General features: G+C 55.4%; 81 protein-coding genes, 7 tRNA genes and 3 pseudogenes (2 of these 91 running past the window's edge). 37 read left to right on the forward strand and 54 right to left on the reverse strand.

Going from position 1 to position 115,343, the window contains the following annotated elements:
- From ABEA92_RS15695 to ABEA92_RS15820, 26 genes are all read right to left on the reverse strand, one after another.
- Positions 1–588 carry the 5' portion of a hypothetical protein gene (locus tag ABEA92_RS15695; protein ID WP_345684796.1) on the reverse strand. 225 nt of this gene lie to the left of the window's left edge, so the window shows 588 of its 813 coding nt (coding positions 1–588); its start codon is at positions 586–588; its stop codon lies off the left edge, out of view.
- The gene (locus ABEA92_RS15700; RefSeq protein WP_345684797.1) at positions 589–1,470 is read right to left on the reverse strand and encodes a DUF58 domain-containing protein; all 882 of its coding nucleotides are present in this window, start codon (positions 1,468–1,470) and stop codon (positions 589–591) included.
- Positions 1,467–2,441 (reverse strand): AAA family ATPase, encoded by a 975-nt coding sequence (locus tag ABEA92_RS15705; RefSeq protein WP_345684798.1) that lies wholly within the window; start codon positions 2,439–2,441, stop codon positions 1,467–1,469. Before ABEA92_RS15705 ends, ABEA92_RS15700 begins: the two co-directional genes overlap by 4 nt.
- A gap of 494 nt (positions 2,442–2,935) precedes the next feature.
- The gene (locus ABEA92_RS15710; RefSeq protein WP_345684799.1) at positions 2,936–4,450 is read right to left on the reverse strand and encodes a sulfatase family protein; all 1,515 of its coding nucleotides are present in this window, start codon (positions 4,448–4,450) and stop codon (positions 2,936–2,938) included.
- Between the two features lie 304 nt (positions 4,451–4,754).
- A complete protein-coding gene (locus ABEA92_RS15715; RefSeq protein ID WP_345684800.1) occupies positions 4,755–6,077 on the reverse strand; it encodes a metal ABC transporter permease in 1,323 nt (440 codons plus the stop codon).
- A complete protein-coding gene (locus ABEA92_RS15720; RefSeq protein ID WP_345684801.1) occupies positions 6,074–7,528 on the reverse strand; it encodes a metal ABC transporter permease in 1,455 nt (484 codons plus the stop codon). The genes ABEA92_RS15715 and ABEA92_RS15720 overlap by 4 nt, the downstream gene beginning before the upstream one ends.
- 8 nt (positions 7,529–7,536) lie before the next feature.
- On the reverse strand, positions 7,537–8,343 hold the full coding sequence (locus ABEA92_RS15725; RefSeq protein ID WP_345684802.1) for a metal ABC transporter ATP-binding protein: 807 nt from the start codon (positions 8,341–8,343) through the stop codon (positions 7,537–7,539).
- Positions 8,340–9,341 (reverse strand): metal ABC transporter solute-binding protein, Zn/Mn family, encoded by a 1,002-nt coding sequence (locus tag ABEA92_RS15730; protein ID WP_345684803.1) that lies wholly within the window; start codon positions 9,339–9,341, stop codon positions 8,340–8,342. Before ABEA92_RS15730 ends, ABEA92_RS15725 begins: the two co-directional genes overlap by 4 nt.
- 938 nt (positions 9,342–10,279) lie before the next feature.
- On the reverse strand, positions 10,280–11,497 hold the full coding sequence (locus ABEA92_RS15735) for a DUF1559 family PulG-like putative transporter (RefSeq protein ID WP_345684804.1): 1,218 nt from the start codon (positions 11,495–11,497) through the stop codon (positions 10,280–10,282).
- Between the two features lie 597 nt (positions 11,498–12,094).
- A complete protein-coding gene (locus ABEA92_RS15740; RefSeq protein WP_345684805.1) occupies positions 12,095–13,603 on the reverse strand; it encodes a DUF1559 family PulG-like putative transporter in 1,509 nt (502 codons plus the stop codon).
- A gap of 74 nt (positions 13,604–13,677) precedes the next feature.
- Positions 13,678–15,204: a hypothetical protein gene (locus ABEA92_RS15745; RefSeq protein ID WP_345684806.1), complete on the reverse strand. Its 1,527-nt coding sequence runs from the start codon at positions 15,202–15,204 to the stop codon at positions 13,678–13,680.
- Positions 15,201–15,908 (reverse strand): hypothetical protein, encoded by a 708-nt coding sequence (locus tag ABEA92_RS15750; protein ID WP_345684807.1) that lies wholly within the window; start codon positions 15,906–15,908, stop codon positions 15,201–15,203. The genes ABEA92_RS15745 and ABEA92_RS15750 overlap by 4 nt, the downstream gene beginning before the upstream one ends.
- A gap of 4 nt (positions 15,909–15,912) precedes the next feature.
- The gene (locus ABEA92_RS15755) at positions 15,913–16,401 is read right to left on the reverse strand and encodes an RNA polymerase sigma factor (protein WP_345684808.1); all 489 of its coding nucleotides are present in this window, start codon (positions 16,399–16,401) and stop codon (positions 15,913–15,915) included.
- Between the two features lie 421 nt (positions 16,402–16,822).
- Positions 16,823–17,653 (reverse strand): hypothetical protein, encoded by an 831-nt coding sequence (locus ABEA92_RS15760; protein ID WP_345684809.1) that lies wholly within the window; start codon positions 17,651–17,653, stop codon positions 16,823–16,825.
- A gap of 1,428 nt (positions 17,654–19,081) precedes the next feature.
- Positions 19,082–20,326, reverse strand: coding sequence for a hypothetical protein (locus ABEA92_RS15765; RefSeq protein ID WP_345684810.1), 1,245 nt, complete (start codon positions 20,324–20,326; stop codon positions 19,082–19,084).
- Between the two features lie 534 nt (positions 20,327–20,860).
- A complete protein-coding gene (locus tag ABEA92_RS15770) occupies positions 20,861–21,868 on the reverse strand; it encodes a 2-hydroxyacid dehydrogenase (protein WP_345684811.1) in 1,008 nt (335 codons plus the stop codon).
- Between the two features lie 121 nt (positions 21,869–21,989).
- Positions 21,990–24,242, reverse strand: a complete 2,253-nt coding sequence (locus ABEA92_RS15775; RefSeq protein ID WP_345684812.1) for a TIGR00730 family Rossman fold protein — start codon at positions 24,240–24,242, stop codon at positions 21,990–21,992.
- A 183-nt stretch (positions 24,243–24,425) separates the two neighbouring features.
- The gene (locus tag ABEA92_RS15780; protein WP_345684813.1) at positions 24,426–26,171 is read right to left on the reverse strand and encodes a complex I subunit 5 family protein; all 1,746 of its coding nucleotides are present in this window, start codon (positions 26,169–26,171) and stop codon (positions 24,426–24,428) included.
- On the reverse strand, positions 26,168–27,664 hold the full coding sequence (locus ABEA92_RS15785) for a complex I subunit 5 family protein (protein ID WP_345684814.1): 1,497 nt from the start codon (positions 27,662–27,664) through the stop codon (positions 26,168–26,170). The genes ABEA92_RS15780 and ABEA92_RS15785 overlap by 4 nt, the downstream gene beginning before the upstream one ends.
- Positions 27,661–29,148 (reverse strand): complex I subunit 5 family protein, encoded by a 1,488-nt coding sequence (locus tag ABEA92_RS15790; RefSeq protein WP_345684815.1) that lies wholly within the window; start codon positions 29,146–29,148, stop codon positions 27,661–27,663. Before ABEA92_RS15790 ends, ABEA92_RS15785 begins: the two co-directional genes overlap by 4 nt.
- Positions 29,138–29,464: an NADH-quinone oxidoreductase subunit K gene (locus ABEA92_RS15795; RefSeq protein ID WP_345684816.1), complete on the reverse strand. Its 327-nt coding sequence runs from the start codon at positions 29,462–29,464 to the stop codon at positions 29,138–29,140. Before ABEA92_RS15795 ends, ABEA92_RS15790 begins: the two co-directional genes overlap by 11 nt.
- Positions 29,461–30,237: a Na(+)/H(+) antiporter subunit B gene (locus ABEA92_RS15800; RefSeq protein WP_345684817.1), complete on the reverse strand. Its 777-nt coding sequence runs from the start codon at positions 30,235–30,237 to the stop codon at positions 29,461–29,463. Before ABEA92_RS15800 ends, ABEA92_RS15795 begins: the two co-directional genes overlap by 4 nt.
- Complete coding sequence (locus ABEA92_RS15805) at positions 30,234–30,521, reverse strand: Na(+)/H(+) antiporter subunit B (RefSeq protein ID WP_345684818.1); 288 nt, start codon at positions 30,519–30,521, stop codon at positions 30,234–30,236. The genes ABEA92_RS15800 and ABEA92_RS15805 overlap by 4 nt, the downstream gene beginning before the upstream one ends.
- Positions 30,518–30,820: a monovalent cation/H(+) antiporter subunit G gene (gene mnhG / locus ABEA92_RS15810; protein WP_345684819.1), complete on the reverse strand. Its 303-nt coding sequence runs from the start codon at positions 30,818–30,820 to the stop codon at positions 30,518–30,520. The genes ABEA92_RS15805 and mnhG overlap by 4 nt, the downstream gene beginning before the upstream one ends.
- Positions 30,817–31,089 carry an MrpF/PhaF family protein gene (locus ABEA92_RS15815; RefSeq protein WP_345684820.1) on the reverse strand — a complete coding sequence of 91 codons (273 nt, stop codon included), beginning with the start codon at positions 31,087–31,089 and terminating at the stop codon, positions 30,817–30,819. The genes mnhG and ABEA92_RS15815 overlap by 4 nt, the downstream gene beginning before the upstream one ends.
- A complete protein-coding gene (locus ABEA92_RS15820) occupies positions 31,086–31,568 on the reverse strand; it encodes a Na+/H+ antiporter subunit E (protein ID WP_345684821.1) in 483 nt (160 codons plus the stop codon). The genes ABEA92_RS15815 and ABEA92_RS15820 overlap by 4 nt, the downstream gene beginning before the upstream one ends.
- Before the next feature lie 344 nt (positions 31,569–31,912).
- Between ABEA92_RS15820 and ABEA92_RS15825 the strand changes: the two genes are divergently transcribed.
- The gene (locus ABEA92_RS15825; protein WP_345684822.1) at positions 31,913–33,604 is read left to right on the forward strand and encodes a hypothetical protein; all 1,692 of its coding nucleotides are present in this window, start codon (positions 31,913–31,915) and stop codon (positions 33,602–33,604) included.
- A gap of 58 nt (positions 33,605–33,662) precedes the next feature.
- Here ABEA92_RS15825 and ABEA92_RS15830 read toward each other — a convergent pair whose 3' ends face one another.
- Both ABEA92_RS15830 and ABEA92_RS15835 read right to left on the reverse strand, forming a co-directional pair.
- Positions 33,663–35,324, reverse strand: coding sequence for a cation:proton antiporter (locus ABEA92_RS15830; protein ID WP_345684823.1), 1,662 nt, complete (start codon positions 35,322–35,324; stop codon positions 33,663–33,665).
- 85 nt (positions 35,325–35,409) lie between these two features.
- The gene (locus tag ABEA92_RS15835; RefSeq protein ID WP_345684824.1) at positions 35,410–35,604 is read right to left on the reverse strand and encodes a hypothetical protein; all 195 of its coding nucleotides are present in this window, start codon (positions 35,602–35,604) and stop codon (positions 35,410–35,412) included.
- A 720-nt stretch (positions 35,605–36,324) separates the two neighbouring features.
- Here ABEA92_RS15835 and ABEA92_RS15840 point away from each other — a divergent pair.
- The 11 genes from ABEA92_RS15840 to ABEA92_RS15890 all read left to right on the forward strand — a co-directional run bounded on the left by ABEA92_RS15840 (position 36,325) and on the right by ABEA92_RS15890 (position 54,064).
- Positions 36,325–37,668 carry a redoxin domain-containing protein gene (locus ABEA92_RS15840; RefSeq protein WP_345684825.1) on the forward strand — a complete coding sequence of 448 codons (1,344 nt, stop codon included), beginning with the start codon at positions 36,325–36,327 and terminating at the stop codon, positions 37,666–37,668.
- A 197-nt stretch (positions 37,669–37,865) separates the two neighbouring features.
- Complete coding sequence (locus ABEA92_RS15845) at positions 37,866–38,891, forward strand: AAA family ATPase (RefSeq protein ID WP_345684826.1); 1,026 nt, start codon at positions 37,866–37,868, stop codon at positions 38,889–38,891.
- Between the two features lie 7 nt (positions 38,892–38,898).
- The gene (locus tag ABEA92_RS15850; RefSeq protein ID WP_345684827.1) at positions 38,899–39,825 is read left to right on the forward strand and encodes a DUF58 domain-containing protein; all 927 of its coding nucleotides are present in this window, start codon (positions 38,899–38,901) and stop codon (positions 39,823–39,825) included.
- 260 nt (positions 39,826–40,085) lie between these two features.
- Positions 40,086–41,045, forward strand: coding sequence for a hypothetical protein (locus tag ABEA92_RS15855; RefSeq protein WP_345684828.1), 960 nt, complete (start codon positions 40,086–40,088; stop codon positions 41,043–41,045).
- Positions 41,042–42,091, forward strand: coding sequence for a vWA domain-containing protein (locus ABEA92_RS15860; RefSeq protein ID WP_345684829.1), 1,050 nt, complete (start codon positions 41,042–41,044; stop codon positions 42,089–42,091). Before ABEA92_RS15855 ends, ABEA92_RS15860 begins: the two co-directional genes overlap by 4 nt.
- The gene (locus ABEA92_RS15865; protein WP_345684830.1) at positions 42,085–43,080 is read left to right on the forward strand and encodes a vWA domain-containing protein; all 996 of its coding nucleotides are present in this window, start codon (positions 42,085–42,087) and stop codon (positions 43,078–43,080) included. Before ABEA92_RS15860 ends, ABEA92_RS15865 begins: the two co-directional genes overlap by 7 nt.
- Complete coding sequence (locus ABEA92_RS15870; RefSeq protein ID WP_345684831.1) at positions 43,080–44,177, forward strand: hypothetical protein; 1,098 nt, start codon at positions 43,080–43,082, stop codon at positions 44,175–44,177. Before ABEA92_RS15865 ends, ABEA92_RS15870 begins: the two co-directional genes overlap by 1 nt.
- 98 nt (positions 44,178–44,275) lie before the next feature.
- Positions 44,276–48,388: a hypothetical protein gene (locus tag ABEA92_RS15875; RefSeq protein ID WP_345684832.1), complete on the forward strand. Its 4,113-nt coding sequence runs from the start codon at positions 44,276–44,278 to the stop codon at positions 48,386–48,388.
- Positions 48,389–48,855: 467 nt separating this feature from the next.
- Positions 48,856–51,357, forward strand: coding sequence for a DUF1592 domain-containing protein (locus ABEA92_RS15880; RefSeq protein WP_345684833.1), 2,502 nt, complete (start codon positions 48,856–48,858; stop codon positions 51,355–51,357).
- A gap of 77 nt (positions 51,358–51,434) precedes the next feature.
- Complete coding sequence (locus tag ABEA92_RS15885; RefSeq protein ID WP_345684834.1) at positions 51,435–52,790, forward strand: DUF1552 domain-containing protein; 1,356 nt, start codon at positions 51,435–51,437, stop codon at positions 52,788–52,790.
- Complete coding sequence (locus ABEA92_RS15890; protein WP_345684835.1) at positions 52,787–54,064, forward strand: hypothetical protein; 1,278 nt, start codon at positions 52,787–52,789, stop codon at positions 54,062–54,064. The genes ABEA92_RS15885 and ABEA92_RS15890 overlap by 4 nt, the downstream gene beginning before the upstream one ends.
- A 367-nt stretch (positions 54,065–54,431) precedes the next feature.
- Here ABEA92_RS15890 and ABEA92_RS15895 read toward each other — a convergent pair whose 3' ends face one another.
- Together ABEA92_RS15895 and ABEA92_RS15900 are read right to left on the reverse strand one after the other, a co-directional pair.
- Entirely contained in the window at positions 54,432–54,950 is a 519-nt protein-coding gene (locus tag ABEA92_RS15895) for an ankyrin repeat domain-containing protein (protein ID WP_345684836.1), read from the reverse strand.
- Positions 54,951–55,425: 475 nt separating this feature from the next.
- Positions 55,426–55,499, reverse strand: a tRNA-Val gene (locus ABEA92_RS15900).
- 670 nt (positions 55,500–56,169) lie between these two features.
- Between ABEA92_RS15900 and infC the strand changes: the two genes are divergently transcribed.
- On the forward strand, positions 56,170–56,700 hold the full coding sequence (gene infC / locus ABEA92_RS15905; protein ID WP_008701605.1) for a translation initiation factor IF-3: 531 nt from the start codon (positions 56,170–56,172) through the stop codon (positions 56,698–56,700).
- A 372-nt stretch (positions 56,701–57,072) separates the two neighbouring features.
- Positions 57,073–57,888 (forward strand): Nif3-like dinuclear metal center hexameric protein, encoded by an 816-nt coding sequence (locus tag ABEA92_RS15910; protein WP_345684837.1) that lies wholly within the window; start codon positions 57,073–57,075, stop codon positions 57,886–57,888.
- Here the strand turns inward: ABEA92_RS15910 and ABEA92_RS15915 are convergent.
- Positions 57,885–58,097, reverse strand: coding sequence for a hypothetical protein (locus tag ABEA92_RS15915; protein ID WP_345684838.1), 213 nt, complete (start codon positions 58,095–58,097; stop codon positions 57,885–57,887). The genes ABEA92_RS15910 and ABEA92_RS15915 overlap by 4 nt on opposite strands.
- A 360-nt stretch (positions 58,098–58,457) precedes the next feature.
- Between ABEA92_RS15915 and ABEA92_RS15920 the strand changes: the two genes are divergently transcribed.
- The 7 genes from ABEA92_RS15920 (at position 58,458) to ABEA92_RS31390 (ending at position 67,091) form a co-directional block, all read left to right on the forward strand.
- On the forward strand, positions 58,458–59,216 hold the full coding sequence (locus ABEA92_RS15920; protein ID WP_345684839.1) for a glycosyltransferase family 2 protein: 759 nt from the start codon (positions 58,458–58,460) through the stop codon (positions 59,214–59,216).
- 8 nt (positions 59,217–59,224) lie between these two features.
- A complete protein-coding gene (locus ABEA92_RS15925) occupies positions 59,225–60,844 on the forward strand; it encodes a hypothetical protein (protein ID WP_345684840.1) in 1,620 nt (539 codons plus the stop codon).
- Positions 60,845–61,415: 571 nt separating this feature from the next.
- The gene (locus ABEA92_RS15930; RefSeq protein ID WP_345684841.1) at positions 61,416–61,892 is read left to right on the forward strand and encodes an EVE domain-containing protein; all 477 of its coding nucleotides are present in this window, start codon (positions 61,416–61,418) and stop codon (positions 61,890–61,892) included.
- Between the two features lie 484 nt (positions 61,893–62,376).
- Positions 62,377–62,460 (forward strand) — tRNA-Leu (locus ABEA92_RS15935).
- Positions 62,461–63,097: 637 nt separating this feature from the next.
- The gene (locus ABEA92_RS15940; protein WP_345684842.1) at positions 63,098–65,464 is read left to right on the forward strand and encodes a tetratricopeptide repeat protein; all 2,367 of its coding nucleotides are present in this window, start codon (positions 63,098–63,100) and stop codon (positions 65,462–65,464) included.
- A 32-nt stretch (positions 65,465–65,496) separates the two neighbouring features.
- On the forward strand, positions 65,497–66,348 hold the full coding sequence (locus ABEA92_RS15945; protein WP_345684843.1) for a deiodinase-like protein: 852 nt from the start codon (positions 65,497–65,499) through the stop codon (positions 66,346–66,348).
- A 500-nt stretch (positions 66,349–66,848) separates the two neighbouring features.
- A complete protein-coding gene (locus ABEA92_RS31390) occupies positions 66,849–67,091 on the forward strand; it encodes an IS3 family transposase (RefSeq protein WP_425572447.1) in 243 nt (80 codons plus the stop codon).
- Positions 67,092–68,633: 1,542 nt separating this feature from the next.
- On the opposite strand, the pseudogene ABEA92_RS15950 reads toward ABEA92_RS31390, so the two are convergent.
- Positions 68,634–68,942: pseudogene (locus tag ABEA92_RS15950) on the reverse strand (transposase); the annotation flags it as partial.
- A gap of 63 nt (positions 68,943–69,005) precedes the next feature.
- Between ABEA92_RS15950 and ABEA92_RS15955 the strand changes: the two are divergent.
- The gene (locus ABEA92_RS15955) at positions 69,006–69,653 is read left to right on the forward strand and encodes a helix-turn-helix domain-containing protein (protein WP_345684845.1); all 648 of its coding nucleotides are present in this window, start codon (positions 69,006–69,008) and stop codon (positions 69,651–69,653) included.
- 600 nt (positions 69,654–70,253) lie between these two features.
- Here ABEA92_RS15955 and ABEA92_RS15960 read toward each other — a convergent pair.
- Positions 70,254–71,567 (reverse strand): hypothetical protein, encoded by a 1,314-nt coding sequence (locus ABEA92_RS15960; protein ID WP_345684846.1) that lies wholly within the window; start codon positions 71,565–71,567, stop codon positions 70,254–70,256.
- Between the two features lie 167 nt (positions 71,568–71,734).
- Here ABEA92_RS15960 and ABEA92_RS15965 point away from each other — a divergent pair, with 167 nt between their 5' ends.
- The 8 genes and pseudogenes from ABEA92_RS15965 to ABEA92_RS16000 all read left to right on the forward strand — a co-directional run bounded on the left by ABEA92_RS15965 (position 71,735) and on the right by ABEA92_RS16000 (position 80,510).
- Positions 71,735–72,820 (forward strand): hypothetical protein, encoded by a 1,086-nt coding sequence (locus tag ABEA92_RS15965; RefSeq protein WP_345684847.1) that lies wholly within the window; start codon positions 71,735–71,737, stop codon positions 72,818–72,820.
- A 736-nt stretch (positions 72,821–73,556) separates the two neighbouring features.
- Positions 73,557–73,934, forward strand: a complete 378-nt coding sequence (locus tag ABEA92_RS15970) for a VOC family protein (RefSeq protein WP_345684848.1) — start codon at positions 73,557–73,559, stop codon at positions 73,932–73,934.
- A 1-nt stretch (position 73,935) separates the two neighbouring features.
- On the forward strand, positions 73,936–75,894 hold the full coding sequence (locus tag ABEA92_RS15975) for an NHL repeat-containing protein (RefSeq protein ID WP_345684849.1): 1,959 nt from the start codon (positions 73,936–73,938) through the stop codon (positions 75,892–75,894).
- Between the two features lies 1 nt (position 75,895).
- Positions 75,896–76,369: a hypothetical protein gene (locus ABEA92_RS15980; protein ID WP_345684850.1), complete on the forward strand. Its 474-nt coding sequence runs from the start codon at positions 75,896–75,898 to the stop codon at positions 76,367–76,369.
- On the forward strand, positions 76,351–77,580 hold the full coding sequence (locus tag ABEA92_RS15985) for a cytochrome-c peroxidase (RefSeq protein WP_345684851.1): 1,230 nt from the start codon (positions 76,351–76,353) through the stop codon (positions 77,578–77,580). The genes ABEA92_RS15980 and ABEA92_RS15985 overlap by 19 nt, the downstream gene beginning before the upstream one ends.
- Positions 77,581–78,594: 1,014 nt before the next feature.
- Positions 78,595–78,771 (forward strand): annotated as a pseudogene (locus ABEA92_RS15990) (relaxase/mobilization nuclease domain-containing protein); the annotation flags it as partial.
- A gap of 111 nt (positions 78,772–78,882) precedes the next feature.
- The gene (locus tag ABEA92_RS15995) at positions 78,883–79,632 is read left to right on the forward strand and encodes a hypothetical protein (protein ID WP_345684852.1); all 750 of its coding nucleotides are present in this window, start codon (positions 78,883–78,885) and stop codon (positions 79,630–79,632) included.
- 347 nt (positions 79,633–79,979) lie between these two features.
- Positions 79,980–80,510 carry a hypothetical protein gene (locus ABEA92_RS16000; protein WP_345684853.1) on the forward strand — a complete coding sequence of 177 codons (531 nt, stop codon included), beginning with the start codon at positions 79,980–79,982 and terminating at the stop codon, positions 80,508–80,510.
- A 278-nt stretch (positions 80,511–80,788) separates the two neighbouring features.
- Here the strand turns inward: ABEA92_RS16000 and ABEA92_RS16005 are convergent.
- The 5 genes and pseudogenes from ABEA92_RS16005 to ABEA92_RS16025 all read right to left on the reverse strand — a co-directional run bounded on the left by ABEA92_RS16005 (position 80,789) and on the right by ABEA92_RS16025 (position 90,531).
- Positions 80,789–81,957 (reverse strand): annotated as a pseudogene (locus ABEA92_RS16005) (IS3 family transposase).
- Between the two features lie 713 nt (positions 81,958–82,670).
- Positions 82,671–85,553: a di-heme-cytochrome C peroxidase gene (locus ABEA92_RS16010; RefSeq protein WP_345684854.1), complete on the reverse strand. Its 2,883-nt coding sequence runs from the start codon at positions 85,551–85,553 to the stop codon at positions 82,671–82,673.
- Between the two features lie 162 nt (positions 85,554–85,715).
- A complete protein-coding gene (locus ABEA92_RS16015; protein WP_345684855.1) occupies positions 85,716–87,590 on the reverse strand; it encodes a M6 family metalloprotease domain-containing protein in 1,875 nt (624 codons plus the stop codon).
- A gap of 433 nt (positions 87,591–88,023) precedes the next feature.
- Positions 88,024–90,147: a S8 family serine peptidase gene (locus tag ABEA92_RS16020; protein ID WP_345684856.1), complete on the reverse strand. Its 2,124-nt coding sequence runs from the start codon at positions 90,145–90,147 to the stop codon at positions 88,024–88,026.
- A 9-nt stretch (positions 90,148–90,156) separates the two neighbouring features.
- Positions 90,157–90,531 carry a DUF1304 domain-containing protein gene (locus ABEA92_RS16025; protein WP_345684857.1) on the reverse strand — a complete coding sequence of 125 codons (375 nt, stop codon included), beginning with the start codon at positions 90,529–90,531 and terminating at the stop codon, positions 90,157–90,159.
- A gap of 503 nt (positions 90,532–91,034) precedes the next feature.
- Here ABEA92_RS16025 and recG point away from each other — a divergent pair.
- Positions 91,035–93,197, forward strand: coding sequence for an ATP-dependent DNA helicase RecG (gene recG, locus ABEA92_RS16030; RefSeq protein ID WP_345684858.1), 2,163 nt, complete (start codon positions 91,035–91,037; stop codon positions 93,195–93,197).
- A 203-nt stretch (positions 93,198–93,400) separates the two neighbouring features.
- Entirely contained in the window at positions 93,401–94,468 is a 1,068-nt protein-coding gene (locus ABEA92_RS16035; protein WP_345684859.1) for a lysylphosphatidylglycerol synthase transmembrane domain-containing protein, read from the forward strand.
- A 337-nt stretch (positions 94,469–94,805) separates the two neighbouring features.
- Here the strand turns inward: ABEA92_RS16035 and ABEA92_RS16040 are convergent, their stop codons facing one another.
- Complete coding sequence (locus ABEA92_RS16040) at positions 94,806–96,836, reverse strand: S46 family peptidase (RefSeq protein ID WP_345684860.1); 2,031 nt, start codon at positions 96,834–96,836, stop codon at positions 94,806–94,808.
- 246 nt (positions 96,837–97,082) lie between these two features.
- Between ABEA92_RS16040 and ABEA92_RS16045 the strand changes: the two genes are divergently transcribed.
- Positions 97,083–97,850 carry a hypothetical protein gene (locus ABEA92_RS16045; protein ID WP_345684861.1) on the forward strand — a complete coding sequence of 256 codons (768 nt, stop codon included), beginning with the start codon at positions 97,083–97,085 and terminating at the stop codon, positions 97,848–97,850.
- 509 nt (positions 97,851–98,359) lie between these two features.
- Here the strand turns inward: ABEA92_RS16045 and rplK are convergent.
- The 10 genes from rplK to ABEA92_RS16095 form a co-directional block, all read right to left on the reverse strand.
- A complete protein-coding gene (gene rplK / locus ABEA92_RS16050) occupies positions 98,360–98,785 on the reverse strand; it encodes a 50S ribosomal protein L11 (protein WP_345684862.1) in 426 nt (141 codons plus the stop codon).
- A gap of 107 nt (positions 98,786–98,892) precedes the next feature.
- The gene (gene nusG, locus ABEA92_RS16055; protein WP_345684894.1) at positions 98,893–99,555 is read right to left on the reverse strand and encodes a transcription termination/antitermination protein NusG; all 663 of its coding nucleotides are present in this window, start codon (positions 99,553–99,555) and stop codon (positions 98,893–98,895) included.
- Positions 99,556–99,745: 190 nt separating this feature from the next.
- Positions 99,746–100,189: a preprotein translocase subunit SecE gene (gene secE, locus ABEA92_RS16060; protein ID WP_345684863.1), complete on the reverse strand. Its 444-nt coding sequence runs from the start codon at positions 100,187–100,189 to the stop codon at positions 99,746–99,748.
- A 91-nt stretch (positions 100,190–100,280) separates the two neighbouring features.
- A tRNA-Trp gene (locus ABEA92_RS16065) sits at positions 100,281–100,352 on the reverse strand.
- A gap of 247 nt (positions 100,353–100,599) precedes the next feature.
- Positions 100,600–101,796, reverse strand: coding sequence for an elongation factor Tu (gene tuf, locus ABEA92_RS16070; protein WP_345684864.1), 1,197 nt, complete (start codon positions 101,794–101,796; stop codon positions 100,600–100,602).
- A 624-nt stretch (positions 101,797–102,420) separates the two neighbouring features.
- Positions 102,421–102,492: transfer RNA gene (locus tag ABEA92_RS16075), tRNA-Thr, on the reverse strand.
- 87 nt (positions 102,493–102,579) lie between these two features.
- Positions 102,580–102,650 (reverse strand) — tRNA-Gly (locus ABEA92_RS16080).
- A gap of 16 nt (positions 102,651–102,666) precedes the next feature.
- Positions 102,667–102,748 (reverse strand) — tRNA-Tyr (locus tag ABEA92_RS16085).
- Positions 102,749–102,887: 139 nt separating this feature from the next.
- Positions 102,888–102,960, reverse strand: a tRNA-Thr gene (locus ABEA92_RS16090).
- Between the two features lie 542 nt (positions 102,961–103,502).
- Entirely contained in the window at positions 103,503–104,249 is a 747-nt protein-coding gene (locus ABEA92_RS16095) for a class I SAM-dependent methyltransferase (RefSeq protein WP_345684865.1), read from the reverse strand.
- A gap of 248 nt (positions 104,250–104,497) precedes the next feature.
- Here ABEA92_RS16095 and ABEA92_RS16100 point away from each other — a divergent pair, with 248 nt between their 5' ends.
- Together ABEA92_RS16100 and ABEA92_RS16105 are read left to right on the forward strand one after the other, a co-directional pair.
- Positions 104,498–106,279 (forward strand): DUF1553 domain-containing protein, encoded by a 1,782-nt coding sequence (locus tag ABEA92_RS16100; RefSeq protein ID WP_345684866.1) that lies wholly within the window; start codon positions 104,498–104,500, stop codon positions 106,277–106,279.
- Between the two features lie 283 nt (positions 106,280–106,562).
- The gene (locus tag ABEA92_RS16105; protein WP_345684867.1) at positions 106,563–107,879 is read left to right on the forward strand and encodes a DUF1501 domain-containing protein; all 1,317 of its coding nucleotides are present in this window, start codon (positions 106,563–106,565) and stop codon (positions 107,877–107,879) included.
- Between the two features lie 329 nt (positions 107,880–108,208).
- Here ABEA92_RS16105 and ABEA92_RS16110 read toward each other — a convergent pair whose 3' ends face one another.
- The 4 genes from ABEA92_RS16110 to ABEA92_RS16125 all read right to left on the reverse strand — a co-directional run bounded on the left by ABEA92_RS16110 (position 108,209) and on the right by ABEA92_RS16125 (position 112,513).
- Positions 108,209–109,141, reverse strand: coding sequence for a hypothetical protein (locus ABEA92_RS16110; protein WP_345684868.1), 933 nt, complete (start codon positions 109,139–109,141; stop codon positions 108,209–108,211).
- A gap of 82 nt (positions 109,142–109,223) precedes the next feature.
- On the reverse strand, positions 109,224–110,177 hold the full coding sequence (locus ABEA92_RS16115; RefSeq protein WP_345684869.1) for a serine/threonine-protein phosphatase CPPED1: 954 nt from the start codon (positions 110,175–110,177) through the stop codon (positions 109,224–109,226).
- Between the two features lie 128 nt (positions 110,178–110,305).
- Positions 110,306–110,794: a hypothetical protein gene (locus tag ABEA92_RS16120; RefSeq protein WP_345684870.1), complete on the reverse strand. Its 489-nt coding sequence runs from the start codon at positions 110,792–110,794 to the stop codon at positions 110,306–110,308.
- A gap of 90 nt (positions 110,795–110,884) precedes the next feature.
- The gene (locus tag ABEA92_RS16125) at positions 110,885–112,513 is read right to left on the reverse strand and encodes an AGE family epimerase/isomerase (protein ID WP_345684871.1); all 1,629 of its coding nucleotides are present in this window, start codon (positions 112,511–112,513) and stop codon (positions 110,885–110,887) included.
- Between the two features lie 728 nt (positions 112,514–113,241).
- On the opposite strand from ABEA92_RS16125, the gene ABEA92_RS16130 reads away from it, so the two are divergent.
- Both ABEA92_RS16130 and ABEA92_RS16135 read left to right on the forward strand, forming a co-directional pair.
- Positions 113,242–113,811, forward strand: coding sequence for an alpha-ketoglutarate-dependent dioxygenase AlkB family protein (locus ABEA92_RS16130; protein WP_345684872.1), 570 nt, complete (start codon positions 113,242–113,244; stop codon positions 113,809–113,811).
- A 23-nt stretch (positions 113,812–113,834) separates the two neighbouring features.
- Entirely contained in the window at positions 113,835–114,242 is a 408-nt protein-coding gene (locus ABEA92_RS16135; RefSeq protein ID WP_339944351.1) for an acyl-CoA thioesterase, read from the forward strand.
- A gap of 85 nt (positions 114,243–114,327) precedes the next feature.
- Here ABEA92_RS16135 and ABEA92_RS16140 read toward each other — a convergent pair whose 3' ends face one another.
- A protein-coding gene (locus ABEA92_RS16140; protein ID WP_345684873.1) for a methyl-accepting chemotaxis protein crosses the window boundary here: on the reverse strand, positions 114,328–115,343 show its end. It continues 1,495 nt past the right edge of the window; 1,016 of the gene's 2,511 nt are visible here — the last part of the coding sequence; its start codon lies off the right edge, out of view; it ends in the stop codon at positions 114,328–114,330.

Here is a 115,343-nt window from a genome sequence, read left to right on the forward strand (position 1 = left end):
TTGCCGATTCCGGTGCTTTCGAGCGACAACGAAGATCGCGAGCAAAAACACCAAGCCGATGCCGACCGCGGCTGCAAAAAACGCGAGCGACTGCGATGACTGCGCCGGCGTTGAGGTCGGCAATGGCACAGGCGTCGTCGTGGTGTCGGTGATCCCAGTTGGCTCAATCACCAGCGTCAGATCAGGGACCGTTACCGTTTGCCGGCCTCGCGAGGTCACGACATCAATGGTCGCACCGGACACTCGCAGTGCCCCAGAACGTTTGGGTTGAAACACCAAACTTTGCTGCTGTCGATAACGTCCGTCTTGGTATTGCAGAGGGATTTTTTCCACCGTGATCGCGTGCATGTCTGGGTTTGCAGGGACATGCAAATCGAACTGGCCCCATGTGTCTCGGTCCATCTCGGCCCGCAGTTGCACGACGTCCCCGGGCCTGGCATGGTTGGGGATGAATCGCACGGTAATGCCGAACGATTTCGGGCTGAGCTTGCTTTCCCCGGAGGCCGCAATTTCCACCGCGAACGTAACGGTTGCAAAGATCGCTATAAAAACGAGCGGTAAAACAAAACCGAGAGCACAACGCAACATTTAGCCACCCGTCTCGTCAGCAACACGTCGATGCCGCGACTGGAAATAGCTCGCCAATGCCGTCACACAGTCTTCGTCCACCCCCAGCTCCATCAACCCAATACCGCTTTGCAGCATTTGTTCCTGCAGCGCGATAGGGTGTTCGTCGGTTTGCTGGGTCGTGCACTTCAGGTCGACATAACGCTGCGATCCCGTCTCGGTATCTTGCATGTGGACTAGCTCGGTCGATGCGGCGAGCTGCGTTTGCGTATCAAGCACATTGACGGCATTCAGATCATGGCGGGCCGCCAATGCGCGGAGTTCGTCAAAGTAGTCCGACGCCAAAAAATCCGAAATCACGAACACTACCGAGTGTTTTCGTGCCATGTGACCAAACCGGCTCAACACCGCCTTGAATGCGGTTTCTCGACCGGTCGGCTCGAAGTTCAGCATCGTGTCCATGATCCGCAACGCATGCGAACGACCCTTTCCAGCCGGGATCACCATTTCGACACGATCGGTAAACAGGATCAGACTGACGCGGTCGTTGTTCCGCACCGCGGCCATCGTTAGCAGCGCACACAGTTCGGTGATCAGCGCGCGTTTGCGACCGCCGCTCGATTGGATCATCGACGCTGAGACGTCGACCAACAAATACAGAAACTGCTCTCGCTGTTCGATGTAGCGTTTGATGTGCGGTTCGCCCGTCCGTGCGGTGACCTTCCAGTCCATTGATCGCACATCGTCGCCCGGCTGATAACGCCGCACATCCTCGAATTCAATTCCTTGGCCGCGGAAAACCGAGTGATATTCGCCCGCCAGCAGATGTTCGACTGGGCGACGGCATTTCAATTCTAATAGGGAAAGTTGAGCGTCGGCGTTGGAAAGCGAATCAGGAATCATGACTCGACAACCGGCACCGTTGACAACATTTGGTCCAGCAAATCATCGGACGTGATCGACTCGGCTTCCGCACGATACGAGATCGCCAACCGATGTCGCAAAACATCATGGGCGACGTCCTTCACATCTTGAGGGACGGTGTAGTCACGCCGCTGCATCATCGCGTTTCCGCGGGCGGCTAATGACAGGTAGATCGATGCGCGTGGAGACGCTCCGAATCGGACATAACGCTCGATATCCAGTCCGTACTTTGCTGGATGACGTGTACAGTCCACCAGGCGAATGATGTAACGTTCGATCTTTTCGTCCAAAAACGTCGCATCGAGCGTGCTTCGCATCTGCATCAATTCATCAAGCGATAGCACCGGTTGGATGTTCACCTCGGAACGAGTCTTTGCCATCCGCTGCATGATTACGAGTTCTTCGTCCATGCTGGGGTAGCCCACTTTTAACTTGAACATAAACCGATCGACCTGGGCTTCAGGAAGCGCGTAGGTCCCCTCTTGCTCGATCGGATTCTGCGTCGCCAAGACGAGAAACGGCGACGGCAGATCAAAGGTCTCTTTGCCCAGCGTGACTTGTTTTTCCTGCATCGCTTCGAGCAGCGCCGATTGTACCTTGGCCGGCGCCCGGTTGATTTCATCGGCCAGTAGCAAGTTGGCGAACACAGGTCCTTTCTCAGGCGTAAAGACATGATGCCGCGGGTCGTACACCAACGTGCCGGTGAGATCGCCCGGCAACAGGTCGGGAGTGAACTGGATGCGGCTAAAGTCTGCGTCGATCGCCTTGGCCAAACAATTGACCGTCAACGTCTTGGCGATCCCAGGCACTCCCTCTAACAACACATGCCCATTGCACAACAGCGCCAACATCAACCGGTCGATCAGCGGCTGCTGGCCGACGACATGTTTGGCGATTTCGCTTTTTATCTGGTCCAGCTTTTCGCTGGTTTCTGTCGATTGTGTCGTCAAAAGCCTGTCAAATCCTGATTCAAGGCAACGTCAAGGAATGCGATCAATGTATCGATTTGGCGTCCACGTCGCTACCTTCGCTAGCCCACGTTTGAACGTAGCGAAACTCGCCAAGAGTTTCGGCCGAGCGAACGTCATGGAACGAAAGTCTTGACGACTTGTTGATTTAGTGAGCCGCGACGCGTCAGCGGCCGGGGCTCACGCGTTACCCGGTGCCTTACGACCCACGGCTCACCATTTCGATTTGCAATTGGATTAGTGAAGGTTCCTGCGGCAAGGGGTGTAGGATGGATTTCCTAGTCCGTCAATGGTGGATTCGACGGACTAGGAAGTCCATCGTACGACTAAAACAACAAGCCGCCAAGAGTTTCGGGGAGGGCACGTCATGGAACGAAAGTCTTGACGACTTCCGCTACAGTAAAAATGCTTTACCGCGTTGGCACGAAACGCTGACGAGGCATATGCCCCATCCCCTTCATTCATCGACGAAACGCCTATTCCCCTGCGGACTTGTTGGCGTTGCGTTTCTTACCGTTACCGCCTTGCTGCTTCCCTTTCTTTGAATTCTTCGTTGCCCATGCCTTGCGAGCCTGTTCACGCGTCATGCCCTTGTAGGCATGTTGGTGCAGGATCGCGTCGTATTCGGTTTCGATTCCCTCGTCTCCCTGCGACGCCATCCACTGCTCAAGGTTGCTCTTCAATTCCTTGATGACGCTGGCGTACTCGGGGTTTTCAGCCAAATTGTTCATTTCCAATGGATCGGCATTGCAGTCGTACAGTTCCAGTTCTGGACGATAGTAATATCGATTGACGAGTTCTTGTGCGTTCTCGTCGCCCCCTTTGGCCGCATCGACCATCGATTGGAAGTAGCGGGTCTGAGTACACGCGTTGGTGAACTTGGTTTCGTGATTCAAATTCCAAATCAACCGGTACTGTTGCCCTCGCACGGTGCGGATGGCATAGGCGTCGCTGCCATTGATGATGCCTCGCGTCGTCATGATGCCGTAGCTAAATGATTTGTGCTGGTCGGTTTCACCCGTCAATACAGGCAAAAAACTCTTGCCGTCCAAGGACGGTTGCGGGGCCGCTCCGGCTGCGGCGATGAAGGTTGGCGTCACGTCGACATATTCGACCATCGCATCGGTGACCGTGCCCGGTTGGACCTTGCCGGGCCAGCGTACGATCATTGCCGATTGAAGCCCGTTGCCGTAGCACGTCCACTTTGCAAAGGGAAACGAGTTGCCTTGTTCGGACACCACCATCACCAACGTGTTGTCGCTGAATTGATGTTTATCGAGTAGCTGCAAAATCTGGCCGACTTGGTCATCAAAATAGGTGACTTCGGCGAGGTAGTCGCTGAAATCTTCACGCACTTGCGGGGTGTCGACGATGTAGGGCGGCAGTTTGATTTTGGCGGGCGGGTATTGCGACGCGTCTCCCATGTTCCAAGGCGAATGAGGTTCGTTGGAACAGGCAAAGAGACAAAATGGCGTTTCCGAATCACGGCACTCCGAAAGCAGTTTGTCAATCTGCTTCATATCCGGATTCTTTTTTCCGATGTATTCAAACGGAAATACCTCTTGAGGGCCGATGTGGGTTTTGCCCGAAAGTGCGACTCGGTACCCCAGCGGTTTCAAGTAGTGAACGATGCTCTGCGTCCCATCCTCCGCGAACGTGTGGTTCGGGTACGCACCCGACTTCACTGGATAGAGCCCGGTGTACAAGTTGTGCCGCGTCGGTGAACACATCGGTGCCGCCTGGAAACAGCGGTTGAACTTCATTCCCGACTGAGCCAATTGGTCAATATTGGGCGTGAGGGCCTGGCCTCCGTAGCAGCCGATGTCGCGAAACGTACAGTCATCCGCAATGATGAAAACGATGTTGGGGCGATCTGCCGAAGCGCCGGCTGCCGCGCTGGAGGCAACATTAGCGATCGCCATCAGTAATGCAGAGCCGATGACAAGCGTTCGCATTGCGGCATGGGGAATCGCAAAGTTGGGGATCCGCATGATGTCTCTGGTTGGATTTTGTTGGGAAGGGGGAAGCGGGGCGTGAGTCGCAGGTAGTGCTAATTCTAGCGTGGGAATCATGCATTTTGCATCACAATCAAAAGATTCCGGTAGTGGACAAGGCCACGAGTCTGGTCGCAATTCTATCTTGCAGCACGAACTCACGAGTACCCTTGCCGAGTCAAGCCGCACGGGGGTCGTTGCCTGATCCACTGCCGATATTTTGGAGGGAATTCGTTGCCTCATCCACTACCGATGCTTCGTGGCGCAGGTAAAAATAGGCACTTTGCCGAGTCTGTCGCTCTTACTCTTGTTCGCTCGGGATTTCGCTGCCGTGAGGGTCTCGCGAAGGCGATTCCGTGGCGTCGCACAATTGGTCGCGCAATTGGCGGTCGGTAAAGTGTTCGAGCCGCTCGGCCTTGTCGTGAATTCGCGTTGCATCCAAGCTGGCTTCGGATACCAAGTACTGCTCCCACAGACGATGCGAACGCACCAGCTCTCTGGCGTGTTGCCGGCCGTTGTCGGTCAATTGGTAACCGTTTTCATCAAGCGTCAGCTCATTGCGTCGCCACAACGTCAGCAGAGCCATCCGCAGTTGCCATCGTTTGGCAAACAATTCGTCAGCCAGTTCACGTTCGTTTGCCGCGGGCACTGTGTCTGTTGATTCGGATCGCTCTTGTTGTCGATACAGATAGGCGACAATATCGTCACACAAAATTTGAAGTGACAATGCGCGGTTGCGAATCCAGCGGATGATCAATCCTTGGCGAGGCGCGAACAGTAACGCGATGATGAAAAACACGCCGACCATCACTGCCATCATGCCAGCAGTGGTTGTGCTGCGGAAACCGAACCAGGTTGGAACGACCACCGCAGCAACGTGCCCGCTGGCTGCACCGACCGCCGCGATGATGCTTGACAGCACGATCATGCGGCCTAACCGGTCGGTCAATAAGTTTGCAGTGGCGGGGGGGACGATGAACATCGCGACGACCAAAATGTTGCCGACGCTTTCAAAGCTTGCGACGGCTGTGACTGCGACCAACACCATCAAGGCGTAGTGCATCACCGTGGCTGAAAAACCCATCGATGTCGCGAGCGACGGATCAAAGGAGCTGAGTTTCAATTCTTTGAAGAAGATGACGACGAACAATAGGTTGACGATCATCACGCCAAACAGCACCGCCGCAGCGCGTGGGACGTCCAGCCCCAAAATTGAAATCCGATCGAGCGGCGTGGCTTCGATGGCACCATACAGGACACAGCCTGCGTCCAAATCAACGCGATCCGCCGCCTGGACAATCATGACCAACCCCAGCGCGAACAGCGACGTGAAAACGACGCCCATCGACGCCCCTTCGTCCACTTTGCCGACGCCACGAATCCATTCGGTAAACAGCGCGGTCAAAATGCCGACGATCACCGCGCCCAAGAACATCGGCAAGCTGCTGCGGCTGTTGCTGATAAAAAATGCGACCGCCAAACCTGGCAGGATGGCATGCGAAACCGCATCCCCCAGCATGCTCAATCGCCGCAGTACCAAAAAGTTTCCCAGCAGCGCCGATGCGACTGCGCACAACATCCCCGCCGCCACGATCCAGCCGTCGAGTTGCCAGTTCCAATTCATGGATGCTGCCCCTGTGAATCGGATGCTTCGTGAATAACGCCATGAGGGCTGGCAGGCACAGGGATCCGCAACGGTTCCTGATCGAGCAACGCTTCGAGTTCGTCGACAAGTTCAGGCTCGAGGACATGTTCAATGTCGTCGGCATCACGGTCGACTCGGCCGGGAGCCACTTCGGCATAGCTAATCAAATACAGTTCCCACAATCGATGCTGCCGCGTCAAGCGAGCGGCTTCGGCGTAACCCGCTTGGGTCAAGCGAACGGTGCCATCGCGTTGCACCAGGTATTGATCGCTTTCGGCTTGCGCAATCGTGCGTCGCAGTTGGGTGCTGGACCAACTACGAATCGACAGCAGTTCCTCGATCGGTACCGCCATATTGCGTTTGGCTTGCTTGTTCGCCGGTTTGGACTCGAGCAATTCGTACAGCCCACGAAGCAGGTGTTGCTTTCGCACGCGGCGATTCAGCCGGCGTCGCCGCAGCAATCGCACCAATACGCCGCGGGCGGTTCCGAACATCATGCTGAATAGAAACAACGCCGTGCAAGTCAACACGATCATCGCGCCGGAGGGTAATCGCGGAAACAACGCGCTGGACGCGGCACCGATAATGCCGCCAATGCCACCAAGCAATGCCGCCAACCCCGCGACCGTCCACATCCGTTCGCTCCAAAATCGTCCCGCCGCGGCGGGGATGACCATCAACGCGACCATCAGAATCAAGCCCACCGCTTGTAGTCCCACGATCGTGACGAGCACTACCAACGCCATCAAAGTCAAATCCAGCAGCAGTACCGGCATGCCACGAGATCCGGCAAAATTTTCGTCAAAGCAGAGTAGTTTGAATTCTTTGAACAGCAGCAGGCATCCGAGGATCGCTACACACGAAGCGGCGGCGATCAGCCGAGCATCGTTGGCATTCATCGACGCCGTTTTGCCATAAATGAAACTCTCCAACCCCGCAGCATGCCCGGTATCCATTTGCTGGACGACGCCTAACAGTGCCATCCCCGCGCCAAAAAAAACACTCAATGCGATCCCGAGTCCTGCGTCTTCTTTCAACCGCGTTTGGCGTTGGATCACAAGCACCAAGCCAACGCCTAGCAAGCCAGAGACGGTCGCGCCGAATAACAAAATCGGAAGCGATTTGCCGTCCATCCCCATCACGCCAGCGAACATAAACGCCGCTGCGATCCCTGGTAAACTAGCGTGCGAAAGCGCATCACCCAGCAGAGCGCGTTTTCGTAGCAGGGTGAAGCTGCCGACCAAACCGGCGGCAACGCCCAGCACTGCGACGCCGAAGATCACGACGCGAGTGTTGTAGTCCTCAAGCAGCACGACCCGTCGCCACTGCTCGCCGCTGGGCCATTCAATGCGTCGATCAGTGATCGATTGGGCAGACGCTTGTGTCGGTGCCGCCAATGCGGGGATGCAAGTGAGCAGCAAGAGCAACACGATCCGGTTCACAGCGATCGCTCCCGGCGCCGCATCGCTTCGCTGACTTCGTCCAATAACGTCAAGCGTCCCCCGTAGGTCTTGTTCAGGTTTTCCGAGGTAAAGGTCTCTTCCACGGGGCCGTGGGCCACGACCCGCATGTTCAACAGCACGACGTAATCAAAATATTCGGGGACGGTTTGCAAGTCATGGTGAATCACGACCGCGGTTTTGTCTCGAGCTTTCAATTCACGAAGGATCTCGACAATGGCCTTTTCCGTGGACGCATCGACTGCGGCAAAGGGTTCGTCCATCAGATACAAATCGGCGTCTTGAACCAGGGCTCGCGCCAGGAACGTTCGCTGTTGTTGACCGCCCGATAATTGGCTGATTTGGCGACGCGCAAGGTCAGCGATCCCCACGCGGTCGAGCGCTTCCATGGCAGCTTGCCGATGTTTCTTGCGAACCGGTAAACACCATCCGATCTTGCTGTACAAACCCATCGCGACCACGTCGAGTGCATCGACCGGGAAATCCCAATCGACACTTTCTCGCTGCGGCACATAGCCAACCCGGTTTCGATTGCGACGGTAGCTATCGCCAAACACCTTGACGCGGCCTGATGCGACCGGCACCAAGTCCATGACCGCTTTTAGTAGCGTGCTTTTGCCCGCCCCGTTGGGGCCGACCACGCCGATCAACGATCCGGCAGGCAAATCGAAACCGACGTCCCAAATCACCGGTTTGCGGTGGTACGCGACCGTCAAATCATCGACCGACAATGCAATCGATGTCTGGTTGTCGCCTGGTTTCGGTGTCGCTGCGGCTTGGCTCATGGGCTCAGTCTACCTTGAAAACCTTTCTCAGGGGCGTCGCCGCCCAAACCGCGAGCCACCAAGGTCATGTTGTGGTCGAGCATCCCCATATAGGTGCCCTCGTAGGTGCCCGGCGGTCCCATTGCGTCGCTGAATAATTCTTTCTCTCCAACGTGAACCTCGTGGCCTCGCGAACGAGCCCCCTCGACCAACGAATCGATGTTCTTTCGTGGCACGCTGCTTTCGACGAACACCGACTTCACTTTTTTACTGACCAGCAAATCAACCAGTTCATTGATTTGTTGCAAGCCCGCTTCGGATTCCGTCGAGATGCCTTGCACTCCGATCACTTCCAAACCGTAGGCACGGCCAAAATAATTGAAGGCATCGTGCGAGGTCACCAAAACGCGACTGTCCTTGGGAATCGTCGCAATCACCCGTTTACCATACGCATGAAGCTCGGCCAGTTGTGCTTGCAGTTCTGCCGCCCGCTGGTGATACGCGGCCGCCGAAGGTGGATCGATCGCGGCCAATTCGTCCGCGATCACCGTCACGCACTTGGACCAAGCCGACGCGTCCATCCAAACGTGAGGGTCGTAGTGGCCGGCGAAATCATCAGGTTCCAAGAGGGCGTCCTTGTCGATCGCTTCGGTGACCGCAACGACCGGCTTGTTGCGGGCCATCTTGACCAACGTGTCGGTCATTTTGCCTTCCAACATCAATCCCGAATAGAAAATCATGTCGGCTCGCATCATCGTGTCGACATCGTCACGCGTCGCCTTGTACAGGTGCGGGTCGACACCCGAGCCGCAGATCTGCGTGACGTTGACGCGGTCGCCGCCGACGCTGCGGACCAAGTCGGCGACCATTCCGACCGTCGCAGTCACCGCGATTGGCGAATCAGGGTCCACGGTTGCAGTGGCTCGATTCGCAGCGGATGGCCCCGAAGTGCTATTGGAGCTGTCACAGCCCCAAGTCGCTGCGAACAGCAGCAAGGCAAGAGAAAGAAAACGTTTCACAGCAGTTTAGGCTCCAAGTATGACGCAACCGCACACTTTCAACGATCGACGCAATCTTCGGCAATTAGCTGCGGCTAACTTTTTTCCAGTTTAACAGTGGCGATGCTAGCCAACCAGGGCCCATCAGTGGGCCGTCGCGTCGGAGCAAGCATTCGCCGGACGCTGGGGTGGGATCGCCAGGGCGAGCCAGCAGGCGTCGCAAGCCCAATGCCGTCTACTTTTCGCATGAAACGGATAGTTTTGTTAGCGGAGCGGCGCGGGGCCTCGCCCGGCAAATTTCAAGCGTTTTACTCGCTGCAGCCGGGCGGGCATCCGTGCTGTACCGCTACCCAAAGTAGATGACGTTGGCCGCAAGCAATGCAGGCCGTCGATCGAGCAGGCCCTTCAACGGAGAGCGACCTTTAATTGAGAGAGCCCTGGCCGAAAGAGAGCGTGAAAGCCAGGTGAGCGTTTCACACGGCAGGGTGATTTGTTGCGAGGTTTGTCGCGAGTTCTATCGCGAGGGGCAGCGATCGTATCGATGTAAATGCGTCGCGATTCGGGCGATCACATCATTCGCTTGACGTCCGCATGCTTGCCCGCGGAGCAATGACTCCGGGGCAAGCAATAACGATTGGCAAGCCAACGGATAACAAGACAACTGATGGCAAGCTTAATGCTGGCGATGCCGTCAATGTGGCCCGCGACTACTCATCCGCAACGGGGACCGTCGGAGGTGCTGGGTTCTCTTCGGCAAATTCATCAAACGCACCTTGAGGTGTCTGAGATGTCGAAGAGTCCGAGCCACAGCCGAGGGTGAATCCCATGACGGTCGCAGCGATCAGGAGGCTAAAAAGTTTAAACGTATTCACAATAGATCGACCTGTTACAAGTGGTTAAGGATAGATCGGAAGAAAACGGAGACAGGAAAAATGGAAGCGAGGATTCAATCGAGACCGTTAGGGAATCGATGATTCGGTTTCTTTCGCAGCACGCGTTCCCAAGGCACCCCACAATCCATACGGACTTTTCGAGCCTGGGGCCAACGATCCAGCCACGTTGCCGACATTGGCACTCGCTTGATTGCCGGCTTCGATTGATTCGGTGACAAACTTCACCGCGCCGTCGGCCATCAACACATGGCATCCGCCTTGATGGCGACTGCTGGGCGGGCAGAGCCCCGTATTGAAGTTGTTGTTGTTCATGCACAACGGGCTGTTCGGTGGGCTGATGGTGTGCATGTGTCCCCACAGCGTTCGCATCATGAACCACTTGTAGCCACGGCGTTGCTCGGATTCGGTTCCGCCGCCCTGGTGAAGTGCGAATGTGGCTGACGCACTCCAGAACTGAGGACGCTGAGGGTCGATGTGGGCATCGCATGCCTGAGCACCACCGGCAAACCCCGGGTTGGTTCCCGTCGTCATCGCCGCACGGGTGGTCACATCGTTGTCGCCCAGGTCGGTGTTGCATTCGCCTGCGGCGATTGTATTGGCCAAGCCGTCTAAGATATCACGGAAGCCCATTTTTGCGCGAGGGACGAAGACACCTCGGTTTGCCGCTCGTGATTCTTCGAACGTTGCCGAGCTAGAAGAACCGTCATCATTGAGCGGTCCAGCGGGCCGGAACACCGAGTCACCAACGCAGGCGACGTAGTTGGTCCGTGCCGCAGCGGGTAATCCAACACCGGGGTCGCTAGGGCATCGCAGCGCCGCAACTTCAGTCGCCCATGGCTCGTAGCGGGCGATCGCTTGTTCACCCGCCCATCGCCGAGGACTTGGCCCCATGGATGGAAAGATCGCCCCGGTGATCGGGTCCTTCAGCGGATTGCTGATCTGTTCCCACAACGCTTGTTGTTCAATGAACGGCATCAGCCCAACAAGCCAGCTCAATTCCAACCGGTTATTGGACGTCGGTACCTGAGCTGCGCTGGTGGCGTCCGGCGTTCCGCCGGAACGATTGTTCGTTCCGGTGCCGTGGGTGGGAAGCTGATTGTAGGCTGAGTGGTAGTTGTGAATCCCTAAGCCAATTTGTTTGAAATTATTGCTGCAGCTCATCCGGCGAGCTGCCTCGCGGGCCGCTTGAACGGCGGGCAACAACAAGCCAACGAGGACGCCAATGATGGCGATGACCACCAACAGCTCCACCAGGGTAAAACCTGGACGTTTTTGTGCGGACATGGAAGACTCCAAAAATGAAAGAAAGGACAATGGGAACCGGTCGCTTCGTCTTTCCGAATGGATCCGAGTAACCTCGTTCGATCAAACGAGGCCGGCTTGCAAAATGGAAAGGAAGATTCGGTAAAACGAAGCTACGCTCGGCAAGAAGCAATGATGTCCACTCGCGTGACGCTACGCCGATGAAAAGGGGGGCAGAGAGGTTTAGTTCGCTGGTGTCGCTAGACTTCACCGTGCATCACTACACTCCGATGACCGTAGCTCGTGTTGTAATTCTAGCTGTCCATTAGGGAGTGGAAAGACTCGTTCTGGCGGCGGGAGGGGGAAATGTGGCACAAATCGTCGCTTAAGGACATCCTGATGGGGGACAGGCAAGTTCCGTCGCCTTGCCTGATTCGGAAAATGGCACTGTTTAGGTGGAAGTGCTGTCCGCCGTTGGGCGGGAGATAGCGTTTCTAAACGTGGATCCGAGGTTGGCTGACCAGCGAATACGGGATGCAATGACTCGGCCCGACCAAGCATGTTCGAGGCAAGGCATTCGATGACGTTCTGATCATGGCTGCGAAACAGAGGCGACCAGAGCGATCAGCCAAACCGATGTCACTTCACATCGTCTTGCTGAACGACTTCTCTACCTGCCATCGTCAGCAGGGCTTTAAGTGTCTTGTCGGCGATGGCGGGCGTTAGAACGTGCACCGAGCCGTCGGCGTAGCCTGACACGGCGTAGGGTTGATCCCCAAAGAACTGTTCTTTCAACTTCGCTTCGTCCAGTTCCCAGTCGTCCGGTTTCGTCCAGGCAACCACCGCCGATTTGGGGGCCGTTGCGATCCAAACCGTTGCGCTTGTGCCGTCGGTGATGTCTCGTAGGGTGCGTGGCGGACCCTCGCCCGACCACAGACCACCCTCAATCACGGGCAGCCGAATACGGCTCTTGCCTGCTGGCAGATCATCCCCGGCGATACCGAACACCTTCGGCATCTGTTCAGCCAGCGGGCGATTGTGCTCGCTGTCCCACGGTTCATCCAATTTGAACTTGGCATATAGCGGTGCCTGTTCCAGATAAGGCAATAGAGCGACACGCCAACTGAGCAGCGGACGACCCTTGGCATCGACCGTGTACTTGCCAGGCAGGAAACCGTGGTTGTCGTGAAAGTTATGCATCGCCAACGCCAACCGTTTGAAGTTGTTCATCGTTTGCTGGCGGTGGGCATCTTGCTGGGCCTGCTTGACCATCGGTGCCAAAAATGCCTGCAGCTTTTCGGGGTCGGCTTTGATGACCACGCTCGCCCCATCGACACTTAGCGTAGGGCGTGGCAAGCCAGGTGGGATCGCTTTCAGCAGCTTGGACATCTCTTGTTCGCAAGCGACCGCTCCAGCAGGGTCGACCGACTGGATTCTCAATTCAAACGCCGTCTTCGGTGGTAATGACCAGCCGATCGTGATCCAGCGAGCCGACGCGATCCAGCGGCTCGGCGAAAAGCCGGTTGGGTCGTGGTCGCCCAGTTTTTCGGGCCACAGGTTCGCTAGTTCTTCACGGATATCCTCTGGCAGACTGACCACGGTTTGGTGTGGAAAGTGAGCCATCGACTGACGCCCCGCGTTGAACTCAGGTCGCTCGTCGGCGTTGGCATCGAGCTTGTTGTCCTGGAAATCGCTGGCCATCGCCACTGGGCAGACGACGACGGCGTGGTCGGTTTTTACAACCCGAAACTCAAACGGCAATGACGCTGAATCAAGTCGTCTCGATAAGGCTTTTTCGACAGATTCTTTGTTATCGCAGGGCGCGATGATGCATACGCCGCCTTGCAGTAGCACACGGCCGGGAACGGTGAAATACAAGTCCGTTACGCCAGCGTCGCGTAACGTGCTTGTCAAGCCTTCGGCCAGAGCTACCAGCGGTGATTCTCCGGGGCCGCCGAACTGCGACATAAGTTGCTTGGTCGCTGGAACGTCGATCTGCGTCAGATCCAGGTGTGCCGCTAGGATTGTGTCATGCATCACCGCGCCAGCTGGATAACCTTTTTGCGAAGCAACAGAATTTTCCTGGGCCGTGGAAGTGAGCGGCAGCGTCGTAAATAGTACGACTGCGATCCATTTTGGATTGAACATGAGGACGGGTTCCTTAACGGGGAGAGATGTTTGGTGCGATCAACCGATGGGTGACAACACGCGGGCGAGCGTGCCTATGAACGAAGCAGTTCCAACACGATGGTGGCGTTGGGATCCGACGAGTACGCCGGTTCGGAAATCAGCTTGGCACGCGTCGCGGTTTCTCGTTCGTACCCAAACGCTTGCTGCGTCAACGAATCAGGCCAAGCGGGCAGATGGGTAAGCTCTTCGAGCGATTTCGGAAACTCGCCATGAGTCGCGGCGTAGTTGCGGATCGCTTCGATGGTTGCCAGGCGAGCGATCATTTGCCGCGTTCGCAGTCCAGCCTGGTTCGCTGCCTTGATGGCTGGCATCAGCATGCCCGTGGCCATGGCAGCTAAGTTTATCGTCGCCGAGCCAGCACGCGTGTTGGATTCCAAACTTGCTTCGGATCGATCGATATAAGTCATCCGAATCGGTTCAGGCAGGAACATCCACTTGGCAAAGTCATCCTGGATTCGAGTGATCTGCTGGGCGGTCGCACGCACGACCGCTTCGCTGGGGCTCATCGCTTGCACGTCTTCTTTGCCCATCCCGCTTGCGATCAACTCGGCTCGCGACGGTTCGGTCAACGCGATCATCAGTGCGCCGGCGATCAAACGAGCGGAGACATCACCGTTACCGAATTCCGAGCCGCCCAGCGATTGCATGTCTTTGACCGCTTGTGTCAATCGGCTTCGCCAGACGGCGGGTTCGACATCATCGGCCGGCAAATGGGACAGGCCGGGAAACACACGCGAGGCGATCGATACTTCAAACTTCAATGCCTCGTCCATCTCGGCGATCGAATCCGGCAACGTTGCAAGCGCCCAGTAAACATTCGGGCTGTCCTGCAGCTGCATCAGCTCTTCGACTTGGTTTAACATGATGCCGCTGATCGCCACGCCCACCAATCGCGAGATCAATAGGTCCGACGCGTTGCCGGTGGCTTCGCCCATACGGAAACCGACCCGGATGGAACGAATCGCGTCCTCCGTGCGTCCTTCGGCGAGCGCCAGACGGGTTTCGAGCACCAGTAATCGAGCTAGCTGACGCATGTGCTCAAATTCGGGCAGCAGCAGCTGAATGGTTTCCAGGCCTCGCAGGTCGTCGATGCCCAATTCGTAATGGGAATCACGCATCCGCATCGCGCGATGAAGCTCCGACAACACGTTTTGCTGACTGTCGAGATATTTCGCGACTTCCTGCTTGGGCAACTCGTCCAGCGAACCTTCCATCCACTGGTCATAGTTTTTAAAGAACGGATCCTCCGCACCAGCGGAACGATTCTTCTCCAGCGACATGATCGTGGCACGCTGGAAAGGAACAAAGGTATTGCCGGCGACCATTTCGAAACGGTCCGGCCAAAATCGAATCTTCAGTGCTGGAACCGGTTCGGCAGCGGGATGAATCTTCAAAATCTTCGGTGCGATCTTCGCCGCGTTGGGGGCGGTTGGGGCCGTTGATGCCGATGCCGCGGGAGTTTTGTAATCAAGCGGTTGCACTTGTGCCACGGCGGACAGCGCCGTTACCGAGCTCATGCAGCCGATCCATGCGAATAACGTCAATGTTCTAGCGTTCATGATTGGAACCATGTTTCCCAGGTGTGCAAAGATTTTCGAGACGGTAACGAGGGCAAATGATAGGGCCCGGAGTCCTCATGGCGGATTTCCAGAGACTCAAGTTTGGTAGCGTCCTGTGCCGGATTCGCAGGATTAGGCGGCGAGGTGATCGCCGCAGGCGACTGTTCCAACCAAGCCATCATGTCTGCCGAAGGTGGACGCGACGTCAACACCACTGCGCTACTCGCAGAAGCGTCCGAGGATGGTTCAAACGGCGACGGTACTCCGATCAGCCAGTTGGCAAAAATCGACGGTCCTGATTTGCTGGCAATGTTTCGCTTGCGTGGCTGATCCTTCGGTGGCTCCGGGGGATCGCTCGGGGCTATCGGTACTGATTCTGCTGTGATGCCTGATTCTGCTGTGACGACCGATTCGTTGCTGGGGGCCGCTTGATGGGACTCATGCTCGGCTACGACGACGCCCCGATGGGGATCCTCGAACTTTGAATGGCCCAGCCGATAAGAAACGGGGCCCACCAGGATCGCCGTGATACATGCCGCTACCGCAAGTTGCGGCCATTGCCAACGTGTGGTGTTGCTCGAGGTGGATCGACTTGCCTGTCCGGCAGCGAACCCGCAGCGGTACATCATCGTCGAGGCATCGGTTTGGATCGAGGCGGGAACTAACGCAGATAGCTGTTGTTCGAAATTGGATTTGTCGTTCATCGCATCATCTCATTTGGTCTTGGTTGGCGCGAGCTTGCAATTGCGTCAACGCGTTTTGGTAGCGACGGTTTGCGGTTGCTGCGGACAACCCGATGACGTCGGCAATTTGGCGAAACGTCAGCCCACCCCACAGGTGCATCACAATCACTTCGCGATCGGCGGCGTCAAGTTCTTCTAGCCACTCGGTAACATGCTGGCCGTCGAGTTGCTGGTCTTGGTATTCACTGGGCTGGACGAACCAGCAGCGATGGCGGGCTGCCACCTGTTCCCTGGCCGCACGCCGCTGTTTTCCCCGTTTGACTTGTAGGATTTCATTGCGTGTGGTTCGCACCAGCCACGCCAGCGGCTCGTCGGGCAGCGTCGACTGCTGGGCCAACGCCACAAAGGCTTCCTGCACCGCATCCTCGGCTGGTTCGCCGACGGCGCGGGCGATCATCAGCAAGCGATTGGCATGCTGTTGCCACAGCTCGGAAAGGGTTTCCGCATCGATCACGCGCTGTCTCGGGTTGGGACGAACTCGAAAGTGGAAGTCGATCGACGTGTCAATCACGCCCTCTTCAATACAACAAGGATGCCGCCAGCCGTCCCCTGTTTCAAAGAATTTTGGCTTTATTTTCGTCCGAGAACAGATTGGGGCAGCTCCAATGACGTTTGGTTCGTCTAAATACCCTCGCCCTCAGTCTTCATTTCAGCGAGCACCAGCGGCGGATTGTTCCAGTCGGCAAAGGATCAACGACAGGGCATTGTGCGTGATCGGATCGGTCCCACAATGTCGCCGAATAACGAATGCCTTCGGCAGTCTCTCCACAGTACAACAGCCGCAGTCACCATCTCTCGGCATCGTCTGAAAATCAACACCGATTGATCCCACCTGTGTTTTCTCTGATCTTAAAAAGATCCGCTGCGTGATCCGTTTAATTCGTCCTCTTCAGCCAACGTGATGACTTTGACTTCTCAAGCATTTCGAGTTGTAAATCACTACATTTGTCCACCCAAACCTTCACAGGCCTTCCGTAAGCAGGGCCGATCTTCTCCTGCCTAAGAATATCAAAGACTCGGCCTGTTACTGCAATAAAGGTCGTCGTCGTCACAAAATCTTCGCCATTCCACCTCGAGCCATCAATAACCGTTGGGAATTCAGGCATTACTGCGGGTATCTCAAACGCTGACATTTTATGTTTCGATTCATGAAAGTCATTGGCGCTACCAAAAAACTTGACGCTTCCTTTTTTGCAATGCCGGCAGGTTGCAAACAACTTGAAGCATACATTGCATTGCATCAAATTTTTGCAGACAGGGCAGACAGGAACTTCGTCATTGATGCGCAACGGCCTTCCCATAGGGACATTATCGTATTCAATTCCCCAAAGGCAGCTTTTGAACACACTATGAATTTCGGGATAGATTCGAAAAGATCGATAGTTGCAAAATCCAGCGTTTTGAATCGCAGTATTAGCTTGCTCTGTTATAGCGGTGCGTCCCCCGGTCCCTTCACCGAAGACTGTCGTCGAATCAGCAAAAGCTTGGCAATCAAATCGTGTTTCACGATATTTTGAAATCGTGTGTCCGCCAGCACATGCGACCTCTTGCTTCTTACCTGCGGTGAAGTCGATCCAGTAGTCGAATTCATCGTCTTCGCTTACCTGCCAATCGGCCTTAACTTCACCATTGGGATCCGCAAGTATTAATTCGTAAAAAATACCCGCTAACAGGTTCCCTGAATTGTCGTTGTGTATAAATTGCATTCGCGTTCCTTTGAAAGAGATCATTCTACTGGTTCGCGTCCGTTTTTGGATTTCGCCGTATAACGAGAGTTTTCGACATCCTCTCGACTGCACACCAGTTGCAGCAGCGATCTCTCTGCTAAAATTTTGCACTCAGATGTTCCGGTGCCTAGCGTTGATGCTTCATTGATAATCGATATGTCTAACTTCCAGGGGAATTGCGTTTTAAAGGGGGCGGTATGTTAGCTGTCGTTTGCTTTCCGCGTTGCATACTCCTGCAACGAAATGTGTCCCACCGAGTTCTCAATTAGACGGCGATGCAATGTCTTTCCGCGGGGTTTGTCCCGGCGGGTTAAAAGCTGGGAGCTATCTCACTTTTTCAGGTCTCCTCCAATGCTTCCTGGTGGTTGTTAAGTGTCGCTCCGGCTGGGACAAACGCGGCGGAAGCAGAGTGATCGATACTGGTGATTTCGATGACTGTCACCAAGTGTTCGGCGGCAATTTGTTCTGCGATTCAGCGACAATCAGGATTCCCTACTACGTTTTTTGTTCGTTTGATATTTTTGTAGAGGATTTGCCATTCACTTTGGCCTGTTTGGCTTTCTCTACTTGATAGCCTGGAGCATATAGTTCGATGATCATGCTGCGGTGTGGTTGCGAACGGCGGCGCAGAGTGAGTCGGTGCGATACTGTTGCGGGGCTCCACCGAACTGCCAGAAGGCATTCTGAATGCCTTCGCTAAGTGCTTAAAAGGATTCGGAGAAGCAGAGCGAAACCGACTATGGCGATGGTCTTGCGGAAAGAAGACGGGTTTGTCGCGACCGTGTAATGAATGCCAAGTCGCGACCCGCCGTTCGAAGGTGTGGTGAGTCGATTCGTGGTACTTGCCTGAATGCGTTCGCTGCAGGTCGTCGAAGACGGTCTTGACTTTGAGTCGTGGTTCCACTTCGAGCAGACGCCCGACATCGATCCAGAGTTCGGCGAAAGGGCCGGTTCGGGGGCGGTAAGTGTGAGTGGTCTTGCGTTGTGAGGGAAGTCGCTAGTCATCGCCATAAGATCGTGCGTTTTTATTATCCATCGAAGCTATCCTGGCAGAAGCGGCGAGAGGCTTGCCGACGGCCAGCCACCACCTGAGTTAGAACTTGCCCATCCGTAGCCAGCGCAACAGAGGAAAACTAATTGTCGTTAGACACCAAGTTCTCTGTCCCCGAATTGCCTCTGAAAGAGGGGGGGCGTCATCAAGATTCAAGGCAGTACTCCTGCAAAAAACTGTCACTACCTGAAATTTTAAGCTCGTATCCCTCAGAGTTCTGGAGTCCGATGTCGCATGCTTCCTAGAGTAGTCAGTGACGACCAAGGGGCGACTTTTTTCGGCCATTTGCCAATTTTTGCATCCTGCCACTATTTCGGAACCCATTAGACGACTAACGACGCGGACAATTGCTGAGGTCAATTCTTAGATCGGCGTTCCTCCGCTATTTTTATCCAGTTGTTTATTGTTTTTACTTTTCCTTCGTCAAAGCGTATCCCACGTCCGATGCCGGAGCTAGTGTGAACTCCGATTGCCATCGGTCCGGTGCCATCAATGGTTCGCCAAATTGGGGCTCCGCTAGATGCGTCGCCAGTATCGATACTGTAGTTCAAGCGATGTTCGTCTACGCTCTGGATTAAACCGGAATCCTCCCAGATTTCTGGAAACGCGGCGTTTTGAGGTGGATCACGTGGATACGCAGAAATGCGAAAATAAACACGTTTTAAATCAGCTTGATTGAGTTGTCCTAATGCGAAGACCACATCGCTCCTTTTATCGGTAGCAATATTGCTTTCATTTCGGTCAACCAAGATTGCGCCGAAGTTAAAATTTTTTGAGTTGCCGTCGCCTCTTTTCCATTCCGGAGGGATTAGGAACTGTTCATCATTTGTAACTATGACACGGTCAATATATTTTCCTTGTCTGCCGCGGTACTGGCCTTTGCTTATTCCGATGAATACTTCGACTTTCTTTGCAAAGCCATCATATTCCCGATCTTTGTAAATTGAGTGTACTTGGTATGCAGAAGTTAGTACTAGGTTTGGGTGGACAAGAAAGCCGGTGCCGAAGAATTCTCTCTCTCTCTCTGGTTCACCATCCTTGTCGCGTTGACTTGCAGTGACGCGAAGGTGGCAGAGCGCCGGGTACGGAGCATCTTTGACCGTGGCTATCAGTTGGCGTTCATCTGATCCCGTAACAAGGCTATATGGAGAGACGCCAGTGTTTGGAGGCAGGCTTGCACCTTTTCCTGGTTGGCGGGTGTCTAAGTACGACTGAATATTGTCATTGTCGTCTTTGACCAAATTAGTTTGCAGCAGTAGCTTTAAATTTTCCGCCGCCGCGTCTGGATCTCCTGTTTTTATAGCCTCCAGAATGCGGTCTGCCTCAGCAGTCAGGTCAGCAATCTCTTGCTGTACTCTGGCGTTTTCAATTGACACACTTCTCTCAGATGAGCCATTGATCAACGCAACGATTGCGTTCCCGAACAGCCCTAGTACACCAGCAAGAGCAGCAACGAACAATGGGCTCCGCCATCGCCTTTGTTGCTCGTCGGCCTGTCTCAGGCGGAGTTCACGCAGGCGAATATCGACGTCATCGCGGTGCTTCTCTCGTTTTAGTTTTATGATTTCTCTGTCGAAGTCGAACTCAGTCTGGCCTGTCATAGTAGACCCTCTAGTTGCTGAGTGATCGAATGTCAATGCAACGAGTCTGTAGTCTTACTCACTGTACTCTCGTGGGGGGGGGGGCTGGCAAGTGTTAACTACCCGGGGACATGGCGCTTTACACAGGAGGCTGTTTGCTAGCGGACATTTGCTCGCCGCGTATCTTGTCTTGCTCCAGCGAAGAACTGTGCCCCTCTGGATGGCAGGTTGTAGGATGGGAAAGAGGCGGATGGTTCGAGCTCGGGTCGCCGATAGCCACCGCAATAATAATCTTTCTGTCGCACGAATTTTTCTGTCTACCCGTCAGCATGGCAGTAACCGAACGAAATGCACCGGCAGCGAGACTCAGGAGCAAAGCCTCTCTCGTAGCCAAACTCGCCAACGGCTTGTTAATTTAATCCAAATCCAATTCGCAACGGTGAGCCGTGGGCCGTAAGGCACCGGGTAGCGCGTGGGACCCGGCCGCTGACGCGTCGCGGCTCAATAAATCAACAAGCCGCCAAGTGTTTCGGATTTCGTCGATCGTTCCCGCCGCTAGGGTTGTGAATGGTCTCCGGCGACTTCATTTTTGCTGCTGCCGACACGTTCGATGTCGGCGATGTTTTGCAGCGTGGTTTCGGCAATGCACTGCAATGCTTCTCGCGTAAAGAAGGCTTGATGACCGGTGATGATGACGTTCGGGAAAGTCAACAAACGAGACAGAGTGTCATCGGGGATGACTTCATTGGACAAATCTTCAAAGAAGAAATCGGCTTCTTCCTCATAGACATCGAGGCCGAGATGGCCGATCTTTCCACTTTTTAATCCCTCCACGACTGCTTGCGTGTCAATCACGGCACCGCGGCTGGTGTTGATGATCATCACGCCATCTTTCATGTTTGCAATCGACTGGGCGTTGATCAGATGATGCGTCTGTGGCGTCAGCGGGCAGTGCAGCGAGATGATATCTGACTCGGCGAATAGTTTGGACAGTTCGCAATACTCCATGCCAAGTTCATGGCATTTCGCATTGGGGTACTCGTCGTAACCCAATAACCGGCAACCAAAACCCGACATGATCTTTGCAAACACGGTGCCGATTTGCCCTGTCCCGATCACTCCCACCGTGCGACCGCTGAGATCAAAGCCCAGTAGCCCACCGAGATAAAAATTGCCGTCGCGGACCCGTGCGTACGCACGATGGATTTTTCGGTTTAGCGTCAGGATTAAACCGGCTGTATGCTCGGCGACCGCGTGCGGCGAGTAGGCAGGGACGCGAACCACTTTGATGCCCACTTCGCGAGCGGTCGGGAGGTCGACGTTGTTGAAACCCGCACATCGCAAGGCAACGACGCGTACGCCTTGCTGGGCAAGCGAGCGAAGCACCGCTGCGTCGAGTTGATCGTTCACGAACACACAAACAGCTTGATGGTCGTTTGCCAGCTGCACCGTTTCGGATGTCAATCGCGGCTCGAGGAAGGTGAGTTCGTGACCAAGGGGTTTCGCGGCAGCACTGAGGAACTCGCGATCATAGGACTTTGTGCTAAATACAACGATCTTCATTGATTCTCTTTATTGCTTCTTAAAAAAAGGGTCCGGGATCTCGGTTCGCATTCACGTGTGGATGACGTTGCATTTAACCACGGTGGAAATTTGTAAATCCAGCCGGGGATTAAATACGTCGCTAAGTTTTGGTGGAAGCAGACTGTCCGTCAATGATTTGGTCGAGCCAGCGAGCGATTTCCTCGGGATCGTCCATTACTCGGAATCGTTGAACGTCTTGAGAGTCAATACAGCCTTTCTCAAGCACGGTGGTTTGCAACCAATCGACGATGGGACGCCAAAACTCGCTGCCCACCAGTACCACGGGGAATTGCGCCAACTTGCCCGTCTGGATCAAAGTCAGTGATTCAAAAAACTCGTCGAACGTGCCGAATCCGCCTGGGAAAATCAGAAAGCCGCGAGCGTATTTGGCAAACATCATCTTGCGGACGAAGAAGTAACGGCAGGTGTAGGACGCGTCGCAGTAGGGATTGATCGTCTGTTCGTGCGGCAGTTCGATGTTCAGACCGATCGAGGGGCTGCCGGCGTCACGCGACCCACGGTTGCTGGCTTCCATGATTCCAGGGCCGCCGCCGGTAATGATCGCGAACCCTCGTTCCCCCAACCGCTGACATGTTTGATGGGCGAGTTGATAAGAAGGATCGCTCTCGGGCAATCGTGCGCTGCCAAACACGGCCACCGATCGATGTCGACCTTCCAAGGCACGTGTCATGATTTCGATGCCTTGGATCAAATCGCTTTGGATCCGTAGGACTCGCCAAGGATCCTCGTGCAAAAAGCTAATCGGACGGCGGGTTGCGCTATCTAAGAATTCCAGATCTGGATCTTCTGCCGCAACCGGGAAGATTTCGTCGACCTTGACCGATTCTGTCGCCGCGTCACCCGTTGCTTCGCTTTCGAGGGTATCGCTGATCGCGTCTCTTTTAACCGCCACCGCATTCGGTTGGCCGGCGTCGACAAGGCTGGGCCCTTGATCATTGAACTCGTGCACTTCGCCGTACGAGGGAACGGACACATCAAACCCGAACCGCGTCTGGATGCTGCGTTTCAGTGCGAGAGCCGAACTTTCCTCGCCGTGAGTCAAGAAGACCTTTCGCGGTGGTTGCTCGAAGTGATTCAGCCACTGCAGCAATCCGGTGCGATCGGCGTGCCCCGACAATCCAAAGACCTGCTGGATCTTGGCGTCAACGCTGTACTGGCGACCGTGAATGCGGACTTCCTTTTCGCCCGCCAGAAGCCGGCGGCCCAATGTGCCTTCGGCCTGAAAACCGACGAACAGGATGGTGGATTCGGGGCGACGAATGTTGCTTCGCAGGTGATGTTTGATTCGGCCCGCGTTACACATTCCCGCCGGCGCCATGATGATGCAGGGCTTCTTGTGGTGATTGATCGATTTTGATTCATCAACCGTTCGTGTCATCGTCAAACCGGGAAAGTGAAGCGGCGGCTCATCACACTCCACTGCTCGCACGGTCTCATCATCCAGCCAACTGGTGAATCGCCGGAAGATATTCGTGACGTCGTACGCCATCGGGCTATCGAGAAAGATAGGGACGTCGGGAATTCGATTTTTGTGGACCAAGCGACTCAGGAAATACATCATCTCTTGAGCCCGTTCGACGGCGAACACGGGGATGATCAAATTACCGCCACGCTTGATGGTGTCGTTGACAATCGTTTCAAGCTGTTCTTCGACATTCCCGCCAGCCTCATGGTCGCGGTCGCCGTAAGTCGATTCCATCACGACATAGTCGGCACGCCGAAAATAGGTGGGATCATGAATCAGCGGTTTGTCGTGTTGCCCCAAGTCTCCCGAAAAGACGATCGTTCGCTCGCGGTCAGGCTCTTGGACTCGAATTTCTAGTGACGCCGATCCAAGGATGTGTCCTGCATCGTGCCAAGTCACCGTGATGCCGGGCACGATTTCGGTGGCAACGCGATAGTCGACTCCGCGAAACAGCTCGATCGCTTTCTCAACGTCCTTGTCTGTATAGAGAGGCACTATCTCGTGCGGTCCGGTGCGTCCCTCCTTGCGATGACGTCGCCGCTTGTATCTGGCGTCTTCGGCTTGAATCTTGGCCGAGTCCTTGAGCATCACATCGGCCAGTGCGACGGTCGGCCTTGTGGCAAAGATTCGGCCTCGGAAACCATCCGCTACGAACTTGGGAACGAGTCCGATGTGGTCGATATGAGCATGCGTGAGAACCAAGGCATCGATACTGCCCGCGGGAATCGGACAGGCATCCCAATTGCGCGACAGAAAATCGCGTTCTTGGACCATGCCGCAATCAATCATGATCCTTTTGCCGCAGGCTTCCAAACAATAACGTGAACCGGTCACGTTTCGATTGGCGCCCAGGAATGTGATTTTCATTGTCGGACTCCGTTTCTCGTTTGGCGTGATCCGCGGGCAATGAGATGGCATCCCCACAATGATTTCCGTTTCGACCCAGGTCGATTATATCACAATCGGGGTGATGGCAGCCGTGAACCAGAGCGGCGATCGTTTCACAGTCCGCCCTGCGGAAGGAGCCGATGCGAGTCATGCTTCCTCGCATCAAACGTTCAAGATGCTCAGGATGAACAGCAGGGCCGCGATGATACCGATCAGCAAACCGGCAACGGTATCGTTCTCTAAAGCACGACTCAGAGCTTCGATTCGATGTGTATAGAAAATCGCCAGCTTGGCGCGCAAGCGACTCGTCATGTCGATGACGGCGGATGCTTCGATGACGCTAATCGATGTCCACACACTGCCGCATTTTTCTAACGCCAACGTCAGCGGAACCAACAAGTCACCAGCGGGAATGTGGACCTTCTTCAGCGATCGACGTAGTCCGCCCACCAAGGAAACCAACAAGACGATTACGACCGCGATCAGGATTGGCCAAGTTGCGGCCCACGCCTTGTCAGGGGCTAGCGAGAACCAGCGGGCTTCGGCCGTGAGTGACCAACGCAATCCGAAAAACAATAACACGACACAAACCGTTAGCATCCCCCACGGAATCGCGATCGCTCGGGTTAACTCGCCATGCAAATGCGAGCGGTGGGGACGGACCAGATACAGAAACCGCGAAACTAGCAACGCGGTTGTGATGCTTGTCAGTGGCAGAATCCAGGTGAGTGCCGAGGCCCAAGGGGCTGCCAACAACGACGCAGATTCCTTGAGTGCCATTTTTGCTGCAAGCCCGGTCGTCAGTGGAAGTCCCGCCAAAGAGAATCCGGCAACCACCAACCCGGCGTTCACCAGAGTTCGCTGCCATGCTGCCTGCATTTCAGCTTGGGCGACGCCGACGCCTAGAAACAGCGAAGCCTTGACGATGGCATGGTGGGCTGCGTAAACGAGGATCGCTACGGAAATCATGGGCCACGACGAAGGAGCCATCATCGCGATGCCAATCATGACGCCGACAAGCCCCATTTGGCTGACACTTGAATAGGCCAATACCGTTTTGGGGTTGTCTTGCGTTAGTCCAAACAAAACGGCCAGGAAGGTGGAGGTGAATCCGGCGACGATGCAAGCGACCCCCCAGTCGTTCATGGCAACTGCGCCCAATGGCAAAAAACGGAGCATCCCTAGCAATCCGGATTTGATGATCGCACCACTCAAGACCGCGCTGGCTGGCGTGGGCGCCGCCGGGTGAGCCAGCGGCAGCCAAACGTGCAGCGGCATCAAGCCTAACTTGATCCCGAACCCGACCACAATCAAACCCACAATGGCGTGCCGAAACGGTGACACCGCAAGCTTCTCGGCCAAGCCGGCGAAATGTAGCATCTCGGTTTGTTGTGCGGTCAAGAGAACGGCCCAGAACAGCAAGACTTCGCCAAAGATGACCAGCATGATGTAGATGCGGCCTGCACGAAGGCTAGCCGGTTTGCGATCGTGGACGATCAATCCGTATGCGGCAAGACTCATCACGGTGTAGAACAGCAAAAAGCTACCCATGTCCTGCGAAACAATGACTCCCAAATTGCCCAGCATCGTTATCAAATGAAACAGGTCAAAGCGGTCTCGCGCCGCGTCCTTTGCCAGGTAAGCGACTGCATAGATTCCCGCGGCCAGCCACAGGACGGAAGTGAATGCCAGGAAGACTCGTCCGGTTGCGTCCAGCCCCAGTCGCGAACCGAACAGCAACCAAGGTAGATCGACGGCAAAATCCGACGCGACAATCGACAGTAGCAGTGCCGGCAGTGGCGCCCATGCTGTGAACCGCCGCAATCGTCGGCGCGTCGACGGCAGGGGCCATGCCGCAATCAGCAGCAGCGGAAACAGAATCGTCAGCAGCAATAGAATTTCGTTCATGGCCGGTACTCCCGCTCAACGATCAGCCGGGCCCAATCCAGCGGGCTGAACGGGATGCTGGCAAGAAGTCCAACTAAGACCACGGAGATGGCGGTAAAAACCGGCGGGACCAGTAGCCAAAGATGGGTTTCGAACCGTCCGCGTTCGTGATCGTGCGGCCATGGGCCATCGGGCGGTTTGAACCAAGTAGCGTACACAATCGGCAGAAAGTAGATTGCGTTCAGCACCGTGCTGCCGGTCAGCACCCCGACCACCCACCATTGCCCCGCAGCGATCGCCCCGCTTCCCAGCAACCACTTGCTCACAAAACCTGCCATCGGTGGGACGCCGATCATCCCCAACGCTGCGATCGTGAATGCGGCCATCGTCCAAGGCATCCGTCGGCCGACTCCATTGAGTTGGCTGACCTTATGGATGCCCAGCGTTTCCGCCAAATTACCTGCGGCAAAGAACAGCGTGATCTTCATCAGTCCTTGATGGACCAAATGCACGATCCCGCCAACGGTCGCGATCGGGCCCGCGATGGCAGTCCCCAAGGCGATATAAGAAACCTGGCTGATGGTCGAGTAGGCCAAACGCCGCTTTAAGTCGTCCTGATAAACCGCCCGCAGCGATCCGTACAAAATCGTCACCGCCGCCACGATTGCCAACGGAGTCGCAACGCCAAGCTCTGCAGAAAATCCCACGCCGAACACGTCGTAGACCACTCGCACGATGCCAAAGGCGCCCGCTTTGACGACAGCCACCGCGTGCAACAGCGCGCTGACCGGAGCGGGCGCCACCATGGCTTCGGGTAGCCAACCGTGCAGCGGGACCAAGGCTGCCTTGACGCCAAAACCGAGAATCAGCAACGCAAAGATCCAGCGAAACGTGTTGCGATACTCATGGCCGGCACTCTCTAGGAATCCGCCGACGACGAACTCGACCGGACCGACGATCGACTGCAGCCAAACCATTGCCAACAGCAGAACCGCGCCACCGGATACTGTGTACGCCAGATAAATCCGTCCGCCGCGAATCGATTCCGGGGTGCCACGATGAACGACCAACGGATACGTCGTCAAGGTTAGCATCTCGTAGAAGACCAAAAACGTTAGCAGGTTAGCGGATAGAGCAACTCCTGATGTCGCCGCTACACACAAGCTGAAAAAGCCAAAGAAGCGACCTCGGTGCGGCGAATACTCCAGATAACCGATCGCATAAATCGTTGTCAAAAACCACAACACGGCCGACAGCGTCACGAACAGCAACGAGAACGGATCGGCGTGCAGTGCAAAATCGATACTTTGAGTGATGGGAAAACGCACCACGTAAACGTGGTTTTGAGACACACCCCACAGCATCATCGCCACGAGCAACAGTTTCACCGATGCACCGCCGAGATTGAGAATCGTGCGGGCCCGACGGCGTTCTTCGCCCAGTGCGAAAATGACCAGCCCCGGAATCAGCGAGCTAGCAATGACCAGCAGGGGCAGCAGGTGATCCAAGTTCATGGTGTGCCTCCGCCGCTTGCTGGTGAAAAAGGCGCCCCGATTTCCAGTAACCCTAGTGGTTGATACGCCATCACGCCCAAGGCCAGCGCTGCGATGGCCAACGCGAGCGGCGTCCACTGCATCCAAGGCGAGATCGGACGCGTCGCTGTAGGATCGGACGCGATCGGATCGATGTTCTCCAACGACTTTGCCACCACGCGAAACACATAGACCGCGGCGAGAATGCCCCCGACCAGCATCACCAGGGCGTAACTCCAGCGACCGGACGTGACCGCGGAATTCAGCAGCAGCCACTTCGACAGAAACACGCCACTGGGCGGCAACCCCATCAGGCTGACCCCGGCAATCGCGAAGGCAAAGATTGTCACGGGTTGTCGCTGAGCCGCCCCGGCCAATTCATCGATGCGGTCACTGTCGTGTGCATGTTTCAGCGACCCCGACGCCAAAAACGCTGCCGCTTTCGCCAACGAATGCGACATCGCGAAGTAGACCGCCCCGCTCCATGCATTCCACGCGACGGTCGTCTCGCTCGTCAATGAGAAGACCAAAAACAAATAGCCGATCTGAGCGACCGTCGAATAAGCGACCAGCAGCTTCAAATGCGTTTGGCGAATCGCTTGAATCGAGCCCCACAGAATCGCAATCGCACCGAGAACACCCAGCAAGTGACCTGCCGATCGCAAGTCCGCGTAAGGAAAGACATCAAACCACAACCGCAACAACACGTAAAACGAAGATTTTAGCACCAAACCTGACAACAGAGCACTGGCCGGAGCGGGGGCAGCCGCATGAGCCGGAGGCAGCCAATAGTGAAGCGGAAACAAGGCAGTCTTGAGTATGAGTGCGACGGCAATCAGTACGATCGAACAGCGGCTCGGCAAGTCGAATTGAAACTTCGTCGCCAGCAGATGCAGATCGACCGTTCCATAGCTGCTGTAGAGTAACGCCACCCCCAGCAAAAAAAATAGCGATGCGGTAACCGCGACGATCAAGTACCGCAGCGCAGCTGCCAACGCATCGACCGTGCCCGCCAATCCGATCAACGCGACCGCTGTCAACGTCAGCAGTTCCAAGGTCACGTACAGATTGAATAGGTCGCCGGCCTGAGACAACGCGTTGAGCGACGCGAACAGAAATAAGCACAACGGCCAAAAGTAAACAACGGAGTCGCCACTGCGAGTGTGAGCGAAGTACGATGATGCGTACACCACAACGCCTAGTCCGACGATCGCCGTCATCAGCAGCATCAATCCACTCAGCCCGTCGACATACAAGTCGATTCCCAGCGGTGCCCCCCAACCACCGACTTCGTACCGCAGACTCCCCTGGTAAAACACAGAACGGGCGACATGGCTTGCCAGCAAGATTTGCAGAACCGCGACCCCAATCGTCAGCACCACCGCAACTCGGCGTGCGACAAACGCAACGATGCCTGCAGCCAGCGGCAACGCGATTAATCCGATCATCGCAAGCTCAGCTGACATCCGTTTCTCGCCCTTCTGCATGCAGAGAAAGTTCGGTCCGCTGAGTCTCGCGGTGTAGACGACGTAGCAACGCCAATGCGAGCGCCGTCGCACTGACCGAAACGACCAGCCCAGTTAACACCATCGCATGGGGTACCGGATCGGGCTGGCCGTCGGGAGTCCGTTGAGCCAACGCGACCAGGACCAGGAACGTGCCGCTGCCCATCAGGTTCAATGAAATGACTTTGCGGAGCAGATGTCGGCAGATGACGACACCATAGAATCCGATGCCAAACAGCACGACTCCACAAACGGCATACAGAGTGGCAATCGTCACTGCGCGGCCTCATCACGTGGCGTCTTGTGGTTCGGCATCTTGTTGTTGGGAATCTCGCTACTGTTAATCTTGCTGTGGGACCGTTCGGATTGAGTTTCTCGCAGCGTTCCGCTGCTGAATAGTGCCAACAGAATCGCAGCGATTGAAACGGTCGCTGCCGATTCAATGACCAGAATCAACGTCTTGGCCACCGACGGGGGATATTCCAAGAAACGCCGCTGACTCAACATGACCGCGGTCGCCACCACGAGAAAGACGGCCAGCCCCGCCACCAACAGCAGTCGCTCGCCACGCTGGGATAGCTTTCGCGTCCACGACACGCCGCCTAGTTTCAACAGCACGCCCAACGCAGCCAACACCGCTGCGGCCTGAAATGCGCCGCCCGGTGCGTGCCCACCGACCCACAGCAGATATCCGGCGACCATGATCATCACGGGGGCAAGGATGCGAATGAAACCGAGCAGCACCGGATTGGCAGACCGAGCTGGCTCGACGACAAACGACGCATCGGAGGCCGTCAATACGCGTGCACCGATCGCGGCCAGCAACAAGACAAGAATCTCTAACAGCGTGTCATAGCCGCGAAAGTTTAACAGCACCGCGGTGACCGGGTTCTTGGCACCGGCCGCGTCAAGATTGGCGATCGCCGCAGCGGACAACCCGATCGCTTCGCTTGGCAAACGAATGATCGCAACCACGATGGCGCCAGTGATTCCCGCAACGACGAAGGCAAATGCGATATGAATGATCGCGATGGGGGGGCGTTGACTCATGTGTCGGCATCCATCGTCTCAGGCGGCGTCCTCGGGCCAGTCCGCTTCGTGATCGCCGTCAACGTCGAAAGCAACAGGGCGCCGGTCAACCCCGCACCAATCGCCGCTTCGGCCAACGCAATATCCGGTGCGTCCAGCCGCGCCCATGCCAAAGCCATGACCAAACCCAGCACGATGAACAGCACAATCGCCTTGAACAGATCGGACGTGGCAAGTGTCTGCCAAGCCAACCAAAGGAGGCTTCCGCACAGCGTGATGTCCAATATCCACAACAGACTGTTCATCGTTTACTCCACGGTCGCTCGCCGCGACGGACCGCCGACTGCGCGATCAAGTGGCACGTCGTTGCGCCAGCCACCAAGACCAGCAGCCAGATCAGCACCAACTTGGACGCGACAAACATCGATCCCGATCGCAGCAACAACCCCAGCACCAACAGCCCCAAACCGACATTGTCCGCTTTCGTCGTCGCGTGGAGCCGCGTGAACACATCCGGAAGACGCAACATACCAACGCTGCCCGCGATGAAAAACAGACAACCAACTGCGATCAGGACAAGGGACGCCATGTCAAGGATGCTCATTCCTGCTCTCCCGTTTCCATTGCGTGATAACGCTGGACAAATGCGATTCCGGTGACCGCAGCCAGCAACGCGAACACCAACGCCACGTCCAGTAGCGCCGGTCGCGAGATTGCTTCGGAGAGCAACAACAAAATGGCGACACCCGTTGTGCCCATCAACTGTGCAGCCAGCATCCGATCCGACGACGTGGGACCGCGCTTCACGCGAATCAAGCCCGCAACCATGCTCGCCAACAGCACCACCACAAACAGCAACAACGTCTGCGTCATCTACTTTCTCCCGGATCCTCAAGCGAGTTTAGATGCACCGCAAACAACTTGGCAACCGCGTCTTCGAGTGTAGCCAATTCCCGTTGGATCGGCTGATTGATATCCATCGCGTGCACGGTCAACACATTTTTGCGAACGTCCGCACTGACCGTTCCTGGCAGTAGATTCACCACGTTCATGAAGAACGTTCGCGCCGTACCGGCGGGCAAACGCAATGGATACGCGATCATCTGCGGATCAATCGGTAATTGCGGATGCATCGATCGCCAAGCCACGTCAATCCCGCCCCCGATCGATGAGCGGACGAAATGGGGGGCAAAGCGGAGCAGGCCTATGACCGACCAACGCCAGCGATCCCGAGACGCCAAACGCGCCTCAACAAGTGATGCTGCCAAAACCACAGGCACGCCGACGATCCACGCGTCGCGTCGCGTCTCCGTTAGCAGAGCCCACAAGCCGGCCAAAACGATGAAGGTCACTATCGATCTCATGGCAGTATCATAAGCGAAGTCGGCGCCTCAGGCGTGCTATGCGTCCGGCGTGCGATGCGTCCGGCGAAGATGACCCTTGGTCGGCTGGGAAGACGGCAAGGAGGAAAGCGTTTGCAACGAATTGGCATGCGTAATGCATGCATGTTTGCTCGGTCGGCAGCTTGGTATTCCCCGCATTGGGATGCACAATGAGCTCAGCGTGTCTCGAATCCCGCTCGTAACGTTTTCAGAGCGAATTAGTGACGAAAAGTCCCATGCGACAACTAGAATCAAAGGGGCGGGTTCTGCGTGACACGCTGCATCGGGGACTCAATTTACACCTTGGATCAAATATGTCTCAAAACCCACTCTCTGCCATCACCACCCTTCACACGCTGGTCTTTGCCACAATGGGGCTATGCTGGATTGGGAACGTCGATCCGGTGCTGGCCCAAATCGAAAGCGGCGTGCCCCAGCCGCCGCCACCCCCGCAGGCTACCGCTGACAATCCGGCAACAGTCGCGGCCATCGATGTGATCGATCGGGACGCTACGAACGAACTGGAGTCCAATGAGCTGGGATCGAACGAACTGGGGTATCGGGCGTTGCTCCAAGGACCCGTGCACGAGGCATTTGCATCGCAGGCCGATTCCGGTGTGATCCTGCATCCGCGCGTCCACTCAGAAAAACCGCCAGCGAATGTTCGCGAGCAACCACCAGAAGATCGTCCCGTTGGCGACAATCTGTTGTGGATCCCCGGCTATTGGTCTTGGGATGATCAAGCCGCAAAGTATGTCTGGGTGAGCGGCGTCTATCGCAAGGTGCCTCCGGGACGAACGTGGGTGCCCGGCTATTGGAGTACTCGCGGCGAGGGCTATCAATGGACCAGCGGTTTTTGGTCCAGCACGCGTGCTGGCGTTGACGACCAAGTCTATCTGCCTCCGCCTCCCCAATCGATCGATAACGGACCGAGTGTTCCTCCGCCCGATGATGATTTCTTTTGGCTGCCCGGATCATGGGAGTATGACGATGGTGGTTACTGGTGGCGCAGCGGATACTGGACCCGTCACTACGAAGGCTGGGTCTGGCAACCGGATTGCTATATTACGACACCGCACGGTTACGTTTACAACACCGGGTACTGGGATTTGCTGCCGCCTGATCGCGGGATGCTGTACTCGCCCGTCGAATTCGATCGACCGGTGTACCTCAATCCAGGTTTTGTCTACCGACCTCGCTTGCCGCTAGCGAATTCCGCCGCCTTACTGCTGAATCTGTTTGTTCGGCGAGGACATCCTGGATTCTACTACGGTAATTACTACGGACCGTCGTATGCTTCGCTGGGATACCAACCTTGGTACGACCTGGGCTATGGTTCCGGTGGGTTTGGATCTCGTTATGCAGTGCCCTGGCTTTCTTATTACGACTGGAATTACGGTCAACGTGGATTCGATTTCCGAGGCAGCATGGGACGCTACAAGAATTATTACGGCAAGCCTGATCGTGGCGGTTCCAAATCGGTGAAGATCGATGCCGACATTGCCAAGTTTGCTAAAAACGGAAAACCGGAGCGTCGATCGGGCGACAATGCGGTCAGGGGGTCGCTGGACGACATTGTGCTGCGAGATTTCAACGGCCAATCACCGCCACGTGTCGACCGCCAGGCGAAGGGCAAGTCGTCGAAGCACGTTGACAATTTCAGTACCGCGAAACCGAAGAACAATTTTGATTCGCAGCGTGGATCCAATGCGGTTTTCACACCTTCTCAACCCAAGCACGACAATCCCAAACATTCGACCCGCGGCATGGCAGTCGAGAATCAAGGCAAGAAATCGCAAGCGAAGTCAAGCTCGACGCAAACGTTTGATCGCGGGCGTTCTCCGTCCTCGATCGAACATCCCCAGGCATCATCTCGCAGCCCGGGTTCGTTCGGCCGGTCTGACAAAGGCAACGGCAAGTCGGTTGGCGGTGGTAACAGCGGAAAAGGCGGGGGCGGTAAAGGCAACAGCGGCAAAGGTGGTGGCAAAGGCGGTGGTAAGAAGTGAGCCGATCTGTCACGGCATCATTCTTCCAGCAGCCTTGCGACTTACTTGAGCTTCTGTCCTATGGTTGGCCATGTGGTTCTGTCCGTTCAGGCTCGCTGAGTTGATCGATGGCTTCTTTGGCGGCGTCCGCGAATGGCAACAGGATCAAGTGGACTCCCGCGTTTCTTAAGGTTGCGGCGTCACGTTCATGGTGCGCGGTCGCGGCGACTGATCCGCTATAGCCGTAGCGTGACAACGCGTGCAGCAAGGCGAGATTCACCGAAACTTGTGGCACCGAACTGACCACCCAGCGTGCATGCGACAGCGGCAGTGTCGATGCAAACTCGGGGTCTTCTGCATCGCCGTAGACGACCGAGTGTCCTGACTCGCGAAGCCGATGCACCACATCCGGATCAAAGTCGACTCCCAACACTCGTTGCCCTCGCTCGGTCAGTTCGTGTGAAAGATGATTGCCAAAACGCCCCATACCAAACACGATGCTGTCAAAGCCTCGCGAGGGCTCGGTGGTTGTTTCCAGTTCAACTTCGCGAAACGGATTCTTCTTTTCGGACCAGGACAGAAAGGGGGCAAGCCAGTCGTACAGCGGGTGCGAGTAGAGAATCAGGTACGTCGATAGGGTGATCGTGATCAAACCCACCAGTGTGATCAGCCCCAAGACTTCACCGGAAATATGTCCGAGCTCTTTCCCAAGTGCACCAAGCATCAATGAAAACTCGCTGATCTGGGCGACCGTCAATCCGGCCAGGAAACCCGTTCGTTTTCGGTACCCCATCCATCCCATGATGATGATCACGATCAGCGGATTGCCGACCAGCACGAACAACGATAGGGCCAGCGATGGCATCAGCTGCGATCCGAGCAAACTGAGTTTGAGATGGGCTCCTAGATCGACAAAGAAGAACAGCAGCAAGAAGTCGCGTAGGCCGATCAGACGCGACCCAAGAGCTTCCCGGTGCGGTAACCCAGCAAGCGAGACCCCTGCTAGGAATGCACCGACTTCTTTGCTGAACCCCAGCCAATCACCGATCGCCGCCATCGCGACCGCCCAGCCGATCGCCAATGTTGTCAGTAATTCGGCCGAACGAGCTGCATGATGATACAGGCTTGGCAGCACGTAACGCATCAGCAGACCGACGGCGACCAGCAAACCGATTCCTTTGACAACGACCAACGAGATGCCCTGCACCCAGTGCACCCCGGTGCTGGCCCCGAACGCGGTCAACGCGATCATCACCAACACCACCACCAAGTCTTGGACGATCAAAAAACCGATGGCAATGCGTCCATGCAGCGAATCTATCTCGCGTTTGTCCGACAACAATTTGACGATGATGATCGTGCTGGAGAACGTCAACGCAACGGCCACGTAGAGCGAGGCCAGATGCGAAAACCCCATGGCAAGACAAAGCAAGTAGCCGATCACCGAGGTGAACGTCACCTGTCCCAAGCCGGTGGCTAACGACACGGGCCCCATCGTGCGAATCACGTTCAAGTCCAACTTTAACCCGACCGTGAACAACAACAGTGCAATGCCGGTCTTCGCCAGCAGGTCGATCTCGCTGCCGATGGAAACCCATTTCAAGCCCGCCGGTCCGACCAGAATTCCAACCGCGATGAAGGCGACAATCAGCGGTTGCTTGAGCCAATGCGCAACAAAGCCCAGCATCCCGGCTGCCGCCAATAACAGCGCAAACTCGTAAAAGATGTTTAAAGATCCCAATCGCACACTCCGGCGAGGCCTTCATTCATCGGTTAGTCGAGCTTCACCGCCGCAATAACCGCTTTCAGTTGCGACTGATATTCCTTCACTCCTTGATGACCAGATCCTGCAGTTTCAACGCCGGACTGCCGGATGACGTGATCAGCTGGGTTCCGGCCAGCTCGCGTTCGACTCGCAGCAAGGTCAGTTTTGCATGGTTGGACTTCGCCAGCGAAGCGGCACGCTCAAACGCCCCATCATTGCATGGATACACCAGCAAGATGTTTTTAAACCGTTTCATGGAAAGCCTCTCACGCGAATTGAGGCGATGGCGGTCCACTGCAATGGAAATTCAATCCGTTCGCTCGTGATCTATTATGGACGGTCCCAGCAGTGAGGGAAAGTCTCTGAACGGATACGCCCCTTGCGGTGGACCAACGAGGTCGCTGCCGTAGCGAAAGCGAGTTTGTATCGAAACTCACCTGTATCGAATCTCGCCTGTAGCGAAACTCGCCAAGAGTTTCGGCCGTTGTCATTTGAGTTTCGACAATCGTGCCGTTATCCAAGCTAATCGCTTCCACTTGTCTTCCTCACGCCGCAACGCGATGTCGCGAAATCGTTACCGAACGTGAGTCGAGCGAGATCTGTCGCCGCAATCGCGTTGCGACGTGATGGCAGGTGTCATTGACGGCTTGTTGATTTATTGAGCCGCTCGCGTGTCAGCGGCCGGGTCCCACGCACGACCCCGTGCCTTGCGGCTCTCGGCTCACCGCTACCCTTTTTTTGTTTTGACGACATTCACCGCCACCCGCGATGTTCCGCTATAAAGAACAAATCTCCTGTTTTGTTGTTGAAGGAGATGGCATTGGAGTGGCGGCCTTGGGTGGGGACAAAGCGGCTAGGCAGGGGTTCCGGCAGCCTCACGTCGGTTGTTTGCCATCGGTGACCAATGAGTTTATAGTCTGGTGAGTTGTCATCAACAGAGCAGCTCCGTAGCCCCTTTCCCGTCGGCGAAATCAACATGAGCACTCGTTTTCAGATCCAAGGCTGCTGTGGCCTGAGTCGTCAGCCGAACGCAGCAAACCTGCTTGGACGAGTCGTCAAAGGGGGCATCAAGCGGATCGTGACCCACGCCGCCGTTGCGGTGGGTTTAACGGTCCTCTTCGCCACACCGCTACGGGCCGTCGAATCGGAGTTCTCCGGCGAGTGGTATTTTGATCCTGAAGGGGCCGTGCGGACGAACCTGGAGGGCGGCCCGGCGATCGAACTGTCGACCGATACATGGATTGGTGAATCGACCACGCTGGACGAGTGCCGCGGCAAAGTGGTGGTGCTGGATTTCTGGGCCACCTGGTGCGGCCCCTGCGTGGCCTCGATCCCCAAAAACATCGAACTGGTCGAAACCTATCCGGACGAACTGGTCTTTATCGGAATGCATTCAGAGACCTCTGGCTGGGACAAAGCCCCGCAGATGGTCGAGGATCGCGAAATCAATTATCCGGTCGTGCTGGACACCGGAGAAACGGCCAAAGCCTACGGCATCAACGCCTTTCCCACCTACATCATCATCGATCGCAGCGGCATCGTACGGGCCGCTGGTGTTAAACCGAGCCACATCAAAACGATCGTCAAACAGTTGATCGAAGAGTCCGGCTCTGGCGGCCAGGGCAGCCAGTTGGTCTCGTTCCAACGCGACTGGTTCTACAGCGGGGCGGAATGGATGCGGGCCTGGCAAGAACAACACGGCCAGCCCGCTCCGCCGACTCAAGCGACCGCTTGGTGGCTGCCCGGCGATGACAACGAAGCCGCCCCCCAAACCACCGACGAAGCGGCGACCGAACCCGCTGACAGTGAACCTGCTGGCGGTGAGCTCGCTGATGAGGAAGCGGTCAGTGAAGAGCTTGTTGCCGACGCACCCGTGGGGTTGCAGGAAGTCGACTTGGACGGCGTTGTACGCGTACTGCACTTTACGCGTCCGGGGATGAAGCTCACGCAACAGCAACTGAAGTCCTTCAACGAAACGGCCGCCAAGTACGCGCCGCAGGGCGTGGCCTTTACCGTCGTCTGTGATCGGCAGAGCGACTGGCAGGCGACGCGAGCCTTTGCGGCGGAAATCGATCTGGCTATCCCGATGGCATTGGACGCCGCCCCCCAGCCCGCCACCGCCGAAGACTCGCCAGCCCGACCCACCAGCGGCTCGGCTGTCGTCCCCCGCGAAGCTGGCCGGACCGCCCAGGCCTACCATGTCCGCATTGCACCGGTCACGGTGGTCGTCGATCGCAACGGCCGCATCCGGGCCACGGGGCTGAAGCTGCAACAGCTGGACGACGCGCTGAATGTATTGCTAGCCGAACGTGCCGAATAAACCTCGGGTGCGGGGAATTGCTTCTGCAAGCCGGTCTCTTCGAAGGCGATGGCGATGGCGACGGACAATCTTCCCGCAAAACGTTCGAACCGCGAAAACGACCGCCTAACGCGATGGGGTGGCGATTAAAATGAACCCGCTCCATCGTGCTTCGTAATCACCACCGCAGCCTCTCTCTCACCACCAACGACGGCGTCATGACCGAAACTGCAGTCACTCCTCCCCCGGCCTCGGACGCCCTGTCCGCCGAAGGTTTCCCCCCGTCCGCCGCGTTTGCCAAAGCGGTCATCGAACAGGTTGGTCAGACCGTCGTCGGCCAGACCGAAGTCGTTGAACGGGTGTTGATCGCCTTGCTGACTGGCGGTCACCTGCTGCTCGAAGGCGTGCCCGGGATCGCCAAAACACTGCTGGTGCAATCGGTCGGAAAAGCCATCGATCTGAAGTTCAAACGCGTCCAGTTCACGATCGACCTGTTGCCCTCGGACATTTTGGGATCGGAAATCCTGGACCAAAAATCGGGCCAGTTCCACATCCACAAAGGCCCAGTGTTCACCAACCTGCTGCTGGCCGACGAAATTAACCGCGCCTCACCCAAAGTGCAGTCGGCACTGTTGGAAGCGATGCAGGAACGCAAGGTATCGATCGGCGACGAAACCCACACGCTGCCCGCGCCGTTCCTGGTGATCGCCACGCAGAACCCGGTCGAGCAAGCCGGCACGTTTGAATTGCCCGAGGCGCAACTGGACCGGTTCATGATGTGCCACCGCTTGCGTTACCCCACGCCGGTCGAAGAAACCGAGGTGGTGCGACGGGCACTGAAACTGAAACTGCAGCGGCAGGGCGATGGAGCCGTGCCGCAATCGATGTTTGACGCCATCGAAGACGAACACAAGCTGAGCGTCAAAGACTTGACCGAAGCGATGACGCAGGTCCAGGCCGTTCACGTCAGCGAAGTCTTCATCCACGACTGCGTGAAACTAGTCAACGCCACTCGAGGACACCAGGACCTGGTGCTGGGCTGCAGTCCGCGAGCGGTGCTCAGTCTTGTACAGGCCGCGCGTGCTCGCGCCTTTATCTACGGCCGCGACTACGTCGTGCCCGAAGACCTGTTCACGCTGGCCGGAGACGTGATCCTGCACCGTGTGCGGTTGAGCTACGAGGCGCTTGCCGATGGTTTGACGCCCGAAGTCATGCTGGAACGCTTGCTGAACGAAATGCTGTAGGAAGTAGTTGTCTTGGTTTAGCAACGCCGAACTGTATGAACGCATGAATCACGCCACGCACCCCGCCGAAACGCTTCCTCGCCCTGACATCCTGTCGCGGGCCAATTTCGAGCTGGTGGTCCGCCGCATCGCCGACGATATCGCTTTTGGAACCGACGATTCGCTGTTCGTGGGCTCGGGGCTGGAATACGCGCAATCGCGTCCCTACGAACCCGGCGATCCGGTTCGCCAGATCGACTGGAAGCTGAGTGCTCGGATGCCGGTGGCGTACGTCAAACAGCACGAAACACTCAAACGCGTGGCGATGTACCTGATCGTCGATACCTCGGCATCGATGAGCGTCTCCTCGACGACGCTCAGCAAACACGGACTGGCCGTATGGGCCGCCGCCGCGATCGGACTGGTCGGCCTGCGGCGGTTGAGTCCGGTCAGTGTGTTAAGCGCGGGGGCACGTCATCAACACACACGATCCGATGGCAACCCCAGCCTCTCGCCCGATGATCTGTGGCGCGACCTGGAACCGCTGCGAGCCCACGACGTCGACGAGGAAACCGAACTGGGCGAACGTCTGACTGCCCTCTCGGCCCGACTGACACGCCGCAGCCTGCTGTTTGTATTCAGCGATTTGCACGATCCCGAAGCCCTCACCGTGCTCCGCCGCCTGGGGCATCAACACGACGTGGTGGTGCTGCACCTGCAGGACCCCTCGGAAACCGGAGCCCTGCGAGCCGGCTATTTCCGCGGTAGCGAAGCGGAGAGCGGGCAGGCGTTTCTGGCTGGCGGACAACAGCGGTGGCGGACGACCTGTACGCTTGCGCGTGATATGGCCGGCGCCGATGTTAGCTACTTGAAACTGGTCACCAATGGTCCGTTGCTGTCCCCGCTGCGTCAATTCCTGCTCACCCGCGCGGTGCGGATGCGAGGCCAGCGATGAAATCACGCGACGCTTGTCGTCCCGAAGCGACAACGGGATGTAGCCATGGGCGTCCGCCCATGGTGGGACGAATTCCATTCGCACCAAGCCCCAACGGGAAACGCTCTGAAGCATTTTTATGCTGTGTTTTGTGGTGTATTAACGTAGCGGAAGTCGTCAAGACTTTCGTCGAACGAACCCAATTCCCGAAACTCTTGACGAGTTTCGCTACAAGTAAATGCTTTACAGCGTTCGGTGCAACGTGTTGTTGCACCGGTTCCATGGGCTTTCGCTCATGGCTACATCATGCCGCCGCTACGCGGCTGAACTCAGCTCGTCGAAAAACGCCGCTGCAAACGGTTGGTTTCATGACGCTGCTGCTGATCGGGATCGGTCTGCCGTTCTCGGCCGCCGCTGCCGAATCCGAAAGCGTCTTGCTGACCGTCAAACGCGGCCTGACGGCGCAGTTAACCTTCACCCACCCCAACGCTTCGCTGCGTGCGCTGCCGGATCAATCTACCGACGCCGCCGTGCTGGTTCGACTCGAACGCACCGACTCCGCTCAGCAAAACCCCGTCCACCGTTACACGCTGTGGTTCTTTGGTACCGTCGCCGGACAATACGACTTGTCGCAGTGGGTTGTGCAGCCAGACGGATCGCCACTGGCCAGCGAGGAAGCGCTGCCAGCGATGCCGGTGCGGGTCGTGTCGGACCTGCCCCCAGGTCACGGCACCAGTTTGTACGAGATCGACGATCCGCTGCTGCGAGCTCAGGGTGGTTACCGCGCGGCATTGATTTTGTTCGCGTGTTTGTGGGCCGCGGTGCCGATCGTGTGGGCCTTTATCCGTCAGCGATCCCGCAGTCCCCAACCGACAACCACCACCGTGGCGTCCCCAACCTTGTCCGATCGCCTGCGTCCGTTGGTCCAGCGGGCCAGCCAAGGACAACTGACGGTGGAAGAACAGAGCCGGCTGGAAATCCTGTTGTACGTTTTTTGGCAACGCCGCTTAGGCTTGCCCGATTCGTTGGCCGAGGCGTTGCCGGTGCTGCGACGACATCATGAAGCGGGCGGCTTGCTGCGAGCCCTGGAAACCTGGATCCACGCCGACGGCCCCTCACCATCCTCGCTCAACCCCAGCACCATGGATGCCCTGTTGGCTCCCTACCACGCGGAACTGGCTCAAACGCAGGCCGACGCCTTGACCGAACCGGCGAACGCCACGGTGGGAGGCTCGGCATGACGTTTGTTCATCCCCAGTGGTTGTTGTTATTGGTGTTTCCCCTGGCGCTGGGCTTTTGGTCGGTGCGGCGGCGCGGCGCCGGGTTGCGAATGCCCTTTGACCACCAAACGCACGCTGCTCGTCCGTGGTTGGCTGGATTGCTCCGCGGCGTGGAGTTGCTGCCAGCGGTGATGTTGGCGGTGGCCGTGGTGTTGATCGCCCGGCCTCAGGTGCTGCGGGTGCCCGAACAGGACCGCGTGGCCACCCACATCACGGTATGCATGGACGTTTCAGGCAGCATGAGTGTGGGCATGGGGGAACAGAACCGTTACGAAAGCGCCGCAGCGGCCATCGAATCGTTCACCTACGCACGCGAAGGCGACGCGATCGGACTGACGCTGTTCGGATCCTGGCCGCTGCGTTGGGTACCGCTGACCAAAGACCTGCAAGTCCTCCGCAATGCCCTGGCCTTTGCCAACCCCCGCAACCAACCCAACGGCATGGGCGGAACGATGATCGGATCGGCGCTCAGCTACTGTGCCGACAATATGCAACGTGAAGCCGCGCGGCTTGATGGCACCGACACCGGGCCGCAATCGGTCGACCAGTGGCGGCAGCAGCGGGCCGCCGAACAACTATTTCGTTCCGCGTCTTTGCAGGGCTCTGCTGCAGGCAGTGGGCTGGCAGCGGCACCGTCCACCGATCGATTGTTGATCCTGGTTTCCGACGGAGCCAGCGGAGACCTCAATGGGCAAGACCAGATCGACCGTATCTCGGATCAGTTGAACGATGCGGGGATCACCATGTACCACATCCATATCGGCAGCGATACGATCCCACCGGCCGTGTCCAGCATCGCTGGGGCCACCGGCGGCGACGCTTTCCTGGCCACCAATTCCGATGGGCTGCGTTTGATTTTTAATCATATCGACCAGATGCAACCGGCTCGTTTTGTCGCTAACGCCTCGCTGCCGGTCGACTACTTCGAACCCTTCGCAGCGATCGGTGCGGTCGCCTTGCTGCTGTACGCGCTTAGCCTGCTGAAGTGGAGGTATACGCCATGGTAAGCAGCTCCTTGTTCACGGCCAATCTGGCGGGGATTGCCTGCATGGCCCTCGTGGCTTTGGCCGAATGGTGGCAAACGCGACGCACCCAGCGGGTGGCCAAGCTGGCTTTTGGTCCCAGCGGTCGACCGGCGGCTTGGGCTCGCGGTGTGCCGGCCGTGCGCGTGCTGACGATGGGCCTGTTGGCTTGGGGACTGACGATCCTGCTGACTGAACCGCCGCAAGTGGCTGAAGTTGAACCGGCCCCGGAAGCTTCCAAGCATGTGCTGGTCTGCTTGGACGCGTCCCCCAGCATGTTCTTGGAAGACGCCGGGCCGCGTCGCGATGAATCCGGTAACTACCAACAACGCATGGTTCGCGGCGGCGAAGTGATCCAAGCGGTGCTGGACCGACTGGATGCCGAAAACACTCGGATCACCGTGTTTGGCGTCTACACCAAAGCCGTCCCGATCGTCGAAGAAACCTTTGACAAGGCAGTCGTGCAAAACCTGTTTGATGGGCTGCCCGTGTTCAGCGCCTTCGAACCCGGCCCCACGCAGCTGTCATCCAGTATCTCTGATGCGATCGAATACGCGCGCCGTTGGCCCGACGGTTCGGCCTTGTTGTTGGTCGTCAGCGATGGCGACAGCACCGACACCACGCCGATCCGTGCGATCCCCAAAGCCATCTCCGATACGCTGGTGATCGGGCTGGGGCAAACCGGGCAAGCGACGACCATCGCCGGCCACGCCTCGCGACAAGACGTCGATTCGCTGCGAACCCTGGCCGGGCAACTGCGCGGCACCTACATCGACGCTAACACGCGGCACCTACCCAGCGATCTGCTGAACCGGCTATCGATCATCCAGCCGCGGGTCGCCGAGGGCGTAGGGTTGCGCGATGCGGCTGTGCTGGCGGTTGTGTTGGGAGCCGGGCTATTGTCGCTGCTGTTGCCCGCCCTGAGTTTGTGGGGAACCCCGCGGCTTGATTCCCTCTCCGGAGAGTTTGCCTGATGCGCAGTTCACTCCTCTGGTTGCTGTGGCTGGTGCTGCCGGTGTTTGTATTGGCCTACCATTACGGTCCGGGACAAACCTGGCTGGCTCGTGATCGGGCGGCCAGCATGATCCGCCAAGCGGAGTCTCTCGCGGGGGTCGCCAGCGAAGCCCAATCCGCCGCCTACGAAGCTCAGCTGCATCTATTGGAAGCCCGCCGCGCGGCCTTTGCCGCCGGCGTCGACTGGCAAACGCAGGTCAAGCACCCGCTGGCGCAAGCCGTGCTGACCGCAACCGAAAAACAAAACTCTGCCTACGCCGACGCTTCCGAACGGTGGCACGCGACGGCCGAGCGGTATGGCCAAGCCATCGAAACCTTGTTGAAGGTGGAAACGGTCGCCAACCAGAAACACAATCGTGCGGAGCTGCCCCAGTCCGATCGGCAGCTACTCGAATCACTGCGTTGGGCCGAAGCCCGCGCGATGGTTCGCTCAGGCGAAGTTTTTAACGGCATCGAACAACTGCAAGCTCTGCTCGACCTGCGTGTCGCCGAAGCCCACCAACAGGCGGCATCCGCCGTGCAGCCCGCCTCCATCACCGGCAACCGCTCGAATGGCGATCGCGACGATCACGCCTTGCCCACCGATGCGATTCGCGAAGAGCTGGCAGCGGCGCAGTACGTCGGCGCCCGACTGCTGCGTGAAGAAGGCCGTCCGCCGGAGGTTTGGCGACCGGTGGCCAACGCCGCCCGCCAACACTACCGCTACCTGGCCGCTCCCGAACACGCTCCTTCGGCCGACGCCGCCTCAGCCCAAGTCACAGCGCCGTCGGTCGCCGAGCATGCGGCTGCCGCGGAGGCCGCAGAAGCAAACACCACGGACCTCGACCGTAGCCAACGGATGCAGCGGAACCTGGAACAGGTCCTGAATCTGGAACAAAGCGTCTCTGACCAACTGGAAGGTTTGCCGCTGCCTCGCAACGCTCCGTTGGCCCGCCGGCCGGGCGACGGAGAACCGGGTGACCAACCCGGCGGAAAGCAACCCGGCCGTGGCCCGCTGCAAGACGGACCGCCCGCCGCCGGTGCCGGTATCCCCGGACCCCGGGGCGTCGGATGGTGATCCACCGCCCGAGCGAAATAGAAATCGAATTTTTAAAGAGTATTCCACACGTCGCGACGCTCGCTAGAGCTTGGAACACAACCCAACCGTTGCCCATCATGACAAACCGTTCGATCCAACCGATGACCTCCACGCAACCCGCTCCGATTGTCGCGAAACTCATCGTAGCTACGCTCGCCAGAGCGTGGTTCGCTCAAATCGTAGCTACGCTCGCCAGAGCGTGGACTGCCCAAAACCGTACGCTCGCCTTGGCCGCGATCTTGGCCGCAATTGCGTTCACCCTACTCCCTCCTGCCACGGCTCAGACGCCTCAAAAGTTGCGTTCCGCGGTGCAAGCCATCGCCGACCCCTTGCCGTCCCCAGGACAAGCGGCGGTACAAAACACAGCGGCGCAACAAGCTGCGGCACAAGGAGCCGCCCAGCCGGCTCAGGCCGCTCCCAAAGCCGACGCGGACACGCAAGCGATCCTGGACACCTTAAAAACGCTGCCCGCGACCGAGCGGCGGGCCATGGTTGTCTACTACAAAGACTTAGGACTGGATCTCAGTCCCTGGCTGCAGGACGACAACGGCAGCGGCACCGCCAATGGTCGCCGCCGTCAACTGGTGCGGCAGATGCGGACGGTCAACTTTGTTCGGCGTCCCGAAGCCGTTTTGGGAGCCCGCAGCCAGATCGGCATGGAATCGCAATCGCTGCCCGCCGAAGACGCCGATGACCAGGAAATCATCCAGTGGTTCCATCGTCACGCCATGGCCGCCGAATGGGACGCGGTCAAAGCATTGTTGGTGCTGCGAGCCGGCAGCGAAGCCGAAGGCATGTACGCCGCGTTGATCTCGGGCACCAACCATGCCGATTCCGAATTGATCCCCGAAGACGTGCTGGGGCTGTCCGAAGCGGCTCCGGCGGAACTGACCGACTGGCAGATCGACGCGCTGGCCGGGTTGCTCAAGGCCGCCGCGAAGAAAACCAGCACACGGCCGTTGATCGAACGCTTTCGCCAAGGCACCACTTGGTTTGGCACCGAGACCGAGGCGCATCGTAACCGCACCATGCGGCTGCTTCTGGCCGCTGGCCTGCCGATCGAAGCCTTCGAGTTCATGCCGTCGCTGGAGGAGGCCCGCGATACGGAAAACGCGGCGGTGATGAAAGGCCACGCCGAGTACCTGATGGCCCGCGCCGCCGAAGCCAAGGGGGCCGCCAGTGATCGGATGCTCGAAAACGCCTGGTCGCTGTTTGGCGAAATCGCCCTGCTCGACAGCGCCGACACGGCCCTCCGCTCCGAGTGCCTCAGCAGCGCCGTCGACCTGCTGCCGCGGGTGCCCCCGGGCCCCGGACTGGCTTGGCTGCGGAGTCTGTTCGAACATCCATCGTTGGCTCCGGCAGGACTGCAAGCGGTAGCACTAAAGGCACTCAAACTGGAAGACGAAAAATTGCCCGAAGCCGTCCGGGCACAGGCGATCCTGACCATGAAAGAAGCGGTCGATACGCTGCTGGCCCAACAACACCTGCAACTCGACCAGCTGACGATCCCTTTGCGGATGCTGACCATCGGCCTGTTGTCTCGCGCGGAAAACGCCATCAAGGAACAAGCCAAGAAGAACGGGGTTTCGGAAGTCGCCGCCTTGCTGCTGCGTTCGATGCCCGACGAAGCTTGGCGAAAACAGATCGAACCCAGCCTGGTCGGCCGCGCCTACAACGCCTTTATCGGCGTGGCCCTGATCGCCGACGAAACCGACCTGGCCCTGGAACTGCTGGCTCAGGGCGTCCAGCGTCAACCGGCAATGAGCACCGAATTGGCTACCGGGTTCTTGGACCTGTGGGTCGACCGCATGCAGGCTCGCACGCAAGAGCCGGTGGTGAATAACAATGCCTGGTTCTATGCCTTCAGCCGACGCGTTCGTCCTTCGACGCCGGTCACCCGCGGTTGGCAACAACGCAATCTGGATCGTTTGGCCGAATTGCTGGACGTGTTGGACGGGATCGGCATCGACGGCCGCAAACTGCCGGGCGTGGTGACGGCGCTGAGCGCCTGTTACGGACCCACCCAGGCCTACGAACGCGACACGGTGCAGCGCATCCTCGGCCCCATCGAACAAATCGATGCCTCGGTTGCCGGCCAGTTGGCGTCGACGATGCGTCAGGGCTTAAGCGGTGATTGGCGAAGCCGCAAGGCGCAAGAGGACGCGGGGTTTGAACGCAGCGAATCCGAACTGCGAAAAATCGTCGAAACCGGCTATGACCTAGCGACCGCGTTGGCCGAATCCGCCGTCGCCAACAGTCAAGACGAACAGGACGCGTGGCAACACGCCATCCTCAAAGCCGCCCTCAGCTTTGACCGTATGCAGTTCCGCGGCGAACGAGAACAGGACGCCGTGGCCTATCACGCCGCCCGCAAATTGGTGTTCAGTGCTTTCGAAGACGCCGCCTCGCGGTACCGTGAAGCCCTGGCCGACGGCCGCGTCCGTCCCGACATGCAAATCTATAACGTGTGGTTCAGCCTGGCCTTGGGGGCCAGCGACCTGGGGGCGTTGACGCTGGAGGATTTGATGACCGAAGGCATGGAAAACGCCGATCAAATCGACCGCATTCGCGACGACATGCTGAAGATGTCGCCGGAGCATTCGAGCTACCACATCGGCGAATTTGCTCGCGGCATCATGTCCGGTTTGTCCGAAACCAAACCCGAAGTCAAGCCGCGGTTGCTGCAAGCCGCCGCCCGTGTGGTGGGACAAGACCCGGCCGGAGCACCGATCCGCCGCACGTTGGATCTGTACCACGAACTGGTCGAAGATGAAATCCATTTACAGCTCACCATCGACGGCAGTGATCGGGTGGGCACCGAGCCCTTTGGCGCGATCCTGACGCTGCAACACACCGCGTCGATCGATCGCTCCTCCGGTGGCTTCGCCCGTTACCTGATGGACAGTTTCTCGCAGTTCAACGCCGGGCAATGGCAGACGATCAACTATCAGGAACGTTTGCAGAAAAGTATCGAAAAGTCCTTCAGCGGCACCGTCCAATTGCTGGGCATCGATTTCTTTCAACCGATGAACCCCGCCGTCCCGATCCGGTTGGAAGGCCAGACCGGATGGCAGGAAAAGCCGATGGCCTACTTGGTTTTGCAAGCCGCCGACCCCAGCGTCGACCATTTGCCAGCCGTGCAGATGGATATGCATTTCAATGATGCCTCGGGACCGATCGTATTGCCGGTGTTGTCCAACACGGTGTTGATCGACGCGGCCGCCGAAGCCGCGCCGCGGCCGCTGGACGATTTGGTGATCGAACAAACGCTCGACGCTCGCCCGATGTTGGATCAGAAAGAGGAACAAACCGTGCGGCTGGAAATCGTCGCGCGGGCCACCGGGGTACTGCCCGAAATCAACCAACTGTTCGACAACTTGGCCGACGCCTTGCCGGGTTACATGCTCGACGACGCGCAACTGGTCGCCGATCCCGTTGACGTCAGCCAAACCCACCGGGCCCAACCCGAAGAAGAAGACACCACCACCAGCAATCGCAATCCCTACATGGCGTACTCTAAAAGCCTGCCGAATCTGGAACCCGACAGTGATGGCCTGTTCCGCTTGGGTACGATGCGAAAGTGGAGCCTGACGTATGTTCCGGAAGCCTCCGTCGTAGCCGCCAAACCGGATCGGTTTATCTTCCCGGCTGTCAGCGATGCTCGAGCCGAAACTCTGGTTTCGCTGACGGTCCCCAAAAAGTCGCCTGCCGAAACCACCGATGACGCCGCGAACACCGACGCCGAAGCCCAAACCGACGTGGCGGCCGACTCGCCGATATCGATCAAGCGGTTCACCTACGAAGATTACGATCTGGTGCCGGTCGAAGGTCAGACGCTACGGTTCGACTCACCGTGGATCCCTGTGATCGTATGGTTGGCCGGCGGCTTGGCGGCGTTGTTGTTGTTGGCTTTGATTGTCTGGCGTTTGCGACACGCCAAACCAGAATCCATGGCAAGCACAACGTCGATCGCGATTCCCCAGTCGCTCACTCCGACCGGTGCGGCGTTATTGCTGCGGCGGATCGAACAGACGCAAGCGGTGGCATGGCCCAGCAGCGAGCGAGCCGAATTGCGAGCCGACATCAACGCGCTGCAGCGTCAACACTTCGCCGACGCCGAGCCGCAAAACGGCGACGCCGTCAAGCTACACCCCACGGTCGAGCGCTGGGCCCGACGCGCCGGCACCTAAGTCGCTGGGTGTCGCCAGGATCGTTCCGCTAGAGCTTTACCGGAATGGGCGTAGGTCGGCCAGCTTTGAGGTAGTGGACGAGGCAACGAGTCCCAGCGACTTAGTGGCACGGCGAGACTCGTAGCCTCGTCCACTACAGAGAAAACACTTAACCCGCGTGATTTGTAACAAAATTCGAATGACGAAGGTATTTCCGAACGGTTCCTAACCTCCTCTCCCACCTCTTCCGCGGTCAAGCTTGGGGATGATGGAGGACGTCGCATGCGAATGATAGGGGTAAGAAAAGGGCCGGAATTCGGGTGCCGCATCACTCGTGATAGTCAGGGGGGAATTGTTGAGAGTGGTCCGTTCCACGGTCTTTTGCGTGATATTGGAACACACCACCCATCCACGTGCTAAAATGCGAGGCTCTATATACCTGCAAGTTCGACAAGCTTGATGCGGATTGAACGCAATTGAGAGGATCGATGTCCAATAGTTCTTCGCGACCACGATGTCATGCAATGCCTCAGGCTGGCCGCGGCCTGAGTACAGAAATTATTACCAAAGTCTGTTTTGTTGCTTGCACATTTTTTACTGTGGCGATGCCGGTATCGGCTGCGGAACCGATCGAAAGCTTTCTGCAAAAGCACTGCATTCGCTGCCACGGTCCTGAGCAGGAGGAAGGTGACATTCGCTTCGACCAACTGTCACGCGACTTCAAGTCGGGCCTTGATACGCACCACTGGGCCGAGGCGATCGACAAGGTCAACAGCGGCGAGATGCCTCCGCAGGACGAACCGCAGCCGACGCAGGACGAGCTCTCGGCGTTTGTCTTGCATCTCGACTCGCGACTGAAACAAGGCCGGGCGGCTCGTATGGCAGCGCGTCCCGCGATAGCCCATTACCGGCTGAGCCGCCGCGAGTACCAGAACACCGTCTACGACCTGTTGGGCGTGCGCTATGATCCGGCGAAACCGGGAGAGTTGAACGAGGATACGCTGTGGCAAGGGTATGAACGGATCGGCTCGCAGCTGTCGCTTTCGCCATCCCATGTGGACCGTTACTACGGGGCCGCAGAGATCGTGCTGGACCGCGCCTTCCTGCAAGCGGCCAGCGAGCCTCGCAAGGTTCGCAAGACGGCGGCCGAATTGCGGTACGGTGGCGGCAAGCAACAACAAGAGGCGTTGGACCTGTTTGGCATCAAACGGCCGCTGCGTTATCTGTTGTTCCCAGGTCGGGTTCAGCCCGCACTGTCCGCAAACTGGCTGGGACACACCGGACCCGAACACAGCGGGTTGTACAAACTGCGTCTGCAGGCCAGCGGAATCCGTCCGCCCGGCGGTCAACCGGCTCATCTGAGTGTCGGCAAGCAAACCAGTGAAGAGACCGTGGACGGCTTGATCGAATTCGACATCACCGCGCCGGAAGACAGTCCGCAGGTTTATGAGTTCGAAGTGTTTTTGGAGATGCCCACGCAGCTGCATTTCTGTGTGGTCGCTACGGATGGGATCGATCGCAGGGGCGGTGCTGCGTTTCGTAATGCCTTGGTTAGTCGAGACGGCTACCTGTTCACGCACAGCAGCGAGACCCGGTTGCTGAACCCCAACGCCCCGCAGATGTTTGACGACCAAGGCAACGGGATCTTTTCCACCGTGCTGCTCGATTGGGTCGAATGGGAAGGGCCGCTAGTCACCGAAGCAGAAAAATCGCGGCGTGAGCGCGTGATACCTCCGGCCGATGCAGCGCCCGCGGAAGTCGCGGAATACCTGCAGCGGTTTGCCGAGCGGGCCTGGCGTCGCGCGGTGAAGCCGCAGGAACTGGACGACTACATGCGGTCTTACCTCGGTGAACGCGAGGCCGGCGAATCGATGACCGACGCTTATCGGATCGCCCTGCAAGGCGTGCTGACCTCGCGAAACTTCATCTATCTTGTCGAAGGCGATCCGACGCCAAGGCCCCGGCTGAACGACTGGGAACTCGCCTCGCGGCTGTCGTATTTTCTTTGGAGTTCGATGCCCGACCAAAACCTGTTCACCGCCGCCAAAAGCGGAAAGCTGAGCGGCGAGGTGCTGAGCAACGAAGTGGACCGGATGCTGTCGGACGGACGTATCAACCGCTTTATCGATGACTTCTCGCGACAGTGGCTGCAGCTGCATCGCGTGGGGATGTTCCCGCCGGACAAAAAACTGTACCCCAAGTACGACGACTGGCTCGAAGCCAGCATGCGAGCCGAGCCGGTGGAGTATTTTCGTGAGATGCTGGTGAACAATCTGCCGATCGAAAGTTTTGTCGATTCGGATTGGACGATGGCCAACGCTCGGCTGTGCGACTTCTACGGTTTGCCCGAGCCGAAACGGGACGGTTTCCAACGCGTCTCGCTGAAACCCGACGATCACCGCGGCGGTTTGCTAACGATGGGCGCGGTGCTCGGTTTGACCTCCGACGGCACCCGGCATCGTCCGGTGCATCGCGGTGTGTGGCTCAGTGAAGCCCTCTTCAACAAGACTCCGCCGCCGCCTCCGGCCAACGTCGACCCGATCGAGCCGATTCCACCCAAGGGCAATAAAATCACGATCCGGCAACGAATCGAAGCCCACGCCAGCAATGCCAGTTGCGCCGCCTGCCACCGCAACATCGATCCCTTGGGGCTGGCTTTTGACCAGTTCGATGCGATCGGTCAGTGGCGGACCCGCGAGCACGTGCCCACGGGCGTCGGCGAAGATCCGCTGGTGGACGCTTCCGGCGTGCTGCCCGATGGCCGACCGTTCCGCGATGCCGCCCAGTTCAAGCAGTTGCTGTTGGAGGACCGCCAGCGGATCACGCGGGCCTTTATCGAGCACTTGTGTACTTACGCCCTCCGCCGCGTGCTGACCGTGGATGATCAGGACGCCGTTGAAGCGATTGTCGATGAAGCGAAAGCCAGCCAATACGGTGTCCGAGACATCGTCCGAGCGGTGGCTTTGTCGGACTTGATCCGAACCCGTTAACCGAGCGGCGAACCAGCAAACGCCGCCGCTGCCCACCAAACCGCACACGCCCCTCCTTCGTTACAAAAGGCTGAACCATGGGAAACTTCCTCTCCCAATCCTGGCTGCTCGATCGCCGACACGCACTGCGGGCCCTGGGGACCTGCATCTCGTTGCCCATGCTGGAGTGCATGACTCCGCTGAATGCGGCCGAGCCCGCAGCGATGCCACGACGCAGCGCCTTTATCTACCTGGCCAACGGCGTCCATTCACTGAATTATCAGATCACCACCCCGGGCCGCGATTACGAGTTTTCTCGATCGCTCAAGCCTTTGGAAAAACACCGCGAAGTGATCACGCCGATCAGCGGGCTGCATCATCCGGGCGCCATCAGTCACCACCACAACTGCATTTCGGTTTGGTTGACCGGCGGAAAACTTGGCCCCACCGACCGCAATACGATTTCGGTGGACCAACAGATGGCGGCCGTCACGGCGGAACATACCCGCTATCCGTCGATGGAAATCGCCATCACCCAAGGCTCGCTGGCCTGGACGGCCGACGGCGTGCAATTGCCCGCGATGCGTCGCTGCAGCGAAATCTTTGCGTCGCTGTTCGAGGAGCCCAAAGGCGGCACGGCGGTGCAGCGGAGAGCCCTGCGGCGCAAGGCCAGCGTGCTGGATGATAACTTGGCCGAAGTCCGCCGGCTGGAACAGAAAATGGGCACTGCCGACCGAGGCCGCCTGGAGCAATACCTGAGTTCGGTACGAGAAGCGGAGATCCGCACGCGGCGAGCCGACGCCTGGCTCGACACGCCGCTGCCGGAGATTTCTGAAAGCGATCGCAAACGCACCAACCGCGACATCCCTCAAACCCAAGCGGGCGACTATTTCCGGACCGTCTATGACCTGATGGTGCTGGCCTTCCAGACCGACGTCACCCGCGTTGCCACGTTCAGCCTGGGGGGCGAAGGCCAAGCGATCGCCATTCCAGAAATCGGCATCACCGAATCCCGGCACCAACTCAGTCATCACGGCGGCGATGAAGGCTATATGGAAAAGCTGACCAACTACGACACCTTTGCCATCGAGCAGTACGGCTACTTCCTTTCGCGGCTTGAGGAAACCAAAGACCTGAACGGCCAACCGCTGCTGGGAACGACGATGTCGCTGTTTGGCAGCGGCATGTCGTACGGCCACAGCCACGGCAACGCCAATTTGCCGCTGGTGCTGGCCGGTGGCTCGGATCTGGGCCTTCGGCACGGCAGCCACCTGGACTTCAATCAAGGCCACTTTGGTGGCTACGAACTGGACCAGCCCGGCAAGCACTACAGTCTTTGTAGCCGTCCCGCGAATCCGGACGCCCACATGAGCAATCTGTTGCTGATGATGGCCCAGCGGATGGGAGTCGAGACCGACCAGTTTGGCGACAGCAACAAGGTGATCGAACTATGAATCAGCTCCGATGCTTCCGGCCGATCACCATGATCTGCCTTGCCGCGTTCCTGTTTGCGCCGTTCGCGGCGGCCGAGGAAGGACCGTTCCGCCCCCAGCCCGGGCAGTTTCCTCCGATCGAAAAGACGCATTCCTACCGGGGCGAGTTGGTGTTCGTCGATCACGCCAACCGTCGCGGCAGCATTCGCGTCGAAGGATCGGGGATGTTTTACCGCAACGATCCGCACCCCTTCGCCATGTTGCCCTACGGCATGGTCCGCTACCACGGAGCGCCGGCGGACCTGCGCGACATCCCGCTCGGCACCGTGCTGCACGTCCGAGCCTTTCTGCCGCCTGCCCCCAAGCTTGCCTCCGTGCCGGTATTGCCGGTCGACAACAAGACCAAAGACGCGAACCACAATCGCGGCGCCGGCATCTTTCCCGCCGAAAACCACGTCCTGTTGCTGGAAGACGAACCGAGCCACTGCCGGCGGGAAGGCAAAGTCTGGAAGCTGCAGGAAATCGACATTCAGAACAACCAAGGCATGATCGTGGCTCGCCGCGAACCGCACGAGGGCGGCGAAGCGGAGGCCGCTGCGGAAACAATGACCATCGATGCCGCCACTCGCATCTGGCGCGGATGCGAACGCCTGGAGGTTGCGGAACTGGTCGCCGAGGGCATCTGGCCGGCCAGAGGAAAGAGAAGTCTTGACGACCAGCCAGTGCTTTTGGGGATCAGCTGGAAACCGACGCCCGGCGGCGTGTTCACTCGGTTTCATATCTCTGACATCTGGCTCGATGAAACCGCGATCAAGCGTGCCGCTCGCAACCAGACCGAGACGCACAACGCCTTCATCCGCAGCCGCTGGATGCCCGCCTGGGTCGACGCGGTGGAATACGGCAAGTTCGGCAGCGCCAAGGTGACCGCGACGCTGTTCGGCGGCATGGACGAATCCCTGTACGCCGATTTCAAGCCAGGCAAACACGCTCTGATGAATGCGGTCGAAACCACGTTAAAACATACCCACGGCGCCTACGGGCCCGCACATATGGCCTGCAAGGGACCGATCTTGGATGTGGTGCGGATGGACGGCGAGCCGCCGCTGGGCAGCAGCGGCATCCAAATCCAATTTGAAACCGACCTGATCATCGAAGGCATCCGCCCAGGCCGAGTCGTGCGAGTGCGTCCGGCTGACTGGCCCCAGGTCAACGTGCCTCGCGAGGAATACCTCAACATCGGATCCTCCAGCAACGAAGAACGTTTCCCGACCCCGGCCATCTTCCCCAAATATTGACCCCCAGCCCGGCGTCGCATTGCAGCTTGACCGTTTAGTCAAGCGATTGGTCCACCAATCGGTTCGCCGAAGTCATTCAGGTGCAAACCCATGCTTAGAAAGAAAGTAGGTCGTGCTGCCGAACGAGTGGAGCCAATCGCTGGGCGTCGGACGTAATGGTCAGGTCAACAAGGCCCAACCGAGTCCGTTGAGTTGCTCGAGTAATGGTATCTTGGTTCATTGGCTTTAGCGATATGAATATCAACGTCTGGACTGCCCTTGACAAGATCTGCCACGACGAAGTCGTCGAGATCTCCAAACGCATGGCGAAAAAAAGTTCTCACGTCCTCACGAGCAAGTTGTCCGCTCTCACTAGATTGTGGCTTGCTCATAGATCTGCCGCCCGCTTTGCGCCGTGAGACATTAAAAGATCACAGATCTTTGGATCTCCGCAATAATCAAGTGCTGTTTTTCGGTTGTTTGGGTCCTCAAACATCAAAAAAACTGCGTTCACATCGACGCCATATTCGATCAAGAGTTTGGTAATCGCAAGTCCTTCGTTTCTCTTGTTTCTACTTGCTGAGAAAAGTGTTCGATCCAAATTTGGGTCGGCGCCATGTTCTAGCAGCAGTTTCACAAAATCCTTACTAGCTGCTATGCATGCCTGGCTGAGAGGGGACGATCCAGATCGCGAAGCCTCATTTGGGTTGCTGCCCAACTCAAGAATCGCCTTCGCAAACCGCAGCCGATTGTACTTTGCGGAAAAAGAGAGCAGGGTGTGCCCTGCAGCAGTCTGGAACTTTAGCAATTCACTGTTATCTCGCATTATTGCTATTGCCTCATCTTCCCTGCCCTCACGAAGGAGCTGGGTGATTTCCATTCCGTCTTTATAGCTTTCTTGCGTCACGCTCTGCCTTTCTGTTGATTGACTCGACACTTGTTGGGCTAGGCTTTGCACCAATGTCAAGGGCTCTTTAGTTTTCCACCTCTCATGATCTGATCCGCAATATCATCGAGCGTTTCAATGATTTCATATTTCGTTGCACCCGGACGATCCGGAGAGTTTTCAAGGTGCAAGTGAACCATTTGCGTGTATTCGTCGCAATGGCGTGGCGTCGCGAGTGGCAGGTCATGTGTTCGATGTTCAGTCCGTCAAGTCGATCGACACGAATTTGGATGGTCTGTTTCACTGCTCTGATGGCGACACCGGTGCATCAGCGTCCCGGGGCCAGCGTGCTGCCGCTTCATCGACCGGACCAAGTCGGAGCACCCCAATGCCGACAGGGCCAGACCTTGTCATGGAGGAAGCCGACGTCTGCCGCGTACAATGCAAACACGAAAAAAGGCCGCAAAACACTAGCGTTTTGCGGCCTTTTTGAGAGTGGGCAATACAGAACTCGAATCTGTGACCTCCACGATGTCAACGTGGCGCTCTAACCAACTGAGCTAATTGCCCGATTTTTTGTGTTTTTGACAGCAATCGGTCCGCTGTCATGAGATTCTGTTTCGGTTTCCCGAGGCTCGGTTCTTTAACAAACTCGGCCCTCAAAAAACGCCATCTAAAATCGTTGCGGTAGTCTGTGCCGATCAAGCCGATTCGTCAAGTAGATCTTCACACTTCTTTTTTTTCTTGCCCACAACGTCGCCCGCACGAATCGAGATATTGCCACCTTGGATCGCGTTTTCATCGCAAAATCACTTCAACTTCGCTCCTCAAGCTCGTTTCGCGGGCCTTCAAACCCACTCCGGCGGACTGTTCCTTGGCAAAATAGGGATTTCACACGTTTCACTGTTGACGCTCACCACCGATGATATGGATACTTTTGAGGTGAGATTTGGGCTTGACGGCGGTCTACATTGCCAAAAAGGCATGATGGGGCCGAAACGAAGCAGGCGGAGCAAATGCCCCCAAGCTGGGTGTTGCTGCTCGCGTCGGCCTGATTGCACGATGGTCCCACACAAATGGTCCCACAGAATTAGATGCGTGGGTGTCCATGCGAAACAAAGTGGTTTTGTTTCCTTGCAACACCTTCCCTACTGCGAATGTGGCTGGTTGACTCCGGCCTGATCGTAGTTTTCCTTCCAAATTGAGCCGGAATGCCCTCCGGCCGGAGCAGAATTTATTAGTGGCGTTGGCACGAAAAAGCACTCAGCAGGATCCTCGCGATACCATTCGTATTAACAATCAGATTCGAATCAGCCCGATTCGAGTTGTCAGCGAAGAGGGGGAGCAGCTAGGGATTATCCCAACCGAGCAGGCCCTCGAACGTGCCCGCGATGCGGGCCTGGATCTTGTCGAAGTCGCTCCGAACGAGCGACCCCCGGTTTGCCGGATCATGGATTACGGCAAATACAAATACGACAAGAACAAAAAACTTCACAACAGTCACGCACGTACGAAGACCAAAGAAATTCGTCTTCGACCGAAAACGGGCGACGAAGACATCCGCACCAAAATCCGGCAAGCGGAAAAGTTTCTTGAGCACAAGGACAAAGTCCAAATCAGTGTGCTGTTCCGCGGTCGTGAAATGGCTCACATCGAAGAAGGCCGTAAGGTCATGGCGATGGTCGTGGACATGTTGAGCGAAGTAGGCAAGGTCGAAACACCGCCTCAGCAACATGGCCGTCGTATGATCTGCATGATCTCGCCCAAGTAAACTTCGCTGGCCGGCATCACGGTTGTTTTTCTAGCGGTGCGACTCGTGACCAATGCCAGCTACTTTGGCATTAGCCGGGTCGTTTTTATAGCGGAGCGGCGCAAGCCGCCCGGCTAAACAGTGGGCGACGCAGCGATCGCGACTGCTGAAGCGTTGCGACTGTGGCAAATCACAACCCGACGCGTCAGCGAGGGACCGAGTCAAGAAAAAAATTCCCTCGCTGACGCGTCGGGTTGTGATAAAAACGCAACTTTAAATCGCGTAAGCGCGGGACTCTTTGATGTCCGCGTCACGTTACCGGTGGTCGCTTACGAGAATATTAACGATGGCTTCCGTGAGATGCGATTTGAAGCCAGAAGGGTGAGAGTCATCGTGCCAAAAATCTGTGTGGATCAAATCTGCCAGCGACTTGCCGAGATCGCGCCGCTGCGTCTTGCCGAGTCTTGGGACAACGTCGGGTTGCTGGTCGGTGATCGAGGCCTCGGTGTTTCCCGCGTGATGACCTGTTTGACGGTCACTCCGGCAGTCGTTCAGGAAGCCGTCGATGAGGACGTCGATCTGCTGATCGCTCATCATCCGCTGCCTTTCAAGCCGCTGTCTCGTTTGACCACCGACACGATTGCCGGAGCGATGTTGCTGCGTTTGGTCGAATCACGCGTTGCGGTCTATAGCGCCCATACGGCGTTTGACTCGGCCGCCAGCGGGATTAATCAATTGTGGGCCGACCGGCTCGGCGTGGTCGAGACGCAGGCATTGATTCCGCCGGAACCATCGTCGCAGGATGCCGTTGATCTCCTGGGCAGTGGACGATACGGGAAGTTCGAGCAGCCGGTTGCACTGGATGGTCTTGCGGTCTCGGCTGCCAATGTGGTCGGTGCGACCCAGGTTCGCCGTGTGGGGGCTGCCGATCAAGTCATTCGCCGAGTGGCATTTGCATGCGGCAGCGGTGGCAGTTTTCTGGCCGCCGCCAAACGCAACGGATGTGATGCGCTGGTCACCGGCGAAGCTACCTTCCACACCTGTTTGGAAGCCGAGGCATTGCGGGTCGGGTTGGTGCTGTTGGGGCACTACTGGAGCGAGCGGTTTGCGATGGAGTGGTTGGCTCAGCAACTGTCAGAGAGTCTTGCGGAACTGACAATTTGGCCGAGTCGGCTCGAGTCGGACCCGATCCAAATCGTGGCTTGCTAGGTCAGGCCTGCAAAATCTCTTGCCAATCTAAACCCAAGCGTGAGTTTGGGAGTTGCACGTTTTTCACGACCCGAAGTGTAAGCGAGGGAATCTCGATATTTACTCAGTCCCTCGCTGACGCGTCGGGTTGTGATTTGCCGGGAAAAACGACCATAACGCAACATCAAGACTAACGCTTCGGGTTTTGATTTGCTGGCAAAAACTGCCATCGCGTAACTTCAGACCTTACGCGTCGGATGCGATTTTTCTATGCCGTGACGCTGTCGTCGGCGGCCGGGCATGAATCATCACTCCTTGCCCACTCCATCACAGCCAATACCGTCTCCGTCGACTCCTCTGTGATCATTTCTGGCCAGTAATGCGGACTGGAAACATTGACCGTCATCTAAATACGCCTAGAATGCCCAGGATCGGGAACAGGAATTGCTCGACTGGGCGATGAGTGATTTTGCTCGCTGAACGCTTGTGTTTGCCCGACATTCACTTGCTCAGCCGGCGAAAGGGAGTTTGGCGGGACAGGATCGTTATCGCTCATTTCAAAGAGAATTCAAAGAAAGAAGCATCAAATTATGTCAAAACGCGAACGATGGTTAGTCGCCATTCCTGTCTATAACGAAGTCGATACGGTTAGCGAAATCTTGGATCAGGTCGGCCACTATGCCTCGGATGTCTTGGTGGTGGACGATGGATCGAGCGACGGAACGGCCGAGGTTTTGAGTGCGCGAACGGACGTGAACGTGGTCCGTCACGCCGAGAACCAAGGCTATGGCGCGGCACTTCGTAGCGCGTTCGCCTACACGATCGACCACGGGTTTGATGGGGTGGTTACGCTCGATTGCGATGGCCAGCATCAACCCAAGCGGATTCCGCGGTTCATCGAAGCGGCGGCCGCTGCGGACATCGTTTCAGGCAGCCGGTATTTGAAGCAGTACGAAGGAGACGACGCCCCGCCACCGGAGCGAATGTTTATCAATCGCCGGATCACCGGGGAGCTAAATCAGCGACTCGGCTTTAATTTGACCGACGCGTTTTGCGGATTCAAGGCGTATCGTACTTCGGCCATTCGCCAGCTGCGGATCACCGATAACGGTTACGCGATGCCGTTGCAGTTGTGGGTCGAGGCGGCGGCGGCGGGGTTGCGAGTGATCGAAATCCCGGTTCCCTTGATCTACTTGGATTTAAGTCGCTCGTTTGGCGGTTCGCTGGACCATGCCGAAACGCGGCTGAACTACTACAACCAAGTGCTTGACGACGCGATCCGTGTGGTCCAGGCCGAAGGGGCGACGATTGGCAAAGCGAAATCGGTTTGCGGACATAGTGCTGGCTAGGTGATGGGTTGAAAACGTTCCAGGAATTTCGGCACTACCGTGCTCCCAGATCGCATGGCGAATCGTTTACCGATCCGAATATCGGAGACGTCGGCGGCCAGCTGCGCGGCAATCTCGAGTTGCTTTCACAACACGATTCGTGGTGGCGAGAGCTTCGTCGTGACGCGCGGCAACAGATGGTCAGTGATGCGATCCGTTACACATCGACGTACCGCGATGTGGACGTGATGGCGAGTCGTCGTGAGCAACCAATCTTGATGGCGGGGCACCAACCGTCGCTGTTTCACCCGGGAGTTTGGTTCAAGAACTTCACGCTCAGCCATCTTGCCAAGCAGCATCAAGCACTCGCGATCAATTTGGTCATCGACAACGACGCCGCGTCGGGCAGTTCGATTCGGGTGCCAACGATTGATCGTGACACGGGGCACTACGTCTATAGCACGGTTCGCTACGACCGATTTGGTGGCGGAGTGCCGTACGAGCAAACGGTGATTAGCGACCGCGAGCGGTTCGATCATTTCGACGACGACGTTCGCAAAACGGTGATGCCCATCGTATCGGATCCGTTGGTCAATCGATTGTGGGTGCATGCACGCAGTGCCGTAGAACGCTGTGGGATTGCCGGATGTGCGTTGGCGCAAGCACGTCATGCACTCGAGGGCGAGATCGGGCTGCAAACGCTTGAGCTGCCGCTGGGGGTTCTGTGCCGCACGCGAATGTTTGCCGATTTTCTGTTGCGAATCCTGGAGGATCTTTCGCGTTTTCAGGACGCTTACAACACCGAAGCTGATTTCTATCGCGAAGCGCACGGCATCCGCAGTAATTCGCATCCAGTGCCAAATCTAAACAGCGACGATGGTTGGTTCGAAGCACCGATTTGGATCTACAGTGACGCGGCGCCTCAGCGACGGACTGGTTGGGTCAAGGTCACCGGTAAGATGATGGTGATCAGCGACCGCAACGGCCAAGAGTGTCGGATTGCGTTGGAAGGCCCCGGGCGTGCCGAGGCGTTGTCGCACGCGATTGGACCGCAATTCAAAATACGGCCTCGTGCGTTATTGACCACGATGTATGCACGGTTGGTGCTCAGCGATTTGTTTCTGCACGGGATCGGCGGTGGCAAGTACGATCAATTGGGGGACCGGATTGCCGAGCGTTTCTTTGGGATCACGCCACCGGACTTCATGGTCGTTTCTGCAACGGTTCAGCTGCCGGGGCCCTCGCCGAGTGAAACGGATGCCGACATTGCCCGGCTCAAACGAGCGATTCGTGACTTGCGTTTTCAGGCCGAAAAGGTAGCGGATGTCGATGAGTTGGATGCGTCGTTGGTCGCAGAAAAGCGGCAGTTGTTAGCCCATGTGCCTCCGCTGAGCGAAAAACCTGCCTGGCATCAACGGCTCGAAGCGATCAACGAACAGCTGTCGGCGTCGCTCGCCGAGAAGCGGTCCCGACTGCAAGCGGAATTAGCTGCGGTGACTCGCGAGCGGGCTTCGTTGGCGGTGCTGAAAAGTCGCGAGCATCCGTTTTGTATCTTTCCGTTACAGGATTTGATCGAGACGTTTGAGCAGCTGATTCGTCGCAGTGAGGCAGACGAGGGAGCGGTCGCGAAGGGGACTCGTTCTTCTTGAAAGAGCCAAGTCCACAGACTGCCAACTTTTAGCCAATGCGGTGAGGCATTTTTGTAGCTACCTTCGCCAGAAGGTGGTAAATCGTACTGGACGCCAACATCCACGCTCTGGTGAGCGTAGCTGCGAAACGCAATCGTTGTTGCTTCGTTTAATTTGGGCGATTGCGGTGACGGCTAATGAGGTCTCCCCGCTGATTGCTGACTCGCTGCTCAGCGACTGCCGACCAAGATTTGTCCAACGACAAGCCAAACGGCGGTAAAGGTGATGCCCAGGGCGGCATGAAGGGTATCTGCATTCATCGGAAGCGAGCCTTTTCGATAGAAGGTGAACGGACATGACATGGCCCGTTCCCTGGCCCGCACTCGCTCGGCAACTGATCATCAGTCGTCGATCGAAAGCTTGTATAGCAGCGCTTTTCCCGGCGCTATGGTTGTTATCGGCTTTGCCTTGCACCAGAATTGCCAAAAAAGATGGCGGGCCGGACAGACTACCTAGCCATCACAGCTCCACAGCCATCTCATTCAGTTCAACGTCGACACGGTTCGGCAATGCAAAGGGTTTGTTTCACGCGATGACGATTAATTACTGGTTGATGAAGTCCGAACCGAACACGTTTTCGATCGACGACTTGGCGGCGCAGCCCGATCAAACGACGTGTTGGGAAGGGGTTCGTAACTACCAAGCACGAAATATGCTGCGAGACGACATCCATGTGGGAGACCGGGTGTTGTTCTATCACTCCGCGTGCAAGGTGCCTGCGGTGGTGGGGACGGCCGTGGTCAGCAAGAGTGGTTACCCGGATCCGTTTCAGTTCGATCGCAAGAGTAAGTATTTCGACGAAAAATCAGATCCCGAAAATCCTCGATGGTATTTGGTCGACATCAAGCTTGAGAAGAAATTCGACCGTCCGGTCACGTTGGCAGAATTGCGAGAGCGAGCGGGGCTCAGCGGGATGGTGCTGCTGCAAAAGGGCAGCCGGTTGAGTGTCCAGCCGGTGAAGAAGAAAGAGTTCGAGACGATCGAGAAACTGGCGAGCAAACCGGCGTAACCGATACGCCGGCGGCTCGGCTCTGGGCCGCTGCGGGCGAACCCGTGTCCACTGCGTGTGTCCTAGCTGCTTAGGGGGAGGAGTCATTCGGCATGTTGGCCGATCTCGGCAACGGCGAGCGGTATTTGCTCGTCGCTACCTTGGCCAGAAGCTTGCGAAACGGATGGGGCGTCATGCAGTCCACGCGCTGGCGAGCGTCACCACAACGACGTTTCCCCAAATTCGTTCCTGGCTGCCTGCTTTAGCAGGTGGCGGCGCGGTGATTTGCTGCAGAGCGAGCTTCGCTGCATCGGACGCGGTGAATCAGGGCCGACCCGGCGAGTCTGATTTTGCTGGTTTTAGGGGACTTGCACGCTCGCGGTTTGGATCCGATACTTTTGCGAATCCCAAGTCTGATGGCGAGCGATGTTTTGCAATTAAAAACAGGGTTTTCGTTAAGGGGACTTGGCGAATGGTGCGATATTTAGCACATTAGTACAGACAAGCCGAAGTGGCGGAATTGGCAGACGCGCTGGATTCAAAATCCAGTTGGAGCAATCCAGTGAGGGTTCGAGTCCCTCCTTCGGTACTAAAGAAAAAGACAAAGGACATCGAGTTTTAAGCTCGATGTCCTTTTTTATTGAGTCAGGCACGCCGCCCCCCTTTCTGTTCCCACCTCCTCCTCTCGCGACGATTCGCTCGCCAACCAATTGGCGTGCGAAATACTGGCTCTGAAGCGGTCAACTTGTTTCCGCACCGCTAGAGATCGCACCCGCTAGGGAAACGCTGTGAAGCATTTTCATGCCGTGTTTTGTGGTGTTTTGATGTAGCGAAAGTCGTCAAGACTTTCGTTGAACGAACCCAATTCCTGAAACGCTTGACGGCTTGTTGATTTAGTGAGGGTTCCTTCGGCAAGGGGGTAGGATGGACTTCCTAGTCCGTCAATGGTGGATTCGACGGACTAGGAAGTCCATCGTACGACTAAAAAACAAGCCGCCCGCGAGTTCCGCCACGAAATCTTCACAGCGTTGCCGTGAGGGGCAAAGCTCGATGGTGTCGGGTTCGCATTTGGGCGTCTGGTATCGGAGGGCGTGATATATTCGGGGGCGAGCCTCGGTCCTAGAATTAACTACTGCCGATGTTCACCAATCCATTGAGGCCGGGTACGTTCTTCCGCCCACACCAAATCAAGGAAGATTGACTTATCCACTACGAAACGATCGATCATGTCACGTCGAAAAAATAAAGCGAAGAAAAGCAAATCGAAGATGCGTCGCAAGAAGCCACCTGCGGGGCGTGCGGATGGAATTGGCAAAGCGATCCCACCGCTTCGCCGTGATGAATTGCTCGAGTCGGGCGTTCCGCCTGAATTGGTCGAGATGGTGATGATCGCGCAGCAAGCTGCGCTGGACGGTGACACATCCCTCATGGAAGAAACCATGGAACTGTTGGATGCGATTGCCGGCGAACCGTTTGACGAGGCGAGTTCACCCGAAGACGCGTTCCCGCTTTCATCATTCGAGGCGGCTGAAGCGTTGTATGCGGCTGAATGCGAAGATGGCACAGAGTCAGGGTTCGAGGCGGCGGCAAAGCAGGCTTTAAAGATCGATCCCAAGTCGGTCGAGGCGCATGTCATGCTGGGGGACTTTGCCGACACCGAAGAGGATCGCGTCCAGTGGTATCGCCGGGCATGCGAGGCGGCGAAATCGAAGCCGTCACATCTGGTTCGAGCCGCAATGCCGATCATGCGAGCTCGAATGGGTGGCCGGTTGCTTGATGATTCTCGATTGTCCGATGCTGCCGACGTCCTGTTTCCTGGTTTGGACGAAGATCCATCGGATCCGATTGGCTTGCGATTCTTGCTGCTCGACCTGTGTTTCCGGCTGCGTTGGTATGAAGAACTTGGCACGCTTTTAGATCGCTTTTCGAAAGATAATTTGGCACCCATGCTGTTTGCGCGGCCGATCTATCTTTTTCAATCCGAAGGGGACTCCTCCAAAGCCCGCGAATTGCTCAAAGCGGCCCATCAAGCGAAGCCAAATGTGGCTCGCTTTCTAGCGGGACTCGAGCTGCCGCCTGCGTTAGGGACCGAGTATCCTGTGGTCGCGGATGAGGAGGACGAAGCGGCCATGACGGCGGGGTATTTGCTGCCGGGGATTCGCACCGTCGAAGGCACCACTCGCTGGATTCGTGAGACTCTCGATTTGAAATTTTCACATCCGGGTTCCTCCTCGAGTGAGACTGACGGTGATCAAGGCGGAGTAGGAGATCTGGACCAAGCCTTGGAACTGCCTCAAGGCCAAATGACGTGGCAGTATCATCTGCATCGATGCCAAGATGGTGCCTATCTCGGGGTGCTGCTCGAAGATTTGTCGCCCATCTCGACGGTTCGGTTTGCCAATCGCCCCAAAGCAAAAGAGCTTCGTGATTTTCTGTTGGATTCGGTCTGCGATCCGATGGTGGGGCCTCCAAGGAAACCGGCGGTACTGCAGGTTCCGACAAAAGCCGACCTGAAAGCACTCGCCAAAACGGTGGGAACTTACGGAGTGGCCTGCGAACATCAAGCACTTGAAGCGGATGCGAAAGCGATGCTCGCGGAGAGCCTAGACGCTCTGGCGAGACGTCTTGAACGTCTCGCCAGCGACAGGAGTGATGAGGCGGATGAGATCGATGTTGCAGACTTGCCGCAGAGTGACCAGCAGTGGTGGGTAGGTGTTTTTCAGCCGCCGATGTGGATCCTCGATCGCGCGACTCCCTATCGTGCGTACATGCAATTGGTGTTGGATGCAAGCAGCGGATGTATTGTTGGCACCGAAGGTACTGCCGATATGCCATCGCCCGAGCAGCAATGGCAGGTGCTCGTCGAGACGATGGCGGAACCGATGGTGGGTCAGCCTCGTCGCCCCGAAAGCATTGTTCTTGATCCGCGAATGTCGGCCGAACCCCTTACCCGCTACAGCGGTTCCTTCAACGTTTTCACCGGTGATCAACAAGTCGCAGACAGCTTTGACAAACTCATTGCGGGATTGCTGCTGAACTCGGGCCAAGGTGAGACGCCGTTGGCAGAGACGGAAGGGGTGACAGAGAAGCTGATGGAACGTTATTACGATGCTGCCGCACGCTTCTACAAAGCAGCGCCGTGGAAAATGGTCGGCGGAGATAATTTGATCCGGTTGGAGTACCGGGAAAGCGGCGAATCAAGTTGGGGGATCACGGTGATGGGACAGCTAGGCCAGGTGCTCGGGCTGTCGTTGATCGAGAATGTCAAGCACGCCAGGAAGTTCATCCAGCAAAAATGTCCGATGGAAGAGCTGGTTGCGATCTCAGTTCAATTCGGTGAAGCGTTTGATATGGTGCCTATTGATTTTTGGCACTTGGAACAAAATCACTGGTCCGTCGCAGACGCCGAGGCCTATCCTTTGGTCTTTAAAATAGATCATGGCAAACACTCAAGCGATTTGAGTAACGAAGATTTGCGAATGGTCGAATCGGTGATGAGTGTCCTTCCTCGTTTTCTGGATCAACCGCGTGATCAAACAATGGACGCGAAGGATTCACTTGGGCGAGAGTTTCGCTTGAGTTGGGAACTCTAAACCGTACACAACCTACTGTTGGGAGATTGGTGATGCGACTGCGACCTATTGCTGTGTTGGCCCTGTTGTTCGTACTTGGGGTGCAGAGTGGAGAAGCTCAGTCACCACGTTCTTCATCCTCACGTTCTTCTGATCAGGCTGCGGCGATGTTTCGGCGGATGGATCGGGATCGCAATGGCGTGATCGACAAAGCCGAGGCGCCGGCGAAGCTCAAAGCGATGTTCAGCGAATGGGATCAAGATTCCGACGGCAAGATTAGCAAGGCAGAGTTTGAGTCGAATTTCGCAAGGTCACGTGGTCGAGGAAAGGCGTCGCAAACGGGGGAATATATTGCACCGGCGGCCAGAGGGGAGCGGCAAGCGGAAGTGTTGAAGCGAGGCGACCGTGCTCCTGATTTCACGCTGCCGCGTGTCGGAGGCGAAGGCACGGTGACGTTATCGGATTTGTACCGCGACAAACCGGTGGTGTTGGTGTTTGGCAGCATCAGTTGTTCGCCGTTTCGCCAGCGAGTTCAGCAGGTCGAACAGTTGTACGAGGAGCACAAGGACAACGCGAATTTTCTGATGGTTTACATTCGCGAGGCGCACCCGGATTCCAAGATCCAGGTCAAGACGGCCGAGGGCGACGAAGTGTTACAGACGTTTGTGCAGACGAACGACTTGGCGTTACGGCGAGAGCACGCAGCGACATGTGAGCGAACGTTGTCGTTATCGTTTCCGATGGTGATGGACGGCGTGGACAACCGCGTCAATGCCGCCTATGCCGGTTGGCCGATCCGACTGGTCGTAATCGACCGCGACGGCCGCATCCTCGACCCCGGCGCCCCCGGCCCCCAAGGCTTCACCCCCGACAAAGTCGCCACCTGGCTAAAAACGCTGGAGTGAATTCTGACCAATGTAGTGCCTTAGCGAAAGTGAGACATTCGGTAAGGAACCGTTCGGCAGCAAATTCGGTAATCAGGTAGATTGAAGAGTGCGTTAGCCCATGACTGGCGAACTGTGGACGAATCCTTCAATATCGTCTCAGGAGACCAATATGTCAGCAAAGAACAAACAACGCCGATCGTTTACCGTAGAGTTCAAGTGAAATGCTGTCGATCTGATCGTCAATCAAGGCTACACCTTCGCGGCCGCCTCGAGGCAGTCAATGTTGATACCCACAACACTACGTGATTGGCATCGGAAGTTTGCACCAACGCCAAAGCCTTGTGACGATAATGCGTCTGTCGAACAGCTCACCGCGGAAGTGAAGCGACTTCGCAAAGAACTGGCTCGCGTCGAGATGGAGCGTGAAATACAAAAAAATCGACGGCGTGATTCGCGAAAGAGTCGCAGTGAAATACGCCTGGATCAAAAACAACAAAGACATCTTCCCAATCGTTGCGATGTGTCGTGTCTTAAGGGGCAGCAAGAGTGGCTTCTACAAGTGGTGCTCGGCCTTGCCAAGTCCGCGCAAACAGCGAATATACAACTGTGTTCAGCAAGCACATCAAGAATGCCACGGCAACTATGGAAGCTACAAGATATCGCAACGATTGAAGGCGGATCCCTCCATGGAATCCGCTTGCCTCAACACCGTCGCTCGTGCAATGCGAGAATTAGGCATTCGAAGCCGGGTTGCACGGTAATTCAAGCCGACAATAACGCAAGTCGTTCCATCCAAACAACCTCCACCAAACTTGCTAGATCAGACATTCACAGCCGACCGACCCAACCAGAGATGGGTAACTGATATCACTTATTAACCAACAGCCTCTGGGTGGGGGGATCTTGCAGGTGTGTGGGATCTATTCAGTCGCAAAGTAATCGGATGGTCTATTTCCGACAGCCTAACGACTCCATTGGTTTGCGACGCACTTCGACAGCAGTCGAGCAGCGGCAGTGCGCAACGTTGGGGCTTCTGCACCACAGCGATCGCGGCTGCCGGTACACCAGCGAGCTCCATCAATCGTCGTTGAAAACGCTGGGTATCACCTGTTCAGTGAGCCGCAGTGGTTGTTGCTACGACAATGCGGTGATGGAACGATTTTTCTGGACGTTGAAACATGAGTGAACGAAGTTCGAAAAGCTTGCCGATACAGAAGAAGCGAGGCTCAGCGTGTTTCGATTCATTGAAACGTACTACAGCACTAACCGTATTCACCAAACGCTCAATTATCAAACACCAGACGAGTTCGAACGAGCTCACGAAATAACTCTGGCGACCTAAACCAACTTTCCCACAGTCCGCCAGTCATGAGCTAACGCAGTTTGAGGCTGGTGTCTATAGGCACTAATGGACTGCAGGGCCTAGCCTTAGGAAAGACCCCAAGGCTTTTCTGTACATGCAAGCCCGTTGGCGCCATCAGCAACGCTAGCGGGTCGGCCGATGTGCCGACACTATCACCATAGATCGATCCCGAAAACGCTTGTTAAAACATACCTTTAAGAATCGCCAAGGGGCTAAAAATACAAAGTCTTGTTTTCTAAAAACAAGAGCAGTAATAATGCCCAAACGATCCATGCAGTTTACAATACCGAAAAGTTCCGTCATTTGGGCATCCACCAATGCAGTAATTGCCTCCGATGCCCAGTGAACACGAAGTAAGAACAACTTCGTCTTTTGAGATTCTCAATCGCATGGATTCTGATCTGCGATAGTCGTCTTCCGTGGCCGCGATAAGCACCTTTCTTCCGGAACTAGTCTCTGTCGCTTCAATCAATCCAAACTGAAATGGCCCCTCGTCTAGGATCGGTAGACACGGTACCGCAATTGCTCCGTGTGCTGTTGGTTTGCATTCGTTGTAATGATTTTTGCAATCGTAGCAAACGCCTCTAATTTGCTTGCAAGACCAGCAATCTCTGCATTTATTCATGCCGCTGGATGTCCCGTACCAGGCAGTGCAGCAGGTAACCCTGCCAACAAAGTGTGGCAGCATACTGTCCGTATCAGGGCATTGTGCCGCCAGTGTTCCAGTCATTACAATGATCGTTGAAAGGCTTAACATGCAAATAAGTTTCGACATTGCTAAAGTCCTCGCCTGGGGGTGTGCTGCATACTTAACGCGAACTACTATATGCTCTCGGTGGGATGGAAGGCAAGTCAACAATCATTACCAGTTGGTGCGAAAATGGAGGCAACTGATCTTACGGAAAGAGCTATTGTCAATTGTTGTGTCTGGCTTTCTGAACTAAGCGGCGATTTCTTCCTGCATGATTCCGTCTTTGAAGGACCGTCCATCGATGACGTGAATGATTATTTCGTGACTGTTCAGTCGTCTCCATTTCTTCGAAGCTGATTCAGCGAGCTTAAACATCGTCGCCAGACTCGCCCGTCGAGAACCGCTCCCCTTGGTCTTTCGATGGCGAAGCCGAATGTTCGCGAAGGTGGACTCGATCGGGTTGGTGGTTCGCAGATGTCTCCAGCGTTCAGCCGGGAAGTCATAGAACGTTAGCAACGCCGAACGGTCCTTCTTCAAACGGTCACAAGCCTTTGGATACTGGCTCTTCGTCGATTTTAGTGGCTGATTTCCAAGCGGTCTTGGTTTTTCTACCATGGCTGTATGAATGAACTACATGCCCACTATCGTTTGCTAGTGGGACTTGATGACCAGTGGCAGGTCCAGAACGTTGACCTTCAGATGGATGCCAACAGGGTTGTGATCCAATTGCGTCACTCCGGCGGCAAACTCTGCTGCCCCGAGTTCCAGGATGAATGCTCTCGTGCGGACACCGCGCCAACGCGTCGGTGGAGGCATCTGGACACCATGCAGTTTGAGACCATCATCGAAGCGGCAATCCCTCGCTCACAATGCGCTCAGTGCGGAGTGAAAACCATTGCCGTGCCCTGGGCCGGCAAGCACTCTCGATTCACACTGATGTTTGAAGCCTTTGCTATTAAAGTCCTTCAGTCGGCTAGTAGCGTTTTGGCGGCGACCAAGTTACTGAAGATCTCCTGGAACACCGCTCACGAGATCATGCAGCGTGGGGTCGAGCGAGGGCTACAGCGTCGTGATACCGACCCGATTGAAACCATCGGCATTGATGAAAAGAGTTTTGGCAAAGGTCAGGACTACGTGTCGCTGATGGGTGACCTGGAAGGATCGCGGGTGCTGGAAGTCGTCAAAGACCGCAGTAAGGAATCTTGCGACAAACTCTTTGATAGTCTCACCGATGAGCAAAAATCGGGTATGGGCAATCTCTTCCAGTAATTCGCGTCCAAAGACCACTGCTCGAAGTCCTTGATCTGGATCGGCGGCAACAATTGCGTCTGCGTCTGTCATTCTTTCTTAATTGCCCGGGGGCTCAAAGGCTCCCTGGTGTACACATTAGATTGCGAAGTGTCTTCTTGGCTTAGCGGCAATTTTTGCGTGAGAATTTCTCGAACGCACTGAACGCGATGGTCGGAACAAAGCAGAGATACAGACACCGCCCCAAAGGTTCGGTCCAACTACGGATTTTAGTCAAGGTCCGTTGCGGCTGTGATCGCCAGTTGCCAGGGATGCGATCCGGGCGGTAGGACCGTCGGAATGCAGTCTCATCATGTCCTCTGTCCGCCCGAACCCGTGCACATTCTTAAACGCCAACTCAAATCTGCCACACACCAACCGTCTGCGGAATTGAACGTTGGAGCTTCTCCTCTCACTTCTTCTGCGTTCAGAGTTTCTATCGGCTCCGGAGCCATGATCGGCAATTGGAGTTGCAGGGAAGGCAAAGAGAAGCCGGTCCGGGACAATTGGGCCACCGCTGAATATGGCTCGCCTTTCCGATAGAAAAACACGGGGGCTCGGAGTAGGTGGTTGATCTTTGGGCTAACGCGATGGAGGGAGAGCAAGCTCAAGTTCCTTAAAGACAGGAATCTTGATTCCATTTCCCTCGACGGTGGTGACTGCCTCACCCAAAATCTCAGCGAGCGACTTTGGGGAGTCCTCTTGGATTATACGGACTCTTCGGACCTCATTCACTAGGTCTGCATTCATTGACTCTTCCCAACTCTCTTTCCGCGTCGCCTCACGTATCAGTTTTCCATTCTCATAGCGAACCAGCTGATGCCCGTACTCGTGGCCTTCAGGGCTGCGGTGCAGAACGCGCCCAATTCCGTCGGTTACTACGATCGCAACTTTCCCTCGGAAGCCTGCGAATGAGCCAACCTCCAACGTCGTGGAGCCCGTGATTTTTCCGCTGGCGTCTATCGCAACGGTCGTTGTCATGAACTGCCTTAGGCTCTTTCTGTTTATTGCAATCTTTCCAGATTCAAATAGCAGAGGATAATTTCTGTTGATCAAGCGATCCGTGTCTGCGAACGCGTTGGCAAGAAAGATTCGAGGCGACCATTGAGAAGGAGGAAATGTTCCCCATTCAGCGGAAGTACGAAGCTCACCGACGATACTCTCTGAAGGCACTCCCCAGCACTTTCTCGATCCAACAGGTTGACCGTCATTTCCCACTATAGGATCACCTCCCTGCAGAATGCCCACAAGCTGGCAATCGCTCAAAAAATTAGACGAAGTCGAACAGATTGGACCGCCGCTGAAACCATATACAACTTCATCTGCTTCCAAAAGTGAAACCAGCGGATCGCCGTCATGATCACGAGAGAGGTATTCATTTCCGATGGTTTCGGAGAAGGGGAACACGCCGTTGAAAACGCCACCCGTTACATAGTTGAAAGGCGTCGAGTCTTTCCCGAGTACTCGGACTGTTGGGTTGCCTGCTATCGCAACGTATTGCCCCGGTATTCGCATCGCAGTCTTCGTAAGTGGTTTCTTGCCTTTAGACTGAAGCAGACGAGCCCCTTCATCGGTAAGGCGAAAGGCTGCCCAGTCGTGAGACGCAGATCTGTACCACCCGTCCACGATCTCCTCGATTTTGATGTTGTCGCCTCGGTTTCCGAACTGGATCTCAATATTCGGGAGTCTCCTCACACTGTGGTAAGTTGTGACAAGGCACTGAGGAAGTCCGGGAATCGCTACGTAGGTAGCAGTGGAACGTCGTTCTCGAGAATCGTCACTTGCGTTTAGCCGGCAGGCCGCCTCTTGGGGCGTTCCTGCGGTGGCCAGTGTATTCATGCAGCTGGGCACAGCAATCCCGGTCAAAAGCATCAAAATGTAACAGAGTGTCTTCATTGGATAACAATGCTCGTACGGAAATTGGGGCTGAAAGGGTTATGCCGCTGAATCGTCGCCCCCCCAAAGAAAGTGGATCGGCATTTGAGGAAAATGTCAAGTGTCAGCGTTGCACGGACGAAATTGCAACTGTCCAGAAGTAAGCATACCAAGACGGGATTAAAGAAATGCGAACGACGCTGTGCATTCTCGCGGTTCTATCGCTCTGCTCCCTTTCGGGCTGTACTGCTCGCAGGCTGCGCATTCAAAGTGTCCAGCACGCACAGACGCTCAGCGACATTTTCCAGCAGCAGACGCTTGACAACTTAGCAAAGTTCGCAAGGGACCCAAACGCACTCCCAGACTTTGCTATCCCAACAAGCGGCCTTTCCCAAGTCGCAGATACAGGTGAAATCAACGGTTCGCTTGGCTGGGCCTCAAGAGTATTTGATTCTGCATCGCTGGGCGGTAAAGGTACCAGAAAGACGCAAGCAGACTGGACACTGAAGCCCATAAGTGATCCTCGCAAGCTAGAGAGAATGAGGTGCCTTCTTCAACGGGCCATTGCAGCTTGCGGTTCATCATGTAGGCAAGGTTGCCCAGATTGTGAGAAATCGCTCAGTAAGTTTTTCTACGGAGATTCGCACTACGCGGGATCTAGCAGCACATCTTCCGAGGTTGATTTGAGCTGCTTGCACTCGGGTTGGTTTGTCGTGAGTTGCGAGAAGTGTGCTAGGGAAAAGTACGACAAGTGCTGTCTCATCGGGGAACACTGTGGAACGGTTGTTTGCGTTCCACGAGGGGAGGGATCCAATCAGCTTTCGCTGTTAACGATTGCACTTCTAGATATCGCCCAAAATGACCCGCCGACAGTGGCGAAGAAACGGGTTAAGGCGTACTTAACTGACAAAGGAAAGCTTACTACGGAAGCTAATGCGTCGTTTGAAGTTGAGAGAGAGCTTCCTGTAAACGTGTCCGCCGTTGGCGTCCTTTCGCCGACTGAGAGGAAACTGAACCAAAGTCTGCTTGAAATCTACGAGGATCTCGGTATCAAACCGTCTTTTGGGAATTCTGGAAATATTGAATTCTCGACTGATACATTGAAAGACGAAAAGAAAGAGGAACTGCAGGAAAAATTGCAGAATTTACCTAGCGTTTTTGAAGATCCTCAGCTTAACGATACTTCTTATGACATGATCGAGAGCATGCCGAGCGAGCCTTTCGTACCGATAGATCAGATATTTCAGCGTCAGGTAGACCGGTTTCGGGATTAGCAAATCCAAGAATGATGCTATCGGATACTTGCGTGAAAACGAAACTGATTTCACTGCAGTGTTTCTGGGTAGGTGCTTGCTTCCCTTCGGGCTGGTTGCCAGAAGTCGTGCCGAACTCAGGCACTGCGATTCGACTAGAATCCCACCCGCCGAGGGAATTACGGTTCCGATTTTCTTCTTTCGCCCCTTCTGCATTCAGTGTTCTGAGTGGCCTAAAGCCGCGTAAGGCATTTAGAGTTATAGGGAAGGCAAATTAAACCCATTCTGGGACTCGGGGAATCGACGGAAAGCTTCTCAGTCGACGGGGGATGGGCCGACGGGCGGCTAGAAGCACGGTACAGCAGTCATCGAATCCGACCGACACCTCTGCGAGTACCGTCGATGGCTCTCTGATGTCGGCCGATGCAATCTAACGCACCAGGGTGCAGAACTGAAGCGAGCTTTCGCACCCGAGCTGCTCCCCATTCGGCTCGTGTTAGAAGTCATCTTCATCATTCGTAAGCACTTCCGGATCGCTGGATGCGATCGAGCGAACGGGGCGTTGTCCAAGCCGGGCTCAAAGTTCGGGGCAGGTTGGCTCGACGAGAACTGCTGATTCTGTTGCGATCGTTGTGAGGCACTGAATTGTCACGGCCGCCGATCAATAAATCCCAAAATTTTTTCTAATTGCTTGATTTCCCACAAATCAGATGGTAACAATACGAGCTGTCGGGTGGTCGCCGCATAGGGGGGGGGGATGCTCTTTGGGGAACTAGGGGAAATCATTCTCTATGTCCAGAACATGGACGCGCAATTTGAATTTTACCATTCACTGCTTGGTTTTCCTGTTGTTTATCAAGACAACGAGAGTGTGCAAGCCTGCAGTTGGATATTGCTTGACACTGGTGCCTGTAAACTTGCATTGCATAGCGGTGGGCAGCGGTGCCTGGGCAAGGACGCTCCAAAAATTGTCTTTTTTGTCCACGACCTTAAATGTGCATATGACAAGCTGAGGGAAAATGGCGTCGATGTTTGCGACATTTTCTCACCCGCACCAAACACTTTCGTTGCAAACACATTTGATCCCGAAGGAAATTCTGTTTCCTTTGAATCTACAACTCCCTTGGATAGCTGAAATGACTAACATGTTAAGGAAGCAATCTTGGATTGTATTTCAATTCGCTTTGGCAATGGTTGCATCAGCATCCTATGCAGGAGACCCTCCATTTCCCAACGAATTGAAGTACCCGAACGTAGTTGCCCCCAAATTTGAGTTTGGTACGTACGGTGAAGCTGAGGGGCTTTTCCGTGATCCGTCTGCCTTGTTGTTCGCTGACGATTCAGCTGTGTACGTGTCCGATTCGGGGAATAATCGAATTCAGAAACTTACGGTTGATGGCAAGCCACTCGGAGCGTTTACAGCTGATGGAATGCTGAATCCACGAGGGATGGAAAAGACTTCCACCAAAACAGTGCTACTAGTAGCCGAAGGTAGCCACGAGGTCTTGGAGTTCAGTGAGAGCGGAGTTCTTCAACGCCGTTTTGGAACATTCGGGCACGATCACGGACAGTTTGACCGTCCGAAGGATGTAGCGATCCTCGATGGCAACATCGCCATTGCTGATTCTGGTAACTGTCGCATTCAGTTTTTTACATCTGATGGCGAATTTCTGTCTGCATTCGGTAGCCACGGAATTAATCCAGGTGAATTTGATGATCCAACATCTTTGGCCGTTGACTCCAAGGGCTTTATTTATGTGGCAGATGCGGGTAACAATCGCATTCAAAAGTTTTCGTCTGACGGGAAATTTGTGAAGACGTGGGGGGGGTGGGGTTCGCATGCTGGATTGTTTGCAACTCCAATTTCTGTCGAAGTTAGTGGCGGGTTGCTGTACGTTGCCGACCTCGTCAATCATCGTCTACAGGCATTCAACACAGACGGTAAGTTCCTTTATCAGTGGGGGCGTCATCCTCCCGTGGCACACGAAGGAAATGGGCGCGTGCATTATCCTTCTTCAATCGCTGCGTCCCCCAACGGTCAGTACGTTGCGGTCATAGAGTCTTTTGAGAATCGCTGTCAGGTGTTTGGATTCAAATCACTAAATGCAGTGAAGCAGGTAGACGACAACGCTTGGTGGGAGAAAGCGACACGTTTTCACTATGGAACAAGGGTTCGGGCAGGAGAGACGCTGCTCGCAATTTCTGAGCCAGATACTCACTCGGTTTTGTTGTTTGACAACCGTGGTGACGTTCCTGAGTTAATTAACCGATTTGGCGGACAGGGGAACACTTTTGGACGCATGGTTCGTCCGAGCGGAATTCTGATAACAGATGCAGCTAGGGGAGAGTTCGTCGCTAGCGACAGTGGAAATCGTCGACTTCAAATGTTCGCAGCAGAACCGAACCCCGATCCTGAAGCAGCGGGAACATTCGTAAAAAATGCAGGAAAGTTTGTTAGAGCGTTTGGCCCCCCATCCAGCGACCTGAAGCTTACCGACGAGCTTGATGACAGTGCTCCGTTCTTTAGAGAGCCAAGCGCCATGGCCAATTTAAGTGATGGCCATATTCTGCTGTGCGACCCAGCAGACCACCAAGTGTTTGAGTACGAGCCAGGATTCAAATTCGTGAAAAGGTGGGGTGGTAAAGGAAAAGAACAGGGGCAATTTGATCGACCTCTGGACATTGCAGTTGCCAGCAATGACGACATTTACATCGTTGATGCGTACAACTTTCGAATTCAAGTTTTTGACAGAGATGCAAACTTTAAACGGGAATGGGGCAAAGCTGGGTCTGCGGACGGTGAGTTTGTTTCTGCTTTTGGGATTGCCATTGGCGATGATGACAATGTCTTCGTGACGGACTCAGCAACCCACAAGATTCAGAAGTTTTCAAAAGATGGCGATTTCATCAAGTCGTGGGGCAGCTGGGGAACTGGCAATGGCGAGTTTTATAAGCCTAAAGGTATTGCTGTAGACGGAAAAGGTCGGGTCGTCGTGGTGGATTTCGGCAACCATCGAGCACAGATGTTTGATCAGGGAGGGGAGTTTCTAGCAGCTTTCGGGATTGGCGAAGAGAAAAACTCACCAGGATACTAAGATGCGACATTTATTAGATTTCAGCTTATGTGTATTTGCTTCACTGCTATTAGTTTGCTCAGGATGCCAGAAGAGCGAACCCGCTCTCGACGGAAGTGGCATAGTGATTGAAAGTGTTACTGCGACACCAGCTTCGTTCCCAAACGAAGTGACTAGTAACGGCGAGGCCTATGTGCTTAGTGAACTTGATGTTCTTGAAGAGCACATCGTCATTAACAAGCCGTTTTCATTCTCGTTCATCTTGGAGGAGAAGTCTGGGCGATTCCCAGTTGATGATGAATTCACAGTAAATTGCGAAGCCGTCATGCCCGCTCACAATCATGGCATGAACTATGAGCCTGAAATCGCAATTCTGAAGGGCGGAATGGTCACCGTGAAGGGGATGGTTTTTCACATGCCGGGTGAGTGGCAAGTGCATGTCGACGTTACGGCAAATGCAGTTACGGAACGCAGCCAATGGGCCATCAATCTGTGAAGTCACAGTATGCTACACTTCTAGTCGCTATTCAATTGCTGTTCGGATGCAACCGCCCCGAATCATTTCCTTTGGCTCGTGAAGAACTCAAAGTCGTCGACGACGACCTTTTCACGATGCTCATCCAGTTGTCACCAATTCCGCCAGTGCCGCATGATAGAACCAACGAATTCTGCGATAGGGTCGAAGCTGTCGACCTGGGGCGTCAATTGTTTTTTGACCAAGGGTTTTCAAACAACTCAAAGGTGTCATGTGCAACTTGCCACAATCCAGTTTTTGGATTCACAACTCGTGAGTCCACGGCGAAGGGGCTTTCGCCGACATTTCGGAATGCTCCGACTGTATTAAATGTTTCTCACAATCGTTGGTATGCCTGGGATGGTAGTTCCGACGTTTTGTGGGCGCAATCTGTGAAGCCAATCGAGCACCCATTGGAACATGGTTTCACTCGCCGAGATGTTCTTCGTCGATTTCACACAGGCGACTATGCGAAAACCTATTTTGACGTTTTCGGTGTCCGGCTACCGCCAGTGAATTGCGATGAGAATAGGCTTGCCAAGTTTTATGCAGATGTTGGCAAGGCGCTGGCAGCTTTTCAGAGCACTTTGAATTCAGGAACATCAAGATTTGATAGATTTGTTGCACAGTTGCGAGCCACCGACAATACCGTTGACCCAGATGGTGAGAGTATACTGACCGACAGCGAGGTTCGAGGACTTAAACTATTCTTCGGAAAAGCCAATTGTGTTCTTTGCCATAACGGCCCACTTTTCACTGATATGGAATTTCATAACGTGAGGGTACCGCCAAAATCCGTAGCTGATCCGCTCGACTCAGGAAGGTTCAGTGGTGTTGAGGTTTTGCTTGATTCAGAGTTTGGCTCCTGGACGAGGTACGCAGCAGAGAGAGGAAGGTCAGAACGCCCAAGAGTCAAGAAATCGGGACAGTTGTGGGGGCAGTTTAAGACGCCGAGCTTGCGGGATGTCACTCGCACGGGACCATACATGCACAACGGAGTATTTAGTTCGCTTGCTGATGTCGTTAATCACTATTCGACGTTTGAGAAAGCACTCCCCCCTGGCCACCACGAAGAGACGATCTTAAAACCATTGAATCTGACTGAGAATGAAAAAGTCGATTTAATTTCGTTCCTTGGGACACTCGAATCAATTAATTACTGTGGTGATATTTTTTCAGCCAATGTGCAATAAGCGATTCGTTGAACTTAGTCTCGATCAATGGGCCGAATGGCACAGATCCCTACACGGCCAAGGGTTCGCGACATCTTTACGAAACTGAAGTTGGACAATCCGTCAATTCGAAGGAATCCGTCAAATTGCTGCCGGTGCCGAAGCCCGAAGCGGCGAAAAACTGTCTGGGAAACGATTTTCACAGGCGGTAATATCGTCGGATCGCTCTTTTGACATGTCCTCTGGTTCTCCGCTGCCTGGCGGGCCAACCTAATGAGGTTGTGAGTTCCAGCTTCCGCCAGTGTCATGGCTCGTTTGGCCGACTCTTGGCCGCGGGCGTCCCCAAAGTCCGCTTCGTACGTGCTGAACTCTTTGAGCATGGATTGACGCAGCTTGGCATTGGATCGATCTCGATCTCGCCAGCGAGAAAGACTGTAGTGCTTCAGCGGAAATGAGACATTCGGTAAGTTATGATTGACAGGCTCTCTCACCCCTGGAGTGCTTAAATGAGTCAATCAAAAAACGTCGCCAATGGCCCGCGGCGGACAAAATGCGAATCGTGCTGGCTGGTACGGAAATCTCAGAACTATGCCGTGTTGAGGGCATTAATCCGACGCAGTACTACAGTTGAAAGAAACAGCTCATCAGTGGCGCGGATGCCGTCTTTGGAAAGCGGCGTGGTAACAAGGAGGATCTGCTTGCTCCAGATCCTCACGGGCAAGAGCAGAATCGACTTCGGTCGGTGATCGCGGAGATCACCGCCGAGAATCTCGAATTAAAAAAACGCTATAGGAATCGAGGATTACGCGCAGTTGCCGCCTGAGTTGCAGCTACGCGTGATCGCGGAAGTGGAGCTGGCCAAGGAGAGATGTCAGATGCGAGTGAATGATTCACTGCGTCACCTCGGCGTACCGCGAGGGACGTACTATCGATGGAAGAAAGAGCGTGCGTGGAAACGTGAAAACGCGGAACCGATAACGCCGGTGCAAGCTTTCGAGACGCTGGGGTGCAGACGAAGCTGCAAACCAGAATCTCGATCGAGACGGAATGATGACCGCTGCACGCGGTGCATTGAAAGCGATCGGCGCGGACAAGCACCAAGCCATCGTGATTGCTCACAACGACACAACAGGCAACAATCCGCACTGTCACATCATTGTGAACCTAATCGGCGACGATGGACGCTTGAAGGACAACAGCGATGAGAAATAGAAACTCTCTCGGTTCGCTTGGGAACACGAAACCCTGGTCCACGGCGAACCCGTTGTCCGCAGGCGTTACTAAAACTGGCAAGGTCGTGACGCCGGCGAGAAGCCGGCACCGGTGAAGAAAAAAGCCCGTCATCTCTACGAGCTAGAAAAAGCGGCTGAATCAGGGGAGATCCCCAATGATGAAGCCAATCGGATGCTTTCGGACCAAAGAGAGATCGAGAAGGTGAAAAGCCGCTTTGAAGAAACGGCCAATGACCATCGCGAAAAATTGCGATGGTGCCATGATGAACGTATCCGCCGCATCGAAGCCGAAACCAGAACCGTGGTGCGAGAAGCCAAGACCCGGATTCGCAAATCTTATCACCAGTACTGGGAGCAGCTTTACAATCACCAATTTTCGGAGCGCGGCGCGTTCAACCACAACGAGAAGAGTATCCGAGGTTCTGTCGCAAATGCCATTCGAGTTTTCGATTGGCAAAGTACTGAGCAGCGAGGTGGAAAGTTGTCTCGGTTGTTCAATCTTGTCATTAGCGAGAAAGCCGGGCGTGAGGAAATGATACTCCACCAAGACTCGGACAAAGCGGAAATGCGTCGACAGCAACGTGATGCCGAAGCCAAAGAGATTGCACAGACTAGAGATACGCAAAAAGAGCGCATCGCGGATGCGCGAAAACGCTACCTAAAAAAAGCGGAGCAAATGAAACAGCGGCACGAAGCAGGCCGTGATCGCTTGAAACAGCGAAAGCAGAGAATCACGAAACGCTGCCCTGTCCAGATTCCGGGTTCAGCATTGCAGACGGAAGAAAGAGCAATCCGGAGAACGGCAATGCATCGCGGCAATGACGCGAGAAAACCAGCCTGAAAAAGACGATGGACGCGACTAAGGAACCTCCGATGGATGCAGTGGCCGTCCACGGCGGTCTGGGCGGGATCGCGACAAGCACCTCTAGGTGAAACCGGCAGCAACGTGGTGAAACGGAACAGCAGTATCAAGAGCAGACAGCGGCAAACCAGAATAAGCATTGCAATGAACTGAATCGGGATCATTAACGAATGATACGAATGCTCAAACCATCGTTTTTTAGGCCGCACCCAACTTAACACGACAAAAAAAGAAAAAACACCGCAGGTGGTAGTTGCATGCAGCTCTGTCGCGGGGTATCTTGTTGTGATGTTTTCTATTTTCACCCACAGAAGGAAAGTTGTCTGATGATGCGTAAAACAAACGTGTTCTGCTTAGTCGGTTTAGTTGGATTACTTTGTCAATCGGTGGCCGCAGAAGAGTATAGCAAGCAAAAGACAAAGGGTAGTACGCGAGTTAAGGGAACGGTTAAGGTCGAGAAGAAAGGGGATACATACGAAATCAACATTAATATGTCGACTCGAAAGAGCGGGATTTCAGGCACTGGCAAAGGCGTCGTGACCGTGCAACTACTTGATGAAAACTTTGAGCCCAAAAAACCGATCCATGTGAACAAAACGGTTGGAGCTGTGCCGGCGGGTACTGCAGAGAAGAGTAACTCTAAGCAAATCCTTATTCCGGCTGATAAATATGAAGGCTTGATATGGGCTCTGGACACAGAGGACAGCATCGGATTTCCGACGTCTATTGGCGACCTGAAAAAGTTCATCAAGAACACCTTTGGCCAAGATTTAGACCTCTCAACGTTAGTAAAAAGTCTCAACGGTGGACAGGAAAAATCCTTTGGTGACTTAAGTGTAATCCGCCTGCCGAAATAGTTTGACTTTTAACCAACCGGTCGGATGATTGTTAACCAGTTGGTTGCCGTAGAAAATGTCAAAGCATTGCGAGTTGGATCGCTTAGATATGTGGCATTCGCTTACTCCGTAAACGACGCTTAGTTGTCTTTGAAAGCGGCACCGCGGGATCGGGGGCCGCTTTTTTTTTGCGCGTGCCGACAGTTGCACGCACCAAAGCGTTCGCTTTCTTGGAATTGCTTTCGAAAAGTTGACAGTGGACCGGTCTTAGCGGGAAGGTAAAAGGTGCGTCCTGTGGATCAGGATTCACCGACGAGTAACGGTTTTCTGACGGCTTGCTCGAAGTCGATGGGACTCTGATAGCCAAGTGAGGAGTGCAAGCGAAGAGGGTTATAAAAACTTCGATGTAATTGGACACGCCGCGTGTGGCCTGTTCGTGTGTGTCGTAGATTTGTTGGGCCTCTTCTGTCTTGTAGCTTTTGAAGAACGATTCCATCGGGGCATTGTCGTAACAGTTGCCGCGACGACTCATGCTCTGAATAAGTCCATGGGCAGTCCATCTGCTGCGGAAGTGCTCGCTGGCGTATTGGGAGCCGCGATCGCTATGAACGATCAGGCCTGCCGCCGGTGAACGAAGCACCGACGCTTGAGTAAGTGCGCTCACCACCAATTCAGAGTCGATGTTACGACTTGTTTTCCAGCCGACAACTTTGCGTGAATGCAAGTCGATGAAAACGCACAAGTAGCTGAATCCTTCTTTCGTGGGAATGTAGGTGATGTCAGTGAGCCAGACTTAATCGATGGTTTCCGCTGAAAACTTTTGCTCAAGAAGATTGTTGGCGATGGGTTCATGGTGATTGGAATCAGTGGTCGAAATTCTGAATTTGGTACGGCGATTTGCTTGAATTCCTGCCTTGTGCATGTACTTGGCGACAGTGTTTCGGCTGCACTGGAATCCTCGTTTCAATAGTTCGCGTTGCATTCTTGGACTTCCGTATGCATCGTGATGCCTTTCCAATTGAACCCTCTTGATGGCTTGTGTGATTTGCGTTTCTTTCTTCTCCGTCGTGGTGACATCGCGACCGACAAACTGATAGTAGGCGGCGCGCGTCACTTCGAGAGTTCGGCAAAGCACCGCGATCGGCCACTGATCGCGATGCTTGTCAATGAACGTGAGCCTCAACTGTTTTCTTTGGCAAAGAACGCCGTCACTTTTTTAAAATGTCGCGTTCCATATTGAGCTGTCGGTTCTCTTCACGGAGTCGTTTCAGCTCGGCTGGATGGATTGACTGCCGATGCCTTCGACTTGGAAAGTCCCATCTTCATCAAAAGACTTCTTCCATTTGCGAACCAAGTTTTCACCGACGCGTAAGTCTTTGGCGACCGCGGCATACGAAAGTCCCTGTTCAATCACTTTCTTAACGGCAGCCAATTTAAATTCTCGGCTGAATGTTCGACGTTTGTCCATGAATTGGATCTCCTGTCAGAGAAGTCTGACATCTTCCGGTCCACTGTCAACTTTTCGTGGGCAATTCCAATCTGTCCTAGAGTGGTTACCTACGGTGGGGATCGCAGAGAGAGCGGAATTCTCGGCACGTATCAATCGGCTACTTTTGACATTGATTTCGATCCAAACGCCCGATGACGAAAATCTGGCATTGGTGCTTGTCGGCCATTTGGAAGCCGTGTTTACCACTGCACAAACGAAAAGTCCTGTCGATTCGGTGTATATCTTCCACGACGTGTTATTCAGCAAAAAAACTTGCACCTTTGGAAAAACTCCAAGCCGACAGATCTTTGGCGAAAAACTCTTCTTTCACAGTGGTCGAACCACCTTTCACGTCTCGCGGCGCACGTTGAACCAGAAGTTCGCCGCGTTACAGCAGAGGCAATCACGAAATGGACGAACGCTAAACTAGAGTTTTCAGAGGATCTACAACCAGCTCTAGAGCGTCTTAAGCAAGATCCTCGAAGCCGCGTCCGAAGAGCAACCAGCGAACCAGGTGTCGCAGATGCTTAGAGCACCACGCAGGTCGATTGTCATCTGACGGTTGTTGCTAGTTGTGGAATCCGGGATACTGAACGTGAGACCTTGGTTTCAATCGACGTTTTGGTAACGATGTCAAGTCAGGATGACCCAATGATGGACGGTCGAAGGTTTCTGTATGAGGTGCCGCTGAATCAGCGGGCACTGCTGGGTTCTTTGGGGAGGTTACGGTCTCTTGTGGAGGCCTCGTAGACCGCTTTTCTCAAGCGATTGATTCCACCAAGAGGACGATGCTCTTGGATGCCGTGCCAGGGAGTGAAGAACAATCGCTCGCACTTCACTCGCTGCTCGGGTGAATCGAAGTCCTGCTTCGGAATCGTGATTCTTGCAACGGTCACGTACTGATCGGGCCATTCGGTTGACGCATTTTCGATATCGGTTGCGATGTCGATCTGGGATGGTTCACGCACTTGAATCGCAAAGTCGAAAATAACGTCCTTTTTCTCGAGTCGCTTGATCAACGCGGTGCGGAGATAGTTGGGATCATCCACGTTCGGCGGATCCTGGCTACGGGCGACCGGAGAAGCGCGAAACTTCATCACTTGCCGCTGGCCAAGCAAGAACGGAGCCGCACTAAAGTATGAATTGTCGACCGGGCTAGCCGGAGGCGGCTCAAACGCGCCTTGATCCCCATTGACTTCATTTGCCGCGATCCGCCCCACGATCACCTTGGTTCGCTGCGCCCGCAGCTTTTGTTCGGGAGTGCCGTTAGTCAGTCGCTCCACGAAAAACTTCGCTCCGGAATCGTTGTTGTCCAGCAGCACTTGGCTGAGTAGTTCGTAGTCTTCGACATTGGCAAATGCAAATGCCGGCTGGTTGACCATCACAAAGTCTTGTGTCAGCCCGCCGTGCAATGGCATCAGCGGTTCGCCTTCCACACCGATCAGCTTGATTGCCATGCCTCGGCTTCCATGGACCGGCGTGCCGGACTCGTGGCGGGTGGAATCGGACTCGACTCGGACCGCTGCATTGGAGAAGCGAATGAATGCATCATAGCTGGCACCGGGTTGGAAGACGCCGACCGCATACTTTGGCGGCATGTCGGACAGGACTTCGAATTTTGCCGTGACGCAGCCGTGGTCCTTCGGGTGAACCCCTCGCAGCATCCGTTTATCTTCCGGGTATCGCACTCGCATTTGTTGTGCGGTCAGGTTGACGATGTTAGCGATCCGCTCGGCTTCCCCATCGGGGATCGCTTCCCAATCGGCAATCTCGTCCGGAGTATCATCTTTGTTGGGGTTGCTAGACAAGGATTTCATATACTCAACCAATGCGTAACGCTCATCGTCGGTGAAGTCACGCCATTCGCCGTTTTCGAAGGTTTGCGTGAACCCTTCTTCGGGGCCTGCGCCGTGACCTTCGTGGCCGGCATTGGAGTTGCCGGGGATCGGGTGGTTGTCTTCGTCGAGCACTTTGAATTCGGAACCGATGTTTGATTGCTCGGTGACAAAGCCAACCTTTACCGGATCAAACTTTCGAGTTCCGACCCAAAACAACTTGCTGCGTTGATCGGCTGGCAGTAGTGTTTCATAGAGATTGGGGACCGAGCCATTATGGAAATAGGGAGCGGTGGCCCAGATGCCTTCGAGTGGCCGCGCGATGTATCCGGCACCATTGGGATTGGGAGGATCCTGTGGTTTCGGAAGAAACTCGCGGAGATCCACTTGCTCTGCTTCCGCTCGTTGCTTCATGATCCCCCCGACAACGACGCTTAACATTTGGGTGCGTGGAATTTGTGCCTCGCCCGCGAACAATTGCTTAAAGTTACCCGTCTTGGCTAGATTGGTAGGGGCGAGATTCCGCAAAAATTGAGGATCGGTTTGCACTTCCGTCAAAGTGTTTGAGCGAATCGGAATTTTGCCCACGCTGTTGCGAGCAAACTCACCGGACGGATCGCGAAGCGAGTGACACGATTGACAATTCTTTGCGAACAACTGTTGTCCAAGCTTGACTTTATCGTCGTCAAGCTTGCCAAACACAGCTTCGGGCCAATCCGGTGCCCGTAACTTCTTGATCAGTTCGTGTTCCAGCTTGATTAGGTTTTTCAGTCGCACGGTGGAGTCGAACGGTTGTTCGCCGGGAGCCACGGTGAATGACGCGAAGACGCCCAGCACTTCACCGACGTTTCGGGCTTCGGGGAAATCGGCAGAGGCTCCCCACTGGACATAACCCATCTCGGGTGTATTCCAAAGCGAGGGAAAGCTGACCGGCGCATTGGACTCTCGCCGGTTCGCTGGCTCGTTCAACGCCGTCTCGCATACCGCATTGAGGATGGCGCCAAACGCATCGAGACGAGCAAAGCCATACGGATGCTTTGCCCTGTTGCGCTCGACCAAACGATTGACCGCATCGGCAATCTGTTTGACTTCGTCTTTAAACTCAGGCATGTCGGGCTGAGCACGGCCAATTCGGGATGCGAACCTCGCGAGTTTTTCGGGATCGGTGTGGGTGGCTTGTAGGGCTTTGCCAAGGTCGGCGAGGAAGGATTCAATGTCCGCTTGCATCGAGCCCCCATCGATGCGAATCGTCTTTCCGCCGTATTCAATTTCGTGGGTGTGACAGGCGGCGCAGGTAAGGCCGAACCAAGTTTCTCGCTCTTTGGGATAGAGTTTTTTGTCGAAATTGACGCCCAGATAAGCCTTTTTGATTTCAAAACGCGTCGCCGCTTTTGCGAGTGATCGAGCGGTGGATGAGGGTTCGGCGACGCGAGTGGATTCGGTGGCAACCACGCCGTCGCGTACAAACCCGATGGGCAGCCCATCGGGGTTTCGCTCGGTGGGCTCGCTTGGCAGTAGTCCATAACGACGCAGATTCGCTGCGTCACGAAACGGCACATCGGAATCGACCTGTTCCAAGGCAAGAAACCATTGGTAAGGAATCAATTGCGAGCCTTGCGGAGTGAAGTAGAATTCGTGTCGTTGCTCGTCGCTCCAGCCTTGGTCCAGGTATGTTGTTTGTGCCGAAAGTGTTGTGGAAATGGCTACGGCAAGAATCGTGAAGATTGATAGACACCGCATGGCTAACCTCGTTGGTATTGATGGATTGATTGGTCTTCACTATTGCCGAGTACTACAGCGCAACAGAGGCGTTTTGACCGAACTTACATGCTCTAGCAGAATGAAGAACGATTGATACTCCACGCTACGCTGTGGTACTTGTTGCGATCGCAAGCACTGTAATTAAGGTTGGATCTCGAGATCGATCGAATCAATCGAGAGTAGGGCGCCTACGGAATCCTTTTTAAGTCGCTCGGTCCGCAATATGATAGTGATGGGTAGGCGATCTTCTGAGTTGATCTTTGTCGACATCTCGTACATGAAGTCGAGATCCGCCTCGCTCGAAGGTTTCCGATTGACGTCGCGACGATCGCTTGCGATGTTCGCTTTTCTCGCGATGTGCTGAGCACGTTGAGCATTTGACGCTAGTGGTTTTGAACTTTGCGACATTGGATTGGCTTTCGGATCAATGAGCGCTGTTGTGCCACTGGCGGCAAGCAGTACGTGCCCGACTGAACCATCGTCCGTGTTGAAATAGCCACGAATGATAATCTTCACAGTTGACGCGTTCGAAGCGTCTTTCAGTGGAAGTACGAACGTCGCGTGTTGAACGTCGACGGAATCTCTATCCGAAGAACTCTGCAGCCGATCGAGTATGATGGTTGCTGCCTTTCCGTCATCACTGAAGTTGACGACGTTGCTGGTTGGCACTTCAGTTCGCAATAGGCCAGCCAGCAATGTATTGGTGCTCTCGCCGCCATCGGGGGCGTTATTTTCGCTCCCATACTGAAATGACATTTCGGGACTGGAATCCGAAATATTGGTAATTGGAGGGAGCTTAATCCCGGTATACGAATCTGAATTGGGATTGGTCGAGTCGGTCAGCGAGTCATTATTTCCCTTGCGGAAAACATCGTTCGCATTCCCACGATTCAATCCTTTTTCCAACTCCCAAAGTCCATCCGCCTGAATCAGTCCGACTTTATAATGTTCTCCGGGGAAGCCGGGTGAACCCGGGAATCCTGGGTGGTCATTTTCCGGCATTGAATCGTCGATATGCCAGATTGCTAGGCCGCCCTTGCCCCCTGCTCCCGCTGGAATGCCGCTTTCGTATGCACCGACTGCTTGCCGATTCTCGATAAGCAGATACTCGTTGCTGGAACCACCGGGGTAATCAATTCGATAGATTGTCGCTCCCGGTGTCGCCGTGGATTTCAACTTGTATGTGCCAGCATTGGAGATCGGTTGCGCGGTGTTCCAACTGAGCGAAACTTTACACCACGCCGACATATGTGGCGGACGATACTGGCTACCGTCAAAACCCCAACTGTTTGCCATCAAGCACCAAGAACCACAGCCCTCTCCTTTTCCGCTATAGTCGTACAAATCGGGCAAACCAAAGAAGTGCCCGAGTTCGTGGCAGATGACACCGATTCGGCCAATCGCATTTCCACTAGTGCTCCAGATTCCTGGGTTGATGTTGTAGTCGCTAACCTTTACTCCCGATGCCGAATCGCTCCAGGGAGACATCGCCCAGCGATGGGACCAGATCCGATCTTCTTTGTCGGCACCTCCAGCAACGCCGCCAAACTCAGCGGCATACCCGGAATGCACGAAAGTGATGGCATCGATCCAACCATCGCCTGAACCGCCATTTTCATTGTCGAAGTCAGCAAAATTGACAGTCCCGCTGGCACTAATGATTTTAAGTCCATCGCGGAGTGCTTCCCAGGTACGTGAAGAAAGCCCGCTTTGTCCGTTGGCGTAATAGGCTTCCGTTTTAGGTAGCGTCACCCAGTCAATCACGGTGGACTCGAGATTCATTTTTCCATACGAGTTCTCGTTATAAAACATTTTGACGCTGCCGGTGGGAGCAATCCCGGATACTGGTGACTGCGCATTGAAGAGTTGGTCGTACTCCGCCTGGGTTGGTAGTGGTCGGTTTGCGTGATCTTTAAATCGCAACAAGACAACCAAGTTTTTAACCGTTCCCTGAGGGGCGGCGGCACGAGAGGGAATGTTCTGTTCCGGCAACCGGGAGCGAATCACGCGTTGCACGTTCTCGGGGGGAGGAATCAAACGCCGCTGAACGTTTGGCGGTGCATCGATCCCCACGATGGTATCGCTCGGGGCCCAGTTCGAGTTGGCATCAAGTTGAGCGTAGACGTAACGTCCATCGGCATCCCTCACGACGGTGAACCCTGGTGTTGAAGCCTGCTTGGCATCGGCAGGACTGAGTGCCGCATCGCGTCGCACATCAAGTGCCTCGGGTACGTACTCGTACCAATTCAGCTTCTCATTGCCGCGAACATATAGCTGTATCTTTTCGCCGGACGGTTGCGTTACTTCAACCGGAAAAGGGCTCGCCGAATTACCAAACGCACTTTGTGTCATCACAATGCATGACGCAATTGAGAAGAACAGAGCTTTTCTTAAAAGCATGATTTTGATTCCTAAGTGGAGAGAAGGCGACTTTGGGGAGTAAAGCTACTCATTGAATTCTTGGGGTGAAGTTCGTTCGGTGAAATCGAGCGAAAGAGGCGGGACGTCGCGACATGCTTGCCCCATTCCTTTTTGAATGTCGTGCCAGCCCATTCGATTGTTGTTCCGAAGGTTGAAGCGTGATCAGTAGGCCGAAGCGGATGATCGTGCCTACATCGCGAGCGGCTTGATCCTCGACTTCCAGGGTCCACGTGCCATGGCACTTTTTGCCGGAGTAGCGACTCAAGCCAGGAGTGGCTTGCATGCGACAAAGCCTCCAGATTCCTGCGGTCGCTACTGCTTCGCGATCATGTAAAACAACCTTTGCCCCAGTCCCGCGTGGCGGTTTTAGAGAAACAACCAGATCACTCACGTAGCTGTGTTCGATTTCAAAGAGCACATCGATTGATTCGATGATTCCCGCGTCTTCAATGTCCATCTTGACATTTGCGGATCCACGATCAGGGATGGGGACGTAAACGTCGCGGATCACTTTCAGTCGAGGTGTCACCGTAGGGATTGCCATTTCGACCGCTCGACGGGCGTTGACTCGTCCATAGCCATAAGACTCGCTGTGTCCATCGGCATTGTACTGGCCGCCTTCGGGATCCACTCGGTCGCAGGAACGACGTAACAAATCCTTGATTTCGATCGGCGTCAGATCGGGATTCACCGACAACATCAATGCCACAACCCCAGCAACTCCAGGGCATGCGCTGGACGTGCCGCCGAACGAATTGGTGTAGTTGCCGGCGGCATCGCCTGCGTGACTAACGCCCCAGTTATAGCCCTTGCTACCGGATCGATCCGTGGTCCAGATTCCGGGAGTAATCGGCGCCGGATGCTGTTCTTCAACGAACTCAAAATCGCTGCTGGGAAAACAGCACCAAATTGAAGGACCATAGTCACTGTAGACACTCCGCGTGCCACGATCGTTGCACGCAGCGACTGCGAGGACTCTCTCGTAGCTCGCATATCCATCGTTTTCGACGCTCTCGTTTCCGTTGCCAGCCGCGAACAATACGGCGGTGCCGATGCCGCCACGCCCACTGGACAAGGCATAGTCGATAGCCATCCGGGTGCTGGCGGGCAATCGGTGAACGCGGTCGTGTCGTGGGTCATTGGGAGCGTACCAAGGTCCGTCTTCGGGGCCCCGACTGCACGAAATAACGTCTGCACCATGGTCGGTCGCCCATTGAAAGGCTTTGGCTTCTGCCATCGAACCGAGGTTGGCCATCAAACGAATCGGCATCAATTGGGACTCAGGGGCTACCCCAATTGCACCATCGACTCCGCTTGCACATGCCACACCAGCACACGCCGTTCCGTGGTCATCGGGTGTATCAAGGTATGGGTCTTTAGGACGCGGATCCGAAGATTGGGTCACCGCATCAAAGGGGGCAGTAATCTTGCCTGGCCGCGAGAACTCGGGGTGATCAATATCAAACCCATCATCGATAATTGCGATCGTCACGTCCTGGCCACGAGTCATCTCATGGGCACTAAGCACATGTGCGTGATTGCTAATCGAGATTCCGTCGAGAGTGATTGGCCCTAAGTGCCATTGCTGCGAACCAATCGTTTTTCTTGCTCTTGGCCGGATTAGTTCAGGGTGGCAATACTCTACTTCGGGACGTGCCAACAGTTCGAGTGCCATATCAAAGACACGTTGCCCCGTTCCCTCGGTAGCTTGAACGAAGTAGCTGTTGACCGCAAAGCCGAGTTTTTCTTTGATGATCAGATTGGACTCGCGAATGATTCGTTCACAATCGGAGTCTTGTTGATCGTCCGTAAACTTGATGAACAGGTTCTCTGTGTAGATCACTGGTTCGTGGGCGTCTTTGTCAATCAGAACTCCACCTGCAAATCGAACGTCCTCGTGTTGCCGCAATGCTCGTTTGCGTCCCTGCATTGCTGGTTTCTTCTCTCCCTTTGGGACACGGTAGACTTCGACTCCCGCTTCGGGAAATTGCATCACTAATTCACAACCTTCTAAATTCTCTTCCACTGGATCAGCGACGGTGGATTTTGATCTCAGAGATTGATGTGTCCGCGTGCGAACTGCAATTAAATTGTTGCTCTCCGTTAGTTCAAAACCTTCTTCATTACTTGTTCCATAGGTGACGATTGGCATTGTAAAACCTCAGGTTGTAATGGCGATCCAGGTCAAACCACCCGCGACCAGCGCTGGAAGTGTCTGCAAAAACAAGGTGTTCTTACTCAAGGTTGCTGCTCCGAAGATTCCCGCAGTCGCGACGCAAGCTAGGAAAAATAGTTTGAGAGAAGTCTCACATTCAGAACTCCTGAGCCCCCATACCAATCCAGCGCCAATGAACGCGTTATATAGGCCTGCGTTTGCAACAATCGGAGCGATCTTTTTCGCTTCGTCTTCACTGAGGTTTAGGCTTTTTAACCGCGTGTAAACGCGTTCGTTCTTCCATAGAAATAACTCGATCCCCGCGATCAGGAATTGGATCGCGGCGACGGCACCGACGGCGAGTTCAGCGATTGTTTGCATTTGCTGTTACCGAAAGGTATTCGTCGAAAATCGTTGCAAAGATGCCTGGGCAGAGCCGCTTTGTGAAAGAAAATCCATGAATGTCGACTTTGGCAATTTGTGAGGGGATTTCCATCCCGCACCTTTCCATCCTCGTCAACATGTAGGTTAGGTGTCCGCGGGTGAGTGGGGATACGGAAAGGGATGGGGTGGGGATACGGAACCAAACCTTTCCGGTAGGCTTCTCTCGACAGCGGTGCTGGGGGTGCTACGGCTTTGGGGGCTAAGACGTTGGAGTGCCAAGACGCTGGAGTGCTGCGGCGCGTCGGTTGTTACCGAGGGGGATGATTGGATAGACTTCGATCATGGCCTTCGATCACGGCCGCCGCGATGGAAATGGCTTGCCCAGCGACGATTTTGCCTTGCGGCAATTCCGCTTCGTTATCATGGGTTGAGTGGGGCGGGCCGCTGTGTGTGTCCAAGTTGTCCCGTCTCTTGTTTGCTGCTTTTTGCTGATTGCCACGATGGACCAAGAACAAACTCCGCCTGTCACGATGACGACGCCGGTCCGGTTTTTGCCGGGGGTGGGGGCGTTTCGTGCGGAAAAATACGCAAAGCTGGGGCTGCGGACGGCGCAAGATGTGTTGTTCTTCTTTCCTCGCGATTACGAACGGCCCGCTCCTCCTCGATCGGTCGACAAACTTCGTGAAGGCGAACAGGCTTCGCTGATTGGGACAATCACGGACGCGGAATTGGCTTCCCGGTCGCCGGGCAAGTCGGTGTTCGGAGCGATCGTTGAAAATGAAACGGGCGCCGTCCGCATCCTGTTCTTCAACCAACCCTATCGAGCGGACCAAATCAAATTTGGCCAACGTGTCGTGATCTCGGGCGTGCCGAAACTGAGTGGCCTGCGGATGGAGTTTGTGCATCCGCAGCTCACGATGCTGGATGAACAAGACAATTACCCCGAACCCAAAATCTTGGCGACCTACGCGTTGACCGAAGGCGTCAAACAGAACGAACTTCGCCACTTGGTCGGCAACGTGTTGGAGCTTCTTGGCGACGAAATTCACGAGGTGATGCCCGAGCGTCTACGCGGTGATGCTGCCGATGCGCTGCGAGCGGCTGGCATCGAAATCGAGGGGCCTCTGTTCGACATCCAAACCGCAGTTCGGCAATTGCACCAACCGGACAACGAAGCTTCGCTGCAGGCTGCGCGACTTCGTTTGGTGTTTCAAGAGTTGTTTGTGATGCAATTGGCTCTGGCGATGCGTCGACGCAAATTGACCAGTGATCTGCAATCACCACCGCTGTCGCCGACCTCCGTGATCGATTCGCGAATATTGAATCGGTTCCCCTTTGAGCTGACCAACGATCAACGCCAAGCGATCAAAGAAGTCAGCCAGGATATGGCGTGTCAGTTCCCGATGAACCGTATGCTGCAAGGAGACGTGGGCAGTGGCAAAACCGTGGTCGCGGTGTATGCCATGATGTTGGCGGTCGCCAATGGGCATCAATCCGTGATGATGGCTCCGACCGAAGTGCTGGCCCGACAACATTACCAGACCTTATGCAAGATCCTTGCCGACAGCCGCGTCCGTATCGGATTACTGTGTGGGTCGATCAGCCGTGCGGAGCGGACTGCGACGATCAAAGCGGTAGCCTCGGGCGAAATTGATCTTTTGGTCGGCACTCAAGCCCTGCTGTACGGCGACATTCAATTTAGCAAGCTGGGGTTATGCGTGATCGACGAACAACACAAGTTTGGTGTCGGTCAACGTGTGACGCTGCGAAGCGGCGGTGTGGATCCTCATTACTTGGTGATGTCCGCGACTCCGATTCCTCGTTCGATGGCGATGACGTTGTTTGGCGATGTGGAACTGAGCACGCTGCGAGAAAAACCACCCGGTCGAGCGGACGTCAATACGTATCTAGCGCACGATGGATGGAAGGATCGCTGGTGGGCGTTTGTCCGCGACCGATTGAACGAAGGACGACAGGCGTTTGTGGTGGCTCCGCGTGTGGTCCCGAGCACGAAGTCCGAGGAAGAGGATGCGGATGAAGACGAGAGCGAAGACGTTTCGTCGGTGCAAACGGTCTTTGATGATCTTCGCAAAGGTGTATTGTCCGATTTCCATATCGGATTGTTGCACGGCCGCATGACCGCAGATGAAAAGATGGCGACGATGCAGGAGTTTGCAGCGGGCGAGATCGATGTGTTGGTCAGCACGACAGTGATCGAAGTCGGGATCGATGTGCCCAATGCGACCGTGATGACAATCCTTGGTGCCGAGCGGTTTGGGCTGGCTCAATTGCACCAATTGCGAGGACGTGTATCACGCGGTTCGCATGTCGGGCACGTGTGCGTTTTTTCGGATGGAGACCAGCCACCGAGTGAGAACGAGCGGCTGAGTTTGTTTGAGAAAACGAACGATGGATTTGAACTTGCCGAAGCCGACTTTCAATTACGCGGACCCGGCGATCTGCTGGGGCGGAGACAGAGTGGGATGGCACCACTGCGAATCGCCGATCCGCGGCGCGATATCGAAATTCTGCGAGTCGCAAGGGAGCTGGCCCAGACGATCATCGAAGAGGACCCGGAACTCGACGCGGAGGATTTCCAGGATCTGAAATCGCAGGTGATGCGGCGGTACGGAAAACGGCTCAATCTTGGCGATGTGGCGTAGCGAGGTTGTCGCTGTTCCATTTTAGCGCGGTGGAAGAGGTGTTGTGGGCGAGTTTGCTTGGTGGGGTGTATTCAAGGGACTCGTTGCCTCGTCCACTACGGAAGACGGGGGATTCGTTGCCTCGTCCACTACGGGGTAGGCCGGGGGCATTTTGAAGACGGCTTGGAGAGTCGGGCGCTGGCAATTATCTTGCTTCGATGCATATGACATGGAAAAAAGCCGCGACGCTCGCTCTAAAATTTGCCATTCCGGTGGCGATTATCGCTTGGCTGGCGAATCACATTGATTGGGCTCAGTTATCGGCTCAGCCCAAAGATTACCGATTGTTGGCCTGCGCGTTGGCGGTGGCGATGATCGGATTGAGCCTTTCGTTCGCACGTTGGTGCTTGCTGGTGCGTTGCCAAGGGATCGCACTGTCGATGGTCGAGGCGTTTCGGCTCGGCTCGATCGGATTTCTGCTGAATTTTGTTTCGGCGGGCAGCGTGGGCGGCGACCTGTTCAAGGCCATCTTTCTAGCGAAGCAGCGTCCCGGGAAGCGAATCGAAGCGGTCGCGTCGGTGTTTGTCGATCGCGGGGTTGGCTTGTTCGGGCTGCTGTTGCTTGTGGCGTTTGGGTTGATGTTGGTCCAGCCGAGTCAATCGACGGAGATTGATCGCGAGCAGATGCAGCAGATCAAGGCGGCCACCGCAATCCTGACGACCGTCGGCACGGTCGTGCTGTGCGGATTGGTCTTTGGCGGCAAAGGCGTCGACCGGTTGGTTCGCTGGGGCAGTCAGCTTGCGATCGTCGGCCCGGTGGTGGCCAAGATCGGACCTCCGCTGCGGATGTTTCATGCTCACCCGATCGCGTTCTTGGTCTCGATCGTGATGAGTTTGGGCGTCCACGCGTCGATGATCCTCAGCATGTATTTAATCGCATGCGGACTCTATTCGGATCCGCCGACCTTGATCGAGCACTTTGTGATCGTCCCAATTGGGATGCTAGCCGCGGCGATGCCGATCACGCCGGCGGGCTTGGGCGTCTACGAAGCGACCATCGAATGGCTGTACCGAATCGTGCCTGCCAACCCTACATCGGCATCGGGCACGCTGGTGGCACTGGTGTTTGAGATCGTCAAAGTCGCGATGGCTACGATTGGCACCGTCTTCTATTGGACCTCGAGCGAAGAGCTTCGTGAAAGTGTCGAAGAGGCTGAAGAAGCAGAAGACGGCGACGAGCACAACGACGGCGACGAACCCAATGACCCGGCGATCGAAATGAAGCAGGCTTGAGCGGATTTTGCACGTTCAACGCCACCACGGGGGCCCAGGCTGCTGCCAACGCAGTCAACGGTTTTTGAGCTGAGTTACTGCATTCGCGCGTCGTAGCTACGCTCGCCAGAGCGTGGATTGTTAGCGTTCGATGCGAATCACCCCCTTCTGGCGAAGGTCGCTACCAGAACATCGTTCACGGTGTTGCGATCCTGCCTGCAGCCCTAGTAAGTGGCCGGCTCCCCGTCGGTTGAGTGAGCAAAGACGAGGCAGGAGCCTGGCAAGCAGTGCGTTCCCAGGCAGGAGCCTGAGAACGAGCATCGACCATTTTTTTGCAACTTTCGCGGAGCAAAAGCGACTATTTGCCGATCGAATCGGCCAGCGACTGGGCGTTGTAGATCGAACGCAAGGCTTCGATAATCCCCACTCCCGAAACACTCACCGCTCGTGCCTGTTCGTCGCTGTAGAGATAATCGCTGGTCAAACTTTGGATATTGCCGTCAAAGATCAAGCCCACCAGTTCGCCATCGCGGTTGACAACCGGTGAACCACTATTGCCGCCAATGATGTCGGCGGTGCAAACAAAGTTCAGCTGTGTCTGCAAGTCAACCTCGCTCTTGGCGTTCATCCATGATTCGGGAAGATCGAAATCGTCCTGCCCTTTGTGAGCTTCGGCATGTTGGTAGGCTCCGGCGAAATTGGTGGTTGGATCGATGTGTTTGCCATCTTCGATGTAGCCTTTGACCGTCCCGAATGCCAAACGCAGCGTGAAGGTTGCGTCGGGGTAGCCGCCGGTCCCTTCAATTTGCGTGACCGCCTGGGTCACTTGCGCATAGGCTTGGCGTTCTCGCTCTTCGATTTGTTCGTTGCGTTCACGAATGCGGCGATATTCCGCTTCGAGCTTTCTTGCCAATTGAATCATCGGATCGTTTGACTCTTCGACAGCCTCGTTCCCTGCTTCGATCAATTGTTTACGAAACGCGACGTCAACAAGCTTCGTGCCTTCGATAAGTGCAGCAGCGCGTTCACGAGGTCCTTTGCCGTCCAGGATTTCTTGGATCAACGGATCATCGGCGCCACGCAGAACGGTCAAACGTGAAAGCTCGTCGGTCAGTTTGACTTGTTCGAGGTCTTCGTAGATGGGGGCCTCGCTCAGCAGCGATTGCAGCTTTGAGTCCCGCGATGCGTCGGTGAATTCATGTAGCCGTTGATCATTGGGTTTGAGGTCTTCGGCGGTGAGCAACACGATCTGCATTGCCGTGTCAAACAGCGTGCTTCGCAGGCTGACGGTTTGCTTCAGCATTTCACGTTTGTCGTCTTGGATCTCTGCAATTTCCGTCCACGCTGCCGCCAGTTCTTTGTTGGCCTGGTTGTCTTGCAGTTCACTTAGCAGTTTTTCTTCGCGGGCCTGTTTGGTAACAAAGGTTTGCGGATCTTGTAGGCCTGCCAACATCCCGGTGTAGGCTTTGCGAGCGTTTTGGATCCCAAACAATTCATCGCGTGCACGGCGAGCCTGTTCGGTGCCTTCGAGCCCAAACTGCTGCATTAGAATTTCTTTGCGGCGAAGGAAATCGAGCACGTAGGGTAATCGGTCGTCACGCAGGAATTTGAGAGCTGCGACCGTGAAAATACGCTGCGTGCGTCCCGGATTGCCGCTGACGAAAACCAGCTCGCCCTCTTGCAGTGGTTCCGAGCTCCATCGCAAGAAGTTGTCGAGTTTCGCAGGTTTGCCGTCCTCATAAACCCGCATGATTGTGGCGTCGAGATTATAGCGTGGGTATTCAAAATTGTCCGCGTCGCCGCCAAAGAAGGCCGCTTTCGTTTCCGGCGCCCAGACGAGACGAACGTCGGTGTATTTTTTGTAGCGGTACAGGTGGTACTTGGCTCCGCCAAACAGCGTCACCACGTCACTTCGCAATCCGGTCTTTTCGAACGATTCTTCTTCGATCGTCGAGATCACACCACGTCGTTGTTTTAGAGCATCGTCGCTGGATGCGCCGGGCTTGACGGCATCGTTGACCCGTTGGGTCACGTCCTCGATCGACACCAGTTGATTCAGTTCCAGATCGGGTGCCTTCAATTCTTGATCGAGTGTCTTGGCCAAATAGCCGTCTTCGATCAGGTTCAATTCAGGGGTGCTAAGTTTGTGCAGCGTATCACTGGCGACGTGATGGTTGGTTAGCACCAAGCCGTCGCTTGAGATAAACGATCCCGATCCTCCGCTGTTGAATCGCACCGACGACAAACGAAGGTGGTCCGCCCATTGCGAATCGGGCTCAAAATTGTGTTTCTGTTTCAGCGTTTCAACGGGCAAATCATTGAACAAGTACATGCCTTCGTCGCCATACGACGCGACGGGCAGCGAAAGTGAGGTGGTCAACAAAAACATGAGCAAGGCTATTCGGCTTCGGATTTTCATGTCTAGGATTTTTCGGTGGGGTTGAGGAGCGTTCGAAAGGGAACTCACGCGTTTGTCTATCTTAGCAACATCCACCGCGGCGATTGAGAACCCAAGACGCAGCAATCCCAGGGAATTTCTACGTTGCATTGTGCGGATTCATCTTCCCCCACTTCGAAATTTTTCGTAGCTAACAGAGGTTGAGATCGAATCACACCGGACCCAAGGAAATTGGTTATGCAAGCGAATATTGTCTGCATCAAGTGGGGGACAAAGTATGGCAGCGAGTATGTCAATCGCTTGCTTCACGGCATTAAAAAACACTTGAACCTGCCGTTCCGATTTCTCTGTTTGACCGAAAATTCCGAGGGGATCGACCCGCAGGTCGAGATCCACCCGCTGCCAGTCACGCCGTTTGACGAGAACGCCTTTGATGCTCGCAAAGGAGGCGAGACGTGGCGTAAAGTCGGCTTGTTTCAGCCTGGCTTGGCGGGACTCGAGGGCGACACGCTGTTCCTCGATCTCGATGTGGTTTTGACTGGCCCGCTTGATGATTTCTTTACGTTCGAGCCCGGCAAATTTTGTGTAATCCACGATTGGCTCGAGAAGCGTCGCGCTTGGATCCCCGGACGGGATGGCAAAGTCGGCAATACGTCGGTGTTTCGCTTTCATCCCGAGCGTCACTTGCGAGTCTACCAGCACTTTTGCGATCATCAGGCCGAGGTACTGCAGTCGTTCCGTATTGAACAGCAATACGTCAGCCGAACGCTTTTGGATGATCTGGCGTTTTGGCCCGAGCAGTGGGTGTGCAGCTTCAAACGCAGTTGTCGTCCGTTGTTCCCAATGAACCTGATTCGCGAGCCTTATCAGCCGTCCGAAATGCGTGTGTTGGCATTTCACGGTTATCCGCTGCCGGACCAAGCGATTGCGGGGTATCAGGCAAGTGTGTTCAAGTCGACGCGGCCAGCGACGTGGTTAACCGCGCATTGGAAAGACGCCGCCTAGGTTCGAGCTTTCCCGTAGCGAAACTCGTGAACGGCTTGTTGTTTTATTCGTACGATGGACTTCCTAGTCCGTCGAATGCGCCATTGACGCACTAGAAAGTTCATCATACACCCCTTGCCGCAGGAAACTTCATTAAATCAACAAGCCGTGAACGGCTCGTCGGTTTAGTCGTACGACGGACTTCCTCGTCCGTCCAATACATCATTGATGGCCTAGGAAGTCCAACATACGACCCCTGCCGCAGGAAACTTCACTAAATCAACAAACCGTGAAGCGTTTCCTCGTCGGACATTGATGAACGAAAGTCTTCGCGACTGCCGCTGCGATCAAAGGGAACGCGTTGGCTCGCAGTAGGGCCGATTTTGACCGATTTCTGACCGGCACGCACCAAACGAATTTAGCTCCGTCCATTTGATTGGCGGAGCTAAAATCGGATTGAAGTAATGATTGGCTCGCATGACCGAAACTCTTGGCGAGTTTCGCGACGCGAAGCACGACGAGGCCTTCTTTTAGCCTTCGACGTTCAAGCCCATGCTGCGAGCGGTGCCTTGGATCATCAACGCAGCTTGTTCGATGCTACGAGCGTTCAAGTCGGCCATCTTCTTTTGCGCGATCTCTTCGCATTGAGCGGCGGTCACGGTGCCGACCTTGTCGCGGTTAGGAACTCCGCTGCCCTTGGCGATACCAGCGGCAGCTTTCAGCAGCGAAGCGGCTGGAGGGCTCTTGGTGATGAATTCGAAGCTACGGTCGTTGTAGACGGTAACAACCACGGGGATCGGAGTGCCCGCGTACTCTTTGGTTCGGTCGTTGAAAGCTTGGACGAATTGACCAAGGTTCACACCAAATTTACCAAGCGAGGTACCGACAGGAGGAGCGGGGGTAGCTTGACCGCCAGGAACTTGGAACTTCGCGACCCCGGTTACTTGTTTAGCCATTTTTCAGTGATCAGTTAAGATTGTTCAGTGGAGGAATATTTTCAAAAGGTTTGGGAAGGCGATCGATGTCGCTGCGTCGACAGGTGACAATCGATACATCATGCCATTTATAAAGCTTCGACTTGCCAGTGATCGAGTTCCATTGGGACACTGCGACCAAAGATGTTGATGATGACGGTGATGCGTCCGTTTGCTTCATCGACGCTATCGACGTCACCTTCCTGGTTTTCGAAGTTACCTTCCTTGACCCTCACACGATCGCCAACCTTAAACGGAATCGCCGTTTTGATTGGGGTCTCGTCTTCGTCATCGTCTTTGGGTTTGTTGATGAATCGTTCGATGTCCGAGGGTTCCATCGGCATCGGTTTGCCAGCGGCTCCGGTGAAGTCGCTAATGCCCGCGGTTTCGCGAACCAAGAACCAGGTGTCATCATTGATGATCATATTGACCATGATGTAGCCCGGCAGCAGTTTTCGCTTGGTGACGCGGCGTTTTCCGTCACGGGTGAACGTGGCAACGTCTTCGGTGGGAACGACAATGTCACCGAACTCTTCGGTCATGCCTTCCATCTTGACGCGTTTCCGCAGCGCTTCGGCGATCGAATCTTCGCGATTGAAAGCGACCTTCAAGATGTACCAATCCATCTTGGCTTCGCCATCATCGACTTTGTCGACCTTGGGAGCGATTTGTTTTTTTGGCGGTGGCGGTGCGGGAGCTGCTGATTCTTCGCCGCTGGCCGAATCGTCTACGGAAGTTTCATTGGTATCCAAATCGAGCTGATCTGCGGCGAGTTGTTCCGAATCAGCCGGAGCGCCGGCTTGCGTGTCTTCTGGCAAATCGCCTTGGTCGTCTGTCGTATCAGCTGAGTTCACGGGTATCACCGAAAGCGGTATTTAAAGTAATTCTTCGAAGGGCGTCTCGTTTTCATAAAGCTGGAATGAAACCAGTGACGCCGAGGGTTTAGCTAGTCACGCCAAGGAAATTAAAGATGAACTGCCAAACCACGTCGAACAAAAAGAGAGCCACTGCGAGAAAGAAGATCGTGAAGATCACCACGACCGATGCGCGGATCAATTCGTCCTTCGCCGGCCAAGTCACCTTGTTCATCTCGGCTTCGACTGCGATCAAGAAATCGGCAAACTGAGGCCAGTTGACCAAGCGATAACCGATCCACACGCCAATCGCCAACGCGACCATGGGAATCGCAGGAATCAGCATCGAGCCGGCGGGCAAAAAGCCTCGCAGGGTGGCGTACAGGCTCCAACATCCCAGAGCAACCACGACCCAGATCGCCAATGCTGTCAATTGACGAACGATTCGCCCTTGGTTTGGTTTGTAAACCTTGGCGTGAAATAGTTCGCTAGTCAGTGGGGCGTTGTTCGTCCCTGCAATGTCTCGAGACACTGTCGGCTCCTAAAAATGATCTTTCGACCCATGAAAGCTGCGAATCCTTTGCAGCCGACTCAAGAGGCCAAGTTATCTGTGTGAATAAAAGCAGGGGCGGAGGGACTCGAACTCTCAACCGCTGGTTTTGGAAACCAGTGCTCTGCCATTGAGCTACACCCCTGTGAAAACCAATTGCGTTTCACACGTCTGTTATCGCCGATAACCCTGATTCAGGGCAATCCCAACACGGATCAACCGTAGCGACACCGCAGATTAACGAATTCGTCTTCAAAAGCCAATGGCCAACGAAGGTAGAAAACCTCGCTGGCCATTGGTTGATTTTTCAAATTGGTGATTTGTTCTGCGTTGCTGCCGAAGGATCAGCAGCCATTTGAACGATATCTACCAATTGGAACACAAGGCCGTGTTTACGATACGATCTTGGTTACAACCCCGGAGCCAACGGTACGTCCGCCTTCGCGAATTGCGAAACGAACACCGTCGTCCATTGCGATTGGCTTGTGCAATTCGACTTCGACCTTGACGTTGTCACCAGGCATGCACATTTCGGCGTCAACCAAGTTTGCGGTGCCGGTCACGTCGGTGGTACGGAAGTAGAACTGAGGACGGTAACCGCTGAAGAACGGGGTGTGGCGTCCGCCTTCTTCCTTGCTCAAGCAGTAAACTTCTGCTTCGAACTTGGTGTGAGGGGTGATGCTGCCTGGCTTTGCCAAACATTGACCACGTTGGATGTCTTCACGCTTAACACCACGGAGCAAGCAACCGACGTTGTCTCCGGCTCGGCCTTCGCCCATTTCCTTGCGGAACATTTCGACGCCGGTGCAGGTGGTTTTAACAGGGGTGTCCGAAAGACCGACGATCGATACTTCTTCACCAACCTTAACCACACCACGCTCGATACGGCCGGTAGCAACCGTACCACGACCTTCGATCGAGAAGACGTCTTCGATTGCCATCAAGAATGGCTTGTCGTCTTCACGAACAGGTTCTGGAATGAACTCGTCCAACGCGTTCATCAACTCAGTGATGCACTTGCTGGCTTCAGGGTCCGATGGGTTGTTGTATGCAGGAAGCGACGAACCGCGAACGACAGGAACGTCGTCGCCGGGGAAGCCGTACTTGCTGAGCAAGTCGCGAGCTTCGAGTTCGACGAGTTCAAGCAATTCTTCGTCGTCGACCAAGTCACACTTGTTCAGATAAACAACGATGTAAGGAACACCTACTTGGCGAGCCAAGAGAACGTGTTCTTTGGTTTGTGGCATCGGGCCGTCTGCTGCCGATACAACCAAGATCGCACCGTCCATTTGGGCGGCACCGGTGATCATGTTCTTAACAAAGTCAGCGTGGCCCGGGCAATCGATGTGGGCGTAGTGACGCTTGTCCGACTCGTACTCAACGTGAGCGACCGCAATCGTCACGGTTTTGGTAGCGTCACGAACGGTACCGCCCTTGGCGATATCCGAGTAACCCTTTGCCTTTGCCAGACCCTTAGCAGCTTGGACGGCCAAGATTGCGCCAGTCGTGGTCGTTTTGCCATGGTCAATGTGGCCAATCGTGCCGACGTTGACGTGGGGCTTTGTACGTTGAAAAGTTTCCTTAGCCATTTTTCTAAATCACCTACACTCGACCATTGCGAAAACTGGTAAGGGGATACGCCCCCAATCAGCCCGGAAATCCAACGACCGCGTTCACACCCACGGTAGCTCGCCAAAATTCCGGCCGCTCGGCCACTCGATCAACAATAGAATTGAAACGAAATCAAAAAATCGTTTGCGTCCCACCGCGGGACGCGTATTGTGCTGCTGCTATTGACGTTAACGCAATTTGACCCAGCCAGCGATCTCAGTTGATGTCGCCGTCATGCACTCGGTTTGCCGGGGCGAATTCGCCTAGAAACCTGCGTGACGAACATCATTGAGACGCGGAGCTCGATCTCATCAACGCTTCCAGCAAGACCGCCGGTAGCCAACTTGCCTAAGTTGTTGCGAAAAGTGCGATAATTTGCAATTGCCCCGCTGCGAAAATCGAGCATTCGTTGGCTCTTTTTTCGCGAGGAACCGCCAGCGACCCAAAATGTCGCCCCTAAAGCACTCTCGCCATCTCTACTTATTTGATGCCAAACCCGAAGGTTCGGTTTGCTAACAAAGTACTCCGGCGGTTGCGTTGGTCCCACCCTGGACGGCATTCGGTGCTCGAAAGCCATGTCCCAGGGAAGTCGCACTCACCAAAGCTGCTGATGGGATTTGAACCCATGACCTCATCCTTACCAAGGAGGCGCTCTACCACTGAGCTACAGCAGCGACTCAAAAGGAATTTCAGACCAAAAGCCCAAAGTCCATCCGAACACGTTCTTAAGTCGACTCTTAAGTAAACGCCGAGAACGTAAGAGCGGGTGAAGGGAATCGAACCCTCGTATTCAGCTTGGAAGGCTGCTGCTCTACCATTGAGCTACACCCGCGATGAAACGTTTGAAATGGGGGCTACAGGATTCGAACCTGTGTAGACATAGTCAGCGGATTTACAATCCGCCCCCTTTAACCACTCGGGCAAACCCCCCTGTTCCTTTGTCAGCACATTTGGGCTGTGCCAGCAATCGTTTCTCGTTTCGTTTAAATCGTGTTCTCTGCTTGAGTCGTATCCTCTATTTCACCATCGTTTTTTTCGTACTTGCTGTCGCTAATTTCAAAGCGACGTAAGCCAGCGGAGGGATTCGAACCCACGACCGGCTGATTACAAATCAGCTGCTCTGCCAACTGAGCTACGCTGGCAAACTTGTCGGACCTCATTATTCAAAAATTCGAGCGTTTGTTAACGGCAGCGAACGCTTTGAACACGTCAGAAAAATGGAATTTTCATTTCCCTGTCGCTCGGTCTTCGAGTCAACCTTTTCACTTTCAGAAGGGCAGAGTGTAGCGATCCAGCGATATGGGGCAAGACGGAAAGTGCCCCACCAGCGTTGAAACACAAGGATTCTGACGATTTTTTTAATTTTGAGCAACCCAATCTGCCGTGAACCGCATTTCGACTGTCTTTAGGACACGCATTTTGGGGCTCGGTTCGCCCTCGGAATCACGCGGCGAACCAGACAAACGTCTCCGCAAATTGCTCAAACACCACCGCGAAAAAAGGGCTTGAATGTCCTTGTTCGGCATTTCGTTTCGCGATCGGCACCTCTTTTGAACAAATTTGGGCGATTTAAATTCCAAAATTCGGTTCCACACCGCCAACGCTGCGAAGCGACCGCCACCGCGTCGAAAAGCTTGGCGAAAGCTAGGCGAAAGCTAGGCGGCATGGACTCAGCGACATGGACTCAGCGGCGAGGGAACATCGCGGGTTGACCGTACCAGGGTGGATGCGCTCCGGCACGCGTCGCCAATAAAATGGCTTTGCCATGAAGATGCTCGGGCCCGTGCGTGTAATCCCACTCGAGGCATTCTTCGTAACGCAGGATCCGCAGCCGGCTTCGCGCAGCCACCGCCCAGCTGGCTAATTGATTGGGAGGAAAATAGTTGATCACTGCCCCCGCAGTTTCGCTCACCGGCGCATCGCTTTCTCGGCCAGGCGATTGGTCACTGCCCGGGTCTTCGGTCGTGTGCACCTGGACATACAAAATCCCCGTCTCGGTCAGCGACTTGGCCATCCGGTCCCATAACAACATCGCATCGCGGAGTGGGATGTGGTCGAGCACGGTGGTGGCGACGATCGCGTCGTACGTGTTCTCAGGCATCAGCACTTCGCGGACATCGACCGCCAACGTCTGCACTTTTCCTGCGGTTTGAGCCGATTTGGCTCGCTGTTCGATTCGCTGCAGCCCGCGATGACTTAAATCGACCGCCAACACGTCGTACCCTGCCTTGGCAAGCGCGATCGTGTCGCGTCCTGCGCCGGCTCCTAAATCGAGCGCCTTGCCGCTGCGAGGAACCTGTTGCAGGTACGCCGCGAGCGCCGCCGAGGGTTGCTCGCCGTAAGCAATTTGTTCGCGATCGTACGGTTCAAAGAACGGATCGCAAGTGTCGTCCGCAATCGAATGACGCGGCGGTGATGGAGGAATGTCCATGAAAGCAAGCTTTTTTCGTGATCCGACACCATCGACGATTGCCGCCAGGCCGGGAATGTTCTGAATTCCAATACATTAATATGTAGAACCTAAAGTCGGTCTTTTCGCCGATCAAAACAACCCCATGCCGAGATTGCCGTTTTATTATGGATGATTGGCAAGATTGGTCTTAATGCGACGAATAACGTCACGGCGCTGCCACTTTTCTCTGTCCATCATCGGATACGAACACCAACGAGCGAACACCAATGAAATGGGCCTTGATGACGATCGTCCGCTACGGTTGGTTTGGACTGTTGGTCCTACTGGCGTTTGGCTACCTCGCGGCGGGGCTTTCCGATCGATCAAAAACGTCGCAACTTGATTCGGTTGCAAATACTAATTTTAGCGCGGCCGCGAGCGAAGACAAAAACAGGGCGGCTGGCGAACTGGATCCAGCACCGACCGAACCGGCACGATCGAAGTCCGGCCGTTTCAATCAAGCGACCCGTGTCGATACCGCGTCCGCCGAGCATGATTCCTTGTACGAGTCGATGGCGGCGATCGAGTCCAGTCTCGAAGCTGGATGGGACGAAGCGGGAGTCGAGCGAGCCGACGATGCCGATTGGTTGACGATTTGTCGCCGGATGTCGTTGGCGTTGGTGGGAAGCGGGTTGTCGCTTGAAGAAATTCGGCGACTCGAAGCGTTGCCGGAATCCGAGCGTGAGCATGCTCATCTTGAATCGCTGTTGGTGGATTCACGATTCCATCAGTATTGGGCAGAACGCTGGGCACGATTCTATGTCGGCGCCGACCAGGGACCGTTTCTGGTTTACCGCCGCCGCCGATTTCGAACGTGGCTGAGCGACCAATTCATGCAAAACACTCGCTACGACCAGATCGTTCGGCGATTGGTGACCGCCGAGGGGCTGTGGACCGACCGGCCCGAAGTCAATTTTTTGACCGTCACGTTCGACAGCAACGATGGGCAACCCGATCCGGTCCGTTTGGCCGCCCGAACCTCGCGAGCGTTTCTCGGTTTGCGAATCGATTGTTTGCAATGCCACAACGACTTTCTTGGGAACGTCAGCCTGGGAAGTGCCGACTCGCCGCGTGAGGGAATGCAGTCCGACTTTCATCAATTGGCGGCTTTTTTCACCAGCGCTAAAACCAATGGGCTACAAGGAGTTCAAGAAAACAAGGCCAACTATCGTTACCAGTACTTGGACGCCGATGACGAAGTCGAAGTGAATCCGAGTGTGCCCTATCAACCCGAGCTGCTGCCCGCCGACGGTTCGCCACGTCATCGCTTGGCGGCATGGATCACCCATCCAGAAAATCGTCAGGCCGCGCGATCGACGGTCAGCCATGTATGGGCATTGTTGTTTGGTCGCAGTGCCACCGATGCCGTGGACAATCTGCCGCTGGACGAAGAAGCACCCGCAGTGATCGAAGCCCTAACCGATGAGTTCATTGCTCATCAATTTGATCTTCGCGACTTGATCCGGATGATCGTTCGCAGTTCGGCGTTTCGTGTCTCCAGTCGTGCAGCGTTCGAAGTAACCGATGCGCACGAGGACGCTGGAGCCGTGTTCCCGTTGACGCGGTTGCGTCCCGAGCAGATGGCGGCGTGCATCATTCAAAGTTCCCGAATCAAGAAGATCGATCGTGATTCGTCACTGCTTGTTCAGCTCGACAAATTCGGCAGCACCAACGATTTTGTGCGGCGCTACGGCGATCAAGGTGAGGATGAATTTACCAACGACAGCGTCACGATCTCGCAGCGATTGGTGATGCTCAACGGCGAGATGTTACGTAAAGCGATTGGCGATAATCCGGTGCTGAACGCAACGAACCATATTGCTCGGTTTGCGAAGACGGATGCCCAGGCGATCGAGACGACGTATTTGGCCGTGTTAAATCGCCGCCCTACCCCAGTGGAACAAGAGCATTTTGTGGCCAGACTCAATGAGAGTGAAAATCGCCATGCGGGAATCGAGGATTTGTATTGGGTGTTGCTCAACACTACCGAGTTGGCGTGGAACCACTGATTCGCGAGGTCAAAGTACAAAGCCAGGACGGATCAACACCGTAGCGGAAGTCGTCAAGACTTTCGTTGCGCAGGGGGATAGTCGTAGCGGAAGTCGCGGGCGGCTTGTTGATTTAGTCGTACGATGGACTTCCTAGTCCGTCGAATACACCATTGACGGACTAGAAAGTCCATCATACACCCCTTTGCCTTACAAACCGAAACTCACTCCCGTACTTCCGTTGTTCCACAGGGAAGTGTTTACGCAGCATCCGTGAAAGCGGTTGTAAATTGAAAGACCAATCATGAATTTCATTGCACCGGATCGGCTCTGTAGCCGCCAGGCTCACTTCTCTCGTCGTACGCTGCTGGGGGCGGGCGTAAGCGGAATGTTTTTGTCCCAACTCGCCCATGCGCTGGCGATGGCCGATGAATTAGGAGTGACCGACCCGGCGCGTCCCCTGAGCGTGATTTTATTGTGGTTAGAGGGAGGCCCAAGCCAGCTGGAAACTTTTGATCCACATCCGGGGACATCGATTGGTGGCGAGACCAAGGCGATCAAGACGTCGGCGGCGGGGATTCAAATCGCCGATACATTGCCACAGCTCGCCGAGCAGATGCATCTAGCATCGCTGGTGCGAAGCGTGACCGGAAAAGAAGGCGATCATCAACGTGCGGTCTATAACGTGAAGACCGGTTTTCGACCTGATCCGACACTGATTCATCCATCGATCGGCGCGGTGCTGTGTGAGTCTGATCCAGGCGATTCGGACATCCCACGCCACATCTCGATCTTGCCCGGCGGGGCTCCGGCGCGAGGCGGCTATCTGGGGGGCGCCTACGACGCGTTCAAAATTGGCGATCCCGCTGGCCCGGTGCCGGATGTTCGCCGCTCGGTGAAACAAGACCGCTACGACAAACGGATCGATGACCTCTACAGCGTGGTTGAAAAAGAGTTTCGGCGTGGCCGGATCGCGGAACTCGAAACGAAACGCACGTTGCATGTGACGGCGACCGATGCGGCGCTGCGGATGATGTCGAGCGAGCAGTTGTCGGCATTCGATGTGTCCGAAGAATCGCAGACCACACTCGCCGCGTTCGGCGACACGCCGTTTGGACGCGGATGTTTAGCGGCAAGTCGCTTGATCGAAGCGGGCGCACGCTGTGTCGAAGTCACGCTCGGCGGATGGGATTCTCATATCAACAATCACTCGTTGCAGTCGTCAGCGTGCGAGACGCTGGATCCAGCGATCGCCTCGCTGTTGGTTCGGCTTCGCGATCGTGATTTGCTTGAAAACACATTGGTGGTTTGCGGAGGCGAATTCGGACGCACTCCGACAATCAATCCCGCCGGCGGTCGTGATCATTGGCCGCACGGCTTTTCGACGCTGTTAGCTGGCTGTGGGATTCGCCGAGGGCATGTGTTTGGCGAGACATCGCCGACACCAAAACTGGATTCCAAAAATCCGACCCAGGATGTCGCCGACGTGACCACGGTTGCCGACCTGCATGCAACGATCCTGGCGGCACTGGGCGTCCCGTTCGCCGAAGAGGTCTACACGCCGATTGGCCGCCCCATGAAACGAAGCGAAGGCACGCCAATCCGTTCCCTGCTGGCCTAGTCAGATAACGTCACTTTTCGAACGATTCCAACCCGACGCGTTCATGTTGACGTTGTGATATTGCCGATTTCCCCAGCAAATCCTAACCCGAAGCGTCAGCGAGGGACCGAGTTAGGGGGGGGGGCCCTCGCTGACGCTTCGGGTGGTGAAGTGAAGCGTCCTTTCACCAGAGTGGCGCTGTCCCGGCTGAACAACGATTGATCTGATTCGCTGCAGCCTCTGGGATCAGATTACTGGGGTTCGAAGTTCTTTCGAATGACGTGTTATCTCTTTTAAGATTTGCGTGAACTCAATGAACGCAGACAGCTCGGAGAGCTGAGCGACATTAGTCAGGGCTTATTCAATGGGCCAATGTATTGTTTGGCAATGACGACATTGTCGAAATAAACGATGTTCACGCGTTGTTTCGTCCAGCGATCAGTCACGTAACTTTCCAGCGTCAGTGCGTTAGCCATCAACGTGGGAGTGGTTCGCCATTGGATGCCGCGCCAATGGCCGCGAAGTTCACCGTCGATCCAGTAAGCTTGCTCGCCGTCGTCCTGCCCCGGTGTATTGTGCTGGATCATGAATTCGACACAGATCCATTTGTCACGCTCGATGTTGGGTTGCGTTTTGGGGCGGAAACCGTTGCCCCAGTACCTGCCGTCCGGACTGGGCTGCATCGTATGCCAATAGCTGTAGAAATTCCATTGTCCCGGCGGAGTCCACTTTCCCCAGTTCCCCCACGGTTCAATGGCCGTCGAAAATCGCTCATCGCCATCGGGCAATTCGCCCGCTCCGCCAAACCCACTCCAACGGTCGCCACCCTGAAGTGACTTGTTTGCCCGCAGCGTGCAGAAGTGATGTACGTAATCGCAGTCTTTGTCGAACTTTGTGTAGAAACGGATAAACAAACGATCGGAGGATTCAAACCATTTCGTGAATCCACCGCCATTATTCTGGCCGAGCGTCGCGGTTACTTTCAGCGATCGTCGGCCCAGCATCGGACGCTTGGATGCCGGATCGACGAAGCTCAGAACGTTGCCGGCGCGATCGTTCGTCTCGTCCCACTTTGCCCCCAATTCTCCGGCTTCAAAATCATCGGTAAAGATCATCGCGGCATGTTGGTTTAGTTGCGAGTCACTGGCGAACTTGGCTGCCAATCCATCGCCGGACGGAAGGTCGCTGTTGTCAACCAGCTTGATCACCGAAGCGGTTTGAGCCATTCCCTGTAGCGGCAGAAAGAGCCCTGAGAGTGTGATGACCCACAGGATGGTTGGCACCGAAATCCATGTACGAGAAAGGATCAAGATGAGCTCCGCGGATGAGGAAAACAAAGACAGGGCGTTTCTCTGTTTTTCAAATTTAGTCATTCGATTGGTCTGCAGGCAGGTTGATTTTCTCGGGCACGTCGTCCATTGCCCAGTATTGATGTTGGATCTTCGTTTCATCCACGATCACAATGCGAAAACCGGATGAGTCTTTGCCAAGCGGGCGACCCACCGGACCGGTAGTGATCATTTCCATTGCACCGGCGCGACCATAAGCGTTGCGGTGGTAATGGCCCGCGAAAACGGCTCGCACGTCTGCCTGTTTGAGTTGTTGTAACAGTGGCGTTCGCCGCTCCAGCGGGATGTTGAAGTATTGATCCGGCTCCTCTTCTTGTTCAAGAAAAAATGGATGATGCTGAAACAACAGGATGTGTTTCGGCTTCGTGGTCTTGGCATCTTGAAGTTGCTGATCGAGCCAAGCTTGCTGCGCCGTCAGCACTTCAGCGGCACCGCTGGGATCTTTCAGGACGCTCGAATTCAGGACGATGTTGTAAACGCCTCCAACCCAGAAAGAAAAATAGTCGTCCCCAAAGTTTCCTTGATAGCTGGCGATCGATTCCTGCGTTGGTCGATTGCCGACGTCGTGGTTGCCGCATACACAGACGAGCGGGATTTCGGCGTCTACCTTGGAAAAGTCGTGATGAAACTGAGAAACCTGAGATTGATAGTGAGGCTGGTTCGGTGTGGCATTCGTCAGATCACCACAGACGATCACGAATCGAGGGCGAAGCCGGTTGATATGTTTGACTGCTTGTTGAACCAGAGCTACTTCCTGCTCGAACCCCTTGTTTCCAGTGAACATGCCGTACTGAGTGTCGGCAAGTTGCATGAAGAAAAAGGGGCGTTGCCACGTCTGTTCTTGCTGTGGATCGAAGGCCTTGAATGTTCGATTGGCCGCCAGTGTGAAACGTGTATTTACCTCACTTGCAGGCTCGTCCGCAACGGTGGCGTTGGCCATTATCGCCATCGTTGCGACAGAAATCAGCATGGATGTTAAGTAGGTTTTCAATCGCATTGTGTTCGTCAATTCCAATGAGCTGGAGGTTCGATCGTGGTTGGACGCAGCGTACGCAATGGCACTTCATGGCCGCAGATCGTCTCGTCGCTGGCAACCCACTATAACGGCTGCGTCCCGTGGCAAGTGAGATGGTGATTTGTCTCTATTTCTTTTCGATTATAGCGAGCGAGTAGCGTTCGCCGATTTACGAAAGTTTCGTCAAACTCTTTTCGCTCGAGATACTCGAGTGTATCGGCAGAAAAAATCTCGATCGAGTTTTTTAGAGGCGATTTAGGCCAATTCGAATTGGCGCAATATAGCCGCCCTTCGACCACGATACCGCTATTGAGGTGGATAACGGGCGAACCGTCGGGAGCGGTCCATTTCGCCAGCGGACGCGAACTGCCTTTCTCGTAACGGCCAATCGTGCGATTGGAGATCGCGTAAAACGACGACGCATCAACGGCAACCGCTCGATGTGCCTCGGGCACCGAGACTCGATGAAGTTGGCGAAACGTTATCTCCGACGCGGTGCCGAGGGGCGATGCTATAAACAAAACGGTGACTAAGATCACCACGGCGGAGGATTGCAAACGTCGGAGATTCATTGGAGTGTGTTCGTGAGGGTGAGGTCGATCTGAGAAAGCGAGGACGCCCGCGCAAGTTTACTCAAGCCGGCGTTAGGAATCTGGCTCTTTTTATTTGCCATGGGAGGGATTCAAAGCGGCCTTTTTGTGTTCAAGTTCCATCAAAACCTTGGCGGGAAAGACGACGCTGTTAAGCCAGAAGTTCATCTTCGGATAGGGAGTGAAGAAGGTGGGATAGTCGCCGTCGTGAACTTGTTGTACCGCGGGGAAGGTGTTGGCCAGCGATTCTGCCTTTAGTCGATACATCGTATCGCCAGTCGATTCGTAGGCCTGCCAGTAAGTTGCGATCATCACGGCCGCCGACCGCCCCACCGGATTCCAGAATACGTACTGTTCCTGGACCGAAGGCGTGATCCAATTTGCAGACGAAAAACCTGGGTTTTTGCGTTCACGTGGAAGAGGCTTTTCCCAGATCACAAACTGATCTTCGGCAAAACGGATCAACTCTTCAGCGAGTTCCTGATTTTCCTTGTTTCGCAGCAGATACATTGCCAACTCACAGGCTTGCTCGCGACTTTGATTGACGTATGGAGCGCGTGGGACGATGTCTTCAAACTGGCCCTGCCAATTAAAACTCTTGACCGGGTTCTCCATGATGTAATGTAACGCCCGTTGTTTGACTTCCTCGAGTCCTTCGACTTGATAGTCGCGTTGGAGACGATCGATGTAGTTGACCACGGCGGTGGGAATTGAAATCAGTTCGCTGACCGATTCTCCGTCTTTGAACCGAACCAGCAGCGGCCACGTCCCTTGTTCATTTTGAGTCGTCCGATAAGTCTCGGCGATCTGAGTGGCGGCGGCCAAGTATTTGTCTTCACCGGTCAGTTCGTAGACCTCCAGGAATGCATTGCCTGCGTCGACTCCCATCGTCGTCAGATGATTGGCCAGCCGCATGTGCTTTTTCTTGACCTTCTTGATGTGAGGCCCGTGGTAGGTGGGGACATGATGCTGCCACTTGCTGCCCTCGGGGAAACGAATCTGCAGCATGTAGTCGGCTATCACGCGTGCGAGTTCCGTCGAACGCCGTGCCTCTTCGCTGCCTGCGGTCAAGCGAGCTTGGGTGACCGCACCGATCAGCAGGGCGCCGTGTATCTTTGACGGATACTGGTACAAGACGTATTGGGGATCCGATTCGCGATGGAGGAGCCAGTAGTTGACGTAATCCTTGTGCAGCAGTTTTCGTAATGCCAACGACGCACTCTTATCAAGCGCTAGTACCGGGGGCTCGTGATAGGGACCATTAAATGGAGCCGCACGATAGGCTGACCGCGTTCCTGCGATCCCCAGCTTCGTACCGTCCTTTGCAATGCCCGTCACGGTCAATGTGAACTCGCCAACGGGAACCTGAGTCCAAATGGGGCCGAGATCGGCAAACGGCTCTGCCGCATCAAAGTGTAACGGAGTCCTCACCGCATCGGACGTGAGCTCGAAACGGTAGTGGGTAGCGTTGGGGACGCGTTTGAAATCAAAGGCTGGGGCGTAGATAAACCGCTTCGCATGCTCGTTCCAAAATGGAACTTGACCAGGAATCCCTTTGCGAACTGGGTTAGCGGATGCTTCCCAGGCGACGCGGCCGGCGGCCGTTAGCGTGGACGGATGCGTTTGCCCATTGGATCCTGGTGAGAGGGTTACCAGCAGGGCAAGCGAAACCAGGAAACGAGGAGGGACTAACGAATGCATGGCAAACACCTGCAGCAGAGGGGGATTCGGCCGATCCATGATTTTGCCGCATTGCAAACACGTGATCGATTGCGGTGGGATGGGGATGGCGAGCCGGTAAGGTCGAAGGGGAGACGTCAGCTTATCAAGCTCGAAGAGAGGCGTCCAATTTTAAGCCTCGCGAGACCGCCGCAGGGTATTTGCAGTCAGCCCTGCTAGAGTGGTGTGAAGCATTTCGTAGCGGAACTCGTCAAGAGTTTCGGGGGGCATACACGATGGAACGAAAGTCTTGACGGCTTGTTGCTTTAATCCATACGCAAATTGTAACATTGAGCCGTGGGTCGTAAGGCACCGGTTCGTGCGTGAGACCCGGCCGCTGACGCGTCGCGGCTCATAAAACAACAAGCCGTTGACGGCTTGTTGATTCAGTGAAGTTTCCTGCGGCAACGGGTGTATGATGGACTTCCTAGTCCGTCAATGGTGGATTCGACGGACTAGGAAGTCCATTGTACGACTAAAGCAACAAGCCGTTGACGAATTCCGCTACGAAATGCTTTGACAGCGTTACTTGCTAGAGTGGTGTGAAGCGTTTAGAGACAGCAATTTGCGGCATTTGCGTTTCGTGGCTATGCTCGCCAGAGCGTGGATGGTTGCCAGCCAATACGATTCACCACCTTCTGGCGAAGGTAGCTACGAGAAAATTCTTCACAGCGTAACCTGCGGGTGTCAAGTTGGTCTAAAGGATTGCAATGGAAACGATCGAATTAGCCGACGGCGGGACGCTGATGTACGAGCACGCCTTTATTCCGCCAAGCGTGGCAGATCGCTATTTTGTCGCCTTGCGTGATGAATGTGTTTGGGAGCAAAAGCCCGCACTTTTCGGACACATGCAGCCTCGTTTGACCGCCTCTTACGGCGAAGCCGGAATCGTGTATCGTTACTCAGGTCTGGATAATGTGGCGCTGCCGTGGACCGACACGATGCTCGAGATCAAACAGCAGCTCGAAGCGGTTCAGGGCAAGTACAATTATTGTCTGCTGAATCGCTATCGCGACGGCGCTGACAGCATGGGGTGGCATGCCGATGACGAGCCAGAGATGGGTGACGTGATCGGATCGATCTCGTTCGGGGCGACGCGAACATTTCGGATCCGGCACAATCAGAGCAAAGAAACGATGTCCTTTCCCGCCGGGCATGGCACGTTAATCATCATGGCCGGCGCGATGCAGCAGTTTTGGAAACACCATATTCCCAAAACTGCGGTGAAAGTCGGCGAGCGAATCAACATGACGTTCCGTCACATCAAAACGAATCATTGACCGAAACGAAAAAGGAACCTCGAGTGGCAAACCCTCCCTCGGACGAACGATACTTGGCGCTTAAAGCGGTCATGATGCCTCGTGACACCAACCCACACGGCACCATCTTTGGGGGCGTGATCCTCAGCTACATCGATCAAGCGGGTGCAGTCGGTGCCTACCACGAAATTCGCCAATGGGGGACCGATCGAAAACCGATGGTGACGGTCGGAATGAAAAGCGTCGAGTTTCATCGACCCGTGTTTGTTGGCGATGTGCTCAGCTTTTGGACTCACTTGGTTCGCGAAGGCAAAACGTCGATCACAATCCATGTCGAAGTGCAAGCCGAACGCGAAGGCCAGCTCGAGAAATTGACCGAGGCCGAGGTCACTTACGTGGCGATCGAATCGGCGGGCGAGCAGCGACGACCGGTGCGGATTCGAGATAAGTAGTCCGTTAAATCCCTATGGAAACAAAAAAAGCGAAGGCGGATTCGATCGAACCCGCCTTCGCCTGTCATTTTGCTAATCGAGATGCTTAGCCGCCGATCACGCCGTTAAGCACATCCTGAACCGCGTTTCCGCCGCCGGTCGCTCCTTGCGTGGCGTTATTGATGCCCTGTTGGATCGCAGGTGCAGCCGATTCGGTAGCATTGCGAAGGGCTCGTCCTGGATTCGCGTTGCCGCCACGATTGGGCAGAAGATTGCCGGGTGCGTTGCCTGGAATATTGCCCGGCACATTGCCCCTTAGGTTGCCAGGTAGATTGCCCGGCACGTTATTGGGCGTGTTACCCCGTAGGTTGCCAGGCACGTTGTTTGGCCCGTTGTTTGGCACGTTGCCCGGTACGTTGCCCGGCACGTTGTTGGGGCGATTGCCACGCGAGTTATCCAGGCGTGGTCGTTCCGGAATCGCGCGGTCGGTACTGCGACGAAGTTGCGAAGGCCAATTCTCAGGCCGCTGGGGACGCAGGGCCTCGAGTCGTTCAGTTTGACGAGTTGCCTCGTCACTTCGACGTCGCAGTTCATCGCGAACACGATCACCTGCGCCGGTGCCATCGGTGGCGCGATCCATCCGCTCACGAATCGATTCGGCTGTGTCGCGAGCTTCGCGGTTCGCGGCATCGCGACCTTGTTCGATGCGGTCACGCGTGGGTTCACTCATCTCACCAGCTCCTTCGATGTTATCGCGAGCTCCTTCGGCTCGGTCACGGGCTCCTTCGACTCGGTCACGGGCCCCTTCGACTCGGTCACGGGCACGCTCACTCATCTCACGGGCTGCTTCGGCAGTGTCACGTGTCCGTCCATTCGTTTCGCGGGCTGCTTCGGCAGTATCACGTGCCCCTTCGACTCGGTCGCGAACGCCTTCGGCAGTGTTCCGTGCCTGCTCAGCAGCATCACGAGTCTGTCCAGCAGCATCACGGGCCTGTTCGGAAGCGTTGCGGGCTCGATCTTGTGCAGTGTTCGCTGCATTGTTTGCCGTCTCGCGAGCGCGATCCATGGCTGTGTTGCCTTGTTGGTTCCGCTCTGCGTCATTTTGCTGTGATGGGGTGTCGG

The organism is Novipirellula caenicola, assembly GCF_039545035.1.
Lineage (GTDB): Bacteria > Planctomycetota > Planctomycetia > Pirellulales > Pirellulaceae > Novipirellula > Novipirellula caenicola.

What these genes read in the sequence shown, in the direction of transcription:
- ABEA92_RS15865 (WP_345684830.1), top strand. Translation starts at nt 42,085, where the DNA reads ATGGTAAGCAGCTCCTTGTTCACGGCCAATCTGGCGGGGATTGCCTGC.
- ABEA92_RS15790 (WP_345684815.1), bottom strand. Translation starts at nt 29,148, where the DNA reads ATGTCAGCTGAGCTTGCGATGATCGGATTAATCGCGTTGCCGCTGGCT.
- ABEA92_RS16100 (WP_345684866.1), top strand. Translation starts at nt 104,498, where the DNA reads ATGAAATGGGCCTTGATGACGATCGTCCGCTACGGTTGGTTTGGACTG.
- ABEA92_RS15735 (WP_345684804.1), bottom strand. Translation starts at nt 11,497, where the DNA reads ATGTCCGCACAAAAACGTCCAGGTTTTACCCTGGTGGAGCTGTTGGTG.
- ABEA92_RS16010 (WP_345684854.1), bottom strand. Translation starts at nt 85,553, where the DNA reads ATGCGGTGTCTATCAATCTTCACGATTCTTGCCGTAGCCATTTCCACA.
- ABEA92_RS15945 (WP_345684843.1), top strand. Translation starts at nt 65,497, where the DNA reads ATGCGACTGCGACCTATTGCTGTGTTGGCCCTGTTGTTCGTACTTGGG.
- ABEA92_RS15870 (WP_345684831.1), top strand. Translation starts at nt 43,080, where the DNA reads ATGCGCAGTTCACTCCTCTGGTTGCTGTGGCTGGTGCTGCCGGTGTTT.
- ABEA92_RS16035 (WP_345684859.1), top strand. Translation starts at nt 93,401, where the DNA reads ATGACATGGAAAAAAGCCGCGACGCTCGCTCTAAAATTTGCCATTCCG.
- ABEA92_RS15785 (WP_345684814.1), bottom strand. Translation starts at nt 27,664, where the DNA reads ATGAACTTGGATCACCTGCTGCCCCTGCTGGTCATTGCTAGCTCGCTG.
- ABEA92_RS15885 (WP_345684834.1), top strand. Translation starts at nt 51,435, where the DNA reads ATGGGAAACTTCCTCTCCCAATCCTGGCTGCTCGATCGCCGACACGCA.
- ABEA92_RS15725 (WP_345684802.1), bottom strand. Translation starts at nt 8,343, where the DNA reads ATGAGCCAAGCCGCAGCGACACCGAAACCAGGCGACAACCAGACATCG.
- ABEA92_RS15845 (WP_345684826.1), top strand. Translation starts at nt 37,866, where the DNA reads ATGACCGAAACTGCAGTCACTCCTCCCCCGGCCTCGGACGCCCTGTCC.
- ABEA92_RS15775 (WP_345684812.1), bottom strand. Translation starts at nt 24,242, where the DNA reads ATGAAAATCACATTCCTGGGCGCCAATCGAAACGTGACCGGTTCACGT.
- ABEA92_RS15815 (WP_345684820.1), bottom strand. Translation starts at nt 31,089, where the DNA reads ATGACGCAGACGTTGTTGCTGTTTGTGGTGGTGCTGTTGGCGAGCATG.
- ABEA92_RS15780 (WP_345684813.1), bottom strand. Translation starts at nt 26,171, where the DNA reads ATGAACGAAATTCTATTGCTGCTGACGATTCTGTTTCCGCTGCTGCTG.
- ABEA92_RS16125 (WP_345684871.1), bottom strand. Translation starts at nt 112,513, where the DNA reads ATGCATTCGTTAGTCCCTCCTCGTTTCCTGGTTTCGCTTGCCCTGCTG.
- ABEA92_RS15710 (WP_345684799.1), bottom strand. Translation starts at nt 4,450, where the DNA reads ATGCGGATCCCCAACTTTGCGATTCCCCATGCCGCAATGCGAACGCTT.
- mnhG (WP_345684819.1), bottom strand. Translation starts at nt 30,820, where the DNA reads ATGAGCATCCTTGACATGGCGTCCCTTGTCCTGATCGCAGTTGGTTGT.
- ABEA92_RS16120 (WP_345684870.1), bottom strand. Translation starts at nt 110,794, where the DNA reads ATGAATCTCCGACGTTTGCAATCCTCCGCCGTGGTGATCTTAGTCACC.
- ABEA92_RS15940 (WP_345684842.1), top strand. Translation starts at nt 63,098, where the DNA reads ATGTCACGTCGAAAAAATAAAGCGAAGAAAAGCAAATCGAAGATGCGT.
- ABEA92_RS16115 (WP_345684869.1), bottom strand. Translation starts at nt 110,177, where the DNA reads ATGCTGATTTCTGTCGCAACGATGGCGATAATGGCCAACGCCACCGTT.
- ABEA92_RS15740 (WP_345684805.1), bottom strand. Translation starts at nt 13,603, where the DNA reads ATGTTCAATCCAAAATGGATCGCAGTCGTACTATTTACGACGCTGCCG.
- ABEA92_RS15955 (WP_345684845.1), top strand. Translation starts at nt 69,006, where the DNA reads ATGAATGAACTACATGCCCACTATCGTTTGCTAGTGGGACTTGATGAC.
- ABEA92_RS16105 (WP_345684867.1), top strand. Translation starts at nt 106,563, where the DNA reads ATGAATTTCATTGCACCGGATCGGCTCTGTAGCCGCCAGGCTCACTTC.
- recG (WP_345684858.1), top strand. Translation starts at nt 91,035, where the DNA reads ATGGACCAAGAACAAACTCCGCCTGTCACGATGACGACGCCGGTCCGG.
- ABEA92_RS31390 (WP_425572447.1), top strand. Translation starts at nt 66,849, where the DNA reads ATGTGTCGTGTCTTAAGGGGCAGCAAGAGTGGCTTCTACAAGTGGTGC.
- ABEA92_RS15875 (WP_345684832.1), top strand. Translation starts at nt 44,276, where the DNA reads ATGACAAACCGTTCGATCCAACCGATGACCTCCACGCAACCCGCTCCG.
- ABEA92_RS15840 (WP_345684825.1), top strand. Translation starts at nt 36,325, where the DNA reads ATGAGCACTCGTTTTCAGATCCAAGGCTGCTGTGGCCTGAGTCGTCAG.
- ABEA92_RS15745 (WP_345684806.1), bottom strand. Translation starts at nt 15,204, where the DNA reads ATGAACGCTAGAACATTGACGTTATTCGCATGGATCGGCTGCATGAGC.
- ABEA92_RS15825 (WP_345684822.1), top strand. Translation starts at nt 31,913, where the DNA reads ATGTCTCAAAACCCACTCTCTGCCATCACCACCCTTCACACGCTGGTC.
- ABEA92_RS15965 (WP_345684847.1), top strand. Translation starts at nt 71,735, where the DNA reads ATGCGAACGACGCTGTGCATTCTCGCGGTTCTATCGCTCTGCTCCCTT.
- ABEA92_RS15985 (WP_345684851.1), top strand. Translation starts at nt 76,351, where the DNA reads ATGGGCCATCAATCTGTGAAGTCACAGTATGCTACACTTCTAGTCGCT.
- ABEA92_RS15800 (WP_345684817.1), bottom strand. Translation starts at nt 30,237, where the DNA reads ATGAGTCAACGCCCCCCCATCGCGATCATTCATATCGCATTTGCCTTC.
- ABEA92_RS16025 (WP_345684857.1), bottom strand. Translation starts at nt 90,531, where the DNA reads ATGCAAACAATCGCTGAACTCGCCGTCGGTGCCGTCGCCGCGATCCAA.
- ABEA92_RS15880 (WP_345684833.1), top strand. Translation starts at nt 48,856, where the DNA reads ATGTCCAATAGTTCTTCGCGACCACGATGTCATGCAATGCCTCAGGCT.
- ABEA92_RS15855 (WP_345684828.1), top strand. Translation starts at nt 40,086, where the DNA reads ATGGGCTTTCGCTCATGGCTACATCATGCCGCCGCTACGCGGCTGAAC.
- ABEA92_RS15700 (WP_345684797.1), bottom strand. Translation starts at nt 1,470, where the DNA reads ATGATTCCTGATTCGCTTTCCAACGCCGACGCTCAACTTTCCCTATTA.
- ABEA92_RS15715 (WP_345684800.1), bottom strand. Translation starts at nt 6,077, where the DNA reads ATGAATTGGAACTGGCAACTCGACGGCTGGATCGTGGCGGCGGGGATG.
- ABEA92_RS15890 (WP_345684835.1), top strand. Translation starts at nt 52,787, where the DNA reads ATGAATCAGCTCCGATGCTTCCGGCCGATCACCATGATCTGCCTTGCC.
- ABEA92_RS15860 (WP_345684829.1), top strand. Translation starts at nt 41,042, where the DNA reads ATGACGTTTGTTCATCCCCAGTGGTTGTTGTTATTGGTGTTTCCCCTG.
- ABEA92_RS16040 (WP_345684860.1), bottom strand. Translation starts at nt 96,836, where the DNA reads ATGTTTTTGTTGACCACCTCACTTTCGCTGCCCGTCGCGTCGTATGGC.
- tuf (WP_345684864.1), bottom strand. Translation starts at nt 101,796, where the DNA reads ATGGCTAAGGAAACTTTTCAACGTACAAAGCCCCACGTCAACGTCGGC.
- ABEA92_RS15760 (WP_345684809.1), bottom strand. Translation starts at nt 17,653, where the DNA reads ATGCAATTTATACACAACGACAATTCAGGGAACCTGTTAGCGGGTATT.
- ABEA92_RS16130 (WP_345684872.1), top strand. Translation starts at nt 113,242, where the DNA reads ATGGAAACGATCGAATTAGCCGACGGCGGGACGCTGATGTACGAGCAC.
- ABEA92_RS15975 (WP_345684849.1), top strand. Translation starts at nt 73,936, where the DNA reads ATGACTAACATGTTAAGGAAGCAATCTTGGATTGTATTTCAATTCGCT.
- ABEA92_RS16095 (WP_345684865.1), bottom strand. Translation starts at nt 104,249, where the DNA reads ATGGACATTCCTCCATCACCGCCGCGTCATTCGATTGCGGACGACACT.
- ABEA92_RS15765 (WP_345684810.1), bottom strand. Translation starts at nt 20,326, where the DNA reads ATGACAGGCCAGACTGAGTTCGACTTCGACAGAGAAATCATAAAACTA.
- ABEA92_RS15960 (WP_345684846.1), bottom strand. Translation starts at nt 71,567, where the DNA reads ATGAAGACACTCTGTTACATTTTGATGCTTTTGACCGGGATTGCTGTG.
- ABEA92_RS15835 (WP_345684824.1), bottom strand. Translation starts at nt 35,604, where the DNA reads ATGAAACGGTTTAAAAACATCTTGCTGGTGTATCCATGCAATGATGGG.
- ABEA92_RS16020 (WP_345684856.1), bottom strand. Translation starts at nt 90,147, where the DNA reads ATGCCAATCGTCACCTATGGAACAAGTAATGAAGAAGGTTTTGAACTA.
- ABEA92_RS15750 (WP_345684807.1), bottom strand. Translation starts at nt 15,908, where the DNA reads ATGAACGACAAATCCAATTTCGAACAACAGCTATCTGCGTTAGTTCCC.
- ABEA92_RS15980 (WP_345684850.1), top strand. Translation starts at nt 75,896, where the DNA reads ATGCGACATTTATTAGATTTCAGCTTATGTGTATTTGCTTCACTGCTA.
- ABEA92_RS15920 (WP_345684839.1), top strand. Translation starts at nt 58,458, where the DNA reads ATGTCAAAACGCGAACGATGGTTAGTCGCCATTCCTGTCTATAACGAA.
- ABEA92_RS16045 (WP_345684861.1), top strand. Translation starts at nt 97,083, where the DNA reads ATGCAAGCGAATATTGTCTGCATCAAGTGGGGGACAAAGTATGGCAGC.
- ABEA92_RS15970 (WP_345684848.1), top strand. Translation starts at nt 73,557, where the DNA reads ATGCTCTTTGGGGAACTAGGGGAAATCATTCTCTATGTCCAGAACATG.
- ABEA92_RS15915 (WP_345684838.1), bottom strand. Translation starts at nt 58,097, where the DNA reads ATGGCAGTTTTTGCCAGCAAATCAAAACCCGAAGCGTTAGTCTTGATG.
- ABEA92_RS15770 (WP_345684811.1), bottom strand. Translation starts at nt 21,868, where the DNA reads ATGAAGATCGTTGTATTTAGCACAAAGTCCTATGATCGCGAGTTCCTC.
- ABEA92_RS15805 (WP_345684818.1), bottom strand. Translation starts at nt 30,521, where the DNA reads ATGAACAGTCTGTTGTGGATATTGGACATCACGCTGTGCGGAAGCCTC.
- ABEA92_RS16000 (WP_345684853.1), top strand. Translation starts at nt 79,980, where the DNA reads ATGATGCGTAAAACAAACGTGTTCTGCTTAGTCGGTTTAGTTGGATTA.
- rplK (WP_345684862.1), bottom strand. Translation starts at nt 98,785, where the DNA reads ATGGCTAAACAAGTAACCGGGGTCGCGAAGTTCCAAGTTCCTGGCGGT.
- ABEA92_RS15930 (WP_345684841.1), top strand. Translation starts at nt 61,416, where the DNA reads ATGACGATTAATTACTGGTTGATGAAGTCCGAACCGAACACGTTTTCG.